This is a genomic window from Paenibacillus sp. FSL H7-0942 (genome assembly GCF_045040715.1).
Taxonomy (GTDB): Bacteria; Bacillota; Bacilli; order Paenibacillales; family Paenibacillaceae; genus Paenibacillus; species Paenibacillus amylolyticus.
Genome location: NZ_CP150279.1, coordinates 5536452 through 5651794, shown reverse-complemented (window position 1 = coordinate 5651794; position 115343 = coordinate 5536452). Strand labels below are relative to the sequence as shown.

The following is a 115343-nucleotide window of genomic DNA, read 5'->3' as shown; positions in this document are numbered from 1 at the left end:
GGGGTAAACTTATCTCATGACCCCCTTTTTGATAATAGATAATGCTGTTGGGACCCGCGCGAGCGGGTTCATTTTTTTTGTCCATATAAGTTAACTGTGGAATATTTACACTGGCCACTCCGATGACAGAATAACTTTCCGATCGCTGTTATACCCGGATTATTTTGATTTCCATATTTTTGAAGGGGAAATCCGGGGATAGCGTATGCTTCCGATGCAGCTTTCTTTCAGAAAGCTTTTAGGCGACTGCTTCGCTTCTTCACGTTATTTCTGTCCTCTCCGTTATCGTGTAAAATATAATTATATTTCCTTATATTGGGCAATAAAAGGCCCCCACGGCGTGAACAAGCGCGCTGTGGGGGCCTTTGTGTTTGCTATTTTTTACAGTGGAACAACCTGCATCTGTTTCTGCTTGAAGTATACCCAGTCGGTGAATCCGATCTCCTTGAGACGTGTACGAACGTCATCCAGCTCGTCTGCAACCCGCTGTGGTTTATGAGCGTCCGATCCAAATGTCACCTTCACTCCATAATGATGGGCGCGTTCCAGAATGGCATCTGACGGGTACCATCCACCGCTGAGTTTGGTTTTGCCAGATGTGTTAATTTCGATCGCTACGTTGGATTCTGCAATGACCTCCAACGTTTCATCAATGGCCTGATCAGCGATAATTTCAGAGAAGGGTGGATAGTTTCCTTTCATCGCATCAATGTGTCCAAGAATCTGGAACATACCGCTGCGAGCCGATTCCCGAATTAATGAATAATAACTCTCTTTCACTTCAACTTTGCGAGCATCGCTCAGTCCTTTCCACCGGGTTTTATTGAAGATACTCACATCCTCGGTATGATGAACTGAACCAATAATATAGTCAAAAGGATACTGTCCCAGTGTGGTACGGTACAATTCTGCATGAACAGGGAAGTAGTCGGATTCAATGCCGAGCAGCACATCGATTTTACCAGCGTACTCTTCTTTCAAAGCAAGGACTTCTTCCACATAATGCTGCAATTCAGACTTACCCATTGCGATCCGGGGAAATGCCTGCTCAAGCTCACTGCCAAAGTATGGCGTATGATCCGAGATACCGATGGCCTGAAGTCCTGCCTTAATACCTGCCTCTATATAATCGCGGATGTTGCCGTCTGCGTGACCACAACGAAAATGATGTGTATGAAGATCAAATTTCATATGGAATCCTTCCTTTCTCATGGCTCATTGTCATTCTGAACTGATGAATTGGGTTTCCGGCATACCTTTGAGGTCACTTATGAATTGTTGCATTGCTGAGTTAAGGTATCGACTGGACTTATAGATGACACCGACAGGGTGACTGACCTCCAGCTCACTTAAGGGTATCATTCGCAATGTACCTTGACGCAACTCATGCGCAACAGATTGTTTGGAGATGACAGCTGCCCCGAGATCAATCTCGACCATCCGTTTCACTTCTTCGCTGCTCGACAACTCCATTACAATATTAGGTTCAATATTATGTTTCTTGAAGATCGTTTCTGTAAATCTTCGTCCTACGGTATCAGGGGACAGCAGAATCAATGGTGTACTCCGGAGCACATCCACTGCAGCATGTTTTTTCTTCGCCAGCGGATGGGAAGGAGATACCACGAGTTCAAATGTGTCATAGTAGAGCACAGATGTATTCAGGTTGGGATTACGCTCCGTGAGATAACCGATACCAATATCAACCAGACCATTTTCGACCTGGGTATAGATCTGTGATGAAGGAAGGGACTGGATACTGGTTTTGATCAGCGGGAATTGATCTTGGAAATAGGATAACACCCTTGGCAAGATCTGAATAGCAATGGAAGTTGTTGTGCCTAATACGATACGTCCCTGAGGCGTTTCATCAAGATCGGACAATTTTTGTTTCAACTCATCAACGATGTCGAGCATCCGTTCAGCGTGCTCCAGGAATACCTGTCCACGGTCTGTCAGGGTAACGGGTTGGTTCCGATCCACAAGAACGGTGCTGAATTCGTCCTCCAGACTTTTGATCTGGGCCGAGACGGCAGGCTGGGTCAGGTTCAGAAGTTCTCCCGCTTTGCGGAAGCTCATCGTTTTGGAAATGGTAATTAGTGTCTCCAGTTGGCTTATGTTCATAGGTGACCTCCTTGCAGGCAAAGTATCTTGATTATGTAGTGTTTGGTGCGATGTAATCCCGTAACTGGTCATTGTTCCGTTATCTTAAATTATAGGTGATTCAGGACAGCAGAGCAATGAAGGTAATGATCAGGATCAAAAGTAGTTCAAGAGACTGTGAAAAAAACGCGAATACAAGAAATTGATTTTTTTAACAGTTGTGAGAAACAGTAATAAAGTCCTAAATGCCTTATGCCACGCACAACGAACGAAAAGCTTTCTTCAAAAGAAGTGAAAAGCGCTGTTTATTCGCTAGAATCAGCTATAAACATTTGCCCCACGGATGACGATAAATTATAGTACACATGGTTTAACGAATTCTTAATGAATTCTTGTACGTGATAAAGTATAATAAATTTAATGAATATGGGACTTTTGGTGTGTGACCAATAACCCAGTGCGAGGGGGACATAGACAGTGAAAGCGGAAGTGATTAATCCTTTCCTGGAATCGGCACGGAACGTATTCGAACAGCTCATCCAGGTTTCGCCTTCCACCGGGAGTCTTGGCGTGAAAAATGTAGAGTACATTGCAGACCATGTCTGGATCGTGATCGGAATGACCGGACAACTTAGCGGAAACATTGTATTTGGAATTAATGAACAAGTTGCATTGAAAATTGTATCTGCGATGATGGGTGGATTTGTCATTACAGAAATGGATGAAATGAGCAAAAGTGCGATTTCCGAACTGGGGAATATGATCAGTGGTAATGCCAGCACCATCCTGTCAAACCAGGGTGTTGTGGTCGATATTACACCTCCACAAGTGATGAAGTCCGAACATCTGACTACATTTAGTGCAACGAAAGCACTGAGCATTCCTTTGCTGATGGACGGCATTGGTGAGATGGATATTCAGGTCATGATCTCGTAGAATAGAACCATACGCCTGAAAAGGCAATATGTGTTCAATACGGGAGGACATCACGGATGCTGAAAGATCAGGTAGTGTTTATCACAGGTGCATCGAGTGGTATCGGTGCGCTGTGTGCGCAGATGCTGATAGAAGAAGGAGCCATCCCAATTCTGGCTGCCCGTTCACGGGACAAGCTGGAAGAGATTGGTGCCTCGCTGAAAGGGCCGCATGAATTACTCACACTTGATGTTACGGATAGTGAGCAGGTTCAGGCAGCTGTGGATGCGATATTGCATAAATACGGACGAATCAACATTTTGCTGAACAATGCAGGTTACGGGAAATTTGCAGCGATGACAGAGATGTCTGTACAGGAATTCGATGAGATGATGGACGTTAATTACATGGGCATTGTCCGCTGCACCAAAGCAGTGCTTCCACAAATGCTAGAACGTGGCAAAGGTCAGATTGTGAACGTGGCCTCCATGGCTGGCAAAATCGGTACAGCCAAATCCGCTTCCTATACGGCTACGAAACATGCTGTCCTCGGATTTAGTAATGCGCTGCGTCAGGAGCTTCGCAAGACTGGAGTCATGGTGACAACGATTAATCCAGGTCCGATTGATACACCGTTTTTCCATCGGGCTGACCCTTCTGGCAATTATGTGAATAATGTACGCTGGATGATGTTGAAACCGGAAGACGTTGCGGGTCATATGATTCGGGCGATGAAAAAGCGCAAGGAAGAAGTGAATCTGCCAAGACTTGCTTCTGCTGGCATATGGCTGTACCAGCTATTTCCTCGTCTTGCAGATCGATTGTCGCACGGTGTAATGAATCAGAAGTAAATGTGATACGAGGCATCATATACGGAATGAAAGAAAGGCTCCGCCGAGGGGCTTTTCTTTTTTTTGGCGTGTATACATACAATTCTGGAATAAGATTTGGTACACAGGCTTTTTTCGCATATAATGAAAGGTAATGTGATGACAGGCTTCGGTAATATACAAGCAACTTATATGTTCAACTAAACTTTTACACAATAACGGAGAGGACAGAAATAACCTGAAGAAGCGAAGCGTGCACCTTTATCCCCGGATTTTTCCTTTTGAAAAAAAGGAATCAAAAAAATCTGGGGATAACAGTGATCGGAAGGTTGTTCTGTCCTCGTAGTGTCAGTGTAATTACTCCTTAGTTGAACTTATATAACATCAAAATGAATAAATTAAAAGGATGGACATACATGACGAATCAAACATTTGCTTCAATTGGCGTGGAACAGGATCTGGAGGCCGTTTTGGCCAAACATGGCATTAACGAACCTTCACCTGTACAGGCTCAGACGATCCCGGTTATTTTGGAAGGCCGAGATGTCGTATCCAAATCCCAGACGGGAACAGGAAAAACGCTGGCATATCTGTTGCCACTGTTACAATCCATCAAAATGGATATCAAAGGTACGCAGAAACTCATTATTGCACCTACGCAAGAGCTGGCGATGCAAATTGTACGTGAAGCGCAGCGTTATGCGGAAGAACGTAAGATTGGCGTATTGGGTCTAATTGGAGGTGCAGCGGCTAAACGTCAGATCGAGAAGCTACGTGAGCATCCACAATTGGTTGTGGGTACACCGGGACGACTGAAGGAATTGATTACACTCAAAAAACTGAAAATGCACAACGTTTCCACCATTGTTATCGATGAAGCGGACCAAGTGTTCCAACTTGGCGGCGTAAGTGACGTGAACTTTGTACTCAAGAGCGCATTGCGGGACCGTCAGCTGATCTTCCTGTCAGCAACCATTGATGAGCATACGGCTGGACTCGCAAAGCGTGAGATGAAAGAGCCTGTTCAGATCGGAATTGAACCGGATCGAGCTACGGCTGCGGGCCTTGAGCATTATTATTTTGTAGAAGAAAACCGTAACAAAATTGACATGCTGCGTCGTCTGGTTAGACAGTACAATCCGGATCGGGCGATCGTATTTGTGAATGCAACTGAAGATATTGGTGAAGTTGAAGCAAAAATGAATCATCTGGGCTTGTCCGCTGCTGCGCTGTATGGGGATGCTGATAAAGTGACCCGCAGTAACGTATTGTCTGCCTTCCGTAATGGCAAACTTCAGTTGCTGATTGCCAGCGAAGTGGCTGCCAGAGGACTGGATATTGAAGGCTTGCCAATGGTCATTAACTATGACCCTGCCTTTGACTCGGAGCACTATGTTCACCGTGCAGGTCGTACAGGCCGTATGGGACGCTCGGGTATCGTTTTGTCCATTGTGGATGAAACACAGATCTTTATTATGCGTAAATTCGCACGCGAACTCGGAATCGAACTGTCAGAACGTGTACTCTTTGGCGGTAAAGTACTGGAGGCTGACCCGCGTCCGGACACGCGGCCTGAGGGACATTCGTTCTCCAGAAAACCAGGACAATCCAGAGATCGCAAACCAGGTCAGGGCAATCGTAATGGGGGAACCAAAGCTACAATCTCCAATTCGCGTCCGGCAGGTAGCAAACCAACGGGTAATACAGGCCGCACGGAGCGCGACCAGGATCGTAAAAACAAAGGAGCACCCAAGTGGAGTAAAGATAAAACGCCACGCTCCGAAGAATAGAATCTGACGAAAGGGGTGCAGGGATAGATGGAAAACGTTCAATCGCCTGTTCTGCAAATCAGCGGGTTAAGCGGAGGTTATAGTGCCAAACGGCCAGTCCTTCACGGAATCAATCTGGAAGTTGGACGTGGAGAGATGGTCGGACTAATCGGCTTAAACGGTGCTGGCAAAAGCACAACCATGAAACATATCCTCGGCTTGATGACCCCTCAACAGGGCGAAGTGCGAGTGATGGGCAAGAAGCGGGACGAGGATGCGCAGATCTACCAATCGGCTATGGCATTTGTACCGGAATCACCCGAACTGTATGATGAGATGACAGTGATGGAGCACCTGGAGTTTACGGCAAGAGCGTACAATGTGTCAGAGGCTGATTTCAAACAACGTACGGAGAAACTGCTGGAACTGTTCCGTATGAATGAGAAAAGTACAAGTTTATCGACTCACCTGTCCAAGGGGATGCGGCAAAAGGTCATGATCATGTGTGCTTTTGTGGCAGGACCACCACTGTACATTATTGATGAGCCTTTCCTGGGCCTGGACCCGCTGGGTATTCGCTCTTTGCTTGATTTTATGCTGGAGATGAAAGCTTCGGGATCATCCATCCTGCTCAGTTCACACATTCTGTCCACGATTGAAAATTACTGTGATCGTTTTATCGTTCTGCACCGTGGGCAGGTTATTGCTCAAGGGACGCTGAATGAACTGCGCTCCCAATTCGGGGAATCGGATGCCACGCTGGAGCACATGTTCTATTCCCTCGTACAAGGCAGGGATTGAGCATGGATCTCAAGCTGCTATGGAAGCAAAGATGCACAGGATTCTGGAACGGAATTCTTCCTTATCTGGGTTATGTGATCCAGAGCGGTGTAGCTATGGTCTTTTTATTTCTTGTCATTGCGTTCTCCGCCTGGTATACATCGTTTGTCCAGAACATTCCGGCGGAATTTCCGATTCGCTGGGTTGCATTGCTGCTGCTGGCACCACTAGTGCTGTTTAGCAGTTATCGTACATATCTGCTTCCGGCAGATATTGTGTTCCTGCGACCACAGGAATACCGGATGCAGGAGTATTTGAAGAACAGCTTTGCCCGGGGCATCATCTATAAAACTCTGGGCTTGCTGCTTGTATTTGTTACACTGTGGCCGCTCTATGTCAGAGCAGATCTGGATGCACGGCCATTTGGCTGGTTCATTGTGTTCCTGCTGCTGTGGAAAGGGTTGTCCAGTTATGGAGCATGGCAAGAGCTAAGAATGGTTCAGGTCGGTGCGGCAAGAGGATATCGTCTCTTGCGATGGGCTCTGGCAGTGCTGGCGGTTGGCGCTTGGCTGTGGCAGCCACCGCAGCGCAGCGTCTGGTTCCTGCTGTTGCTGGCTGTTGTCTACATCGTCGCCTTGCGTATACCGGTGAAACATCGTGTAGCGTGGGAACGACTGATTCAGGTAGAGCAGGGTCAGGCTGGCAGGGTTATGCGGACGCTTGGCTGGTTTGTGGATGTACCTTCATCCGGACAGAAAGTAAGTTCGCGTCGCTGGCTTAGCAAATTGGGGAGTGGTCTTCCCTGGAATGCAGGGAAAGCTTACCGTTACTTGATAACCAAAACGTTTGTTCGAACCGAAGTGTTCTCAATCGTGTTACGCCTAGTTGTACTGGGCATGTTACTATCCTGGTGGACAGCAGGCAGCTACTTTGGTGTCGGGGTGTATCTGTTCTTCCTGTTGCTTGCAGGTGTTCAGTTAGGTGCGCTGCGTCGCAGTCATAGTGAATCGTTCTGGATTATGATCTATCCAATCTCGGGTGAGAGTCGTCGTTCTCAGGTGTTGGGATTCATATTCCATCTACATGCACTGGCTGCATTGCTCATGTGGTTGCCTATGCTGGCTGCCGGAGCAAGCGGACTGACTGTCACCGGAGTAGCGCTTATTTTGGGTATACTGGTGATTGTGATCATGCGGCGTTCGCAAGGTAACAAGTGGTTGAAGGAAGAAGAGGACGAGTAAACGATCGGACACCTGACCAACTCGGATTATTACATTGGGTTCATCAGTGAGAGGTACAAAAGATAACAAAAGAAGGGTATGCCGGGCTGTATCCCGGTATACCCTTCTTTGTGCTGTAATGGAATCATGCAATCAGATCACTTGGTTCTGCGCAAGTGTGTATTGGTACTAACAGAGGAACGATTTAGTGATGATTACGAGCAAGATGAACAGAACGAGAATAGCACCTGTGTTTGTAAATCCTCCGCCGTAACCGCCGCATCCATAACCGCCTCTTGTATCTTCAACTCCAGACATGGTCATTCCCCTTTCAAGTGGTTGTTTGGCACGCCCTTGCGTACATCGTATATTATGTGCCATGGGGGTAGGCTGATTGGGCCGATGCCCGGTAAAGCCAGAAATTAAAGCTTTTGGGCTGATAAAACACAAAAGAACCCTTCGTATATTCAGTGACATGAAGCGTCGCCGTTATACAAAGGGTTCTTATATTATTTAGGGTACAGGTCTGTTAATTAAGTCGTCCGCAGATCCTGAACTCCACGATAGATGGTTTCATACAGATCTTCCAACCCGGATTCTTCAATACAGGAGAAGGCGATTCGAAGATCCGATTCACCCAGCGCGATTGTACCCACACCATATTTGTGCAGCAAATGGCTTCGAAGTTCTTCAGCGCCAACTTCTTTCAGCTTCAGGCACATGAAGTAACCGGAGTTGAACGGATAATAGTCCCATGCATCTCCATACTTGCCGCTATCGAGAATGGCTTTTACCTTATTGGCACGGCCTTTTATAATCTCGAACTTCTCCTGTTTCTGTGCTTCAAACTCCGGTGCTTTGAGCGCATCCAGTACAAAAGTCTGGGAAGGATGCGGGCCACTGGAGATCGTTGCCCGGATAATACCGAGTGTTTTTTGCTCCAATGCATGCAGAACAGCTGCATCTTCATGGGCATACGTAATGAATCCAACGCGGAAGCCCCATACGAATTCTTCCTTGGTTGCACCATCCACTTTTACGGTCAACACACGTGGATGAATGTTGGCAAGTTTGCCAAACAGGGATTCATGAATGGAATCTTCGAAGAACAGTCCGAAGTAGGCATCATCTGTTACAGCAACCACGTTAACACCGGCTTCAGCTGCCTGAAGAATCGTGTTCACAATGGCATCTGCTTCTTCGGCTCCAGGCGTATAACCTGTTGGGTTATTCGGGAAGTTGAGCAGAACGATCGCTTTACCTTTGTCCTTTTGATCAAGCAAAGCCTGAAGCAGACCCTCACTGTTGAAGTTCAACTGATCATCGAACAGGGGATAATGAACCAACTGGCCATGACGACGAATTCCGAAGGTCAGCTCGTAATTTTCCCAGTTTTTATCCGGATATATGACAGCGTCCCCTTCATCGGCGAACAGGTCGGCTACGATACTTAGTCCATGGGTTAATGCATTGGTTACAATTGGATTGCCAAACGTTTTGCCTTCCAGAGAAGGTGTTTCCTTCAGCATCTTGTCTCTCCAAACGGTCCGCAATTCAGGTTTGCCTGCAGGTGGAGCGTAAGGATACAGATCCTTTGGTTGGAATGCAGACAGCTTCTCCTGAATAACCTGAAGATGCATCGGCACACCACCCTCCAGGGCGATACCAATCGTGGCATTATGGGTCTTGGCCAAGCTTGCTGCTTCAGCAGATTGACTCAAAATCCCCTCTTTAGGAAAATAAATTTCTTTGCCAAGCTGTGACAGCATGGAGTAGACGTGACTGCTGCCTGTCTGAATACTTTCGTTCAACTGTTCAGCCAGTGGATTCATTCTTTTCATCCTTCCAAGTCTTTGTGATTCAACTGCCTAACATTATATCACCTTGACATGCCCCCGTCACGGAAATTACGCAATATGACAGTTATATCACTTTACCGCGTTGTTGCAGAGGGTTTTCGGGTGGGTTATCGTTGTATTCGACCTTGGAGTAATCCTCAAGAAATGAAACTTATTGCTGATGAAATGGACAGTATTTCCGCATCATTTCAGCAGTTTCGGCATCTCTTCCTTCATTGCGCTGTTCCAGTTCACCACTGATATGATCGAATCGTTCACTCGAGAGGTTTTGTCCAAATTTAAACTTGGCGCTGATCCGTTCAGGACTAATTCGGACTACGGCTACAGCTTTGAGGTTTCCTGTGTAACGCGAGTCAGTAGCGTCAATGGGTACATATCCGCCTTGCGGCTGGAGTTTTTCCATAAATCGTTGCAGTACCTTACCTTTGATGTCCAGATCTTTAACCGGTTCAGCCTGACCAAAGGCCATGACACTTTTGAAGAAAGAAGTTGCCGGACAAGCCAGCTCAGGATCACTGAAGTAGGATGGAATCAGGGAGAACTCTTCAGCTACTGTGAAACTGACCGACGAATCCTGTTTGATCTGTTTCATCTTCTCACCAGCCAGACTGCCGTGGAAATAAAAGCAACCGTCCATATATACGAAATTCAGCGGTGTAACCCGTGGTTGTCCTTCCGGGCTGACCGTGCCCAGAAACCCGAAGGAGCACTGATCCAGAAATGCGGTAATTTCCTGTTCTTCATCTACTGTGAATTCTTTCCGTCTCATGTGTATTCCCCCATCATTGAATGTATAATAGAACGCCATATCTTATGGATAACAATAGTTCATACATTGACAATGAAATAGATCCAATTTACATTCACTTTAGTAGGCCAATTAGTCAGGGATAACAGATGAAGACAAATGAAGAGAGGTGCATGATGGAATTGTGGCTGCCGATGGATACCTATGAACTTCAGCATCGATACAAGTATGAGGCACTGTACCATGCGTTACGTGATGCCATTCATGCAGGCACATTGGTGGGAGGCACGCGGCTTCCTTCCACCCGTGAGTTGGCAAGGCAATATGAGATGTCACGTGGTTCGGTAGCTCAGGTATACGACATGTTGCTTGCGGATGGTTATGTCCATGCACATCGGGGAAGAGGTACATTTGTCACCGAAACATTATCCACTCAGGAAAATGAAAAACAGGAAGCCGTTCTCAAGTTGTCTCCCTGGGGCGAACGAGTACAGAGGTTGAATACGCAACATGAAATCCTGCGGACTCAGATGTCTTCACCGAAGGCGTCCGTCATTAATTTTCAAATGCAGCGCATGCCTGCAGAACATTTCCCGTTAGGGGAGTGGAAGAGTGCACTCGCTGCGGTTCATCGCAGTGGTTGGCGAGAATCAAGCGGTGTAGCCGGTGATCCGGAGCTGCGTGAGGCCATCGCCTCCCATCTCAGATGGACACGTGGTATTCAGGCTGAACCATCTCAGATTGTATTGTTCAGTGGTTCAATGCAAGGCATCACCCTGCTATCTCAACTGCTGATTACGGAGAATACAGCAGTTGTATTGGAGAATCCGGGTTATCCAGGCATCGCCCATGCCGTCAAGTCCTGTGGTGGGCATATCATCTCGGCAGAGGTGGATACCGCAGGCATTATACCTCAGCCTTGGGAGGCACAGACGTTATTTGTCACCCCTACCCGGCAGTTTCCAACAGGGGCCGTGCTGGGATTGGACAGAAGACGTGCCTTGCTTGCTTGGGCCTCAAAGCGGAATGCGGTCATCATTGAAGATGATTATGACAGTGAATTCCGATGGGGTGGAAGACCAATTGAACCCCTCAAAGTGCTTGATCGTGAACAGCGCGTCATCTACGTTGGTTCATTCTCACAAACGATGGTGGCTTCGTTTCGACTTGGCTACGCCGTCCTGCCACCTGGTCTGGTAGAACCTCTGCTTGCCGCCAAGGCGTTGTATGAACCGGTACCTCCGGCACTGCTGGAGCAACGCGCACTGGCAAAGTTTATGACCAGAGGAGGTTACCTGAGACACTTACGGCGGTTAACCCGGTTATATGGGGAACGGCATGATTTTTTTGTCCGAGAGATGGAACTACAGTTGCCGGAAGCATTCAAGATGCAGCTTGGTGATGCAGGACTGCATATCTACGCTACCTGGAATGGGGATGTGGACAGTTATCAGCGATTTAAAAAGCTTGCTGAGGAGGATGGCGTATTGTTCCGTGATGCAGAGCGATATCGTTTGACTTCAGGTCATCCGGCGGCCTGTTTTGCTTTTGCACATCTGGAGAAAGAAGAGATGACAGAGGGAATCCGGCGAATGCGGCTAGCCTGGGAGAAGTGCACATTTTCGTTTCGGTGAATTCCGCTGTATAATGGGATAAGACATTTCGCTCCTGTAGGAGCAGAGATCATATATGAGCAAGTTGTATTTAATCATGCTATACAAGTTGAACAAATTATTTACACGAAAACGTAGAGGGCAGAAATAACCTGAAGAAGCGGAGCGTTCGCCTAAAAGCTTTCTGAAGGAAAGCTACATCGGAAGCATACGCTATCGTCAGATTTTCACCTTTGTAAAAGTGAATCAAAAAATCTGGGGATAACAGCGATCGGAAGGTTGTTCTGTCATCGAAGTGGCAAGTGTAAATGTTCTTTAGTTCAATTTCTATAGATACTGAAATACATATGGCCTTGATTGAAGAAGTGAGATTCAGATCAGAATGATGCCATATGCAGAGAGATTAACTATCAAGGGGGAGTGGCGACATGCTGCAGGCATCGCCGTCATCATTTGTTATTTTGCCCGCTGTCGCCAAAATTGTCTGTGAACCGGGCTGGAAGTGGCAGAAACGGGAAAAACCGATGCAAAACTATGATTTATTTTATGTATGGAGTGGTGAAGGAACGCTTGTACTGAATGACCAGTCGTATGAAGTTGGCAAGGGGAGTTGTTTTTTGTTCAGGCCAGGAGATCATCCTACTGCAACACATAATAAGCAAAAACCGTTGGTACTTACGTATATTCACTTTGATGTGGACGTGCCTGTTGCTGACGTTCCCCAGTCCTATCGCGAGGTACAGGAAACGGTAGAGTTTGAGCACTTGCTGGCACGTTATGTAAGACTGTTCTTATCGGATGTGTACGGACGTGATGAAGAGAGCCGATTGATTCTGAAACAATTGATGATTCATTTGCTTCGCGCTGATACGGAAGAACCTGTGGAGAAAAAGGTAAGCAACCAGTTGTCCGATGTCATCCAGGAGGTCGCCAATTATGTGCGTCAGCATCCGGGGATTACGCATCGGGTGGAAGATCTGGCTGCGCGGGCTGGCTTATCGCCCCGATACTTCTCGATCAAGTTCAAGGAACTGGTGGGATCATCGGTGCAATCTTATATTATCCGCATGCGTATTGAACGGGCGGAACATCTGCTGGTGCATACCGGCATGAATGTGACCGAAGTGGCGGATGCTCTGGGCTACCGGGATATTTTCTTCTTCAGTCGTCAGTTCAAGCAGTATACCGGCAAAAGCCCGTCCGAGATTCGTTAAAATTCTAATGAGAAAAACAGGAAACCGTTTCAAGTCTGGAATGCAAGGGTAATTATCTAGCATTCCAGATGACCAAAAGGGGGAACTTGTGATGAACGGAAAACGTCGGGTCCGCAACCGGGGATGCTCTACGAAGGGATGCAATATTTTCCGGAACCGTCTGCGTCGCTTCAAACCGGCAGAGGACTTGCAAGATGTGTGGTTTTGAGGAGAACTCAGCAGACCAATAACGACGGAGCGAGGCTTCGTATTGCATGTATATATGGATGAATATGAATTCATAAAGAGGATGGCGCAATACCTGGTTACAGGTGTTGCGCCATCCTCTTTATTTGCGTATGGACTCATTAGTTCTTCGGTTTCAAACGACCAAGCAATGCACCCATTTTGACCGAATCGCCTGGCTGTAAGCCCGGGTTTGGTTCGAATGTGCCACTCTGCGTCAGCAGAACAACGGTGGAACCGAATTCAAAATAGGCCAGATCATCGCCTTGTGCCCAGGTACTTGTGTCCGTATCAGCATATTGTATGCTACTCACGTTCATCGCACCTACTTTGACAACCGCCACTTCACCGTAATCATGTGCGATATACGTAATGAGTCGTTCGTTTCGACTAAGCACGGATCTCATATGGGTCAGGCCAAAGTCATTCACGGGATAAACTTTGCCCTTGATGTGTTCGCTCTCTATTTTGCGGCCGCTGACAGGTGCATGAATGCGGTGATAATCGCGAGGGCTGAGATAGAGGACGAACCCGTACCCGTGCTTGTACTTCTCCAGATGGGGAGAATGGTTTAATAATTCAGCAAGTGTATAATTTTGTCCCTTAACATTCAGGAGTGTCCCTGCAGATATTGGACCGGCTGCCGTAATCTTGGCATCTACCGGGCTGATCAGTGCATGCTCTGAAAGTTCCAACGGGCGCATGCCCGGCTTTAATTTGCGGGTAAAGAAATCGTTCAGTGAACGGTATTCCTTCCAGTCTTTCTCGGCCTCCTGAACAGGGATGTCGTAGGTCCGGACAAAATAAGGGATAAATGCCTTACTTCCCCGGCTTTTGGAGAAGGCTCCCACGGTCCGGGAGATCCATTTGCGCGAAGAAAGCTCGGTCATTAATCGCAACAGCGTTTTTGCCATGAATATCCCCCTTAGGGTTAATGCGAACTTCAAGGCCGGCAAGACCGGCCGTTCTGCATAATATTGACACAGAATGCACACGAAATCAATATAGTCTCCTATCGTATGTCTGCGGTTGTCTCGGAATTCTTGAATTCTGTTCCAGCAGCAGACGCCCATAAGCCATCGGTTTGCTGTACGTTGCCTTCCAGTGTTCCGACATTCCCGCCTTGCGAAAACCGTAACGCTGATCCCGTCCATTGCATTCAATAAAATAGATCTGGCCGCTGCGCGTTATCCCGAGATCAAGACCCAGATCAGCCAGATGTGGCAGACTGGCCGCCAGGTTCTGAGCAATCCGAAGTGCAACGAGTCCGATTCTGTATTCCAGTCGAGCCAAGTCGAAGCCAGATTCCCCTAATCCAAGGGCCTCTGCGAGCTTCATGACTTTACCGCCCTGGGCGATATTGCTGACAAACGTATGGGCAGGAGCCGCTTTGGCAAACATGCCTGTTATTCCCCAGAGACCATCGCCGCCACGTTGTACAGATACCCGCAAATCTACTGGCCTGCCCTCATAACGTACCAGTGGGATACGCTCTTCAATGAGGTAAGCATGGCGAAAGATCCGCCTTAGGGTGGCGGAAGGAAGCTGTCCTTTGCTCAATCGGAAGGTAGCCCACCCTTTGCGTGCCGCCTTCGTCTCACACGTTAGTTTCCACTGTCCATCTCGCTCGAAGACTCGCATAATCCCATGACCGATGCTACCGCTGCATGGTTTGATGACGAGGTCATCATATTGTTGCATCATATAGGCCAGAGACTCTGGCGTAGCTTTAACTGCATGGGGCAAGTGTTCTCGCAAGGCGGGGTCCTGCTGAAGCATGTCATGAATGTGATCTTTACGGTACCGGTTGCGAACGTTGAATACCTGAATACCCTGCAACATCAGCTTGGTAATCTGATGCTGTTCCGTCCGGCGAAGCTGGAGTGAGCGGTTATGAATGACGGAGGGCAGTGGCATGCGCTCGCGAACATATCTGCCTTCTTTTTTTACATAGGCAAGACATGTTTTTTGATCCGAATCGATATCTTCCAGCCTCAAAAAGCAGGGGGTTAATCCATAACTGGCCGCTGCCTGTTCATAATTCGCGAGTGATTCCTGACCGGTCCTTCCGGCCGGTATCCCCCGGTACATGCGTGAATCGAACATAATGCCGATCGTTTCTTGGAGCATGACCGTTCCTCCTTCGATGTTATCGCGACCATGGATCGTCCATTCATGGAATGCCGGCCTGTCACCGCATGGCTCAGACATCGCGATAACGCAGACCGGTGTGTAAGATGCATCGCCAAGCACTAGTGCTTGCTCAAGGCGTGTCTAAAACTCTGAAGGAAGCAGGTTTTGCCGAATCTTCGTTCCAAGCAAGGAGGTTTTCCGCAGGCGTGCCGGGGCACGGCTAGGGAAAGTGACACAGCAGGGGGCGAAAAGACGGTGAAAGATGCACTTCAGCGAGTTTTCAGACACGACCTAGATATAATATCCTATGACATGACTGGGACGGGGGCGTGGACAGCCGCCTTTCCTCTGCAGCCCTGACACGCCTATTTCCACGAAGATCATCGAACCTTCCTGTCTTGACGCCTGTACATTCGTACTCTGGAATCCGCAAAAGTCATAAATGAAGTGGCAGATGCCCATATGGAAGCATATGATGCCGGAGACGAACGTTAGAGGAAGGAGCAAGCTGCATGAGTAAAAATGGCAAAAAGAAGGTTCCGACGCCGAAACTGCGGCATGTGAGCCCGAAATACAAGGAATTGGAACTGACTGATCGCCGGGCAGACAAGATGAACTCAGGTTTCACTGTGAATAGGGAAGAACGCTTGAATACGAATAAAAGGGATTCGAGAGTTGTTCAGGAGTCGGAAGAATTCCTATTCGACTCAATGGAGCTACCTGCTTCAACAAACGAGCTGGAAGAGTTAGAGATCGAAGCCGAAATCAAGCCGGAACCCGTAGAGTCTGATAGCAAGGAAATCGAGACAGAAGATAGCTCGGATAAGCAGATTCAGGTTAGCAGCGTGGCTCCGCTTGTTCTGGAAGAAGAGGTGGGTATCATCAAGCAAGAAACAACAAACAAGGACCGGCTGCAGATCCTGAACCAGAACCAGATGCCGGGTCATACCGGACATTACATCTACACGGACGACTTGAGTGAATTTGCTGTTACGGAGAGCAAGTTGGCTCCTTTCTCTGTAGATGCCTCCAAGCTGAAACCGGATGCGGTCGGCAGTGAAGCATTGCAGGATTATGCGGTGACCAGCATTCACATTGCAGACGGGGCCATTGTTTCAGCGAAACTTGCGGAAGCGTCTGTATCTGAGGAGCACCTGATTGACGGTTCTGTGTCTGGTCACAAAATACGAAATGCTTCTATTGCAGGCGAGAAAATCAGAGATGGCAGTATTACTTCTCAGAAGCTTGGCAACCAGGCCATCGATTCGGCCAAAATTGCCGACGGTTCCATCAGCACAAGACATCTCAGCCGCATGCTGGTAACGGAAGAATTAATCAAGAATCATGCCGTAACTGGAGACAAGATCGCGATTAGCGGGGTGGATACAAGGCATCTCACGGGAGGAGCTGTGAATACCTCCAAACTGGCTGACGATGCAGTGACTACAACCAAAATTCGTGAGGCTGCTGTCACAGGCAGCAAAATCGAAGAACACTCCATCGAGTCTCACCATATTCAGGCAGGTGCTGTTAAACAGACACATCTGGCAGAAGGGTCTGTCGGTCGTTCACAACTATTAAATGGCAGTATTGGAAGTGACCAGATAGAGGATGGATCCATACAAACAAGACATTTAGCTGAGGGTTCACTAACTGGAAGACATCTGCTGGACGGTTCAATCGGATCAAGTCAGATTCGAGCTCATTCCGTTGGCAAGGAGCAGATTGGTAATGGAGAAGTGGGCAGTGAGCATTTGACAGAAGGTGCAGTAACCAGTAGCAAACTGGCAGACCAGTCTGTCGGAACAGCAAAATTGCTGGAGCAGTCCATTACGGCATCCAAGATCTCTGATCAGAGCGTCATTTCTTCCAAAATTGCGGATGAAGCCGTACAGGGTAAACATCTTGCCAAAGGGTCCATTCGTGCGGAACACATTGCAAATCGGGGAATTACGCCGGTACATGTGGACAATTCCGCAATTCACTCTATTCACATTGCAAGTGGAAGCATCGAGGCAGCTCATCTATCTGCCGGAAGTGTGTCCGGAGACGCTCTTGCAGACGACGTGGTGTGTGAGCGGCATCTTGCAGAGTCGGCCGTGGGTACGTATGAATTGCAGGATGCTGCCGTTACAGACGTTAAACTTGCGGATGGAAGTGTGACAACAGAAAAGCTTGGAACGGCATCGGTGAGTAGCAGAGCGCTTGCCCCGGGAAGTGTTATATCCTCGCATCTTGCGAGTGGTGGAGTCACAGGGACACATCTGGCTCCAGGCAGCGTGGGTTCCGAGGCCCTGAGACCTTATGCAGTGAAATCGGAACACTTGACAGAACATGCCGTAGGTGTACCTCATCTTCAGCCGGGCAGTGTTGAAACGGATGCGATTGCACGGGCCGCGGTCACAACAGACAAATTGGCTATTGATAGTGTAACTTCAGCCCAGCTGGCTGGCGGGTCCATTTTTCCGCCTCATCTAACAGATCATGCGGTTACCTCCCCCAAGCTCTCACCAGAAAGTGTTGCCACAGCTAAACTGGCGGATTTTGCTGTCACGTCAGCTAAACTGGCAGACGGCAGCGTGACTTCTTCCAAAATTATGGCAGAGAGCATTAACGCCAAACATATTCCAGCAGGAACCATCCGCGGATATCACCTGAAGCAGCATGCCGTTTCACTGGAACATTTGTCGGAAGAAATACGCTCGCCGGAATTATTTGCTGATGGCAGTATTACCGGCAACAAACTTCAACATGGCTCCATAAGTGCGGACCATTTGACAGCAGACTCGGTATCCGGGACAGAACTGCAACAGGCTGCTGTAGGTAGCGAGCACTTGCAGCCATCCGTTGTACAATCCGTCCATCTGGCTGAAGGCAGCGTGAAATCTGACCATTTGGGGACTCAAGTAGTGAGCTCACAGCATCTGAAGCCAGACATCATTCATGAGGAGCATATTGCTGAACAGGTGGTCACATCGCATCACTTGGCACCTGGATCTGTCGAAACAGACCATCTGGCACCTTTATCCATTACAGCGGCTCACCTTCAGCCAGGTTTGATCAGTGGTTTGCATCTTCAGGCAGAGTCGACAAGTGCTGTTCACCTACAGCAAGGAGCTGTGCATTCCCGTCATATTCAAGATGGTGAAATTCTTCCTCATCATATCCATGAACGCAGCATCGGAACATCTCATCTGGAAGAAGAAGCGGTAAGTACGATTATTTTGCAGGATGAATCTGTAACACGCTCCAAACTAGCAACGGGTAGTGTGGATGGCAGCAAATTAGCCGCAGAAAGCGTATCGGCTACTCACATTGCCAATGAAAGTGTGCAAACCCGTCATATCCAAGAAGGCGCAATCCTTGCTGATCATATTCAAGAGTGCAGTATTGGCTCAGTTCATCTGGATGAGGAGTCTGTAAGTGCAGTTCATTTGCAAAATGGATCTGTAACAAGTGCCAAACTGGCGGATGGCAGTATCAACGGCAGCAAATTGCTTGAAGGAACCGTATCGGGGGTTCATATTGCGTCCGAAAGTGTGCAAACCGGGCATATTCAGGCTGGGGCCATTCATGCTGACCATATTCAGGAGCGGAGCATCGGCACAACCCATCTGGAGGAGGAAGCAGTAAGTGCGATTCACCTGCAAAATGGATCTGTCATCAGTGCCAAACTGGCCGACGGCAGTGTAACCGGCAGCAAGTTGATCGAAGATGCGGTGTCGGGAATCCATATCGCTTCTGAAAGTGTGCAATCCCGCCATATCCAGGCAGGAGTAATCCTTGCTGACCATATTCAGGAACACAGCATTGGCATGCTTCACTTGGAACAGGAAGCAGTAAGTGCCATTCATCTGCAAAATGGATCTGTAACAAGTACCAAGTTGGCCGACGGCAGTGTAACCGGCAGCAAGTTGCTCGAAGGAGCAGTATCAGATATCCACATTGCAGACGATAGTGTGCAATCCAGTAAGATTCAGGCAGGAGCCATTCATGCTGATCATATTCAAGAGCGGAGCATCGGCACAGCACATTTGGAAGAGGAGTCTGTAAGTGCCATTCATTTGCAAAATGGATCTGTAACGAGTGCCAAACTGGCGGATGGCAGTATAACTGGCAGCAAGTTACTCGAAGGTACGGTATCCGGGATTCATATCGCATCGGAAAGTGTGCAATCCGGGCATATTCAGGCAGGAGCTATTCATGCTGGTCATATTCAGGAGCGAAGCATAGGCACAGCCCATCTGGAAGAGGAAGCCGTAAGTGCGGTTCATCTGCAAAATGGGTCCGTAACAAGTGCCAAATTGGCTGACAGTAGCATTAGTGGCAGCAAATTGCTCGAAGATACTGTATTGGGGAGCCATATTGCGTCGGAAAGTGTGCAAACTCGCCATATCCAGGCAGGAGCGATCCTTGCTGATCATATTCAGGAGCACAGCATTGGTACGTTCCATCTGGAAGAGGAAGCAATAAGTGCGGTTCATCTGCAAAATGAATCTGTAACGAGTGCCAAACTGGCGGATGGCAGTGTGAGCAGCGACAAACTGCTTGAAGATGCGGTGTCGGATGTCCATATTGCCAATGGAAGTGTGCAATCCCGTCATATCCAAGAGAAAGCCATACATGCTGACCATATTCAAGAGCGAAGCATTGGGATCTCCCACCTCAAAGCCGAATCGGTAAGTTCGATTCATCTGCACAATGGTTCCATAACAAGTGCCAAAATGGCTGACGGCAGTGTAAACGGTAATAAATTGCTTGAAGGTGCGGTATCGGCTATCCACATAGCCGACAAAAGTGTGCAAACTCGTCATATCCAGGATGGAACCATTCTTGCTGATCATATTCAGGAACGCAGTATTCGCACAACTCATCTGGAAGAGGAAGCAGTAAGCGGGATTCATCTGCAAAATGGGTCTGTCACCAGTGCCAAATTGGCCGATGGCAGCGTGAACGGCAGCAAACTGAGTGAGCAGAGTATTACCTCTAATCATTTGAATGCGGGGATTGTAGGTCCAGCGCATCTGAGCGAAGAGATATGGAATGCGATTCGTCAGTTCAGTGGAGAAACGCTGGAGCAGCTGGCAGCTATCAAAAGACAAGAGGGATTGCTTCAATCAGAAAATGAGGTTGTACAGCAATCACAGCAGGTAATCGTCGAGGCATTACCGAGTGCTGGTCTGGAGCAACAACAAGAGCTGGTATCCCAAACAGATCAGCTTGGCGAACTACCGGCAGCTTTGTTCACAACAGAGCCGGCAGAACAGGCTCAGCAACCACAGCTAGAACAGTCACAGGAGATCGCTGGAACTACGGAGTTTATGTTAAGTGAACAATCGATTAAACAGGAGCATCTGTGTGATGATGCCGTGGGCAGCAACCAGTTGCAATCGGGGGCAGTTCAGGTCAAACATCTGGCCTTTCAGCCCGTTCGCAGCGTAAGCAAACAACCGGTTGTACAACAATTCGGGATGGAAGCTTTTGTACTGCCAGAGAGTGAAGTATGCACAGAGGTAACTGTTGTTTTTGAAGAATCATTTGCTTCAGAACATTATGTGATTGTGGGCATGAGTAATGATCGGGGATTCCAGATTTCCCTGCTCTCGCAGAGTGAGGATGAAGCGGTTCTTGAAGTGTCACGTACGGCAGATTGCAAGCATACGTACGGATTGTTGTCATGGATTGCTGCGGGACCTTCGCAAGGATAGTGCAGGATTGTATCCGTAATAAACAAATGACAAAAGCGGTGTCCAGAGTTGTCCGGGACACCGCTTTTGATTGATATCAGCTTAATCCGTTCGGACGGTGAGGGGTGTCTGAACGTTTTGTTACCATTATGAAGAGTACATTATAAGTTCAATTACAATAAAATAAGATTTTACAGGCCTACAGCTTGATATGCTTTGGTAATAGCAGTAGCTTCAGCGGAAGTTGCTCCGTACAGATCTTTGGCTGCTTGAATGGTAGCTGTTTTGGCAGCGGCAAATTTGGACGTTGGTGTCAGGTAGTTCACCAGTGTGCTGTAGAAAATCTGGATCGCTTTATCCCGACCGATTCCGGTAACAGTCACACCATTATGTGTTCCGCCTTGAGCAGCAAGGAAATAGGCTTTATTGATGATACCACTGTTGATATGGACACCGCCGTTGTCCTGTGAGCCTGTGTAGCGATCGCTGTATTTGTCAGGTTGACCATACAATGTAGGGTTGGAGAGGGAGCGCAGAGCATCTCCTGGAGTGTTAGGTGTGTAGATATCATCACCGAGCAGCCAGTTTTTGCTTTGGATCGTATTACCGAAAATATCGGCAAAGGCTTCATTGAGTGCGCCTGGTTCATTGCGATATTCCAGGTTGGCTGTATATTCAATAACACCATGCGTCAATTCATGGCCCACAACATCCAGATCACCTGACAGGGATCGGAACATCGTTCCATCGCCGTCACCAAAGACAATCTGTGCCCCGTTCCAGAAGGCGTTATTGTAATTGGAGCCGTAGTGCACGGTTGATCTGATCAACAATCCGTTACCATTAATACCGTTACGGTTGAATTTGTTTTTGTAGAAATCATACGTAGCAGCCGCATGAGCGTGAGCATCTACACCTGCACGATCGGTCCATACATTATCCGAATCCGTGAGCAAGCTACCAGGCAGTGAGGAGCCATTGTTCGCCGTGTACGTTTGGATGCCATTGCCGCGAGTGGTGTCTTTCAGTTGGAAGGTGCTGCCGGATTGGGTGGTTGTCAGGGTTTTGGTATCTCCAAGCACACCTGTACCTGTTCCAGTAGCAAAGTTAATGAGGTCAAACTGGGATACGATACTGCCATCCACTGCGTTAATGAAATATTTGGTCCGTAGAGGGGCAGGTTCCAGTACGTTTACTTCCGTAATGTAAACCAGATACGTCTGTCCATCTTCTTCATGATGGTAGATGTTCAATTCAGCTTGAGGTGTGATTTCCGCGGCACCAAGCTCTCCAATCCGGGAGGTTGCTTCTTCGGTTGCAATACGGATCGCGTCTTCTCCGCTGATCTCGGCTACACCATCATTCGGAATGGCCTGCTCTTCAATCGGTGGAAGATCGCCAAGTGCGGAGCTCACGGCTCCGGTTTTGTCCAGGTGGACCGTCTGTTCTGCACCATAAACCGGGATACCTTTAATATACTGTTTCAGGCGGAAGTGTCTTACGCCAGATGTATCTGTGTTTCTTTTGACAATTTTGAGCTGGGATTTCACATCGGAATTCAGGAATTGTTCCTGCTGTCCGAGGTAATTAAAGATAGTGTCATCTGTTCCACTGTTCAATGGAATACCCTCCTCAGAGGCATAAGGGGCCTGAAGTAGAATGGATTGATCAGACACTGGAGCTGCAGTAGCAGAGGACACGGAAGCGAGCAAAAGAGCTCCTCCAAGAATTGTTGGCATAACTTTGGCAAATTTCATAGTAAACTCTCCCATTCTTAAACTTATTTTTGGTTGGAAAATGTTCATGCCAGTCTCGGTTGGAATTCCGTCTGCAACTTGGGCAGCGCGGAGCGTGGGGCTAGACCTGAAGCGTGGAATGAGACAAGAAACGATTGGAACAAAATCGGCTTGGCCTTAGCTCGGGAAGTGTTAAGCACGACACCAAACAAAAAGGATAACCGTTTATTCAGTTCAACCCGAAGGTTGAATCGTCTATTGTGTTCCTCTTTCAGAAAGCCGGGGGTTGTCCAATTGCGCAGGTAGAAGATACGTTCACGGAAAACTGGGGTGTTCAATCCGGGTTTACGTAAATGACAAAGGCAGTGTGTTCTGAACGGCATCACTCCTCTCAAGAGTAGAATGTATCTGCTTAACAAGATCTGTGAATGAGGTCATAATCTAATCAACCTAAGGTCAATAAATTGATTTAAAAAATATAGGGGAACTTATGTTCACCACAAGGTTATTTTTGTAAATAAAACTGCTTGGAACGTATATTATCACAATGTAAAACTTTGGAAAAGATACAATTTTAGATTTTTGTTAAATTTGTGTCTGAAGTAGGGGAGAGGTAGCGTTTTTCACATATTTTGACGTATTTTGTCTAAAAGAAAGGCCTGTACCCTCGTGTTCACAGGGAGAACCTGCTTAGTGCAAGGACAAACGCCGTTTCCACTGCTCCACGAATACATAGAATAACGTGTACTCCCTTGGCATGCCGATGATCGAATGCGGGAGGTGAAACTGTTGCGCAAAACCCGTACCACAGCACGTTATGCAACCCGATCCAATGTGACACGAAGAAAAACAGTGCTGAAGAAACGAAGATGGAAGTCTGGACACAAAAAGGGTACAAAGGCCTATACGTTCGTTATTCCATCCAAACAGCTGATGTTACAGGCTAAGGATGGAGGAGAGAATGGAGCGGAAAATGGCATGAGTGATGCTCCTTCACACAGAGATGTTTCTCAGGGACCGATGCTCTCGGTCATTATCCCTGCTATGAATGAGGAGAAAAGGATTGGTGCAGTTGTCCGTGAAGCGCTGCGGATATGCCGTGATGCTGAAGTGCTTGTCGTTGTGAATGGTTCAACAGACGGTACGGCAAACGCAGCCAAACGGGCTGGAGCACGAGTGCTCACGTATGCCGAAGCACTGGGGCATGATGGAGGACGAAAAGTAGGCGCAGCGGAGGCGCGCGGTCAGGTATTGTTATTTACTGATGCAGATATCGCAATTCCCGCAGAGCACCTTGCACCTTACGTGAAGGCTGTGCTGAAGGGAACGGATGTGGCGCTTAACGACTACCATGGGCCGGTCACTCATCATCCCGTTCATCCGGTAGTGGAGGCCAAACACATGTTGAACAGCATACTCGCAAGATCCGATCTCCGGGGGGCATCCATGACAGCAATTCCACATGCAATAAGCCGAAAAGGGCTTGAGGTCATGGGGATATCCTCACTGGAAGTTCCGCCACTCGCACAAGCGAAGGCAGTGATCGGAGGACTTCGGGTACGCGCTGTTCATCACGTACCTGTGGGTAGAATGAATGCAGTACGAATCAAGAAGCGAAGCGGACCTGATCTGCTAAGTCAAGTGGTACTGAATGATCATATGGCAGCGATTAAGTGGATTACGGATACGCTCGGTCCCCGCGGAGGTTATACCGATCTGCAACGTGTTCGCAACCTGGCGAGGTAAGCATGTCGCATCGGATGATGCAGCATGCTGGAGGTGAGGAAATGAAGGGACGTTCAGGGGTTGTCCGCCGCAGGCGGACAACAAGTAGACCAACGACAGCAGGAAGAACAGTAATGAACAAGCGTCATAGGAACAAGAAACATGTAGATATTCAAAAAAAAAGAAGAAGCCGAGCAAAGTCTGGCCCAGTAAATCTGCACTTGATGTGGAAAGCGGGGCAAGTTGCAGGAAGCGAGGCAAAGGCAAACAACACAGTATCAGAAGAACATGCACGTCTCGTATGGAATGCACACGCGTCAAACGTTGCGGAGCTAAGCAATTTCGAGCTAGCTCTGAAGGCAGGTAAGGCATTTATGCAAGGTTATGCTCAGGCCTCGGGACATTCATTCCAGATCGTGCCACTACCTCTTCGTCATTCGGCTGCTGCCATTGTCTGTGCCTGTAATGAAGAACACACACTGGGGCAGGTGTTATTGCAACTAAAGCGGTTGCCTCTGACGGATATTATTGTGGTACTGAATGGAACGACAGATGACAGTTTGAAGCAGGTACTAAGGCAGCCGGGACTTACAGTAATCTATGAACCGGATCGGGCAGGACATGATGTGGGCCGGGCACTTGGAGCCAAGATGACGGATGCGGAGACGGTACTTTTTGTGGATGGAGATATGGTCGTATCGGCTGAACAGCTTGCACCCTTTCTGTTCGCGGTTGATCGGGGACAGGATGTGGCGTTGAATAATTTGACGTCTTTGCTGCCTGCGTTTGCAGGGCAGGATGAGGTAAGCCGGATCAAAGCATATCTGAACCGAACATTAGGCAGGGCAGATCTGGGTTCCAATTCCATGACAGCCGTGCCTCATGCATTATCTCGTCGTATGATTCAGACCGTGAAGCCAGCATCACTGGCCGTTCCACCTAAGGCACAAAGTCTAGCTATTCAGCATGGAATGAACGTCTCGGCACCAAGTCAGGTGGATGTTATTCGTTCCAATCGGTTGCGTCCTGGTAACACGGGAAGTGGGAATGATGTCGCCAAATTGATCATCGGAGATCATCTGGAGGCACTGGCTACATTGCTGGGTACAGGTTGGAATCCAGCCCAGGCACATACACTCTCCCGTGTAGAAGTCGCTTACAGGAGGAACGCCTAATGACACTGACGAGTATGATTATCCCAACTTACAATGGGCTGGATCTGATCAGGCCCTGCATCGATGCCATACGTCAATACTCGGGCGATCCTGCGTCATATGAAATTATCGTGGTAGATAACGGTTCGACGGATGGAACGGCTGAATATTGTGCGCTGGAGCGAATTCGATTTGTAAGGTTCCCGGACAATCGGGGGTTTCCGGCAGCGTGTAACGCTGGACTTCGTGCAGCTTGCGGGGATGAGTTGTTGCTGTTGAACAATGATGTTACGGTCACGCCCCGTTGGCTGGAGAACCTGCGAACGGCTCTGTACAGTGACGCAAGTATTGGAATCACGGGTCCTGTTACGAATTATGCAAGCGGCATCCAGCAGATTAAACTGCAGTTTCGGGACATGGAACATTTTCAGGAGTTGGCCAATTCCAATAATGTTGCGGATTCTTCAAGGTGGAGGGAAGTACGCCGGATCGTCGGTCTGTGCATGCTGATGAAACGAGATGTCGTGGAATCGGTTGGACTGCTTGACGAGGCATATTCTCCGGGACACTATGAGGATGACGATTATTGTTATAGAGCAAGATTGCAGGGATATCGCCTGCTGGTATGTGGAGATGTTCTCGTGCACCATCAGGGAAGTGCCAGCTTCCAGAAGACAGATCCGGTAGCGTGGAAACAGCTGCTTGAGCGTAATCGTTCGATTTTTATGAACAAATGGCATGTCGATCCGCTTGAATATATGGACATATCCGATGAAGGAGGGAACGTGGAATGAAAGGTGTAATTCTTGCCGGCGGAACAGGAACTAGACTGTATCCGCTGACCCGGCTCATTAACAAACATCTGCTTCCAGTCGGTAAACATCCGATGATTATGTATGGCATCGACAGGCTCCGCCAGGCAGGCATTGATGAACTATTGATTGTAATCAACAAACATTCGGCCGGGTTATATACAGAGTATCTTGGTGGGGGAGCGGATCATGGGGTCAAGTTGACTTATCGCATTCAGGAAAAGGCAGGCGGGATTGCGGAAGCGTTGGATCTGGCGACCACTTTTATCCTTCCTGGCGAAAAATTCGTTGTGCTTCTCGGTGATAATCTCTTCAGCGATGATCTGAAGCCTTATGTGGATCGTTACATGCAGCAACCTGCTGGTACAGCACGAGTTCTGCTCAAAGAGGTGGATGATGCACGACGTTACGGGGTGCCTGTTTTTGATTCAAAGCATCCAGAGCGAATCTCGTACATTGAGGAGAAGCCAAGCCACCCGAAAACCTCTTATTGTGTGACGGGCATATACATGTATGACGATCATGTATTTAACCTGATTCGCAACATTGCGCCGTCTGCGCGTGGAGAACTTGAAATTACGGATGTGAATAATCACTACGCGTCTGCTGGCGGACTGGAATACGACATTTTGCAGAAATACTGGAGTGATGCAGGTACATTTGAATCGCTCCAGGAAGCAGCTGTCCGTATGAAAGGACAATTGCCCTAAAATATATGCGACTGATGCTGCCGCTGTGCGGTGCCCCATGGGAGCAGAACACTCTGCGCCGGAGCTGGAAGGATGCTCCGGCGCTTTGCGCAGCGACAATCCTCGTGCATGCCAAAGGAGGGAATGGCGTGAGAGTAGTGACACGCACCGGGGCCGCTAAGGCCTCCGTGTCGGGTAAGCCCCGGGGCATCCACCCGGCCGTATTTATGGGCAGTGGCACTCCGGCAGCAGCAGGTACAGGGTCTGCTGGGGTCAGAGGTGTGAAGTCAGGGAAACGGAGTACCCCGATCAAAGCGGGTACATCTGCCGGCGCATCGCATAAGGCTGCTGCAAGGAAAGCGAGCAGCACAGGCAGTGTTGTTGGCAGAGCAGGCAAAGCTGGGTCTGCGGGCGCGAGCAGAGCGGCAAGAGCCAGCCGCATCTGCAAAGGCAAAGCCGGCCTGCGCCGGGCCACTGCTGGGCGCAGGCCTGCATCAGCGCGGGGCCGGCGTGCCGCTGCCCGCGCCAAGCAGCGCACGGCGATGCGCCGTGCGCCCTTGCCAGCACCGCAAGCCAGCACGCCACCGGCGATGCCTGCCAGCGGTGTGCTGGCCCCGCCCCGCGCCAGGCGACACACCCGAAGGGTGTCGCCCCCGCAGGGCGGGGAGGCGCTGCCGGCGCGAAGGCGGGCAGCGCGAAGGGCTTGCCGCCTCCGCCCGCGGAGCACGCAGTGCAGGCGGAGGCTGTGCCCGGCGGCTACGCCGAGGGCTACCGCGACGGCGTATTCGCCGGCGGGGAGGCGCTGGTGGCGCAGCACATCCCGCCGGATCACATTCTGCCTGCCGTGGCGGCGGCAGATCTGATCGCGGCGGGATTCCGCCAATACGCGCCCAGCCTGGCCCGGCTGTCCAGCCCGCATGAGATGGCTGGACACATCACGGCGGCGCTGGATGCGCAGCGCCCCTTGTCTGTCGTTCGCCTCGGAGATGGCGAACTGCTCACGCTGGCAGCCGATACGGTGCTGCCAGGCCACGAAGTGCAGGAGCTGGCACCGTTTCTGCCCTATGCAGGGGTGCCATGCTCAACCCCCGACATCCGCGCGATGCTTGCGGAAGCCATACAGGCCGCCGACTGGGTTGGCGTGCCGATCTCGCGGGCACCGACATTCCAGGGGCTGTTATTCCCGGTATTGCGCCACTTCGGGATCGACTGGTCCCGGTTGAAATTGACCAGCTCCACGATCAATTACAGTCTGCATCAGTCCGGCCTGGTGTTGCCCTTACTGCAAGGACGGCGGGTTCTGCTCATAGGCAGCCAGGCACCAGAGCTTGCGGCACTGCTGCATAACCGGGGGATTCATGTCACAGGCATCATTGGTTCTGTGGCGGGAGTCATGGATATTCCAAAGGTGATGCAGCAAACCGCAGAACATGCTTTTGATATCGCGTTGGTGGCGGCGGGAATTCCGGCGGTCATTCTGTGTCGGCGAATTGCAGGTGAACTCGGCAAGGTCGCTCTGGATTTTGGACATTTGGCTGACAAACTGGTAACAGGAGAGCTTCAACTCTAGTGGACCGTCCGGGGGCTGGTTATGTGCGTGTTGGCCTCACGGACAAGTGGAAATGGAGGGAGCAACATGAACACACCCGATCAACAGCGCGGGGAAGGACGTCATGGTCGTAACAACAAGGTTAATGCTCGAAATGTTGTCCGTCGAAAAGGTCACAGTCATCACAACATCACTCCAAATATCAGCACTCACAGTGACAACAGCCGCAGTGAAAACAACAGGAATGGCAGCATAAGCAGCGAAAAAAAAGCGGCCTGCCGTGCCACACAACACGATGTCTCGCGATCTGACATGGCAGTCCTGCATGCAGCAGGTCGTCGCTCAATACGGAAATCCAGACGTAAAGGCAAAAGCAGGCGCACACCCAAAGGCGCCAGGCTCTACAAACAGGGGTATACCAGAGGATACAACGAAGGTGTCCGCCAGGGACAGAGCTCGTTTGGTCTTGTTTTTGAAGGAGTTAGCATCATTATCCCCACGTACAATCAGCGGGAGTATGTGCTGCAATGTGTGTCCAGTATCGAGAAACATACCCCTGCCCCTTTCGAAATCATTGTTGTGGATAATGCCTCCAAGGATGGAACTGCCGAGGCCATGCTCCGCAAAGGCGGCATGGTGAGGGTGGCATCCCTGGATAAGAACCGGGGGTTTGCCGGAGGTGTCAATCATGGGCTGATGATGGCGAGAGGACGACATATCATCGTGTTGAACAACGATACGCTCGTTACTCCAGGCTGGCTGGATAACATGATGACTTGTCTTGCCAGTGATCCGAAGATTGGTGTAGTGGGTCCGGTGACCAACTATATTGGCGGGGATCAGCAGATTCAGGTTCCGTACCGTGAGGTAGAAGAGATGTGGCCTTTTGCCGCCACACATAATCGTCCGGATGCAGACAAACATCGAATAACCGATCGCCTGGTCGGATTCTGCTGGCTGTTCTCACGGGAGCTGCTGGAACGGGTAGGTTATCTGGACGAAGGGTACGCGGTGGGCAATTTCGAAGATGATGACTGGATCATTCGGGTGAAGCTGGCAGGATACCAGCTTGCGGTAGCCGGGGATGCTTTTATCCACCACTTCGGAAGTGTCAGTATGAAAGCCTTGGGTGAGCAAGACTTTGCTGTAGTGAATAAGGATAACGAGCAGTTTTATAGCCAAAAGTGGGGAGATCCCCATGCGCTGGTTGCCGAAACCTCCCGCTTGGCTAGACAACAAACCTCTGGTACCCCATCCGGTCAACAAGAGGAGGGTGACACAAACCCAATGGATCCGCGTCAGCGAATCTCAACGCAGGGCAGCCAAGATCCAGCATTACAGTTCAGACACAGTTATGACTTCTACCCGGAAGGTTCGTTCCTGTCCGATGCCAAAGGAGAGGTCTATACTTTAACTGGCGGTCGGCGGCGTAAGTTGAACATCCCTGTACCGCGTGGAATATCTCCTGTTCAGGTTGCCAAACCGGACCTGCTCGCCATTCCTGCCGGAGAAGCACTGATATCAGCGGGGGACGTGCAAAGATGGCCGAGGGAATCACAACAGGTGCATACGACAGCGGTTCATGGTTCTCACAATGGCTGGGCAGAAGGAAGTATTGTTGCCGCAGTGGATGCACCCGAGATTCGATATCAGATCAGCGGAGACAAGCGGAGACGATTTGTTTCGGTCTATGCGGCAGAACGTTGGGGTGTACATTCTGGGAATATAATCAGCGTGTCTGCGGACCAACTGAATTCGATGGAAGAAGGCTGGCCCATTATCGCCCCACCTCAACTCTTGAACCCAGATCTGTAATGTCAGGCGATCTGTTTATGCGAATCAGCAGCATGATGCGGAATGGAAAATGTAGCGGTACCCTGTGTAATCGCTCTGATTCATTCCGCATCCGAATATTACATATGAGTTGGTAGCTAGACTACTGAAGCAATAGCGATTCATTCCTGTAAAATAAGCCATCTTTCAAATTTATAATTTAATCTTTCTATTTGGTTATAGGTTTATTCTATTAGCAGATCCATTGACGCAGGAAGGGCACAGGAGTACATTTAGAGCCATAATTCTTATTTAACAGATAGGAATTGAAGGTCTAGGGCGTTCATATTCAATCGCCCAGATCTTGATCTTAAAACTAATCAGGAGGTATGTCGATGTCATCATCAACCAAAAAAGTCGTGCTGTGGAGCAAAACAGGCTGTCATTTCTGCGGGGAAGTGAAAGCATTTCTGACAGAGCGAAACCAGCCTTTTGAGAACATTGAAGTGCAGGGCAATGACGTGCTGCGTGATGTGCTTGAAGCAAAATATGGCATTCGGCATGTACCCGTTATTGAAGTGGGAGGGGACGGCAAGTTTGAAGCCTTGCTGGAACCTGATCTGGAGAAGCTGGCTGAACTTCTGGCACGAGCGGACGAAGCGGCAGCAGTCTAACGGGAGTTGATATATACCTTTGGAGCAAGCCGTTCCGGTTGCTGCATGATGCAAGATCGCATTTGTACAGCAGCCGGAACGTTCAATAAGTTATAGCTCTCTTGGGATGTAAATGGTCTTATTTACATCTTCAATGTTCATATAGAAAAAATCTATTAGTCACGCTGTTGACCCTTTTACGGGGCAGTGATAAGATTTGTGAAATTAAAACAAACCAAACTCATAGGAATAGTTAACTTTTAAGTTATTTCGCATACGTAATCAGTTCAGTTGGCCCTTGATCATTCTTTTGAAGATTCTAATCCAAGGAAGGCGGAGTGCATATGACAGCGAAACGCAGTTTGAAATTTGGAGCCATTATTCATGGGGTTGGAGGAAGCAACACCACATGGAGACACCCGGAGGTTCTGTCGGATGCCAGCGTTAACTTTGGATTCTACAAACGTCAGGCACTGAAAGCGGAGGAAGGCAAGTTCGATCTGGTCTTTATCGCAGACGGTCTGTATATTACCGAGAAATCCATTCCGCATTTCCTCAATCGCTTCGAACCAATCAGTATCCTCTCCGCTTTGGCTGCCGTTACTTCACATATTGGACTGGTAGGCACCCTCTCGACATCCTATAGTGATCCGTTCACCGTAGCCAGACAGTTCGGTTCCCTCGATCAGATCAGTGATGGCCGTGCAGGCTGGAACGTCGTGACTTCTCCGCTGGAAGGTACAGCGAAGAACTATAGTAAGATCAGTCACCCTTCGCATCCGGAACGTTATCGCATTGCCGCAGAATATTTACAGGTAACCAAAGGGTTGTGGGACTCTTGGGAAGATGATGCTTTTGTAAGAGACAAAGAGAGCGGCGTATTCTTCGATCCATCCAAGCTGCACACCCTTAATCATGAAGGAGAGTTTTTCTCCGTACAAGGCCCGCTTAACATTGCGCGCTCACGACAAGGACAGCCGGTGATTTTCCAGGCAGGTTCATCGGAAGATGGCAAAACGCTGGCGGCGCAAGAAGCGGATGCTGTCTTTACCGGACACGATACGATTGAAGATGCACAGGCATTTTATAAGGATGTGAAAACACGGGCGGCTTCCTATGGACGTTCTGCACAGGATATTGTTATTCTGCCAGGCATCAATCCTATTGTTGGACAGACCGAAGAGGAAGCGGAACAGAAGTATCAGGAGATCGCAAGCCTGGTTACCATTGATAAAGCGCTGGATTATCTGGGACGTTTCTTCGAACACCATGATTTCTCCCAATATCCGCTGGATGAACCGTTCCCGGAGCTGAATGGCATTGGAAGCAACAGCTTCCGCAGTGGAACTGACAAGATCAAGAAGGATGCCAAAGAGCAAGGATTGACCTTGCGTGAAGTGGCTCTGCGGGCAGCAACACCGCGCAGCAAATTCCTGGGCACACCGGAGCAGGTTGCTGACAAGATTCAGGAATGGTTCGAGACGGAAGCGGCGGATGGTTTCATTATTGCTTCGGAGCTGCCAAGTGGATTGTCTGATTTTGTGGAACTGGTTGTTCCGATTCTGCAAGAACGCGGTCTGTATCGTACGGACTATGAATACGATACATTGCGAGGTAACCTTGGGGTACAGATTCCGGTTAACCGTTATACGGCTGCGAAGAAGCAAGTTGTATCTGATTTGGCATAACGGATAGGGAGCGAACGAGCATTTGATTTTGTCTGGCTGTTTTCTCCAACCGGTAATAAAATCAATTACTACGTTTCGTACTGCTTTAAAACCGACTTAACTCATAGGATATATAGAGTATTGGTATAAACATCAATTTAATGACACCTGTATACACAGAGGGGGAAGCGATATGAACAGGTCTATCTCATGGATGAAATATATGGCATTGGCAGCAGTATTGGTGATGGTATTATCCGGTTGCGGAGCGGCGGGAGGCAGCGCGAACAGTACGGCACAGGCATCAGGCGGGGGGCAGGCCGGGCAAGCTGAAGGAGGCAACCTGACTTTTGCACTCGCCACTTCACCGGATACGCTTGACCCTCATCGTAGTGGGCTTGCCGTAACGGTGCGTGCCATCCGGACGATCTACGACAATCTGGTCGTGCAGCTACCTGATGGTTCCATCAAACCTTGGCTTGCCACGGAATGGAGCGTATCCAAAGACGGCAAAAGTTATACGTTCAAGCTGCGTGAAGGCGTGAAGTTCCATGATGGTACACCGTTTAATGCGGAAGCCGTGAAGTACAATTTGGACCGGGTGATTGATCCGGCCACCAAAGCTGCCAATTCTCTGGCCCTGATTAGACCCTATAGCTCCTCTGAAGTCATTGATGAATATACCATCAAGGTAAATCTGGAATCACCATCGCAAGCCTTTCTTGGCAACTTGAGCCAGGCACTTCTGGGGATCGTATCCCCTACAGCTGCTCAAAAATATAGTGACCAGCTAGGTAAAAATCCGGTGGGCACAGGTCCGTATACCTTTGTGAAATGGGATGAAAATGCGGATATCGTCGTTGCCAAAAACAAGGATTACAACTGGGGACCTGAGACGGTTGAAAATAAAGCCGCACCCCATGTGGATACGATCACATTCAAGATTGTACCGGAAGAAGCAACGCGTATCGGAAGTGTACAGAGTAGTCAGGTACTCGCTGCCGAGACGGTTCCACCGCAGAATATCGCTGCATTGAAAAACGATCCGAACCAGCAATTGTTACAGGCCAATACGGTTGGACTGCCGTACACACTCTTTTTCAATCTGCGCAAAGCGCCTTGGGATGATGTGAAAGTAAGGCAGGCAGTACAATCCGCCGTAGATGTGGAATCGATTGTCAAAACATTGTATCTGGGCAACTACGAACGTGCGTGGTCCGCACTGTCTCCTGGAATCCTGGGTTATAATGCATCGCTGGAAGGTAGCATTAACCCGGACATCAACAAAGCCAATCAGCTGCTCGATGAACAAGGCTGGGTGAAAGGCGCTGACGGTATTCGTGCCAAAGACGGCCAGAAACTGACCCTGCGTTATGTCGATGGTTCGCCCAATCGGGAGAAACGCAATGACATTGCCGCCATTATCCAACAACAGTTGAAACAGGTTGGCATTGCCGTTGAAGTCGAGATTACAAAAGATATCGCAACAGTCATCTATCAGAACTGGGATTATGATCTCTATGGCAACAGTCAGGTCAATTCTGATCCCAATGCCTTGTACGCTTTCTACCATACGAGTGCAGAGGGCGAGCGTCCCACATTGTCCGGTTTGTCTGATCCAAAGATCGATGAACTGTTAGAGCAGGGAGCGGTCGAGACGGATCCTGATAAACGTGTTCAGATCTACAATCAAATCCAGCAATACCTGATTGAGCAAGCGGTAATTCTGCCGATCTATGTATTCCCGTATACCGTCGCTGCATCCAAAAAGGTCGAAGGCATCAAGTTTGATTCATTAGGTTATCCACTCTTTAACGACGTCCGCATTCAGCCCTAACAGAGGTTGTTCAAAAAGTCCACTTTTGATTACGAGTCATGCCTAATGGCATGATCAGCATCGAATATGAAATTCAGCCGAAATAAGCGGGGGGCTTACGAAGGATGTTTCCTTCGGAAACATTTCAGTTGCTCACGTAGTTTCCTACGCTCCGCTACTCCATTTCTAGCTTCATTCCATCTTCTCGGTACTGAAAACTGGTCTTTTTGAACACGCACTATAGGAACGGCCAATCCAGATTGAGGAAGGAGATATCCCGGTATGGTTCAAACGATACTGTCACGACTCGCAACATCGCTTCTGGTTATTTTCGGAGCTTCGGTGCTGGTGTACTGCATCATGTATCTTCTGCCGGGTGATCCGGTTCTGCTCATGCTGGACCCGTCCTCGGCTACCCCGGAGATGATCGAGAATCTGCGGGTTCAGCTTGGACTGGATCAGCCGTTTTACATCCAGTTTGCGAACTATTTCGGTGATATGCTGCGTGGGGATTTCGGCAAATCAATGATCAATTCGGATCCGGTATTGCCCAAAATCCTGGAACATTTTCCAGCGACACTGGCTTTGACCGCACTCAGTTCAATCATTGCCATCACGATTGGAATTACACTTGGTGTATTGTCTGCGATTCATCGCAATGGCGTGATTGATTTCGTTGCCCGGCTCGTTGGACTGTTTGGCATTTCCATGCCAACCTTCTGGACGGGGATATTGCTCATCCTGTTATTTTCAGTACAGCTTGGCTGGTTCCCAGCGATGGGGTCCGACGGGTTCAGCTCACTGGTTCTTCCAGCAGCCACGCTGGGTCTTGTGGGTGCAGGGTTTATCGTACGGATGGTGCGTAACAGCATGCTGGAAGTGATCAATGAACCGTTTATCGTAGCGTTACGGGCCAAAGGACTTTCGGAACGTGCCATCATGTATGGTCATGCACTGCGTAATGCGCTTATTCCTGCAGTAACGGTAATCGGCATGCTGATCGGTGATCTGCTTGCGGGAACCGTTGTGGTGGAGACCGTCTTCTCTAGACAGGGGATCGGCCGAATTATTGCGGATGCGCTAATGGCCAAGGATCTGCCAGTGGTGCAAGGCGTTGTTTTCTTTACATCCATTATCTATGTGGTCTTGAACCTGCTGGTGGATATCTCGTATTCGTACATTGATCCCCGGGTTCGGCGTGCAGTCCGCACATGATGACAGCTGGAACAGTCAGAAGTGTCCTGACGCGGAGTATGAAAGGAGGAGTTGTTGCTCATGAGCATGAAACCTTTGGCTGGTGACAAAAAAGCATGGGCGGGCAGTGTAGGACGTATCCATCTGTGGAATCGCCGCCCTTGGCGTTATCGCGTCTCATTCGCGGTATCCCGATTATTCTTTTATGCAGCATTGCTGGTGGTGGTGTTTACCGTGGCATGTGCGATTGTACCGGGCTGGATTGCGCCCTATGATCCAACTCAGATGATGACGGATGCCATTCTGCAGGCTCCTTCTGCTGCGCATCTGTTCGGGACGGACTATTTTGGCAGGGATATCTTCAGTGTAGTTGTGCATGGAAGCAGGGATTCGCTGCTCATTGGATTTGCTTCCGTTCTTGTGGGCGGTATTGTTGGTAGTGCTCTTGGTATTATCTCCGGTTATGCCGGAGGAATTGTTGATACCGTCACGATGCGGGCTGTCGATATTCTGATGGCTGTACCCGGCGTGCTCTTGGCATTGTCTGTTGCAGCTGCTCTCGGGCCAGGACTGATGAATATTGCACTGGCTGTTGCGGTTTCCTCCATTCCGGGCTACGCACGGGTGATGCGTGGGCAGGTCATATCAGTTAAAGGTCTGCCTTTCATTACAGCGACACGTTCACTGGGCGGTTCCAATGCACGTATTTTTTGGAAACATGTACTGCCACATTCATTGTCACCCCTGCTGGTCATGGCTACGCTGGGCGTAGGGACATCAATTCTTACGGGTTCCGGACTCAGTTTTCTGGGACTTGGGGTGTTGAAGGAAATACCGGATTGGGGCGCATTGCTCTCACAAGGTAGAGGTTATCTGACGGTTGCCTGGTGGATCTGTACGTTCCCGGGTCTGGCGATCACGTTGTTTGTACTGGCGGTTAATCTGATTGGAGACGATATTCGCGATCGGCTGGACCCCAAAGTAAAAGGAGCGGCTTGACCGCTATTCCAAAATATAAGAATTTATAAGTTTCACCCTATCCATTTTTATATTTCACTGCGAAACGGTAGCTGTGCCACCAGAGGACGGCGACAGCCGTTTACGCTTGAGGAGGAGATATTCATGTCACATGTTGTCATTATTGCAGGATCACCTTCCAAACGTTCGCGTTTGACAGGTCTGACGGATTACAGCAGCCAAAAATTAACGGAGGAAGGCATCACTGTTGAAGTCATTCATGTTGTGGATCTGCCCGCTGAGGATCTGGTGCAAGCCCGGTTTGACAGCTCATTCATTCGTGATGCACTCGCTGTCGTGGAAGCGGCGGATGCAGTTATTGTGGCTACACCGGTATACAAGGCATCGTACTCGGGAGTGCTCAAGTTGTTTCTGGATCTGATTCCGCAAGAAGGGTTGCGGGGCAAGTTGACACTTCCGCTCGTTATCGGTGGCTCTATAGCTCATCTACTCGCGATTGATTATGCATTGAAGCCTGTTCTGGCAGCCCTTGGTGGAAGACATATCTTGGGTGGCGTGTATGCTGTGGATCAGGGAATTGAACGATTGGATGATGGAAAATTTGTACTCTCGGCAGATGTGACTACACGTTTGGATCGCTCGCTGGATGAATTGATATTGACACTGGAAAAGGATGGGATTACGATATCATAAAACCAAGTAAGTGTATTGGATAAATCAATATAAGATCAAACGTCTGCGGACGTGGATACGGAGGCGCTCATGAATATCGAGAATATTGAAGCATTTGTATATATCAATCATTATGGAAGCTTCAATAAGGCTGCCGAAGTACTCTTCTTGTCCCAACCTTCGGTCACAGCTCGCATTCAGTCACTGGAAAGGGAGCTGGGCTGCAAGTTGTTTGATCGGTTTGGCAAACAAATTGTGCTGACAGATGAAGGTCGGAAATTCCTGCCATATGCGCAGCAAGTGCTGCAAGTGATTCAGAAGGGCAAGCAGAAGATTCAGCAACGGCGATCAACACCGGATGCTCTTCGACTTGGTAGTACAGTATCGGTATCCAACTATGTCATTCCCGATTTTTTACCCAAGATCAAGGAAGCTTACCCCGAAATTAATATCAAATTGACGACCGCAACGACGGATCAGCTGATTGCCAAACTGCTTGGTCAGGAGATCGATCTTGCTTTTGTGCGCAAGGTCATGCATCCTGCGATCCGTACGGTTGCTTTTTATGAAGATCCGATTCAGCTCTATGTGTACAAAGGGCATCCATTCATTGAGAGCGGGCATGTCAGCATGGAAGCTATCCGGAATGAGCAACTGGTCTTTTTTGAATGTGGTTCACTGGACTGGCTTCGCATTCACCGGGCTTTCGACTCGCTGGAACATCCGCCGAATATTACATACCATGTCGATAATTCGGAGACGGCGAAGAAACTGGTTATGCAAGGGGCAGGCATTGCCTTTCTCCCGGGACTCACGGTGAAGAAGGAAGTGCAAAATCAGGAGCTGTTCCCCATTCAGGTACATGAGGTAGCAGGTGTATCGTTGCAGATCAGCGTCGTTACTTTAAAAGAAGAATATTCGCCATTGGCAGAGCCCTTCGGGGAACTGCTGCGGAAGTTATAGATTGTTTGTAAGATTCAAGAACAGCGGTTCAGCACAATCAAGGAGGAGAAGGATATGAGTATTCGTGTTGGCATTTTGGATCAGACTCCCATCTATGAAGGGGAAACGGCGGTGGATGCTTTTCGGCATACGATTGAGCTGGCACAGCGGGCAGAGCAGCTTGGATTCCATCGGTTCTGGGTGTCGGAGCACCATGATTCAGGGCATGTTGCAGGTTCCTCCCCGGAAGTACTCATCTCCCACTTGCTTGCGCATACAAAGCGGATTCGGCTGGGGTCTGGCGGAGTAATGCTCCAGCATTATAGTCCATACAAAGTCGCCGAGAATTTCAATATCCTCGCCGCGCTCGGACCAGGAAGAGTTGACCTGGGAATCGGTCGTGCACCAGGCGGGTTACCACGTTCGACACAGGCGTTGCAGGAAGGTATTCAGGAAGCCGCATCTCTCAAAGAGAAAATTGTTCAGGTGAAACGATACATCCACAATGAGCCGCTTGAAGATCAGTCGCATCCACTTGCAGGTCTCAGCGCTTCGCCAGTGTCGGACATTCCAGCGGAGCTGTACGTACTTGGAGCAAGTGTCGATAGTGCGGGCATGGCTGCGGAACTGGGACTCCCATATGTCTTTTCACTGTTCATTAACAGTAATATAGAGGTAGCGCTTCAAGCGATCCGTGTATATCGTGAACAATTCAATCGTTCCCAGGGACGGGAGCCCTACGCTGCACTAGCCATATCGTTAATTGTGGCCGAAAGTGAGGAAGAAGCGGAAGGACTTGCGAGCGAGCATATGCTGGTGAAGATCCATCTGGAGAGTGGTAAGGTGCTGACCGTCGGTTCTGTGGAACAGGCGGAAGAATTCGGGCGTCAATCAAACGAAACCTATCGGATCGAAATTTTGGAGCCAAGTGTGACCCGGGGGACGAAGGAAAGCGTAGGTCAGGCACTGCTGAAGTTCCAGCAGGAGTTTGCTGTGGAAGAGTTCATTGTGACTACAGCTACACGGGACTTTACCAAGCGAATTCGTTCATTCGAATTGTTGCGTGAGATTCTGGCAGAGCAGGGACTAAGTGAATTTGCACTGGAATCCAAGGAACAGGAAGCTGCAATCGGATAGAATTAGGCAGTTAATATAGCAGTGAATATATACGAATGGGAGGCCATGTGATGAAAAGTGATCTGGAACAGCCCAAGCAGCATTCTGAGCAACAAGCACAGGGCCCCGAGCATGAACTTCACGGTGAACGGGCGGAAGAATTTGCGGAACGTTTAATCACCATTCGGCGACATCTGCATCGCAACCCGGAATTGTCCGGCGAGGAAAAGGAGACGACGGCAGCCATTCGCAGTTGGCTGGAAGAGGAAGGCGTCCGTATTGCAGACGAATATGCGCTGCGGACAGGGCTTGTCGCTGAAGTGGGTCAAGGGGACGGTCCTGTTGTCGCCCTAAGAGCAGATATTGATGCGCTGCCCATTCAGGAAGAGACAAAGCTGGAATTTGCCTCCCAGGCAGATGGAAAGATGCACGCATGCGGACATGACGCACACACGGCAATTCTGATTGGTGCTGCACGATTACTGAAACAGCGTGAGTCCATTCTACCGGGAAAAGTACGGTTGATATTCCAGCCATCGGAGGAAAAAGCAACGGGTGCTCGGCAAGTGATCCAGAGCGGCGCATTATCCGATGTTCGGGCCGTATTTGGTTTGCATAACAAGCCTGATCTCCAGGTAGGTACGGTGGGCATTCGGGAAGGCGCATTGATGGCAGCAGCAGACGGTTTTGTTGTCAAAGTGGAAGGTGTAGGCACCCATGCAGCCGTGCCGGAAGCAGGCATTGATCCAATCGTGGTTGCTGCACATATTGTTACGGCACTACAGGCCATTGTGAGCCGCAATGTGGGGGCACAGGAGAGTGCTGTAATCAGTGTCACCAAGCTCCACAGCGGCACAGCCTGGAACGTTATTCCGGATGAAGCGATCCTCGATGGCACAGTGCGTACCTTTGATGAGAAAGTGCGTGCACGGATTCGCGAGCGTTTCAATCAGGTAGTCGCCGGTGTGGCGGCAGCCTATGGCACACGGGCTACGGTTCGCTGGATTCAGGGACCTCCTGCCGTGGTCAACGATGAGTCTCTGGCATCTGCGGCGGAGCAAGTTGCAAGTGAGATTGGATTAAACAGTGTTAGACCGTTACCTTCTCCGGCAGGAGAGGACTTCTCTTTTTATCAAAAAGAAGTTCCCGGCCTGTTCCTCTTCCTGGGCACCTCTGGCCCGCATGAGTGGCATCACCCTGGCTTTGATGTGGATGAACGGGCTCTGTCGCTGGGAGCACATCTTCTGGCTGCACTGGCTGAGAAAGCACTGCACAATGTGCAAGCACATCAAGCGTGATGAGTACAGTGAATCACTGGATCATATCCAGATCGAAACGGTTCCGTTCGACGGCAACCGTTTTTCGTATTCCCTTTTTTAAGTAAGAGCGGGGTAGGAACGACGATTTGTTGAATCTTATCAGATGGTGTAATTATGGCTGGGGCTGGCGCAGAAGCGTCAGCTCTGTTTGGGTTTTCTTACAGGAGGTGCAGCTAAAGGTATTATGAAATTTTATTTTTTTTAAATGGAAATATTTGTTGACGCTCCCCAAAAAGATGTGCTATATTTTTCTCGACCTTTAATCGTAATAATTACTATTAGATAAAAAAGAAGAACAGGAGTAGTCGCTGCGATGAAACAGGAGATCGATTTTATCAAGTTCAGTCCCACTCAAAACATGACGATTCTGGTTAAAACGGATCATGCAGCCGAGCAATACAATCATATTGCAACTCGTCTAATGTCGTATGATAACGTTTACGCTGAACAAGTGGGATTCATTGAACCAACGAGGAGACCGGAAGCTGTGGCCCGTCTGGAAATGGCCGGAGGAGAGTTCTGTGGCAATGCCTGTATGGCACTTGCAGCACACCACGCATCTGAAGCAGAACTGGAACAACAGGAGTTTATGGATATCATGCTGGAGGTTTCCGGAACCGATCAATTGATCATGTGCCATGTGAAGAAACAGCAGAACGAATATGACTGTCAGGTAACCATGCCGATACCAAAGCAGATCGAACAACGAACAATCCGATACGAAGGCATCGAACTCGATATGGTGATCATCCGGTACGCTGAGTTCATCCATATCGTGATCGAAGTCGATGACTTTGACGATACGATGAAGAAGAGGGCACAGACCCTTGCAAGGTTACTGGGACTAACCCTGGGAGATAAGCTGATCGGTATCTTGTTATATCAATCACACTTGGAAGAAATGGCCCCACTCATCTATGTTCCGGAGCTGGATAGTCTGATCTGGGAGAGAGGGTGTGGTTCGGGTACGGCCTCCGTCGGAGCGTATCTCGCATGGAGCCAGCAGGGGCAGATTACGCAGTACATCAAGCAGCCTGGTGGTGCGATCAAAGTGGTAGCCCAGTGGAATGGCGCAGAACTTGGGAGTATTACGATTGAGGGATCTGTTGGCATCGTGGCTCAGGGCAAAGCCTTCATAGATGCTCCAGCAGAATGGAGCGTTGTAAACGCATGAGGTACATGATACATGATCGAGACAACGTATAGGGGGAAAAGAAATGATCACATTGGTCCATTTTCAGACATGTTTGAGTGAATTTGCAGAGAAATTCGATAAGCTCGCGAGCAAGTATGATCATACGATTCAGCATAGTGCAGAGCTGGAGGCTGTGATCAATGACTATTCCCGCTTTGTGACTGATCAGGACAATAAGGCAGCCTGGGAACAGTTGGAGCATTCGGAGCTGGAAGAACTGGATTCGCTTGTATGGCAGTTAAGAAATAAATCCGCCCAGTGTGTGGCGATCATGGAGAAATATCGTGCATTAAAGTTAGAAAACGGGGATGTTCAGATTGCCGATTATTTCAAAAATATAGAAGAGTGTATCGATAAAGAATTCGGCAGCTTCCATGTCACCTCCGATTCCAACGTATTGTTGGTAGGCTCCGGTTCCTTCCCCATGACACCATTACTCATCGCCAAGCGAACAGGTGCACAGGTTGTCGGGATCGATATTGACGAAGAGTCCATTACACTCGGGCGAAAAGTAGTGGAGACACTGGGAACGGACTTGAAGATTCGTTTGGAGTCAACATTGCTTGAGGATCTGGATTATACCAGGGAAGCAACCCATATCATTTTCAGCTCTACGGTGGCCCCTAAATATGAGCTGCTTGATCAACTGCATGCCCTGACGAATGCACAGGTGGTTGTAGCCATGAGATACGGTGATCAGTTGAAGTCCTTGTTCAATTATCCTATGAGAGAGACGGACAGCAGCAAATGGAAGCTGGTGGATACGATCCTGCGCCCGGATGATGTGTTTGATATTGCGTTGTATCAAAAAGCATAGGTATGCAAGTGCATCCAAGTGCGTCCAAATGGATTACAGATTGAACATTGAATTAAGGAGGCTTATATGAGCAATCTTCAGCGAATCCTGATACTCGGAACCGGACCTGCATCCATTCAGCTTGCGGTAACGCTCAAAGATGATCTCAACTGCTGTATAGGCATTGCGGGGAGACAATCGGTTCGTTCAGCATCCGTATTCTCAGCCCTCGAAGAGAGCAATCAACGTATTCAGGTCAGCATTCAAAATGAGAAACATCAATCGCTCGCAGGTGAGTGTTACGTTGATCATGTGTTCAAGGGATATGACACCATTGATGGTGAATGGGATACACTCATTTTGGCGGTTACCACCGATGCGTATATCGATGTACTGGAACAAATGAATGATGAATTCATCAAACAACTGAAATGTATCATTTTGATTTCTCCAACGTTTGGGTCGAATCGACTTGTGACCCATTACATGAGAGAGCGGAATGTGGAGCCGGAAGTGATCAGTTTCTCTACCTACCTTGGAGATACCCGTTGGATGCACGAACATCCGTCAAATCATGTGATTACTACAGGGGTTAAGAAAAAGGTTTATATCGGTTCCACTCTTTACCCGTCTGAACAGGTGAGTAAGCTACGCCAAGGTTATGAGCGTTTGGGTGTTGCGCTGGATGTGATGCGATCCCCACTGGAGGCGGAAACGAGAAATATCTCGTTGTACGTTCATCCACCCTTGTTCATGAATGACTTCTCATTAGAAGCTATCTTTGGAGCTCCAGATACTCAGAAATACGTATACAAGATGTATCCTGAAGGTCCGATTACACAAATTTTGATACGGGAAATGCGGGCACAGTGGCAGGAGATTATGAATATTACGAACCGACTTGATATTCAGGGAGTCAACCTGCTCCAATTCATGACGGATGACAACTATCCGGTTCGATTAGAGAGTATATCACGCCAGGATATCGAGAATTTCAATCAGCTGCAGGTCATTCATCAAGAGTATTTATTATACATACGGTACACCTCATTATTGATTGATCCATTCTCGGAACCCGACTCGGAAGGGAAATATTTCGACTTTTCAGCAGTCCCATTCCGTAAAACGTTCATGAACCGCGAAGGGGAGTTGGATATTCCCCGTATGCCCAAAGAAGATTACTACCGCATCAAAATCATTCAGGGCATTGCCAGACACCTCGATGTGAGCTGTCCAACGATTGATCAATTTATCGCCAGATTTGAAGCGAAGCTTCAGGAAGTGGCTGACGCACACCCGGATCAGCGCTTGTCCAGCGCCTTTTCAATCCAATCCTTTGAAGAGGATATCCGCATGATCTGCACCGGACTTTGAGTAATAGGGTTAATTACATCTCAAATTAATCAAGTTGAACCTGATGTTTACATCATAACGGAGAGTGCAGAACCAATCTGAAGAAGCGAAGCGTTCGCATTTATCACCGGATTTTCTCTTTGGAAAAGAGAATCAAAAAAATCTGGGGATAACAGCGATCGGAAGATGGTACTGCAATCGGAGTGGTCTGATGTAACCTACAAGGTCTGCTTGTAACTTAATCATCAGGAGGAAATGTTGTGAAAAAGCGTCTTACTTTTACATCTATACTATTGCTGGTGTCTGCCATTGCGCTGCTCGCCGGATGCGGACAGAGCACAAAAGAGAAAGAGAGCGCCCAAACGGAGCCTGTTAATAGCCAGGTACAAACAGAACTTATCTATGCTTCTGCCAAAGATATTAATGATATGAACCCACATCTGTATACAGGCTCCATGCCTGCACAAGGAATGGTATATGAGTCTCTGGTGGAAAACACGCCTGACGGAATCAAGCCATTGCTGGCGGAATCATGGGATATTTCCGAGGATGGCAAGACCTATACCTTTCATCTGCGACAAGATGTGAAATTCCATGATGGAGAGCCGTTCAACGCAGAGGCGGTTAAACAAAATATCGATGAAGTACAGGCGAATGCCGAAAAACATGCCTGGATCAAGCTGTCTACCAAAATCACAAGTGTAACGGTTATCGATGAACACACGGTGGAGCTGACGCTGTCGGAAGCCTATTATCCCGCAATGGTGGAATTGTCCATGACAAGACCTTACGTCTTCATATCACCCAAGGATTTCAATGATGGCGGAACCAAAGACGGAGTGAGTGGTTTCCACGGCACAGGACCTTACAAGCTTACAGCTCATAAAGTCGAAGAGAATGCCACGTTTGAAGCCAATGAAGACTATTGGGGTGGTGCACCTGCAATCAAGAAAATCACATCCAAGGTTCTTCCCGCAGGTGAAACGACATTCCTGGCATTGCAAAAAGGAGAGATCAACTTTGTGTTCACCGATGACCGGGGAGCAGATAGTATCGATGTCGAAGCCATGGACCAATTGGCTGAATCCGGTGGTTATCAAGTGGTTCGAAGTGAAGCGATGAATACCAATATGATCGTAGCCAATAGCAGTCGCGAGAATAGTCCAGTTCAGGAAACGGCAGTGCGGGAAGCGTTATGGGTTGGCATTGATCGGGAAACGATCAGTAAAGATATTTTCAACGGAACGCAGACTGTAGCGGACACGCTATTTTCAGCCAATGTCAATTACGCCAAGGTGGATCTTAAGAAACGGGAGTATGATCCGGAATTAGCTAAAAATCTTCTGGACCAAGCAGGCTGGACATTGGCAGACGGTAAAGTGGTGAGAACGAAGAACGGTCAGCCTTTAGCCACGAATCTCTACTATGACAGCAACTCGTCTTCACAGAAAATACAGGCCGAATTGATCCAGTATTCCATGAAAGAATTGGGTGTTCAGCTTGAAATCGTGGGCGAAGAATCCACTTCCATTGCGAATCGGAGAGCCACCGGGGAATATGATCTGCTCTTTAATCAAACCTGGGGACTGGCTTATGATCCACAGAGTACCATTGCTGCATTTACATCAGATTCGGCATACAAGCATACAACAAGCGGAATTGCCCAAGCAGATGAATTGTACAAAAAAATTGATGCGGTTATGTTCTCCACGGATGAGGCTTCACGCCGATCCCTATATGCCGACATTATGAAGATTGTCCATGATGAAGCAGTCTTCATCCCGATTACCAACGGACGTGTTACCGTAGTCGCTCCCGAGAATCTTAATGGAATCTCATTCAAGCAGACCCAATATGAACTACCTTTTGAAAAAATGAATTTTAAATAGAGCGGAGATGGATATGGGAAGTTATATCATCAAAAGGATTCTGTTAGCCATCCCTTTACTGATTATCATTTCATTTATAACGTTCGTTCTGATTAATCTATCTCCCTTGGACCCGGCGGTTGTTGTGTTACAGGCACAGGAAGTTCCGCAGATCACGGATGAACTGATCGCCCAAACGAATAAAGCGTTGGGATTCGATCAGCCGTTCATGATCCAGTATGCGAACTGGATTATGGCTGTTTTGCAGTTGGACTTCGGCAACTCATATGTATCGGGTGAACCCGTGTGGACTTTGATGGGGCCGGCTTTTATGAACACATTGAAGTTAACGCTCGTCTCATCGGTATTTATTATTGCGCTGTCCATTCTGCTCGGAGTGATCTGTGCCATGAGAGAAGGCAAGCTGCTGGATCGATCGGTCAGAGGCGTATCATTTTTCCTTACGGCCATGCCATCCTACTGGCTTGCAGCTATTATGATCTGGTATTTTTCCGTCAAGCTGGATCTGCTGCCTACCAGTGGTATGGACTCGTATCGAAGCTACATTCTTCCGGTGATTGTGATCACGGTGAGTTATACAGGCATTTATTTCCGAACGGTTCGAAGTTCCATGCTGAGCAATATGAATGAGGACTATGTGTTATATGCACGGGCAAGTGGTCTGAGCGAGAAGAAAGTTACCCTGCATATTCTAAGAAATTCATTACAGGTGGCCGTGTCCATCTTTTGCATGGCGATCCCGATCGTGTTGGGCAGTACGGTAGTCATTGAAAATGTATTTGCCTGGCCGGGGCTCGGGAGGCTCAGCGTGAAATCCATTTTAAGCAGGGATTTTCCGATTATTCAGGCGTATGTTCTGATGTTGGCTGTCACCTTTGTGTTGTTTAACACGATATCCGACATCATTAATGCGGCGATGAATCCCCGGTTGAGAAAGGAATTCTGATGCGAATACTGAAAAATCTGAGCAAAGACAAGCTTGCGATGACCTCTTTGGTGGTGATTATCGCTACGCTTATGGCGGGCATTTTGGCTCCGCTTATTGCGCCGCATGATCCTGGACAAGTGAATATGAAGCTTCGATACGCCTCTTCGTCTTGGGAGTATCTATTAGGCAATGATCATCTGGGCAGATGTGTACTATCCCGGCTTATCTATGGTATCCGTCCAAGTGTGTTATGGGTGCTGGTTGCACTCAGTCTATCTGTTCTGATCGGGGCTATTGTTGGATTTGTCGCGGGTTACTTCAAGGGGAAAGTGGATGCATGGATTATGAGAGTCTGTGATATTATGCTGTCTTTTCCCGGATACGTGATGACACTGGCGGTGGTTGGCATTTTGGGTGCAGGACTGGAGAACATTTTGATTGCCTTTGTGTGGATGAAATGGGCCTGGTTTGCCCGCGTTATTCGAACATCTGTGATGCAATTCTCCGATATGGATTATGTGAAATTCGCTAAAGCCTCCGGCATGCCTAATATGAGAATCATAACCAAACATATTGTTCCGGTTACTTTTGCCGATATTGCTGTCATTGCTAGTGGTTCCATGTGTTCGATGATGTTGCAGATCTCCGGCCTTTCCTTTCTGGGGCTTGGCATTCAGGCTCCGCATGCGGAGTGGGGCATGATGCTCAATGAGGCGAAGGAAGTGATGTTCTCCAGACCGGAATTGATGTTGGCACCGGGCCTGGCCATTGTGGTGGTCGTGTCTGCTTTTAATTTTCTATCGGATGCCCTTCAGGTGGCTCTGGACCCCAAATTGATGACCTCTCAAGGTAAGTCTGACAAGTCTTACGAAAGTGAGGTGAGAAAGACCGCTTATGAATATAGTCGAGGTTGAACATTTGAAGGTATGGGATACCAATACAGGCAAAGTGATCATTCATGACAGTTCATTTGAAGTTAAGCAGGGAAGCTGTATGGCCATTGTAGGGGAAAGTGGTAGCGGTAAATCCGTTACGTGCAGAGCTCTCATGCGATTGAACAAGCCATGGATTCGCCAATCGGGCACGATGTTATTCCAGGGCGAAGACCTGAACCGGATTTCGGAACCGGAGATGCGGCGTAAGCGGGGCAAGCATCTATGTATGATTTTGCAGAATGGCATGAGTGCATTTGATCCTTCCTGTGTCATTGGTGTTCATATTCGGGAGACGCTTCAGCAGCATTTTGGCTGGAACACCCGCGAGATTGAATTGAAAATCATCAATGCCATGGAAAGCGTCATGCTCAGACATCCGCGCGAGATTCTGAATCAATATCCACATCAGCTGTCCGGTGGGATGCTGCAACGAATCATGATTGCACTGGCATTGGTGCTGGAGCCTGATCTGATTATTGCGGATGAGCCAACAACGGCACTGGATACGATCTCTCAATATGAAGTGGTGGAGCAATTGATTCAATTACGTGAACGCATGGGCTGTTCCATGATATTCATCTCCCATGATCTCGGCGTTGTCCAGAAGATTGCAGATGACGTGATGGTCATGAAAGACGGCGAGATCGTAGAGCGCGGCAGCATGCATTCTGTTTTGACAGAGCCGAAGCATGCCTATACGCAGTATCTGGTCTCTACCCGACTGGAGCTGAGCAATCATTTTAAGGCGTTGATGCAGGGGGAGTCATAGATGCTAAAGGTGGAAGGTATCGAAAAATCATATAACCAAGGCGGACTGTTCTCCAAGCACAAACAACAAGTTTTGAAACAGGTTACCTTTGAATGCCAGAAGGGCGAGTGTCTCGGTATCATCGGTGAAAGCGGAAGCGGTAAATCTACGTTGGGCCGTCTGATTCTGGGCATTGAACGCCCGGATCGTGGAACGATCTCGCTGGATGGTAAAGACGTACAGGATCGACGTGTATGGATGGGTAACCTCAGCGCCGTTTTTCAAAATTATACGTCATCCATCAATCCATTTCTTACCGTGGAAGCTGCCATTACGGAATCGATGCAAGCACAGCAAAAACTGCGAAAGCATCAGGGAAACTCAGAGAAGGTAGATCTGTTGCTGAACCAAGTTGGTCTGGACCCTTCTTATAGATCCAAATATCCGCATGAACTATCCGGCGGGGAGGCTCAGAGAGTGTGCATAGCCAGGGCCATCTCCACCGCCCCTAAATGCATTGTGTTTGATGAAGCGATCAGTTCACTGGACGTGTCTGTTCAGATCCAGGTACTGCAATTGTTGAAAGAGCTGAAGGAAATTTACAAGCTGAGCTATGTCTTTATCACACATGATATACAAGCGGCAGCTTATATCTGTGACAGGGTTATCATTTTCAGAGAGGGTCAGATTGAAGAGATTGTTCCTATTGAGCAGCTAAAGGATGTTCAGTCAGACTATGCGAAGAAATTATTGAAGCATTTAATACCATTTTAGGGGGAATACCCATTGTGAGTGGAGCGATGTCTTGGCCTTTTCTGCGCTTGTACATACTGGTTCTTCTATATTTCAGTGCCAATGCCATTCTTAACGTGATCATCCCATTGCAAGGGGAGTCCTTGGGTGCGAGCGGTACAACAATCGGACTGATCATGGGCGCTTATATGTTCACAACGATGTTTTTCAGACCCTGGGCAGGTCGGATTATTCAAAAGCACGGTCCGATCAAAATATTGCGTTTGATTCTGATCATCAATGGATTTGCGCTGATTTTATATACCTTTACGGGACTCGGAGGTTATTTGGTTGCTCGTATTTTACAAGGTGTATCGACAGCGTTTTTCTCCATGGCCTTGCAGATTGGCATTATTGATGCACTTCCGGAGAAAGATCGGTCACAGGGGATTTCGTATTATTCGCTGTTCAGTTATATACCGGGGATCGTGGGGCCAGTTATCGCGTTAGGAATCTGGCAGACGGGTGGCATGGATTACTTTACAGTGGTTCTGATCGGCATTGCCATCTGTACTGGCGTTTTCGGATATACCGCCAAAATGGAACCAAACAAGGAGCAACCTGCTGAGAATCTTTCGGAGCAGAACGTGAGCATGTGGGAATCCTTTGGTCAGTTGGTGAAGAATCCACATTTATTTCGTTGCAGTGTGTTAATGCTCGCCGCTTCCGTTGTATTTGGCGCGATTACCACCTTTATTCCGCTGTATGCGAGCCAAGTACCAAATGGGAATGCCGGCGTATATCTGATGCTTCAGGCAGGAACGGTGGTGCTGGCTCGAATTATGCTTCGAAAAAGGATTCCGTCCGATGGCAGTTGGCATTCTCCTTTCATCATGGGCACCATGTGTCTGCTCGCCGTAGCTGCGCAATGTGTCAGTTTTGCCGTGACAGGCGGGGTAGTCTTTTTCTATGTGGGCGCTGTATTCATGGGAATCGGTCAGGCGATCCTGTATCCGACACTCACGACCTATTTATCTTTTGTCTTGCCTAAGCTGAACCGGAACGTCCTGATTGGGTTATTTATCGCGATGGCGGATCTGGGGATTTCTCTGGGTGGTGTGATTATGGGTCCCGTCGCTGACTTCTCTTCCTATTCATTTATGTACATGATCTGTGCTATCCTAGGAGCGGTAATGATCGTTTTTGCCTATGAACGGCGGAGACCCGTTACAGGTACATCTGTGAGTTGACTGCCAGAAGAGAAAGTGGTGACGAACGTTTGAAGTCTTCAATGACGGCAACATCCAATGGGAAATTAAATCCGGTATCCTTTTCGTTTATACGGTTTTATATGCTGGCCTTTTTATTTTTTGCAGCGAATTCAGCTTTGACGATTATTCTGCCTTTGCGAAGCGAAGCCGCCGGATTGAACCAGGCTGAGATTGGTCTGATGATGGGGGCATATATGTTCACCTGTATGCTCTTGAGACCTTTTGCAGCACAACTGCTGGGTAAGCATGGGCCACTCCGAGTGATGCAATGGTTATTGCTATTACATGCGGGCACGTTGCTGTTATTTGTTGTTTTTGGTGTGGAGACGTATCTGTGGTTGCGAGCCCTGCAAGGGGTGGCTACGGCCTTTTTCTCCATGACGATGCAGGCAGGCATTGTGGAAAAGCTGGAGGACAAAGACCGGGCACAAGGGCTGTCCATGTACACCCTTTTTACGATGGTTCCTTCTCTGGTCATTCCGATCCTTGCCATACAAATCTGGGAAAATGCCAGTGATCTGGCGTTTACGCTGCTGATGATCGGACTGGCGGCGCTGCCACTTCTGATTGGATATAATGTGGATCTGCCGCGGAGTACCGTGCAGAACAAATCGTACACCTTGGGTGACATGTTTCGTTCATTCGGCGGCATCTGGCGCAGTACACCGCTGCTGATCAGCAGTGTGGTGATGTTGTTTGCGTCCTGCGTCTTTGGGGCGACAGCGACCTTTCTTCCTCTGTATATGGTATCCACCGGAATGGCGAGTGCAGGCGTATTTTTGACGATTCAGGGATTAGTTGTAATCCTGTGCAGGTTTATTTTGCGCAAAAAAATTCCGTCCGACGGTAGCTGGAATACCTGGCTGATGGCAGGGTTAATGCTGTGTGCAGCACTGGGAACCCAGTTACTCAGCTTAATGGAGATCATCGGGCCATTGGTGTATCTCTCCGCAGTGTTCAGCGGTTTTGCCCTGGCACTGTTGTACCCGACATTAACCACATATCTGTCTTTTGTGTTGCCTGCGGATTCCAGATATGTACTCATGGGGATTTTCATGTCCTCGTATGACCTCGGATTCTCTCTGGGTGGACTGGCAATGGGGCTCATTGTGCAAATGAGTTCGTATTCCACCATGTTTATGATCTGCACGTTGCTGTCTATTGCAGCGATGGTACTGGTGTTGGTGTTCAGGCATCGGATGGAAGCGGGTAATAAGGCCAGATCTGGGGTGGCTATATAAATTGAACTAAAGAACATTTACAGAGGAGGTTTATGACTCACTTCTTGCCAAAACGTATCCTCAGGATGCGAAAGTGTAAGGGGCGGTCATCAGCCTTTTTTTGTTTTTTTGCAGGTTGAAATCAAAAATAGTTTGACAATGACCGTCTAACAGGATTATAGTCATTGTTGTTAATCGTAATAATTACTATTAAAGTCCGAATTACACAGACTGCACATATAAGGAGTGGATTTCTATGACACAAAAGCAAGTTCCGGTAACCGTACTGAGTGGTTACCTCGGTTCAGGGAAAACGACGGTTTTGAATCACGTGTTGAACAACAGACAAGGGCTTAAGGTTGCCGTAATCGTTAACGACATGAGTGAGGTCAATATTGATGCAGCGCTGGTTAAGGGGGAGGCAACCTTGTCTCGAACCGAAGAGAAGCTGGTGGAGTTGTCGAACGGCTGTATCTGCTGCACCTTGCGGGATGATCTGATGCAGGAGATTGAGAAGCTGGTGAACGAAGGCAAGTATGACTATATTTTGATCGAATCCACCGGCATCAGTGAACCTGTTCCAGTTGCACAGACCTTTACATACGCCGATGAGGAGTCGGGTATTGATCTTACTCGCCTGGCCCGATTGGATTGTCTGGTAACGGTGGTGGATACCAATCGATTCTGGCATGATTTTGGATCAGGACAGAGTCTTCTGGATCGTAATCAGGCGACTGGAGATGAGGATAACCGTGACGTTGTAGACTTGTTGATCGATCAGATCGAAACCTGTGATGTGCTGCTGCTGAACAAATGTGATCTGGTCGATGACACCGAGCTGAACAAGCTCGAAGGGGTCATCCGTAAGTTACAGCCTAACGCCAAGATCATTCGGACCGAGAACGGACAGGTGAATCCGTCCGAGATTCTGAATACAGGCCGCTTTGATTTTGAGAAAATGAGCATGTCCGCTGGGTGGATTCAGGAGCTGGAGAAGGAGTCGCATACACCGGAAACCGAGGAATATGGTATTGGTTCCTTTGTCTATCGCCGTAGAAAGCCATTCCATCCTTCCCGTCTGGCTGAATTCATGAGTTACTGGCCGGAAGAAGTGGTACGTGCCAAAGGTTTGGTATGGCTCGCGGCTGAAGGAGACGTTGCTGCAAGCCTCAGTCAGGCAGGGCCCTCCATTCAGTTCGGTCCTGCGGGACATTGGGTCGCGGCGTTGCCGGAAGCGGACAAAGAAGAGATTTTACGTAACGAGCCGGATGTTCTGGAGAAATGGGATGCCCAGTGGGGAGATCGTCAGACGGAGCTTGTCATGATTGGGATCGAAATGGAGCGTGCGAGCATTGAAGATGAGCTAGACCTGTGCCTGCTCAGTGACGAAGAAATGCTGGGCGACTGGGGCCATTTCGACAATCCACTGCCATGGCCTGTGGAAGCCGTATAACTCGGAAGTTAATGTTCTAAACATAAATTTAATGGATAAAGGAGCTGTATTTCATGGCTAAAAAATCAAAAGTGGTACGTGAGAAGCAACGTCAGGCGATCGTGGCAAAATATGCGGACCTGCGCCGGGAATTGAAGGAGAAAGGGGATTACGAGGCATTGCAAAAATTGCCGCGAAATGCATCTCCGACCAGACTAAAGAACCGTTGCGAAGTGACAGGTCGCCCGCGGGGTTATCTACGCAAGTTCAAGGTGTCTCGAATTAAGTTCAGAGAACTGGCTCATCAAGGACAGATTCCTGGTGTAACAAAATCCAGCTGGTAAAATGATCAAGGGATGTGGCTGACCACCTTTGCATGGAGGCAGGTTGTTGTGTGCTTGGAGCTGCATGTGGTGCGTAGAACAGAGGTGGTATTTTGCTGAAAGGATGTGCATCTTCATGTTGGACTTGTTTACGTTACGAAGAATTCAGTCCGTAATGAACGGATATATTCACGAGAAGGTACCTGCGCCACTGAACGGTATCAATGGGATAAGATGCATATTGCCCGATTTTACTGGGAAGAAAATCAGTGGAAAGTGTATGCCAGAGATGAACAGAGCAGCTGGAATCCGGTAGATGTTATTACACCTTGTTCCGATTTTGAGAATGTGCTCGAGCAGGTTGAACGGGATGAGGCCGGACTGTTCTGGCGTACGTGAGGTTGACGAGGACGAAGATACAAATGAACTTATATAAAAAATGAACGAAGAAGACTCTGCATATTATATGCAGAGTCTTTTTTTGCATCAGCTTGTTCAAGGAACATATGACTATAACGAATGATTGTGCATCATTCGAAATTGCATAGGTGTTACGTTTTCCTGGGTTTTAAAACAGCGGATGAAGTAGCTTGACTGTGAAAATCCCGTTTCCAGTGTAATTTGTTTAATGGAAAGGTTGGTTGTGGCGAGCAGCTGTTTCGCATGTAGTAGCCTGGATTCCAAGAGGAATTCCGGGAAGGAGATGCCAAACGTCTGACTGAACTTGCGGCTAAAGTATGTTGTACTGTATCCGGCAATTCCGGCAGCGTGATCAAGTGTGATGTGCTCGTTACTATGGGAACGAATATAATTCCCTGCTTCACGAATTCGCTCTGAAGTGTGATTTAAAGAAACATTGATTTGACTCGCTGCGGATTGCAATCGGGTCAGAAGTTCATATAATGTTGCTGCCACACTGTGCTCGTCCTCCACCTGATAGCCTCTGCCTAGCTCCAGCAATCGATCCATGAGCGCGGTAACCACCGGAAAGTTGGAACATTGAAACAGCCAGGGCTCGTCAACGCCTTTTCCATTTAACAGTTCTTCGAGACGAATACCGTAGAAGTGAATCCAACGAATACTCCAAGGGTCATCCAAATCTGAATAGTAGGTTTGTCTGAGACCGGGACCGTAGAGGAATCCCTGCCCTCGTGTTAGCTCATAACGAGTGGTTCCCGTGTCCAGGAATCCTTTACCTTCAAGTACAAGGTGCAAATTATAGCAATGATCCAAGTTGATATCTTTCGTTCGATATTCCCGATTCACATAATGTTTCGGAAAGTCACTGTACCCTCCAATAAAATCGGGAAAGCATACATGTCTGGGGAAAACCGGCTTGGGGAGAAAGATGTGTTCTTTCACGTGCATCCTCCATTTGAACGCAATATTTTTATGTAGTGAACTGAAATAGATTCAGCCTACTGTTATTTGAATCTTGGACAATGACAATATTTTATTATAAGTCGCATAATCTTGTCATTTATTATATGTGAAGGTTCCAATAGAATGGAGGCAATATGGCAGGTTAAGGGGGCAATTAAAGGTGGCAAAATCAATCCAAATGGATGAATTAAAAATGGGGGTCTGTTATTACCCTGAGCACTGGTCGGACGCGTTGTGGGAGGACGATTTCCGTAGAATGAAAGAGATGAATATCACAGTTATTCGGATGGCTGAATTTGCATGGTCCATCTTTGAACCGGAAGAAGACCAGTTCGATTTTAGTTTTTTCCAGAAGGCACTGGATCTGGCGCATCAATACGGTTTAAGTGTTATTTTGGGAACACCTACTGCAACTCCACCAGCGTGGTTAACATCCAAATATCCTGAAGTATTAAACGCAAATAAGGACGGGGTGTTGTATCAACACGGAATGCGGCGTCATACCAACTACAGCAGCCCAATCTTCAGACAGCAATGTGAAAAAATTGTACGCAATATGGTGATTGCCTATAAAGATCATCCGTCTCTCATTGGATGGCAGATAGATAACGAATTCAATTGTCATATGGATGTTTTCTATGCTGAGGCTGACCATGTCGCCTTCCGTGAATGGCTTAAGAATCGTTATGAATCGTTGGAGAATCTGAACCAGGCTTGGGGAACCGTTTTCTGGAGTCAGACCTATACCGACTGGGAGCAAGTTCACCTTACCCGAAATATGGTCAGCCAATCGCCAAATCCTCATTTGGGATTAGATGAAAAGAGATTCATTTCAGCCAATACGATTTCATTTGCCAAGCTCCAGGTGGACATCATTCGGGAACTGGATCCGAAACATTGGATCACAACAAATGGTACGTTTGGACATTTGGATAATCATGAAATGACAGAAGAGCTGTTGGATTTCTTCTCCTATGATTCGTATCCGCAGTTTGCCACGATCTTCCCAGGGACAGACGATAACGCATTACAAGATCGGGCCTGGAGCATGAAACTGTCCAACGTACGCAATATGTCACCGAACTTCTGCGTCATGGAACAACAGTCTGGGCCAACAGTATAGGCATGGGAACTCCGAGACCGGGGCAGATCCGATTATGGTCATATCAATCTGTTCTTCACGGAACAGATCTGCTCGTCTACTTCCGCTGGCGGACAGCAACATTTGGCACCGAGATGTACTGGCATGGCATCAATGATTACCATAATCAACCCAACAGAAGAGTACGCGAGGTTGCACAAGTAGGGGAAGAGTTTGCCAAGATCGGGCGTGTTATTGCGGGCACTACATATCAAGCCGATGTTGCGATCCTACAGGATTACGATAACCTGTGGGACGGAGAGTTGGACGAATGGCACGGTCCGCTTCAGCAACAGAGTGTTCGCTCCTGGTATAAACAGCTCCAGTATCGTCATATTCCGACGGACATGGTTACACTGCAACCAACGACAACACTGGAAGAGTTATCCGAATATAAGGTGATTATCTATGCTCACCCGGCCATCATGACAGACGAGACAGCAGAACTTCTGCAAGCCTATGTCAGTCAAGGAGGCACTCTGTTTTTCGGTGCGCGCACTGGATATAAGGATCTCAGGGGGCATTGTTATATGAGACCGTTCCCTGGGGCTGTCGCTGAGTTGTGTGGTGTAACCGTAGAGGACTTTACCTTAATCAAAGGAACCGTTCCCGCAGCCGAGCTGCAATGGAATGGGACGAGTGAGCGGCTTCAGGAGGGAACGCCAACGGCCGGGTTTAACGAAGTTCTTCATGTGGAGCATCCCGACGTACAAGTCGTAGCCGAGTATACATCCGAATACTATGCAGGTAGCCCTGTTTTGACCAAACGTGAGGTAGGTCAGGGGCAGGTATGGTATTACGGAGCGGCTTACAATGAACCGGTTGTAGATGCTATTCTAGATGAAATAGGGCTATCGTCACCTGTGGATGACCTGGTTGAGGTACCGTCTGAGGTTGAACTTGGTATCCGTTCTGGTGAGGACAAAGCTTATGTATTTTTACTCAACTACTCGGATCAACAAGCGGCCATCAAGCTTAAGAAAGAAGCAAAAGAGTTACTATCGGGTACAACAATGCAGAATGAAATCAACATGTCCGCGTATGGTGTATTCATCTTTGAGATCGATTTGCCGCAATAAGGAATCCATTCATCCATATCATGCGTTATATATAGAAAGAAACACCAAAAACGCCTTGCAGCTATTGCAAGGCGTTTTGTATATGCATGATGTGATGTTTAACATACGTTTAGCATGGGCTGCCCTTTTTCTGTCATGGACTGTATTGTACATAATTATGCTTCGTACAAAATCTCACCTGTTCGGGATACATCATATCCCTCGAATGATTGCAGTTCCTGCCTGAACTCCGGCGATTGGAGAATTCGCAGTACAGATTCTGTCCAAGCTTCATTACCTTGCTTCCTCAGCATGACCAGATCATAACGTTCCTGAATGAGCGGGATAAAATCAACCTGTCCCACAAGTCGTGCAGCCTTCTCAATGCCAACTCCGACATCAGCTTCGCCTGAACTGACTTTGGCAGCCACGCCCATGTGACTGGTTTCCTCGGTTTCATATCCGATCAGACCTGCGGCAGGAATCCCATGCAGCCGAAGTTGCTCATCCAGCAATACTCTCGCGCCAGAACCTTTCTCCCGATTAGCTAGTCTCAGTTCAGGCTTGCTCAGATCGGTCCAATTCTGCAAGTTCTGTGGATTGCCACGCTGTACGTACAGTCCGGCAGGACGTGATAGCAGGTTCACCACAACATAGGACCGTCCTGTCAGAATTTTGCGAATATACGGCAGATTATACTCATCGGTATCTCCGTCGAGTAGATGGGTGCTGACCAGATCGGACTCACCGCGATACATCGAGATAAGCCCATCCAGACTTCCCATGAACGAACGTAGCGGACGAATGTCCAGGGTTTGTTTTTCCATATGGCGCATTAGAATATCCAGACTGACATCCTGACCTGTTATGACCAGATGCCGTGGTACAGTAGTCATTGCATGAGCAGAACTCGCTGGAGTAATCGCTTGCGCAGACCCAACGGGTGTAGTCAATTGTAAGGAAGTTCCCTGAAAATCACCCTGACCTGGCTGAGTCCCTGATTTCGAGGTCTGATGAGAAGTCGGGATACGTTGACCTGAGGACTGAAGTTGCTTGGAGCGACGTTTATATGCCTCCAGATCGGTTGCATCAATTCGCATCTGTTTGCCCACACGGTATGCGACGAGGTCTCCTTTTTTGATTAGGTCATAGACCGTCAGTTTCGATATTTTGAGTAGCTTGGATATTTCTTCGGTTGTGTAGGATTGCTCCTCCGTCATAAGTGAAGATCCTCCTTCAAAGGTATAGAGCAATGATGGTTTTATTATGAATGTTTCTTGTACTATATCATTAATTGAGGGATGCCATAAACCTGAGAACACGCAATAAACGCATAGGACAGATAACAAAAATCAAATGTGATCTTAATCACCTTCCCATTTTTTTTGTCTTGTGTATAATTAGATATAATCAATTATAACTAGTTATATCTAAAGATAACGTTGGGGGAGAAATGAATGAGAAAGAGAATCGGATATGTGTTGGGAAGTATGTCACTGGGACTGGCTCTTGTATTGGCTGGTTGCGGCGCAAGCACGGGCACTACGGATACATCCACAGGTGCAGAACAAACAACCTCAACGCCAGCGGCATCAGGTGAAAGTTCATCAGGAGGAAATAACGATCCGCAGGAAACGGTAGATCTGACAATCTCTGCGGCAGCAAGTCTGACCGATGCGATGAAAGAGATTGAAACCAATTATGAGTTAGCTAATCCTTATATAGAACTTAATTTTAACTTTGGGGCCTCGGGTGCCTTGCAACAGCAGATTGAACAGGGTGCCCCGGCTGATGTCTTTGTATCGGCGGCAACAAAAAATATGAATGCGCTAGTGGATGAAAACCTGATTGCATCGGGCGATCAGAAGAATCTGCTACAGAATTCACTGGTGGCCATAGTGCCAGCAGATGGGACCCACACAGTAACCAGTGAAACGGATCTCACCAGCGACTCCATCAAGACGGTAGCCATTGGGATTCCGGAAAGTGTTCCTGCGGGAACCTATGCCAAGGAAGCTCTGACCAATGCCAAGCTGTGGGATGAACTGGAAAGCAAGCTTGTGCAGGGGAAAGACGTTAGACAGGTTCTTCAATATGTAGAGACAGGTAATGCAGATGCAGGATTTGTATATAAAACGGATGCTCTTACTTCGGATCAGGTGAAAATTGCGTTTGAGGTGGACAAGAACAGCTACACACCAGCCAATTATCCAATAGGCATTATTGAAGGAACCAAACACCGTACAGAGGCCGAACAATTTTATGCGTATTTACAAACCCCTGAAGTGCTCGATATCTTCGCTAGATACGGATTCACAATTCCGAAATGAATGTGAACGCCATAGACTGGTCCGTATTCTGGTCACCGGTGCGTTTGTCACTTCAGGTAGCGTTATTATCCAGCGTAGTGGCCACTGTGCTCGGAATTGCGATAGCCTGGAAGATGTCACGTTCTTCATTTCGGGGAAAGATTCTGCTGGAAACGGCATTTATGCTGCCGCTAGTCCTTCCTCCGACGGTGGTTGGATTTCTGTTACTTGTCATACTGGGGCGTAAAAGTCTGTTTGGACAATGGATTGAAGCCATATTCTCCGCACCGGTTATTTTCACCTGGTGGGCTGCGGTGATTGCTTCGGTGGTGGTTGCTTTTCCACTCGTGTATCAGACGATGAAATCGGGATTCAGTGGTGTGGATCGTGATCTGGAGGATGCGGGTCGTTCGATTGGGGCAAATGAATGGCAGGTCTTTCGTTACATTTCCTTGCCGCTCGCAGGCAGAGCATTGATGACCGCCTTCATCCTGGGCTTTGCCCGGGCACTCGGCGAATTCGGAGCGACACTGATGATTGCAGGCAATATTCCGGGCAAAACACAAACGGTACCCACGGCAATCTATGTCGCTGTGGATTCGGGCAATCAGACCATGGCTTGGGCATGGACTGTTTCCATTATTATCATCTCATTTCTCATGTTACTGATGACCAGACAGCAGCGAGATGGAAAAAATGACTAATTTGATATGTGTTAATATTATATATAAAATGATGAAAAATCCGTTTTGAGGAAAGAACTTTTTTCCTTAACGCGGATTTTTATTACCAATTTCATATGTACCAATATCAATATCCTGCCAAATTGGTCTTAATGGAAATGTAAAGCTGTTTTAACATAAAAAAATAAAAATTTTCCCGAAATTTAATCGTTCAGTACTCGCTTTCAGTGGGCTTGTTCCTGTAAGATAGAAGTAATGGATTCCAGCCAAGTACTGAAATAAGGAGAGACGACGATGAACACTAAATCTGATTGCGGCGTTTCGTTGCAAATTGATGACTATCTGGATCTTTTGCATTTTGCCATCCAAATTCAGGATCAGGAATGGCAACAATCCCTTATCCGCCAACTCAAAATATTTCAGACGGCGACGGAGCAACAACGCACACCCGAAGAGGAACTATGGACACGGTTTGATTACATCAACAGCAAACTGACAGGTCTGTGCCACCAGATTCATGCCGCTCATTCCATGGACGAACGCAAGAAGTTCGAGGAACGGATCGGTCTCTTACAATTACAGCGAGTGGAAGTTGCACGTAAAATTAAATGGGCGAGTCGCAGATAGATGAGTAGTGTACACACCAAGTGATGCACCGCCAAAATGGTATAATCAGTGAGAGTCATACAAGAAGAAGCCATCCGCCAATCGATATGGGGGATGGCTTTTTCTTGTACTATAGAGAAGTCCTATAACCATATCAGGATGTCCTATTAGTTTAGTTATTGCCCTAAGATGACTTGTAATGATATTCTTTGTTCAACCTAATTCCGACTATACAAGTAAGAATGGTTTGTTAATAGGAAGAGGAATGGGAGTACACATCATATTTGCTGTGATAACAGCCTGTGGAGGAGATTGGGAATGGTTAAAAAACGGGGGATTCAAAAATTCCGGACAGCACTGCTGTTCATTACAATGCTGGCGGTACTGGCTGGATGCAGCACAGGAACTGCAAGCAATGATTCAGAATCTGCTTCGGCAGCAGGCGACACCAAAGTGAAAAAGATCATTGTAGGAACAGGTACACAGTTCCCAAATGTCTGCTTCATTGATGAGAATGGCAAGTTAACAGGTTATGATGTGGAACTGATCCGGGAGATCGACAAACGTTTGCCTGAGTACGAATTCGAATTCAGCACCATGGATTTCAAAAACCTGCTGCTGAGTCTGGAAACAAAAAAAATTGACCTGATCGCTCACCAGATGGAAGTGAATGATGAGAGACAGGCCAAGTTCCTGTTTAATGATGAAGCCTATAATATTTTTCCAAATAAAATTGTCGTAAGTCAGAAAAATGAGGAAGTAAAATCGATTGAGGATCTCAAAGGGAAAAAACTGATTGTTGGTGCCACAAGTAATGCGGCTGTACTCGCTGAGAAATGGAATGCAGCGAACGGCAACGGGATTGATATCGTTTATTCCGGAGCGGGTGAGGATACCATTACTCAGATTAAAACAGGCCGGGTGGATGCCACCATCAGCACGCAGTTTGCCATTGATTATCAGAATAAGGCGGTTGATGCTCAGTTGAAAACGGTAGGAGATGCCCTCTCCAACTCCAAAGTGTACTTTATTCTGAACAAAGATGAGCAGGAGCTCAAAACCAAAGTGGACGAAGCGCTCAAAGCGATCAAAGAAGATGGAACGTTAGGCAAACTGAGCACTGAGTGGCTTGGAGCTGACTATACGGTTGAAGAGTAGTCTGAGAAAGGTGTGCAGCGGTAATGGGAAAATCATTTGATCTGTCATTGGTTCTGGATTTCATCCCGGAACTGCTACGATATTTGCATATAACACTGATTGTACTGGGTGGTTCCATCGTGCTCGGACTGGTGGGCGGCGTGCTTCTGGCCGTTCCCCGGCTGTATCGGATTCCGGTACTAAGCCAGTTGGCCACCCTGTACGTCTCATTCATGCGGGGCACACCGATCCTGATCAAATTGTTCCTGGTGTATTACGGACTTCCCGAGTTGCTCAAACCCATTGGCATCGACCTGTCGAGAACCGACCCGTTGTTATTTGTCATCGTGACCTATGCGCTTAGTGACGCGGCATCCTTTGCCGAGATCTTTCGCGGAGCGGTGCGCAGTGTGGATAAAGGTCAGACGGAAGCAGCCTATGCTGCGGGTATGACCACATTCCAGTCTTTTCGGCGGATTGTTGTTCCGCAGGCACTGATTGTTGCTTTTCCGAACATGGCCAACACGTTAATCGGTTCATTAAAGGATACGTCTTTGGCCTTCTCCATTGGTGTCATGGATATGGTGGGCAGAGGGCAGACGTTAATTTCGGCTACATCGCATGCACTTGAAGTGTATATCAGTCTGTCTGTGGTCTATTATGTCATTGTTATTGTGCTTGAAAAAGGATTTGCCTTTGCAGAACGCAGACTCCAGCGTCATGAACGCAAGAGAGTTGTACACAAACCGGCAATTCGAGCCAAACGCCTGAAAGAGGTTGTTCAAAAAGTCCGCTTTTGATTACGAATCATGCCTGGCGGCATCTTCTCGGTACTGAAAACCAGACTTTTTGAACTCTCACTGAAACGAATAGCGGGGTGAGCATATGTCGATTGATCTCCAGTTTATCTATACATCTTTTTTTCAAATCCTGAAGGCATTGCCACTGACACTTGTCATTACGATTGTTCCGTTGATTGCAGGCTTCGGAATCGGTCTGGCTACAGCTCTGATCCGTATCTATCGCGTGCGGTGGATTCACCGCATTGCTGACTTCTACGTTTCATTCCTGCGTGGAACACCGATGCTGATGCATCTATTCCTCATCTATTACGGTATTCCGATGATTATCGATAAGCTGGCGGAACGTTACGGTTGGGCTTTCCAATCCTCGTCGATTCCAATTCTCGTATTTGTACTGATTGCTTTCTCACTCACTGCGGGCGCCTATATGTCCGAGATTATCCGTTCAGGCATTCTTGCTGTGGATATCGGCCAGATGGAGGCGGCTCACGCTGTAGGCATGAGCACATTCCAGGCTTTAAGGCGCATCATCATCCCTCAAGCGATCGGGGCGGTATTGCCTAACCTGTGCAGTATGTTTGTTGGGTTCCTGCATGGATCAACACTCGCTTTTACCGTGTCTCAGATGGACATCCTCGGTAAAGCGGATGTGGTGGCATCCGTCAGTCTGAAGTTTCTGGAGGCCTTTATCGCCGCAGCATTTATCTACTGGGGGCTAACCATCATTGCCGAGCGGATCACTGCTCTGCTTGAGCGTCGGGTTGCCGTGTACAGCAAAGGAGGCGTGTCATGATTACACTAACAAACATACACAAAACTTTTGGCAAGCAGGAAGTATTGAAGGGAATTGATCTGACCGTGGAACAGGGCGATGTCGTAGCGATCCTTGGACCGAGTGGATCAGGCAAAACAACGCTGCTGCGCTGTGTCAATTTTCTGGAACGTGCCGATGAGGGCGAGGTCCAGATCAGTGGATTAACCGTCGATTGCAAGCATGCACGCAAACATGACATTGTGCAGTTGAGACGAAAAACGGCGATGGTGTTCCAGCATTATAATCTGTTCAAACACAAGACGGTGCTGGATAACGTCACGGAAGGTTTAATTATTGCCCAGAAAATGTCCAAAGCCGATGCCCGCACGCGTGCCTTGCGCGTGCTTGAACAAGTCGGACTGTCTGCCAAAATCAATGAGTATCCAAGTATGTTGTCAGGTGGACAACAGCAACGGGTGGGCATCGCCAGAGCATTGGCACTGAATCCCGAAGTGATTTTGTTTGATGAACCGACCTCGGCGCTGGACCCCGAGCTGGTGGGTGAAGTGTTGTCTGTCATCCGCTCCATTGCTCAAGAGGGGATTACCATGATTGTAGTCACCCATGAAATGGGGTTTGCCCGTGAGGTGGCAAATCGGGTTGTTTTCATGGATGGAGGTTCCGTTGTGGAGGAAGGAACCCCGGAAGAGGTGTTTGTACGTCCCAAGCAGGAACGTACTCGCCAATTCCTCAGTCGATATTCTTCCGACTGGAGTTATGTCATCTGACGATATAGGCGCAAGCTGTAGTAACTGACGATCCCGGCCCGGCATATGCTGTAACAGGCAAATGCTGATAGGCCGGGTTTTTCTATGGGTGAAGCAGGCCGTGACGGTAAGGAGGAGGACCATGCAGAGCAAAATCGATGAAATCATCACACATATTGCACACTCTCACCAGCAGATCGCACGTGTGCTGGATGCCAAACGCCAAGTCGCTGTACGCATGTCTGAAATCATCAATCATTTGCCAGATATCGAACCGGAGTTGGATGGCGTTGACGGTCTGCTGGATAGCTCTGGGCAAATCAACAAAAGCATTATCTCTTACTTGGGGGGCCTTGCAGATCTGGAAGAGGCTGTAGCCGAAACGCTGACCCAAGTCATGCGGGAGATCGCGGTTCAAGAAGAAGAATAAGCCCGGAAGGCGGGTGAAGGAACATGAGTAGAGAACAGAGCCTCATTCTGATGCTGGACGCAGCAGCCAAAATGCAGTGGAATATTGCCCTGATCCTGGAGGCAAAAGCGATTGAGGCCGAGAAGGTACGGAACTGGACGCTGAATCATTTGAATGGGGATACCTTTCTGACGCATGGGGATCAGGTAGGCGAGCCGCTTAAAATGCATGATCAGCTGGTGGAATTGCTGGAAGGATTAACCCGGATGGAGACCGGACTGTGCAACAATCTCAAAGCGGTGATGGTGCAGAACGATAGCGAAGATGGCGGCGGTATGGACGGTGGCATGTTTGGCGGCATGGATCTGGGAGACATGGGAAAATGAGTCTGATGCGGCGTGAGCAGGAAGCCAAACTGGCGCTCATTGAATCCATTGCACACAGTCAGCAGGCGCTGGCACGCATTCTGGACAGTGTAGCCAGTGTAACCGCTCATTCGGAAGTATCCGCCCGCAGTCTGGCCGAAAACATTCGTTTGCTGAGTCGCTATCAGGCAGAAATGTCTCGTATGGTTACGGGAATCAGGCTGGCCCGAATCCAGCATGGGGAGCCTGGCTTGCCGTGGCTCAAAGACCCCGGGTGTGCAATTCGTATCGTTCGGGACATACAGGAGGAATGTTGACATGTTAAAGAAAAAGAAAATACGACTGAGAACCAAAAGAGCTTTGTTAATCCGTGGAGCCCGTCTGCGCAAAATTCGCAAACTGCGTGCGCTCAGAGCCAAACGTGTTCTTCACAAACGTCCACTTAAAGGACGCAGTGCGTGGCTCAAAAAAAAGAAACGTGCGGTACGGCGGCACCGGAGTCCAAAGCCCGTACAACCAGTCGTCCCGGCTACCCCTACCGATCCGAACCCGGACGGTGCGTACAGCCAGGGATACAACGAGGCGTACAACGAGGGATTCAACGCGGGTTTCGCCAAGGGATTCGAGGACGGACATCAGCTGGCTTACAAAGCACAGTAACCGGGTAGACCGGATTATTCCTGCATGGAATGATACCTGTATAACAGTGCCAGTTCAAAAAGACCGGTTTTCAGTACCGAGAAGATGGGATGAAGCTAGAAATGGAGTAGCGGAGCGTAGGGAAGACTACGTGAGCAACGGACATTTCGGCTGAATTTCATATTCGATGCTGGTGATGCCTATAGGCATCCTTCGTAATCAAAAGCGGACTTTTTGAACATCCTCTAACAAATGATGATAGCCCGGGGGGACAGATCCTCCGGGTTATTTGCATCGCCGCAAAAGCGGACATGCCCGTACAGGCGGATGTGGAGGGCATGCGCCAATTTTGCGCCTTGCAGGACACCCGTCCATGATGCATCTGACCCCGAGGCATATCCTTTAGAGGGAAGACCAATCTCGGGGAGAGTCTGGAAGTGAGATCTCCTGAAGGAAGACAGGGTGAATAATGTGGCAAAACGAAGGCACCGTCCGCTGACCGAAGCGGAAACGGCTTACCGCGGCGGATATGCAGAAGGCCGCAGATTTGGCGGCTGTCAAGCCATGATGGAGCGGGTGCAGATGTTTGAACCGACCCTGCGGGACATGAAGGTGTTATATATCCCGCAAGGATTCGATGCCATCGATGAAGGTGTCACCTTGGCTCTGCAGCAATCTGTACGTGAATGCGTTGTTGGATCGCCAGCAACGATGTTGCAGGAAGCCAGTCAGCATCGGCCCGATGTTGTGCTCGTCATGAATGGTCTGCATGTATTTCCCGCAGATCATGTAGAGCAGGTGAATGGCATACGTGCACTCGGTATCCGAACTGCCGTGTGGTTTGTGGATGATCCGTATTTCACCGAAGATACAACGTCCCTTTGCCAGCACTATGATGTCGTCTTCACGCATGAAGAGGCCGCCGTACCCTTCTATCTGGGACATGGAGCGAACCAGGTTATCTATATGCCACTCGCGGTGAATCCAGGCATGTTTCAACCGCGGCGCGCCGCACCGCAGCATCAGCACGACATTTGTTTTATCGGTACCGGATTCTGGAACCGGATTGCCTTGTTTGATGAGCTGGCCCCTTTTCTAGCGGACAAAAAGGTATTCATTGCGGGTAGCCAGTGGAATCGGTTGACACGCTATGATGTACTAGGCCGTTTCATCCACGAAGGATGGATTGCTCCTGGAGAGACAGTAGATTATTACAATGGCGCCAAGATTGTCATTAACATTCACCGGACTTGCGAGAATGGGGAAGACAATCGCAATACACATCATCTTAAGGGTCACTCGATTAATCCACGCACGTATGAGATCAGCGCCTGCGGCACAATGCAGATTACGGATGCACGTGCAGATTTACCCCGTTATTATAAGCCGGGATATGACATCGAGACGTTCACCAACGCAGCAGAACTTCAGCGCAAGATCCACTATTATCTGAAGCATGAAGAAGAACGACAGGCGATGGCGTGGCGTGGACTTCTCACCACGATGAACCAGCATACATTCACTCGCCGGATCGGTCAGTTGCTGGAACATTTGTAATCCCCGTCTGAAGTGCAACATCAACAAGAATCCTATCCCAAAAAATAAAGGAGTGGCGGTATGTCTCTCAAACACCGTAAAACCAAAAAGGTTCATGCACCCGTACTGAGCCTGGCTGATCAAGCACGCAAAAATGGGCAACATGCCGGATATGACGCAGGTAAGGAAGAAGGATATCTGCGCGGTCGCGCCAACTATATTGTGAATTGTGCACAGGAACCGTTGCCTTTCCGACAGCTTCACGTGCTGTATGTATCCTCGGGTAAAGGCTTCCCTTACTCCCCGTTGGATGAGGCCATTATGGCCACGCTACAGGGTATGGTAGCTCAAGTAACCCTCTCTGATCCGCGTCAACCGATTTCTGAAATTGCGATGCAGACGCGTCCTGATCTTGTGCTTGTGCTGGATGGAATGGATATCCCCATCGAGCATATCGATGCGATTCGCCAAGCGGGCATTCAGACGGCGATCTGGCTCACGGATGACCCGTACTATACAGATATGACGCTGGATATTGTGACACATTTTGACCATGTCTTCACGTTGGAACTGAACTGTATCGATCTATATCGACAAATCGGCTGCGCGTCCGTTCACTACCTCCCTTTTGCCGCATTTACTAATCATTACTTTCCGATTACAACTCCTTCCCCGTTAAAACGGGATGTCAGCTTTATCGGCTCGGCCTACTGGAACCGGGTATACTTCTTCAATCCGATCATGCCTCAGTTGATGTCACACAATACGGTATTTAACGGAATCTGGTGGGACCGTCTGCCTGACTATACTGCCTATGGCGAGAAGATTGAGCTCGGGCGCTGGATGAGTCCGCCGGAGACCAATGATGTGTACAATGGCACCAAAATTGTCATCAACCTGCATCGATCCCACGAAGATGATTCCGTCAATAATAATCACCTCAAAATCGCGCCAGCTTCACCTAACCCGAGAACGTTTGAAATTGCCGCGTCCACGACGCTACAGCTGACCGACGCCCGGGATGACATTGCGCGTTTCTACAAACCGGGTGTGGAGATTGAGACATATTCCTCGCCGCAGGAGTTACTCGACAAAGTGGAATATTATCTTACTCATGAAAAGGAACGCCGTGAGATTGCACTTCGTGGACTTGAACGTACACTGAAAGACCACACGTATGGCAAAAGAATTAATGAAATGTTAACCATCATATTCCCTTAATTCTGGCCGGGAGGAGGTGTGCACAGTACCCTGTATCGGATAATCGTGTACAGGGTCCGTGCGGCCATGGCAACGAAACCAAAGCTGATGTTATTTTCACATGTGTGTAATACTCGCAGCATTACAGGTGCCGAGAAGCTGCTGCTTCATTTTATGAGAGAGATCGGTACGATCTTTGAATGTGTGCTCGTAGCCCCTCAGGAGGGGAAGCTTGCGGGCCTTGCGCGAAGATTCGGCATTCAGGTCAAAATATGCACTCTGCCGATGCTTCACGGTGTGTACACACCTTACCTGGGCATTGCAGATGATGCGGAGCATCTTCGTCATACACCAGCGTATCAGGAAGCAGTCTCCCTAATACGGGAGACTGCTCCCGATATGGTGTTAACGAACACCTGCGTTAATGTGATGCCGGCTGTAGCGGCAAAGTCCCTTCAGATTCCGGTCATCTGGAAGATTACCGAGATCATTCATACGAATGAACATACAAACGAGGCAATCCAGATGATTGGGCGTTACGCGGATTGGATTATCGGTATATCCGAGACAGCGGTAGCCCCATTCCACGAAGCCGGCATAGGTGACAAAGTGACCATTATCTCCCCAACTTGGGAACCCGCGCTACCAGCACCGGACCGCTGGGTTCATCTGCGCGAACGCAAGCGTAAGGAGCTCGGTTTCAAATCATCGCAGACCTGTATCGGTTATATTTCTTCATTTATATATGATGCCAAAGGGTTGAAACCTTTTGTGGATATGGCCTTGAGGATCTGTGAAACACATTCGCGTTGTCGCTTCTGGATCATCGGGGCACCATCGGATAAAAAGTATTACGACGAGTGTGTATCACGGGTGAAAAAATCCGGGTATTCACGCCGGTTTACCTTCACTACGTTTGAAGAGAACGTATCTCTGGCATATACCGCGATGGATATCCTGGTCATCCCAAGCATGGTCAAAGAAGGATTTGGCATGACCGCACTGGAGGGTCTCTATTTTGCCAAACCGGTCATCGCTTTTGCTCAGGGTGGACTGAAGGAATTAATGGAATCCGTAGGCAGTGATGCATTTCTGGCCCCACCGGGTGATACCGAAGCGCTTGTCACCTTGGCAACAACCTTGCTGAATGATGCAGAGCTGGCCTCGAATACGGGGTGGAGTAATCGGACAGAAGCGGAAAGGCTCTACGGCGTTGAAACCTACCGAACGAAACTGCATACGATGGTGACACAGTGGTTATTGCGTTTTCCCGGATGGTTTGCTTATATCCAACCTCCGAATGGACCTGTGTATACCCATGGGGAGGGAGGACTACGCACTGTACTGGTTCTGGAGCCAACTACGGTTCGGGCACTGTTATTCCCACTGACCGTCATACAGGCGTTGCCACAATCCTCATTACCTCCAATCGCATTGGGTCACGATGCTCCTGTTGCCTCAGGTACTGTCCCGGCTGCAAAGCCGATTCAACAGAGGGGCAAAACGCGGAAACGTCGTCGCAAGCCACTTGCACCTCATTCTCGCCGAGACCGTGAGGGGCTGAAACGTACTTCCGGAACTGGCAGACGTAAGGGGAGAACCCGTACAACGAAGGGACCGCGTCCACATATGGGGAAATCGGCTAGTCGCAGACGCAAATCTGCCAAGGCAGGACGTAGCCGAGCAGGGCGCAAGGGTTCCAATACAAGATGAAGGCAGGGATTACGATGAAGATCATGACGGTGCTGGGTACGAGACCTGAGATCATACGGCTCAGCCTGATCATCTCCAAGCTGGACCAGTACGCGTCCAAACATATTCTGGTGCATACGGGACAGAACTTCACGGAAAGTCTCAGCGGTCTCTTTTTCAAGGAAATGGGCCTGCGCGCACCGGATTACGTTCTTCAGGATGAAGCGGCCACTCTGGGACGACAGCTATCCTCGATGTTTACGCAGATGGAAGATCTGATATTGCAGGAGAAGCCCGATAAATTGCTGCTGCTCGGCGATACCAATAGCGCATTATGTGCAATATTGGCTGAGCGCATGGGTGTTCCTGTTATTCATATGGAAGCAGGCAATCGTTGCTTCGACCTGGATGTGCCTGAAGAGAAAAATCGTAAGGTTATTGATGCCATCTCCACCGTTAATATGCCTTACACGGAACAGAGCAAGAAACATTTGGTCAGTGAAGGGGTACCAAGCAGGCGTATCGTGCTAACGGGCAATCCCATCTATGAAGTAATGCAGCACTACGACGCGCAAGTAAGTTCCAGCAAAATACTCAAAAAGCTCAAGCTGAAGTCCGGGCAATACTTCCTGGTTACTGCCCATCGAGCCGAGAATGTGGATCATGCCCCTCATTTGCTGGAGATTATGAAAGGGCTGAACCAGGTCGCAGAGGAACACGGGTTGCGTGTGATCTGCAGTATTCATCCGCGTACAGCGATCCGGATTGCGGAGCATCTGCATCTGGAGATGAATCCGCTGGTGGAGTTTCACGAGCCGTTTGGATTCTTCGACTTTGTAATGCTTGAACGTCATGCACGCTGTGCACTTACGGATAGCGGTACCGTGCAGGAGGAGTGTTGCATTATGGGCGTGCCGACCGTAACGATGCGTCGAACTACCGAGCGGCCGGAAACGGTCGATTGCGGCAGCAATGTCGTCTCCGGTCTGGATGCCGCGCGCATCGCTGATTGCGTGAAAGTCATGACAAAGATGTCTAGCGACTGGGATTGCCCGCAAGGTTACAAAGCCACAGATGTATCCAGTAAAGTGGTTAAATTTCTGCTTGGAGGGAAAATGCATGTTTGAAAATAAGCGTATACTCGTGACTGGCGGTACGGGATCATGGGGTTATGAACTTGTGGCTCAACTACTGCCCCAGCAGCCCAAAGAAATTATTGTATATTCCCGGAACGAGTCTAGCCAAGTAGCTATGAGTCGTGAATTTGAAGACCCGCGTCTTCATTTCCGGATTGGAGATATTCGTGACAAGGACGCCTTGACGGCGGCTTGCCAGCATGTGGACTATGTATTTCATCTGGCTGCGCTCAAGCATGTTCCGGTGTGTGAAGACCAACCGTACGAAGCACTCAAAACCAACGTGATTGGTACACAGAACGTAATTGAGGCTGCTATTGAGAACAAGGTGGAAAAAGTAATCTATATCTCGACTGACAAAGCGGCCAATCCGTCCAACTTCTATGGCATGACAAAAGCGATCGGCGAGAAATTAATTGTATATGCAAACTTGTTACACAGCGATACCAAGTTTGTTACGGTACGGGGCGGGAATGTACTAGGAACAAACGGAAGTGTGGTACATCTGTTCAAGAATCAGATCCGCCAGAAAGGGCAGGTCTCCATCACGGATATGAGTATGACTCGATTCTTTCTTACGCTGAAGGACGCAATTACCTTGCTGTTCAAAGCTTCGGTGGAAAGTGTAGGCGGAGAGATCTTTGTCATGACGATGCCTACCTGCAAAATCGTTGATCTTGCGGAAGTGCTGATTGAGGATTCCGGTGTGGAGAATGTGAGTATTGTGGAACGTGGCATTCGTCCAGGGGAGAAAATCCATGAAATATTGATGAGTGAATTCGAGAGCATGACCACCGTTGTCTACGATGAGCAGTACCTGGTTATTCTTCCTACCCTGGGTATACCGGGCCTGCGTGAACATTATACCAATTGCCCCCCGGTCTCCTTTAACAGTTTCAGTTCTGAGCATCAACTCATGACCAAAGAGGAGATTCGTGAAATTCTGAAACGCGGAGGATTCTTGTCATGAAACTGCTGATACTTGGTGGAAACGGAATGGCCGGCCATATTTTGGTCGACTATTTCCGCCGTCAAGGTGTACACAGCGTCTTCTACACATCTCGGGATGTAACGGACCCCAATGGTCTGCTCCTGGATGTGAACGACAGCTTCATGGTTGATCGATTGGTAGAAGCTGTGCACCCGGATGTGATTATTAATGCTGTAGGTGTGTTGAACAACTTCGCAGATGAGGACAAAATAACTGCATATCATATTAACGGTTTCCTGCCACATCGTCTGCGGCGGGTTGCAGATACGATTGGTGCACGCCTGATTCATATCAGCACGGACTGTGTGTTCAGCGGGGACAGGGGAGTATACCGGGAAGATGATGTTACAGATGGGACTTCAGCTTACGCCATCACCAAAGCACTTGGCGAAGTTCAGGATGAAGGTCATCTGACGATCCGTACGTCCATCATTGGACCCGAGATTCGCCAGGGCGGCATTGGTCTGATGCAATGGTTTATGTCCAGCACAGGTGAAGTCGGGGGGTATACCCGCGTATTCTGGAACGGTGTGACCACACTTGAGCTGGCCAAATGGGTAGACCATTACCTGGCCTCATCGGTTAGTGGTCTGATCCACTTAGCTCATCCGGCACCTGTCAGCAAGCATGACCTGCTTGTATTGTTCAAGCAGACCTGGGATAAGCAGGACGTGACGATTGTGCGTGATGACAGTGTAGTGCAGGACCGTACGCTGGTGTCCACTCGCGAGGATGTGAAGACAGACCTGCCGGATTATTCTACAATGCTGAAGGAGTTGGCATTATGGATGGAGCAGAGCTGAGAGGCAAAAAAGTGCTGATTACAGGCGCCTCCGGTTTTACCGGGCGACATGCCGTATCTTATTTTCGGGAAGCGGGTGCAGTGGTTGCAGCGGTAGTCCGGAGGCCGGATGTGTATTCATTCGGTAAAGGTGCACAAGTCCATGTCTGTGATCTGAACGATAAACAGCAAGTACGTCATCTGATCGGCGAGGTGCAGCCCGACTATGTGCTGCATCTCGCTGGCAAAAATTCAGTGCCTGATTCGTGGTCTGATCCGCTACTGGTCCTGGAGACCAATGTGATGGCCGTGCTGTATCTGCTGGATGCGCTTCGCAGTTGTCCGACAGCACGAACCGTTATTGTAGGATCGAGGTTAAAATATACGCCGGAACCTGGCCGAATTCCCCAGCCACCGCATCCATACAGCCTCAGTAAAGCGCTGGAAGAGATGGTGTCCTTGTCGTGGATGTCGCTCTTCGGACAACAGATCATGCTGGCGGAGCCAGGCAATCTGATTGGTGCGGGTCCTTCCACAGGCATCTGTTCACTGCTTGCACGCCATGTTGTTGCCTGTGAGCAGGCGGGCAAAACCGAGGCATTCCGTCTGTCCGGACGGGACAATACCCGTGACTTTCTGGATGTGCGGGATGCCATCAGAGCGTATGCGACCCTCCTGGTACACGGGTCCAGCGGTACAGTATACCCGGTGGTGTCTGGAGTCGAGCGCAGTCTTGGTGAAATTGCAGATCTGCTGTTGTCCATGACAGAAGCGGAAGTTCCTGTTCGCTGGGATGGGGCATCTTCTGGTCCGGATGGTTCGGGGAAACAGGAGGAATTATCACTGCTGCGCAAGCTTGGCTGGCAGCCGATGATTCCATTTGCCACATCACTTCAGGATATCCTGAGTGATGTTCGTGTCCAGCAAGGGAGGACGACAAGTTGAATCCGAGAGTATCCATTGTCATTCCATTCTACAACTGCCCTTATGTGCCTCAGGCGATTCAAAGTGCGCTGAACCAGACGTATCCTGATGTGGAGATCGTTGTTGTGAATGACGGTTCAACCCGGCATGCAGAGTTGCTTCAACCCTATCTTCCTTATATTAATGTGCTTGGCAAAAGCAATGGCGGGACGGCTTCGGCACTTAATCATGGCATCCGCCATGCCTCTGGTGATTATGTAGCCTGGCTCAGTTCGGATGATTATCTGTACCCGGATAAAATTCGTTATCAGCTGGAGTTTATGCAGCGTGAGAATGTGCTCGTCTCACATACCAACTTTCATTATATCAACGAGCATTCGGCAGTTACCAAAATGCATGGTGGGCCTGAACCGATGTCGGATATGGATTTACTACGACGGTTTGTTAACGGCAATCCAGTGAATGGCTGCACGGTCATGATTCGCAAGGATCTCTTTAGCGGAGTGGGGCTGTTCGATGAACTTCTTCCCTACACCCATGATCTGGATCTCTGGATGCGTATTGTACTGAACGGTCATCGGTTCCCATACCTGAATGAACCGCTTACTGCCTATCGGTGGCATGGTGGAATGGGATCGGTACGTCATGCGGATGTCATCGGCAGAGAGGCATCCATGGTATGGTCCAGATATCGGGAACCGCTGTTGCAACGAATAGCGACGCTTGGCGGGTAGCGTAGGGAGGGCAGTTAAGAAAGCCAAAAGATGGCTGATTAACGCCCTCTTTGCGCAGCATTTTACCTAAGATAGTAAGAGGAGGGGAAGGCCCGAATGGAGCCAAAAGTATCGATCGTCATTCCTTTTTACAATTGTGCTTATATCGAGCAGGCTGTTCACAGTGCCATTCACCAGACGTATCCGCATATCGAGGTCATCGTGGTGGATGATGGGTCAACCGAGCACGTGGAGCGGCTACAGCCATTCATGGATTCCATCCGCTATATTCGCAAAGAAAACGGTGGAACCGCGACAGCATTAAATGAGGGCATCAAACATGCAACAGGGGATTACTTTGTCTGGCTCAGCTCAGATGATGTGATGCTGCTGGACCGGGTGGAGAAACAACTGACGTTTATGCGCGAGGTCAAGGCTTCATTCTGCCATGGTGCCTACCATTATGTGAATGAGAAGAGTGAATGGTTGGATACGGTGCATCCGGAAGTGGGAAGTCGTCTGGAGATGTTGCAGGTACTGCTGGAAGGTTGTCCAATCAACGGCTGTACTGTCATGTTAGAGATGGAAGCATTTGAGCGGTTTGGACTGTTCGACACTGATTTTCGCTACACCCATGACTATGAGATGTGGATGAGGCTGTTTCCAATGTATGAGCTGTTCTACTACAATGAACCTCTGATGTGTTACCGATTGCATGAGTCAATGGGAACCAAACGTCACTTCAAGGCACTGGTTGCCGAGATGGAAAAAGTTCAAGAGAAGCATCGGCCTATTCTGTTTAACTTACTTCAGGTTGGCGGGTACTGGAAGTAGATGGATTTGGCAACGATGGCTGAATGGAATAGGTGTTAAATGGACAGGAGAGCACCCTTATGAAACACTTTTTAAGTGTTATAAGTGGAAGCTCTTTTTTTGCTTTATGGACAGATACGTGGACACAAAGGGTGATCGATTGCTGAAGTCTCTGTATAATGAAATGATTCATACACGGAAGGGACTGGACTATGCGCAGATATCAATATCTTAAACCCAACTATTAATAAACTAATGGAGGTAAGAGTATTGATTACAGAGTTATACACAGAACGGTTATATTTGCGAAAAATGAACGTATCGGATGCGGCCAGCTTGTTTAAAATTTGGTCTGATCCGGATGTAACTAGATTTATGAATATCACTCATTTTACGGATGAAAATCAAGCTATAGCCATGATTAATCTTCTGAATGATCTTGCTCAGGAAAACAAGGCCATTCGGTTCTCTATCCTTGTGCAAGAGTCCAACGAAATCATAGGTTCATGTGGTTATAATGCACTGGATTTTGACAATCTCAAAGCAGAAATTGGGTATGACATTGCCAGATCACACTGGGGGAAAGGATATGCTACGGAAGCGATCTCTTCTTTGTTAGTTCATGCATTCTCGACCATGAAGCTGAATCGAATGGAAGCAAAGGTTGACCCCGATAATGTGAATTCTATCAAGCTATTACAAAAGCTCAATTTCACATACGAAGGCACCCTCAGAGCATACGAGAGGGCAGGCGAAACGTTCAGTGATCTGAATATGTATTCCAAGTTGGCGACAGATTAGAGAGATCTGGAATAGCGTGTTCTCGGTCCGTTAGAAAACATTTGAAACGAGAAGGGGGTGTCCTCAGTCATTCATATGACAGATGGGACACCCCTTGTTTGATATTTCGGCATGTTATATAAAGACGGCATATCATTGGACAACTCAATCTTTTGAATTCATGATCACCATGGATGCAGGATCGGGAAATACATATCCTTTAGGCAGCTTCTTCATCAATTCATTCATTACAGCGTAATCCACGTTGATGTGAGGTGTGGAAACTGGAGTCGAAAACCAGCGATTGTATAGATCACTTGGTACAAGTAACGTCATATTGTATGTCCTCCTCTGTAGATGGCTTCTTGGTAGACTTGAAATGTACGCAATCCCATCACTTCCAGTGAACGATGTTGTTCAGCCCAGGCTTTCGCCGCCGCACCCACTGTTCTCCGGGTAACATCATCCTCAAGTAGTGCATCCAACAGTTCACGGAGCGAGTCGACATCCTGCGGAGGAACAACCCATCCTGTGCGTCCAGGGTCAACCATCTCAGGCATGCCGGCTGTACCACTGACGATAACAGGTACACCCGCCAGTTGCGCTTCAGTAACGGAGAACGGCTGGGTGTCCTGCAGACTGGGCTGGACATAGATATCTGCATGGCGCAGGAAGGAAGGAATATTGTCCAGCTTGCCCCAGAACACAACATCGGCTCCAATCCCCGTTGACGCGGCCTGTGAACGCAATTCATCGGTTAGATTGCCTTCTCCTGCGATCCAGCAGACCCAATCGGAACGTTTATTTTTCAGACTGGCTAAGGCCTTGATTAACACATGAACGCCCTTGATGTATTCAAGTCGTCCGGTAAAGGCAATGACTTTCTTGCCCGCAGGTGGTCGCTGGCGGAACTTCACAGCTGCTGAGGCACGGTAGGCTGGGAGATCTACAGCATAGGGAATCTGTCTGAACTTTGATTCAGGAACGGCAAGCTCTGTAAGCGTACTCTTGATCCAGTGGCTTGACACGAGAATGAGCTCGGACTGTGCTGCACTTCGCTCTTCCAATGAGAGAAAATAACGTCCACGCTTGGATTGCAAATATGAAGGGAGAGTAAGCTGTGGGTTGGAATTTTGAGCATCGTAAAAGGCTTCGCGTGCAAGAGCGCCATGATAGCTTGTAACCAGTGGGATATTGCGGTTCAGAATGCGTTTTATGGCTACGGCAGCTACCGGATCTTGCGCATGAATAACGTCATAGTGGTCCACTCCCAGATAAGCGGCTGCCATCTCGAAGGCATATCTATTCAGTTCATAATAAGCGAGAAGAGGATCGGCAGTGAATTGTGGCAGATCAGTCGGATTGAGTTTGGCTTGCAACATGGGCCACACCTTATCCTTGGAGAAAGCTCGGTTCAGATTACGAACATATACTTCGTTATTGGCACCATTTGTGCCCATGATATCAACCTCTACACCAAGTGCGATTAACCTGTCGGCCAGTTGTTTAACATATGTCCATATGCCTCCCATATGTGTAAGCTCCCAATACGTAACGAGCAGAACTTTCATAGCTACCTCCTTGTCACGGCCTGCACCGGCCGAGCTTCTATCCTTTTATTCTATGAAAAAAGAGGACCGGAAGGTCGGGCATTTCCGTGTAATTGGTCGAAAATGGGTGAATGCAAATGGCAATGGACGAGAGGAAGCATATCCTATGTACAGGAAGGTTCGTGTGCTCCGAAGGAGGGATCTACAGTGGCGGTATATTTACTTGAGATTCATGAGAATCTGTTACAGACATTTGTTCCCGTCAAGTACATGGATGTGGAGTTGGCCTATGTGGGCGGCGAGGAAGGGACGGATGTATTTGTTGGTGGAGCCAGTATTCACGGAGAACTGTATCGACACCTTTTTCACCTAACGTCAAATTCGGGGGGAGCGGGCGGTAATCAGGTCATTCATAATCTGGATGTGTCATCCGAGCCTTATGAACTGAGGATCATCAGCAACAGTTCTTCACCGAAGCATCTGGTTATTCGAATATATTGCAGAAGTATTCACGGTCAGACATTGGGCATACTGTCAGAATATCAGATGATGAAGCTTGCAGATTGATATGGACATCATTGCATAATCATGATTAACCAACGTGTGGAGCAGGGAAGGTGCCTGTTCCATTTTTTTGTGGTGTATCCATAGTAGAATTGTCTGAAAAAATAGCTTGACAGCAAAGGTATTTTCATTAGAATTAGATCAGTATTAAACGAAAGTTTAAAACGACGATTTAAAACGATAGTTTGAAATTAGTCGTCAATATAGGCTGAGTGAGACGCATAGATAAGCCTGCGATCTACTGGCTGGAAAAGAGTGTGGAGAACGTGAAAGAACAAACAGCAGTACCCCAGGAGCCGGCAGAGTTTTCGCTTAAAGCCATTATACTGCCACTCCTGGCAATTATCGTCGGAATGATTATGGTTATTCTGGACAGCACGGTGGTGAACGTGGCCATTCCAAATCTGGTTCAATATTTCGAAACGGATCTTAAAACGATCCAATGGACGGTTACGGGTTACACCTTGGCTTTGTCTGCAGTTATTCCACTGGCAGGCTGGTTAACGGACCGTTTTGGTGCCAAAAGAGTATTCCTGTTCACCATTGCCATGTTTACCTTGGGTTCAGTGTTATGCTCGATCGCTCAATCACCTGAGCAATTAATCATTTACCGTATCATTCAAGGCCTTGGTGGAGGCATGGTTGCTCCTATTGGTATGGCGATGGTCTTTCGTCTGGCTCCGCCTGAGCGAAGAGGTTCCATCATGGGGATGCTGGGAATTCCCATGCTGCTTGCCCCCGCATTGGGTCCGGTGTTGTCCGGGTGGTTTATTGAATCACTGAGCTGGCACTGGATCTTCCTGATTAACTTGCCTATTGGTATTGCAGCTTTCATTCTATGTATCAAGTTTCTGCCTGATACAGATCGTGGACGCACACCTGCACTGGATCTGCTCGGCATGATTCTGGCGCCAATTGCGTTCTCGATGCTGGCTTACGGTGTGAGTGAGGGTGGAACGAGCTGGACGTCTGCAACAACTTTGACGGGTGTCATTGTGGGTGGTGTAGCGCTCATTTTGTTCATTATTGTGGAGCTTCGTCATCAAAATCCATTGCTCGAACTCCGGGTATTCAAATCATCTGATTTCTCACGGGGAATTATTCTCGCATGGGTGTCACAAGTGGCGCTGTTCGGTGCGATGATCCTGATCCCGCTTTATTTGCAGCAGATTAAAGGTTACACTGCACTGGAAACAGGATTGATTCTACTGCCACAGGCATTGGCTTCCGGAGTGGGTATGCCGCTTGGTGGTCGATTGTTTGATAAAATCGGTGCTAGACCTCTGGCCTTCGTGGGTCTGGGTATTATCTCAGGAGCATTGTTTATTCTGTCCTCCATTACGGCAGAGACAGGTCTTGGCCTGATTATAACGGCTCTGGTCATGATGGGTCTGGGTATGGGCTTGTCCATGATGCCACTCAATACGCATGTATTAAATGCTGCTCCGCGTAAGTTGGTTGGACGGGTGACACCGCTCACGGCTGCTGCACAGCAAGTAGTCGTGTCCTTTGCGGTTGCAGGGCTTACAGGCTTCCTGACTTCAAGAATCGCAGACAATACAACGAGTACAGAGCCGACCGCTATCGTGCATGGTTTGGTGGCTGGTTTCAATGATACGTTCTTCCTGGCCGCGTGTATTGCATTGTTCGGATGTTTGCTCAGTCTGATTCTGCGGAAACCAAAACCGATGCCGGAAGAAGAACTTCAAAATGGCGACAAGCCTGATCCCGCGATGATGATGGGACACTAAGACTCTATAAAAACCATACTAAGGCAGTTCAGAGAAATTTTGCTGAACTGCCTTTTTAGCTATGCTCAATGGAAAATTCGCAGTGCTGTCATCATTTCACGGAAAGAAATGGCATATCGATCTGGTGAAAAAGACAAGCTCATGTGCTGTCTGCCCTGAATGCGAATATACTCACGCAGTTTCTTGTTATTCATAAGGTCCCTTGCTTCGGCTACAGCTGCCTCTACATTTCCAATTGGATAAAACTTACCAGTCTTATTATGTGTGATAAATGAACGCACACCATCCGAATCCGTGCTGAGCACCGGGCAGCCACAAGAGATGGCTTCAGCGACGGCATAACCGAATCCTTCAAGCAGGGAAGTGGATAACATGATGCCCCCTGAAGCGGCAATCATAGAATAATATGCAGGCATCTGAGAATGAGGAACATTGATAAAGATGCCAATCCGATCCTCAAGCCCGTATTCTGCCAGCATGTGCCGGAACATGACTTCATCTTCTGGATTAGCCAAAGTTGGATCGTGGAACAACCATAGTCTGGCTTCCGGATTTTTTTTGACGATTTCACTCGATATGATTAGATATTCACGCCAGTTTTTGTTGTGTTCAAGTCGTCCTACCCAAGCCAGCACCGGATAGGGTGGGGTATCCACCAAGATTGGTGCGAAGGTGTCTGTATCCAGCATATTGGGAATAACAAACCGATGAAGCCAGGGACAGATATGAATGAACATATCCAGCAGGTGGTCTGTGGGAGGTATAACGGCAGCATCACAATGAGCTTGGAGGTATGGGACACCCATCTGTATCGTTTCCAGAGCTTGATCGCGTGCTCCGAGTCCCTGCGCTTCAAAAATAATTCGTCCGGTATAACCAAGTCCTCTCAAACGGCCGGGCATAGCGATGTCTGAAGTGGCAATGATGGCATCATAATGATGAGTATGGATGATATGATGGATATCCTCGTCACTGGACGCGGTGAAAATAGGTGTATCACTGTTGTTCTGCAATCCCGAGCCTGTGCTGAGATACAATAGGTGCGCTTCAATGCCATGGCGTTTCAGAACAGCGGTGCGCAGTCGATTTAACGTATCCACGCCACCGCTCGGAACATAAAACGTGAATAATACTTTCACACGATTCACCCTCTGACTTTTGGTCAGGAGCACATTCTCCTGTACTCTATGTTACGTTGGCTTTAAGCGCAGGGTGTGGGTGTTGGTCAGAATGTTCACATTTTGGACATATATTTTTAAGCTGTCTTTTAAGTGTCATTAAGCTGAGGCTAGGATAGCTCCCGTAAGATACAAGGAACTTCCCGTGCCCATCATCTATTACATAAGTTCAACGTAACATTTACACGATAACGGAGAGGGCAGAAATAACTTGAAGAAGCGAAGCGGTCACCTTTATCAGCGGATTTTTCCTTCTGAATGAAGGAATCAAAAAAATCTGGGGATAACAGTGATCGGAAGGTTATTCTGCCATCGGAGTGCAAGTGTAAATATTTTCAGTTGAATTTATATAACGAACGATGCTGCACGGGTATTTTAACGGGAAAGGATGAATGATGTGCTCGAAGTGAAACAGGTCAGCAAAGTCTACGAAGGGCAACGCGGCGTACATCAACTGGATTTCACCATGGAACGTGGTGAGATTGTTGGCTTTCTCGGGCCCAATGGTGCCGGAAAAACAACAACGATGCGTATGATTACGGGTTATGTGCATCCAACCGCGGGTTCCATTATGGTGGATGGGGTATCGGTGCATGAGCAGGGTCAGCGTGTTCGTTCCAAGATTGGGTATCTGCCTGAAACGCCGCCACTCTATCCGGATATGACCGTGCAGTCCTATCTTAAATTCGTAGCCAATTTGCGAGATGTCCCGGCACGTGAGCTTAAGCTACGGGTCAGTGAGATGGTTAGCAGACTTGGACTTCAGGGTCGGGAAAGGCAAATGGTACGTGGGTTATCCAAAGGATACAAACAACGCCTCGGGCTAGCAGGAGCCATTATTCACAAGCCGGATCTGCTGGTTCTGGATGAGCCAACATCGGGCCTTGATCCAAATCAGATTATTGAGATCAGAGATCTGATTCGAGAATTGGGCGAGAACCATACGGTGCTGCTCAGTACGCATATTTTGCCTGAAGTGAGCACGCTCTGTAATCGAATGTTGATCATCAATCAGGGACAGCTCGTGTTGGATGGTTCACCTCAGCATTTCGGATCAGCAATGGGGGATCAGTTCAAGGTATCGATTGAAGTGAAGGCCACTGCGGAGCAATTACATAATGTGCTGACACCATGGGAGAAGGTGCGGAGTGAAGTCATTCAAGCATCGGATGCGAATACCGCCAAAGATACTTCACTTAATTCAGATTCGGCGAATACGGTTAAAATGTTGCTTACTGGAGAAAACTCGGAAGATTTCCGGGAGGAGCTATTCTACCTTTTGTCAGGTGCAGGATTACCGATACTGGAGATGAAGAAGGAGAACCTGAGTCTGGAGCAAATCTTCCTGAAGCTGACCACAACCGAGGCAACAGACACAGACGCAAATTCGGCAGATGTGGATAAGGTTGCTGGGGCAGAGATGGATCAGGACGTAACTTCGGACATCGACTCGTCGAGTATATCGGGAACATCAGTTAGTACATCAGCCGATACTTCGCCCCAAGCTCACAAAGGGGAGGACTCCAAATGAGACGAATGATGGCGGTATGTAATAAAGAGCTGCAAGCTTATTTTCTGTCACCAACGTCCTATTTTGCTTTTGCCGTGTATGTACTGATGACTAGTTTGCTGTTTTATTCAAGCTTTGTATATTACCAGCCGAGTATTGTCGATTATCGTCTCGTGTTGGGCGATACGTTGTCCATGCTGCTGTTTGTCGTGCCATTGTTAACGATGCGACTGGTTGCAGAGGAATTTAGACAGGGAACGGATGAATTGTTGCTGACTTCTCCGGCACGTGTAACAGAAATTATTTTTGGCAAATATCTTGCTTCTCTGGCCATTCTGGTCGTGCTCATCCTGTGCAGTCTGGTGTACCCATTCATTATGTCGTTCTACGGGACATTGGATATGACGACGGTATGGATGTCTGCGCTGGGGTTATTTTTCCTGGGCGGAAGCATGATGGCGATTGGACTGTTCGCTTCTACATTATCCCAGCATCAGATGGTGTCTGCGGTGGCGGGTTTTATTATTTTGCTCGTTTTGTGGATGCTTGATTCATTCGCAGGAAATACAGGTTCTGCTTTGCAACAGTGGCTGGACCCGTTTGCTCTGACCAACCGGTTCGACAGCTTCATGAAAGGTGTGCTTAGTGGGCCGGATATCTTGTATTATGTCACCCTTTCGGGTGTGTTTCTGCTGTTAAGCATTCAAATTGTGGAACGGAAGCGGTGGAGGTGAGAAGATGAAAAAATGGTTAAGTCATACCAACAGTACCGTGCTGTCCGTAGCGGTGATTGGCATCTTTATTTTGCTAACACTGTTCCTGAATTCACTTGGCGGCTTCCAGCTGGATCTGACCTCGAACAAACAATACACATTGTCTGACCAGTCTCTTACTGCGATCAAAAATGTGAAGGATGACGTCAACATTCTGGTGTTAACGGTCGAAAATGCCAACAACACCGTCCTGAACCGTGAGGTCACGGATATGGTCGAGGAATACACGAAACGTAACAGCAAGTTGAAAATAAAACAATATAATCTGACGCAGGAACCTGCGCTTGCATCCAAATACGGCATAACAGGCAGCTCCATTGTGCTGGAGCAGGGAGATCAACACAAAGTGATTGATATCGCCAGTCTGTTCACCGCGACAGGTGACGGAAGTGACGGATCATATCAGTTCACAGGTGAGGAAAAACTTACGCAGGCGCTCATGAATATGTCATCCACGGAGATGCACAAAATGGTCTTTTTGACTGGGCATGAAGAGCTGAGTCTCGCTCAGATGACTACGCTGCAATCCTCCTTGGAACAAAATAATGTGCAGACGGAAGAGTTGCAGCTGAATCAAGCCGGAAAGGTTCCGGAAGATGCAGATGTGCTCGCCATTATTGGCCCACAACGTGATCTCAGTGATACCGAAATGAAAGCCATTCGCACGTATCTGAGTAATGGAGGCAAGCTGTTATTATCCCTCGGATTTGTAGAAGATATGAAATCCAGTTGGAAAAACATCGATGCTCTGATGGCTGACTATGGCGTCGTTGATGAGCATGCGGTCATGGTGGATAATCAGCAAGCCAGTACGATGGGGCCACTCTGGGTGGTGCCGGAGTATGGTACACATGCAATTACGGACAAACTTGCTGCAAGCCAATTGTATCCGATGTTGTCGTTGTCGATTGCGCTGACCAGCAAAGAACAGGATAAATATACCCTTTCACCGTTAATTCATTCTTCGAATGACAGTTATGGGGAGACAAATATCGGCGGTTTATTGCAGAATGAAACAACCAATGATGCCGAAGAGGATATTCAGGGACCCGTTGAATTAGGATATGCAGCCGATACGACGGAGGGTAAACCGAAGGCAGTTATTCTGGGTTCGTCCATTTTCATGCAGGATTCGGAAATTGCGAATGGTGGCAATCGGGACTTTATTTTGAATACAGTAAACTATTTGAGTGAGAAAGAAAATGGATTGACGATTCGTCCAAGGGTACAAGCTGGGTATGAGATGGCATACCTGAATGGCGAACAAGCCAGAACGATTTTCTTCGTGGCTATTGTAGCATTCCCACTCATCTTTGTTATCATTGGTGTACTCTTATGGTGGAGGCGCAGACGAGTATGAGAAAATGGGTTCCAACAATTCTGGTGGTCATCGTACTAATTGTGGGCTGGGTGTACGCGGCCAGTCAAAATTATTTTCGGGAAGAAGAAGCGATGCAAGCCAAGTTGCTTGGTATTCAATCCGGGGATATCCAATCCATCACGATACATGACACAACGGAGGAGACATCCGGTACAGCAGCAACTTCGACCCTGACGCTTGATAATGGCGTATGGCAGATGGTTGAGCCAAAAGCCTATCCTCTGAACGGTTACAGTGTAAGCAGCTGGCTGGATGCTCTGAGTGGTGCAAATCAGGAACTGGTGGTGGAAGAAGCGCCGACGGATCTGGATAAGTACGGATTAGGAACAGATGCTACACGTATGGATATCAAACTCAAAGGTAATCGGGAGATCAAACTGGCTATTGGCGGCCAGCTTCCAGCAGATGATGCACGTTATGTGCGTGTTGATTCGGGCCCTGTGGTTGCCGTGCAGACAGAGGCGATTACCAGCATAGCTTTGTCTCGTCGTGACTTATTAGACACTACACCTTTTAACATGGATGAGACTAATGTTGAGTCTCTGGAGTGGGAAGGTGAAGCAGCTACCTGGATGTTAACATCGACATCGGAGAACGATGCGGCAGAACAGACCTGGACACTGAATGGAAAAACGATTGAAGCCACAGATGCCATATCTCTTATCGGCAAAATCAAAAACTTGTCGACAGCAGATGATGTGCGCAAAGCGTCCGAGCTGAAGAATTCGGTTCCCCGATTCACCCTGTCTGTTGAACAGACGGTCAATGGGCAACAAGTTCGAGATGTATATCGGGGAATTACGGTGCCATCCGAACCTGATCAGATCTGGGTCATTACACCGGATGGTCAATGGGCATATGGCATGGATGCGACAAGTCTAACGGAAGCCGAGAAATTCCCGGATACAATTAAAGCATCCACAACTTCTTCAGAAGAGTCATCGAATTCTCCAAAGGACGAAACGACTTCCTCATCAACAGACGGGAAATGAGCGGGGCGGAGGATAAGTGATATTGTTGTGTTGAAATGCAGATATTATTTCGAGGCAGTGCTGCGAACAAGCAGCACTGTTTTTTTTTTTATTGGTGAAGCCCTTGAAGCCCTCACTGTCCAGAGATCAAAACCCAAAGATCAATAAATAAAGACCAAAACCAGAATACCTGAATCTACAGGGTAAGGTACCATATCCTTTCAGCATATCGGCACGTACAGAAGCGCATCCTATCTTTGTGACCAAAACCAACAAACATTGGAGGATGAGTACATGCCAGCAGTCAAAAAGGCAACAGCTATTACGTTATCATTATCTACTGCAATCTTTGTAATGGCCGGTTTGACAGGTTGTGGCACGAATCGGGATACCAACAATATGCATACGCAAAGTGTTCGTCAGCAAGCCAACGGCATTAACCGTTATGGTGTGGAAACAAATGGAATGGATGGCATCCGTGCGAAAAGTTATCGCATGCATAATGTCACTGACCTGAAATCCAGTGAAGAGCTGGCAAAACGCATCACGGAGATGAAGGAAGTAAAATCCGCCCGTGTCATGTTAACGGATCGTAATGCTTATGTGGCTGTTCGTTTGGCAGATGGTCATGCAGGCAAGTTGGAAAGCAAGTCCAATGGTCGTACGAGCATGCTGAATGGAACGATGCGTAATCATGCCAGTGATACCATGCGTGGAGGCAACATGAATCACGATATGGGTGGTATGCGTGTGAATGGTGGTACGGGCACAATGTCTCCGTACAGCACTAGTGGAATTGCTCCAGGACTGAACACAAATTCGGCAACGGATCGCAGCCATATGGGGAATGACCGCAGCATCTATGGAACCATGGGCACAGGCGCCGTTGGTATGATGCGTGGTCTGACAAACAGCGGCAAAGCACGTGGGACGGACGATGGGCATTATGGTATGAAAAGTGAAGGACAACGTGTAGATAGCACGGACGATAACACATCAGCTGAGATTAAGGGTAAGATTTCAGCCAAAATCAAACAGTTTGCACCGAACATCGAGAATGTATATGTATCAGCCAATCCGGATTTTGTGGAGCATGTCGAGAACTATGCCACAGATATTCGTAACGGTAAGCCCGTTAGTGGCATGATCGATACGTTCCAATCGATGGTGGAGCGCATTTTCCCAACAAACGGAACAGATACGAATAACCGTGATGGCATCCTTGACGATGGCCTGATGAACCGTAATCACAACGGTGGTGTCATGAATCGAATGAATCGGTAGTTTTTTGACATGAACAAGTGTGCCTTTGCGCAGATGGTAACATCTGCTGCAGGGGCATGTTTGTCTTACATAATCTCAAATATATAGACAACTGCTCACGTTCTCTTTGGACAATGAATCACATGTTTACTGCCCATTTTTCTTATAAAACTGAACCAACGCCCTTGACCTGACATAAGATGAGTTGACTGTATCCCCTTAACCTTGTTACACCAACACAACCCGAGCAAGGAGGGGTGAACATTGAAGGGTATCGATCATAAAAGCAAATTTTTGTTGACCCACCGTGAACGCGAAGTATTCGAATTACTGGTTCAAGACAAAACAACGCGTGACATCGCAGGGCAGTTATTCATCAGCGAGAAAACGGTGCGTAACCATATTTCGAATGTGATGCAGAAACTCAATGTTAAGGGTCGTTCGCAGGCAGTTGTCGAGCTGATTAAGCTTGGAGAACTGAAGATTTAGTTGCGAATTACAGTTAGGATTAAGTAGCAGCATGAAAGCCTTTCTCTATTCTTTGTCATGAAGAATGGGGCAAGGCTTTTTTGCTGCTGATTTATAGTTTATTACATCAGATGATCCGCTGTTCCGGGATTGAGTCACCCAACCATGGTGTACAAAAATAAGCCACACAACGACAACCATCAAAGGTTATCATTACATGGCTTATGTTGAAAATTGGACATTCATTAATTCAAAGTCATTTTTGCATGAGGCTCCTGAGAAAAATTCCTCTACAACCTCAACATCGCTTCTGCTCGTATGAAATACATATAACTCGCGTGTCGGATGGAGCTTGTGCAGTTCTTTATAACCGCTCCAGGCTTCTTGAGGATTATCATAGTTTTGAATAACCGCTATATCCTCTAGTTGACGGACACGGTTGCTGGAACTTGCCTTGATTGCTTCCACAAGCACAAAACGATCTGGGTGTAATTCAGTAATCTCTCCCCATTTAATCGGCGTCACCTCGCTTGGATAGTCGTATTTTTATTATAGCATAGTTGTTTAAGGGTGTAGGAAGTAAGCACGTTATTTGTAATTATGTGGTACCTTGTAGTTATTGAGAGACCTATATAGCAACAGGGCGGGGATATGAATATCTCGTTAAAGTTTTTGGGCCCAATTAATTTATGGTTTGAACAGACAATTGAATCTTAAACTGTATTAGCATGAAAGGATGAGCTGAGTGGACCGTTTTTTAAATGAATTTGAAAACCAATTTCGAGCGGGGTTTCTACCCGATCTGGAACAAACGCTGTCTAAAGTGCAGGATGAGAAAGTATATGCTTGTGCCTTTGGAACAGACAGTGATTGGGTTACCCTGTTTTTGGCGGTAAATACAGAGGAATCCCTGGCTGGGCATATTTCGAGTATGAATGAGCAAGGGCTGTGTGATAGCGAGCAGGACGAGATCTATTACAGATGGGGCTGCTCCGAATATCAATATGGCGAGGAGACGCACTTTAACCATATCAGTCGATTGTTGTATGCAACAGAGGATGTCCAGAAGTATAAAGATGAGATCATTCGAATCATTGCCAAAGTTGTGAATGAGACAGCAGATGAAGTTTTTGCCCGATATGGTCAAACCAAAGCAGACATTACGTTCTTCGTTTCTCTCACAGATGACGATTTGGCGGAGGAGATTGAGAATCAATCGGTCCATCAAATGACTGTACCCGGCTTAGCCAGCAAATTCTTAAAACGATATGATGACATGAATTAGACCGAGTTAACTTGAGTTGAGCGTTTAGTTGAATGGAAATTGCATTAAAACGAATTGAATCTTAGTACCGCGAAAGTCTTTCCTATTCTTTAACTAAACTAAAGAAGGAAGAGGCTTTTTTGTTTTAGCGTGAAAAAATGAAACAACCGCTCCATAATAGTTTATCACTTATAGATTCCTATTCATTTGAATGAACATCCTCCATCTTTTCTTCGAAAATGGCTGATAAAATAGCTGCTCCAGCTGCTCAAACTGGGCTTCGTTTAGATGAAGATGGAGTGCTCTTTTCGCAATTTTGGCGGCAGGCTGGGAAGAAGATTTTCGGCCTCCGGCTTTTCGTTTGATCGGAATATGAAATTGCAGCATGTCTTCAAGTTGATTCCAGCCTTCCCAACTCAGCCGACCTCCGCGTTTCCAGTCAATAGCATAGAGGGTATAATAGGCGCGTCCATCTGTTTGTTTGGTGGCAATAATCCAGGTGGAAGGAATGAACTTTCTCCGTTGTCTTCGATTCATTGAATTGCTCCTTCTTTTGATATTGCAAAAGCCATGGGAAATTCCTCTTGATTTGCAGGATCGTCTTGATTAGAATAAACTTATAAAAATGATTTTCTTAATTTATTAAAAATAAATAAAAATAATTTTCATAAAGTGAGGTCCTCATGGCAGCCATATTACGTGCGTTGCAGCAAGAACTGAATAACCTTCCGTCTCAGGAGCGACGTATTGCCGAAGTCATTATGCACTCTCCATCGGACATTCCAGGTTGGACGATTAGTCATCTGGCAGAGCAGAGTGGCACAAGTGCGGCGACGGTAACCCGCTTTTGCAAGTCGTTTCATTTTAAAGGCTTCCCCGATTTCAAAATGAAACTTGCCGCAGAATTGTCCCACGCATCTGATGAAACGGCGTATCAGGATATTGTAGCGGGCAATTCCCTATCCAAAATTGTTGAAGCTATCGAAGCCAACCACCTCGCGTCTATTGCAGATACCACCCGTTTGCTGGATTTGGGCAGATTGGAGCAGGCAGTGCAATTATTGTGTCAGGCTCGCCGCATCGATCTGTACGGTGTAGCTACCTCATCGATTGTTACACAGGATTTCTATCAGAAACTGGTGAGGATTGGCAAGAGCTGTACGGCTTTTTCCGACTCACATATGCAGATTACATCCGCATCTTCGCTCGCCGAGGGAGATGTGGCGATGGCGGTATCCTATTCAGGCGAAACACCAGAGACCATCGATGCCTTGCATTGTGCCAAACAGGCCGGAGCTTCTACGATTTCACTGACTTCCTACGGAAGTAACACACTCGCAACGGTATCGGATATCCCATTGTTCACCTCTTCTCTGGAAGAAGGCATGAGGCGTGGAGATATGGCTTCACGTATTGCACTGCTGCATGTGGTCGATATTTTGTTCACAGGCATGGTAAGTGCCGACTTCGACCGTTTTATCCCCAGACTGGAACAATCCTATCACAATGTGCAATCTTATCGAGTCCAACACAACGGAGGTGCCTGACAGATGAAGATGAATATACGCATTTTTGAAAATGAAGAAGATTTGAACGCCACGGGTGCTGGCCTCATTGCCAGCTTGTTGCAAACCAAACCACGGGCTGTATTGGGGCTTGCGACAGGAAGTTCTCCTGTAGGCATATATAAACAGCTTATCACGTTGTACCAGAAGGGGTTTGTCAGCTTCTCACAGGCTTCTTCTTTTAATCTCGATGAGTATGTCGGACTTCCAACAGAACATCGCGAAAGTTACCGCAGTTTCATGAACGAACAATTATTCAATCATATCGATATAGATATTGCTAGATCGCAAGTGCCTGATGGTCAGGCTGCAGATCTGGAACAGGAATGTAATTCCTATGAACAACGGCTGGACGATCGTGGACCGGTAGACCTTCAACTGCTGGGCATCGGACATAATGGTCATATTGGCTTCAATGAACCGGGAACGGAGCTGACTGGACGAACACATGTCGTGGATTTGAAAGAAGAGACGAGGAAGGCAAACGCACGCTTCTTTGACAGCATTGATGAAGTTCCGGCTCAGGCGATTACAATGGGTGTCGGTACCATTTTGAAAGCCAAACAGATTCTGCTCATTGCCCGTGGCGAGGAAAAAGCCGAGATTATTCGCGAAGCTTTTATGGGTCCAATCACAACGGCCTGTCCTGCATCGCTTTTGCAATGCCATCCAAATGTGGTGGTACTGCTGGACCGTGCAGCAGGGAGGCTGGTGAGATGACCGAGGTGAATAGCCGTGAACCTAGGAGCCAGCGTGATGAAAATATTTCTCTTCTTCGAGGCAGGCTGCTCCTTGCAGATGAAATACTGGAAGACGGTGTAATAGCCTGGAGGGATGGGGACATCCTTTATGCCGGGATACCAGAAGGTCTTCCTGAACGGATTCGGAGCGAGGCTTTGCCGCTGTCAGTACCGGAATGTGGTCTCATTGTGCCTGGATTCATTGATATCCATGTGCATGGTGGTAACGGAGAAGACTTTATGGAAGCAAGCCCGGAGGTGTTGGACAAGATCACTTCTTTCCATAGTACGCAGGGGACAACAGCGATGCTTGCGACTTCCATGACGGCTCCAAAAGAGCGACTGGATAACGTACTTGCTGAAGTGGACCGCTACCGTTCGAGTGAAATGCCATATGCACAGCTTGAGGGCGTGCACCTGGAAGGTCCGTTTTTTAGTCCGAAATGGCCTGGCGCGCAAAATCCGGAACACATCATTCTGCCTGATGTATCTTGGCTCGAAGCATGGGAGAAACAATATCCTGGCCTGATCCGTCAAGTTACGTTGGCACCGGAATGTGAAGGCGCGCTGGAAGTGATTTCATGGCTACGAAAACAACGGATTACAGCCGCACTTGGTCACACGGATGCGACCTATGAAGAGGTGGAGCGGGCAGTGGATGCCGGACTGCATCATGCAGTACATACGTTCAATGCCATGACACCGCTGCATCACCGGCTGCCGGGTGCTGCAGGAGCCGTGCTGAGTGATTCACGCATCAGTGCTGAGGTAATTGCTGACGGTATTCATGTTCACCCTGCGGCGATATCAATCCTCGCTCAGCTGAAGCAACATGATGATCAACTCGTGTTGATTACAGATGCCATGTCTGCTACGGGATTGGATGATGGGGAGTACAAAATCGGCGACCTGCCCGTAATTGTGAAGCATGGTGAGGCCAGACTGAAGGACGGCGGCGCACTGGCGGGAAGCACACTGACAATGATTCGCGGTTTCCGTTACCTGATACAGGAAGTGGGCTTGAGTCTGAACGCTGCATCACGTGCAGCAAGTCTGACCCCGGCACGCCTGCTGGGTATTGATCACCGGACAGGTTCCCTGGCTCAAGGCAAGCAGGCAGATATCGTTTTGCTGAATGCGGAGCTGGATATTGAGGGTGTGTGGGTGAAGGGCAGACGGATCGGCGAGTCATATTAGATTTAGAAAATTAGTATTGTGCTAATAACTCTCATTTGTGATGCATCAGTCTTCGGAGTTAAAACTTGGCTTTTATCTGTGTAGAGGCAACACCTTGCGCAATATGTTAAAATAGATCTCAAAAAGACGGGATCTGCGGATCACGCATAACGGAGGCGTGAAACATGGAACGTAACGCTATGCTCGAACATGATCCGTTCATCACAGTGTTGGCGGAGAAGTTGCACATACACGGATATTATGCCTTTTATGGCGAGCATTACAATGAGACCGATATGGAGCTGTACCGCAGGCATCTGTTCACATCATTCAGCAACATCGTATGGGTAGAGCTGGATGCACGCAAAAAGTATATGATTGTTGATCATCGTGGACGCAACACGGTCATGAAACTGATCGAAGGTATGCTGAACACACGTAGAACGCTGCGAGCAAATCAGGCAATGGCAGGTACGGACACCGCTGGAGTCCAGCAGGAGATCGCACATTTATCCAAGCTAGTGCACATGCTGAAGTTCACAACATTCCGCACATAAGCGAAGTGTGATATGTAGGCTGTAATAAGCGGCGTGAGTAGCGCTAACGAATCTGTGAAGCCTTATTCCAATGATTTGGCAGTCATAGAAAATGTAACGAATCTCAGACACGCTATTTAATGCAATTTAACGATATTTCGTTACTTAAACATGTCTACAGCGCAAATAAGATGTCTACGATTCGTTAGATTTTCAAACCTGTGAAATTTCAAGTAATAAGGTTTGTGAGGTTCTTTAGACGACAGTTGGCAATCTCGATGAAAGCTATGGGTTGGACTTAGATAGTACACGAGTAAACGAAAGAGAGAGTCCTGTCATAGCTGACGGAACTCTCTCTATTTTCTTTATACAACGACTAATCAGTTCAGCAACAACCATATTCACTCATTAACTCGTTCAACGGGGATGCAAGCTTCTGAAGCTAACTCATGTAGTAACTCATATCTTACTAACTTGGCACTATCCGTAGAATTAAGATAACAAAGCTTCCTAAAGATCACAAAGTTACTCACCGAATTCTATAGATATCTCCAAAGATCTATCCCCATCCACAGATCCATCCAACATTCCTTCATTCATCTAATGTCTGAATCCTCATGAAAAGTGGTCATCTAAACGAAGTCACAAAACTGCTGAACAGCGTCCGGACATCATACTGATACTGGTTGATCGGCTCAATTGGACGATTTTCTCCAAGTAAAGTGTATACAGCGATTCGTGCTGCTCGGACCGAATATTCTTCTGTGAATACCACGTCATCGGGAATCTCGCAGAATTGGCTGATGAAGGCCAGGTTGGTGGAGCCTTCAGGTACAACCTTCGGTCTGTCGCTGTTTAGTCTAGGCATGAATTGCGCTGTAATGTATGGCATCATGCAAGGAATGCAGTTGGCGGTAGCCATGATGTCCTCTTGATGTTCCTGAAAATGAAGATGGCCGATCAACTCCTGCATAATCTCTTCCCCTGTACAGTCGCACATTCTTTTCTTCACGTAATCGCCCACGTTATCCGGGTATAATCCGTATCCCCAGAATACGTTGACATGCTCCGGCTGACCGCGGAAGTGCGGCTGGAAGGCGAGAACGACAGACATGAACCAGCTGGAATCCTTGAAAGTAACCAGAGCACCGGTACCTGCCCGGTTGCGTGTGAATTTCTCCATCAGATCAAAGAAGACCGAATCCTGGAAGGTGACCGTAAACGATTCCCATTTGGACTCATCCACATGATCATTAAATGAAGAAGGATTGCCCAGCAACGGTTTCTTGGCGGCAATGTTTTCCCACAGCTTCCATGAGCTGCCCTTGCCGTTCAGTTTCGGTGCGGAAGTCATGGAGCCGATATCGGCCCCTTCGGTCATCGAACCGTTTGTGACAATGACGAGATCACCTTCGAGGATGTCAATGACTTCCTCTTCACCTTCCCTGAGCACATGCATCCGACTTACCGTAATGCCGTCTCCGTCTTTGAAATCCAGATCGGTAACCGTACATTTCAGCGTGAAATCTACGCCAAACGGCTCCAGGTAGTTATGCAATGGCAGGATAATCGAGTCATATTGGTTGAACGGTGTGCGGGTGACACCTTCCAGCGTTTGAATTCTTGGGAATTCGTGAAAAAAGCGAAGCATGTATCTTTTGAATTCCACGGCGCTATGCCAAGGCTGGAAAGCGAAGGTGGTCGCCCACATATACCAGAAGTTTGTTTTGAAAAAATGAGGGCCAAACCAGTCGTTGATTCGCAATTTACCCAGCGTGTCTTCAGAAGTAATAATCAGTTTGCCCATCGCCAACCGGTCCGCCATATCAAAACCCATGGAGAGCACATCTTCGACCTTGCCGTCACGGTTGATGAGCCGCGCATTGGAATGTGTGGGATTGGCATCGTCAAATTCGGTGATTTCCTGTCGGACAGATATGCCCGGACGGTCGATGGAAGGGATGGAAGCCAGCAACTCCCACAGATTCTCATAGGCCTCGTCATTGAGCATCCGTCCGCCGCGGATGATATATCCTTGATCGGGATTACCAGCACCGTCATTGCTGCCGCCGAGAATCGGCATTTCTTCGATAATGTGAATATGTTCTCCGGGAAAGTCACAATCTCTAACCAGATAAGCTGCACCCGCCAAAGATGCAATGCCGCCGCCTACAAAATAGACCTGTTTATTACCATGTTCTTTCTTCACGATCATTCGCCTCCAAAAGTTACTGTAATCACATTCCTAATGTAAACCATGCAGGTTCCGTAAGGTATGATCAAAAGAAAGGGAGTGTCCAATTTTTGGTCACTTGTAGTAAAGTGTCTAAAACCTAGGCATAGATCACATGTGAAAAAAGCCGCGCATCCTTAAGTGGATGGCAGCTTATTCTCATACCTGTGCAGTGCCCTCAGGACATTGCCTTCGATTAGCTCACTGAGCTTCTCAATAATCTGTTTTGGCGGTTCTTGCATGTTGCCCCTCATCCATTGAATGATCAGCCCAGTGAAAGCCAGGGTATAGAAGTTGGCAACGAACTCTTTGTCTTCTCCGCGGACCTTAATCCCGCAGGCGAGTTCATCAATAACACCCATGATCAGATCATGGGTTACTTCATAGAGGTATACATCCAGGTGGGTACGCCCGAGCGAGTTGAGTGTGTTGCAGCAGAACGTTTTGTTGTTCTCGATGTAACAAAAGATTTTATAGAATCCGTCCGTCCATGTGCTATAGCTTCGGTACTCCGTAAGACTCTCCACCGCTTCAGTCTGATAGATCCACCCAAGCAGCGCGTAAATATCCTGAAAATGATAATAAAAGGTTTGCCTGTTCACGCCGCAATGATCAACCAGATGTTTGACCGTAATTTTGTTCAGTGGAGTATGCTCCATCAGTGATTTAAGCGAGTGAGCCAGCGCATTTTTGGTCAGGTGAGAAGTAGACACAACATTCACCTCATCATTTTGGATTAGCTTGCTGGGGTGTAAAGGTAGGTAAACACCTCATGGCAAAAGCCCCGCAGCGAAGTCGCTGAACATAAGCAAGTCAAAACGCAGGAATCCCAAAAGACCCTGCCATCCACAAAAACCCTTTAGCTATCAACATCTTCGTTACCCGATCCACATCATACTCCATAAGGTTCATTCTAAGTACTGAATATCAATCGATTCAAACAAACCTCCAAAGGCCAACGCTTGAGTTATCTCTATCAAAACCCTTAAAAGTTAGCGGTCGTCTAAAACCAGTCACAATAAAGCAACCGCTGTAAAAGCTGAAACCTAGTGAAGGAGACCGAATCAAAAAAGACTATAAGGTCGCGTATGTTATCTCCCATACACTAAACCATTAAAACCGAGACCTCGTCTATAAAATCAGTCATAGGAACAATGATAACGAAGTTATCGAGAAAAAAATCGAAAAAGTGTTCAGTAGCCCATCCTTAAGGTAATCTATCACACTAACCCATCAAAGTGAGACCCAACCCTTCGAAGCAGCCGCGATAAGGCTACAACGTAACGATCGCGACAAAATCCAAAGAAACGGCCTATAAGGTCACCATGTTGTTAGCTCTAATACACTAACCCATTTAAAAGTAAGTCTTCATCGTCTCCATCATAAAAAGCAGCCATCAAAAAAACTACAATTTCATCAAAGAAACAAGAAACAAGAAACAAGAAACAAGAAACAAGAACCCAAGAACCCAAGAACCAAGAACCAAGAACCAAGAACCAAGAACAAAGAAACAAAGAAACAAAGAAACAAAATAAATAACAAAAAAGACGACCCGAAGGCCGTCCTTTTGTTCTCCTAATTACACTAACCATTCAATAGTTAGCTCAATCCTAAAATCAGTCATGCGAGAAGCTGCAACGTAGTGAAGGGGACGAAATCGATTCTGAAGAAGCGGAGCGTTCGCCTTTATCGTCGGATTTTACCCTTTGAGAAGGGGAATCCAAAAAAATCCGACGATAACAGCGATCTAAAGAACGATTCGGCCCCGGAACGTCCACTCAGCACGCCCTCATGAACTGGTTTTAACACGATGAGCCCTAACTATTACAAACTCTTCAGAAATTGAACAATCGTCAACAACCCTTTATCAAAGTTTTCCAGGTTGAAGTGCTCGTTCGGAGCATGCAGGTTCTCATCCGGCAAGCCAAAGCCCATCATGACAGCAGGGATTTCGAGTACACGTGAGAGTTTCTCGACAATTGGAATGGAGCCGCCATCTTTGGTAAAGAGGGCACGAACGCCATACACGTGCTCATACGCATCTGCTGCTTTTTGCAGAATTGGATTGGAAGGATCGGTGTTGAAAGCAAAAGCTTTCTCGATCTGTTTCACATGCAATGTTGCACCCGGTTGAACGTTAGCGCGCAGATGTGCTTCGATACGATCCAATACATGTTGTGGATCTTGATCCGCGACAAGGCGGCATGTAATTTTGGCATGAGCTTCCTTCGGAATAACCGTTTTGCTGCCTTCGCCCTGGAAACCACCCCATACGCCATTCAGTTCCAATGTTGGACGAGCGCCAACACGTTCCACGAACGAGTAACCTTCTTCACCGTACAATTGCTCCAGCCCGAGATCCTGACGAAGCTGTTCTTCATTGAAGCCCTGTTTCACAAATTCTTCTCTCATCTCAGGAGACAGTGGCAGTACGCCGTCGTAGAAACCATCTACACTTACACGGCCTTGCTCATCATGCAACGAAGCGAGCAAGGATACGAGTGCGTGCAGTGCGTTGGGTACACCGCCACCAAATGAACCGGAGTGCAAGTCGGTATTGGCTGTGTTCAGATCTACGTGAAGCGAGCAAAGGCCGCGCAGGCCTGTAGAGATCGCCGGTTTACCTTTTTCAAGCAAGGACGTATCCGAGATCAGTATCATGTCTGCACGCAGCTTGTCTGTATGTTCATTCAGATAGATGGGCAAGTTCGGGCTGGAGATTTCCTCTTCGCCTTCAATGCAGAACTTGATGTTAACTGGCAGTTCTTTGTTTTCGGCGAGAATGGCTTCTACTGCCTTGATATGTAGGAAAATCTGTCCTTTATCATCCGTTGCACCACGGGCATACAGCTTGCCATCACGAACGGTCGGTTCAAAAGGAGGTGTCTCCCACAGGTTAAGCGGATCAACAGGTTGTACATCATAGTGTCCATAGATCAGAGCCGTTGGTTTGCCGGGTGCATGCAGGTGATCTGCATAGACAATTGGATGTCCAGCCGTTTGAATGACCTCTACGTTTTCCATGCCTGCACGTGTGAGCGCATCTGCTGCCCATTGTGCTGCACGATTAATATCCTCTTTATGCTCTGAAATGGCAGAGATACTTGGAATGGACAACCATTCATTCAGTTCTGCCAGGTGTTTTTCTCTATTTTGTTCAAAATAAGTCTGTTCTTTCATTAAAAAGGCCTCCTTCATGTTTGCTATATCTCATTGTAATCCATTTTGTCATGTTAATAAAACATTGGTTAAAAAAATGATCGGTTACAGATCGTTTCATTCACCTGAGGATTGTGCGTATAATACAAGAAAAGGATTTCATCCATATATTCTCAGGGGAGTTGAGGAAGTTTCCATGACAGTCAGACTCGATGCAAGCAGGCAGGTGAGCAGCGATGGAACCGACTAGGAGCGATCGAATATTTGGCAGATTCAAGCGGTTATCCGATTTGAAGGCTGGAAGGCATAAAGGACGATTTTATCGAAACAGCCTCATGCTTATTTTACTCATTGCCAGCATTCCCGGACTAATCACAGGTATCGTCATGTATCAACAGGTTGTTGGCCGGATGGAAACCGAGTTCAATCAGATGCACCAGAACCAGATTGAGAACCGGGCACGTAATGTGGATGACCAGCTGGCTTATCTGGAGATGAACTTATCCCATTGGGCTTTTGAACCGAGGTTTGGCAATGCACTGCGAACGTTGGATTTTGTATATTATTTCAATGAAACGCAGGAGATTGTGACTACCTTATACGTATTACAAGGTTCTCATCCACTGATCAAGTCAGCACAGCTGTATTTGCAGGAACCGAAGCCAATCTTGTTTAATCGGGATTATACCGAATTGAACGATGAAGCCAAAGTACAAGCCTATGATCGATACCTTTCCATGGGGAACCACGTGTACTGGACAGATTGGGTTTCCAGCATCAACAGTGATACCGAACCTTCGACCAACGATAGTCCACTGCATACGGATGCAGGCAATGCACTTGTTCTAGTACATAAGATACCGGGGGAGAGCATTAATCCGTTTGGTGCACTGATCATCACGCTGGATAACGAGAAAGTCGCCAGTTTATTGAAAACGCTTACTCCGTATGACGAAGGTTTAACGTTCCTTATGGATCAGGAAGGAAACACACTGGTTACCGGGAATCCGGGAACGGCGGGAGAGACTTCTGCTTTTGAGCAGCAGCTAAAAGAAGAAGTAGCCCTGCATGCGGACAGCCGCTCATTCCTGTTCCGATATGAGGATCAGACCTATTCTGTGTCATACGGTTCATTGAGCCGGATCGATTCAGACTGGACTTACGTCTCGGCAGCACCTTTGACCTCAGTCACTTCGCCAGTCAAACTGGTATCCAAAATCATCGTCATTGCGAGTGCAGGCAGTCTCATCCTGGGATTGTTGTTATCCTGGTTTGCTTCCCGCCGCATCTATTCGCCTGTAGCACGGATGCTGCATCTGCTTACGCCTGGCAGAAACGAAACAACACCAACGGATGCCAAGCTGGACGAGTTTAAGCTGCTGGAGCAACAGTGGAACGAATTGACCTCCCGCAGTGTCACAGCACATCGCCAATTGCAGGAACAGCTTCCCCATCTGCGCGACAGTTTTGTCTTACAACTTGTACAGGGGCACCTATATGCCTATAACGAGCAGGATCTCCAGCAGCGGATGCGTAATCTTGGCTTTGAACTGGAGGGCCAGCAGTTTTTGCTGGTGCAGATGTATTATACGGGGTATGAGCAGCTGCAAGGCAGATTTGGAAGCCAGGACACGGGATTAGTCACCTTTGCAGCAGTGAATATCACTCAGGAAGTGGCGAAAAATTATTTCAGACAGATCAGTGTCATGAACTTTCATGACCTGTCTTCCGCCATGCTTGTGATTGCTCCCCAGGACGAACCTGTGAAATCACAAGCGCTGTTATGGGGACGGGAACTGGTGGAGGTCATTGGACGTACGCTCAAAATGAAGGTGACCTTGATGGTCAGTCGCCCGGCAGCTTCACTTCAGGAACTGCCCGGACGATTCGTCGAGATGGAACAGGCCGTGGCTTATCGCAGTGTGGAGGAAGGAAGTCAGATTCTCGATCTGGAGGATGAGGCGTGTTTCCGCAGAAATGAAGCAGCTTCCTATCCGCTTGGGCTGGAACGGGAGTTGTTACAGGCGGTCAGGCTGGGCAAACAAACCGAAGCGGAACGTGTGCTGGAACAATTCATGAGTGAAATTACGCGGACGGGCAGTACCGAATTTCAGGTGCAACAGATGATGCTTCAATTGCTCGGCAGCATTCAGCACATGATGCTGCAAACGGGAGTCACACCTTATAAGCTGTTTGGTGGTAGCAACATGTATGAGCGCTTATCCGGTATTCGTGAACCTGTACAGATGAGACAATGGATGATGAATGAGGTATTCATACCTTATATACAAGAGGTTGAGGTACGATCGCAGGAACCGCTGAAACTGGTGGTGGAACGAACGATGTTGTACATCGATACACATTACCGCAGCGACATTTCGCTGGAAAACTGTGCTGACGAGGAGCAGATGACACCCTATGCACTGAGCAAGGCTTTCAAACAGGTATCGGGCATCAACTTTATTGATTATTTGACACGTGTGAGAATGGATGCGGCGAAGCAATTGTTGCGGGAGACAACGATGAAAATCAATGATGTTGCAGCGGCTGTGGGATATCAGCATAGTTATTTTAATCGGATTTTCAAGAAACAGGAGGGAGTTACCCCGAGTCAGTATCGCGATCAATGGTTTGGACAATAACCTTTTATATCTTTGTCATTTCAGACCGGCATTCGGCTTTAGCGGATGTCGGTTTTTTCTTTTTTTACCGTGATACAAAGAAGGATAAACCCGCAAAAATGTGCAATTCTACCCGCTACGTTATGTGCAATTTCTTGTGAAAATGGCGTTATAGCGGGCTTTTCGGCCATCATGTCGTAGCAATGCAAAAAATGAAGGTTGCCGGAAACCAGGCGTCTGTATAGTCTGAATAACAGGTTAATTGATAACGCTTACATCGTTGAGGGAGGGGAGACATGATGAACGGGAAGACGGACTGGAATACCAACGGCACTGCAACCACCCAAGCGGATAGGGCAACAAGACCATTAAAACAAGAGTCCAATTGGAAAAGGCAGATCAAACGAAACAAGTGGTTATATGTGCTTGTGCTTCCCGGCTTTTTGTACTTTGTCATCTTTAAATACTTGCCCATGTGGGGGATCATCATTGCCTTTCAGGACTACCAGCCTTTCCTGGGCATCTGGGAGAGTAACTGGGTGGGGCTAGAGAACTTTACGAACTTTTTCTCCAATCCGGACTTCTTCCGACTATTACGTAATACGCTGGTCCTTGCCCTGTATGATCTCATCTTTTTTTTCCCGGCACCAATCATTATCGCTTTGTTATTAAATGAAATTCGGGTCGCTTTCTTCAAAAGAACGATTCAAACGCTGGTCTATGTCCCCCATTTTGTATCCATGGTGATTATCGCCAGTATCACGTACGTGTTTCTGACCCCGCAAGGCGGGGTGTTATACGACCTGATCGCCTGGATTACAGGCAAGCCTATTGATGTACTCTCCAGTCCGGGTTCGTTCCGTCCGCTCATTATTGTTCAGATGATGTGGAAGGAGATGGGATGGGGAACAATCATTTTCCTGGCAGCCCTTGCAGGTGTCGATACGGAGCAGTATGAAGCTTCTATTGTAGACGGCGCAGGACGGTTACGGCGGATGTGGCATATCACGCTTCCCGCGATTCGCACGACTATTGTCATTTTGCTCATTCTCAGACTGGGGAACTTCCTCGATACCGGATTTGAGCAGATCTATCTAATGACCAACTCTCTCAACCGGGATGTCGCAGACGTCTTTGATACGTATGTGTACACGGTGGGGATCACGCAAGGTGCATTCAGTTACAGTACCGCTGTTGGACTATTCAAGTCTGTGGTGGGGATCATTCTGGTGCTTGGCAGTAATAAACTTGCGAAAAAATTCGGTCACCCCGGAATTTATTAAGGAGGAGCGCCCATGAACAGCCGTCTATACAACAGCCCTGCCGGCAAGGTATTTGATATCTTCAATTACGTCATGCTGGGGATTCTGGGCATATTAACCGTCCTTCCGTTCCTGTATATTATAGGGAATTCTTTCGCAACGGAAGCCGAGATCACCGAACGCAGTTTTTTCCTCATCCCGAAGGTATTTTCCTTTAGTGCATATGAGTATATTTTTTCCTCGTCCACGATCTTTCGCAGCATTGGTGTTTCCATCTTCATCACGGTGGCAGGGACACTGGTCAATCTGTTCTTCACACTAACGATGGCCTATCCACTATCCAGAAGTGACTTCTGGGGTCGTAACGTCATGATGAACATGGTGATTTTCTCGATGTTATTTGGCGGTGGCATGATTCCAACGTATCTCGTCATTCGTGGACTGGGACTGCTCGATTCTTACTGGGCCCTTATGCTTCCTGGCGCGATCAGCGCTTTTAACTTAATAGTTGTCAAAAACTTTTTTCAGCAAATGCCGCCCGGGCTGGAGGAAGCGGCCCGCATCGACGGCTGTTCGGATTTAGGCGTGCTGTGGCGAATCGTTCTGCCTTTATCCAAACCGGTCATTGCCACGTTTGCCTTGTTCTACGCCGTAGGCCACTGGAACAATTTTTTCTCGGCACTGCTGTACATTTCCGACAGTGACAAATGGCCGCTGCAAGTCATGCTGAGACAGATCGTGTTACTTTCGCAAGCCAGTGTCGGAGATATGGCTAATATGGACCCCAATTTTGTGCAGCCACCAGAGCAGTCAATTAAAATGGCGGTGATCGTTGTAGGTACCATTCCGATTTTGCTGGTGTATCCGTTTTTGCAGAAGCATTTTGCCAAAGGTGTCATGTTAGGTTCAATCAAAGGCTAAAGCCAAGGGGGAGAACGTATGGGACAAAAAACGGGATTCAAAAAAGGTGCACTGCTACTCTCTGCGTCACTGGTACTTAGTACGATCTTAGGAGCATGCTCCACGGATAAAACAGGTTCAGGAACCGCTGCGGGTGGCACCGACGAAATTACCATTATGCTTCCGAACTTTGAAGCGGAGAATCCGCCAGAGAACAGCCCGGTCATCCAGAAGCTTGAGGAATTGACCAAGGTGGATGTGAACTTGCAGTGGGTGCCGAGCAGCTCGTATGAAGACAAATTCAACATCACACTGGCCTCGGGAAAGCTGCCTCAGATTATGGTGGTGTTAGGGAAGTCTCCAAGTTTCATTAATGCGGCCCGAACCGGAGCATTCTGGGAGCTTGGTCCTTATCTGAAAGATTATCCGAATCTGAGTCAACTGAATGAAATCATCACCAACAATGCATCAATCGATGGCAAAACCTATGGGATCTACCGGGCACGGGCCCTGGGACGTAATGGGGTTACAATCCGCAAAGATTGGCTGGAGAATCTGGGGCTCGAAGAGCCGAAGACGATTGATGAATTTTACAATGTATTAAAAGCTTTCACGAAGGATGATCCGGACGGTAACGGTAAGGATGATACGTACGGTCTGGTTGCCAGCAAATTCACGGGCCCGTGGGATAACATGCAGGTATGGTTCGGTGCGCCCAACAAATGGGGAGATGATGGCAGCGGAGGCCTGATCCCGGCGCATGAGACACCAGAATACATGGAAGCCCTGAAATTTTTCCGTCAAATCTATAGCGAAGGTCTGGTGAACAAGGACTTTGCCGTGATGGATGCAACGAAACTGCCTGATCCATTTGTGAATGGTCAAGCCGGTGTCATGGTGGATGTAGCAGATAATGCGCAGCGCATGGATCAGAAAATACTCGATAAAGACCCTAATGCGACAGGACGTGTGGATGTGCTGCAAGCGATGGAAGGTCCAAAGGGATTGCGTGATATGCCAACGTCCGGTTACTCAGGCCTGATTGCCATTTCCAAAAGCAGTGTCAAAACGGAAGAAGACCTGAAGAAGGTACTGAGCTTTCTGGATCAGCTGAATGAACCGGAGTTGCAGGCATTGTTGTACAACGGACTGGAAGGCAAGCAGTATGAGAAAAAAGAAGACTACATCATACCGAGCACTGACAAGCTTGCGCTCCGCGACCTGCAGGGTTTAAATCAGATTTTGATGTTTGTACCGGAAGACAGAACGCTTCGTGTCCAACAGACACCTGTCCGTGAAAAGGTTGCACAGGTGCAGAAAGCCAACGAAGAGATTGTCATTGCCAATCCTGGCGAACCGCTGATCTCTGATGTTTACGCTCAGAAAGGACCGCAGCTGGACAATATCATTAACGATGCGCGAATCAAATATATCGTAGGTCAGATTGATGAGAAAGGATTCGAAGATGCTGTTGCCCTGTGGAAGAATAACGGCGGAGACGATTATGTCAAAGAAGTCAATGAATTGTACGCTGCACTGAAGTAGTCTTATAAGCCAAAGCCCGGTAGCCGTGCCTTCAGTGTAGGGGAAACAGCCGGGCTTTCCTTATCGCTGTAATGGCTTGATTCGCGAACAAAATTTCATCCAACTTTCTGGAAATTATGACTTCCTGAATATGGTTTTTGATGTATAATCAAAACAAAACAAACCTATATGAACTGAAATGAACGTTATTGGTAAAGCTGGACACCACACACTCTTGGACACGCAGGGAGGAAGGCAACATGTGGAACGGGGATGCTTTTGAAAATCCCGAGGCGCAGTACAGGGTCCATCCCTTTTGGTTCTGGAACGGGGATATGGAAGAAGAACAGATTAAGCGGCAAGTGGCTGAGATGGCGGCGCAAGGTGTAGGTGGATTCTTCATCTGTCCACGTCAGGGACTGCAAATTCCCTATCTGTCGGAAGCGTGGTTTGATAAGGTGCGGATTGCAGTGGAAGCGGCGGCTGCTCACGGCATGCAAGTATGGTTATATGACGAATATCCATATCCAAGCGGGATGGCTGGTGGGGAAGTGACCCTTGATTTTCCTGAAGCGAAGCAGCGACAGCTCGTGCATCATCAGTTGGTGGCTCAGGGCGGAGAAGCTGTGGATCTGGAGTTGCCGTGGGGACGAGTCTTGGTTGCCAAGGCGATTCCCAAGGATGAACAGGGCAAACGGTTGTGGCATGAATCCATTGACTTGCGCAGCAAAATCGGCAATATCCAGACCGATCAGGTGTATCAGGAGACCGGACTCACATCGTATAACCGCAAGCGGTTCTTCACCTACCGAACAGCGTTCCGCTTGTTGTGGGATGTTCCCCCAGGTGATTGGGAGTTGATTATATTTCAAGAAATGGAGATCGACGATTTCAAATATTACGGCAACTTTGTTGATCCTTGCCACAAGGAAGCGATGAGTCGTTTTATTGAACTGACACATGAGCGTTATAAGTCAGCGGTTGGAGATCAATTTGAAAGCGTAATCAAAGGCATGTTCTCGGATGAGATTGCACCGCTGGGCCGTATCCCCTGGTCACCACAGCTTCCCCGTTATTTCAGAGAGCGTTGTGGTTATAGTCTGATCGATTCGCTACCGGCCCTGTTATATGGTGATGTTCCGGACGCGCACCGGATTCGGTATGACTACTATCAGTCACTGCATCTGCTTCTCAGGGAGTCCTATCACAAACAGGTGCATGATTGGTGTGAGGAAGCAGGAATCCAGTACGCGGCAGAGGTGCCTGGCGTACGGATGACCACCCAGTTGTTCAGTCATATGCCAGGTGGTGATTCGGCCCATGAGAAAATCGGACGATCCTTATCGTGGATTCTGGAACGATATGGTCAAAAGATGCGTGACAATCCCAAGATGGTCAGTTCGCTTGCCCGGCAATTGGGCCGAAGCCGCAATCTGATTGAATGTTTTCATAGTGTAGGCTGGTCGATGACGCTACAGGATGCCAAGTGGATGATTGATCGAATGGCCGCCATGGGCACCAATTTTTATAACTTTCACGCCTTTTTCTATACGATTGGTGGGCTTGTGAAGCATGACGCACCGCCATCTCAATTTTTACAGAATCCCTACTGGAAGCATTTCCGGCAGTTAGGGGATTACACCGGACGTTTGAGCTATCTCATGAGCACCGGAACAGCAGATATTCGTATTGCCGTGCTTGACCCAACGACGACATTCTGGAGTCTGATGGGTAATCCGCTGCATGGATTTGAGTATAGCGGCGAGGACGAAGCAGAACGGGTGCAACTGGAGCGCCTGACGAAGGACTGGATGAGGATCACGACACATCTGCTCGAAAACAGACGTGACTATGATCACCTTGATCCCGAATTGTTGGCTGAAGCTGACTTAACGGATGGCATCATTCAGCTCGGCGTTGCCCGTTATGACGTATTAATTCTGCCACCGATGCTGAATCTGGAGGCCGTGGCCTGGGAACAGGTGAAGCGATTTGTTCAACAGGGAGGAACTGTCATTTCTGTTGGGATGCCTCCACATATTGCGATTCAGCAGGGAAGTCCAGAGGGAGATGAAGCTGCCCAGTTCTTTGGTGCGGGCGAGCAGCCGGAAGAGGTGTACTGGGGCCGTAACGTGACAACAGATCACGATAACCGTGAAACCATGTGGCATCAGGGTGAGGGGAATGCTTATTTTCTACCCGCAGGAACGGGGCAAGGAGATGACTTTTCGCTGGAGCTAATCTCTCTCCTGCTCGATCAGGTATTGCCGGAACCCATCTGTTGGATCATGGAGGAGGAAAGCGCCTCCCTGCTGATGCATACCCGTCAATTGTCGTCTGGGGAGCATATGGTTTTTTTGACCAATCAGGAGGGTCAGGACCTGATTGGTCAATTGAAGCTGGTCGCCAGACAGCTGTGGGATGGAACGGAGTTGACAGAGGGTGCTTGTATTGTGGCAGAACGACTTGATCTGGAGACAGGGCGGCTTCAGACATTGCCGTATACGAGCAGTGGTGGGGAATGGTGCATTTCACTAACACTTGCGCCTTATGAAGCGCATGCTGTTCGTCTTACTTTACAACCTGCGAAGGAAGAGGCATTAACAACGAAGGTGGATGTAACAGACAAAACGGGTTCGGCGTTCGTAACGGATGTATTGGCAGGAGCTAATCAAGCCTGTAAGATCATGGTCCCTTCGGAAGGGCCATGGCGACTCGAAACGGTGCAACCTAACATTTTGCGAATGGGACAATTCAATCTTCAGGCTTCCAATGCTAATGGTGTGATTCTGGAAAGCCAGCATGTAGCTGTGAAACCGTTTATTGATCAAGCGGCAGAATTATCGGAGCAGCAGCATCTGCCAATCCAGTTTAATCAGGTATTTGGCACACCGAAAAAGGCATCCTTAGCCTATCCCATCGAATGTCGATATACGACTACATTTGAGCTGAGAACGGCATTGCCTGCATGCTTGTTATTTATGGACAGAGCGGCGATCTCGGGCAGTTGGTCCATGGAGATTAATGGGCAACCACTTGGAAAAGAACAATTCGATCCAATTGAAATCACCGATCACAATAATATCGCTTGTGATATCACGGAGTTGCTGCACAGCGGTCTCAACGAAATGGCGGTGATTGTGCAGGTAACGAAAGATGAGGATGGCATCGTGGATCCCTTGTATCTACAGGGAAGATTCGGCTTGGAGTTCCATCATGAAGGCATGGTTTCGCTTGTACGGGAACCGGACACGGCCCTTTGCATCGGACCTGAACCGCAGCCGCTGTATCCCCATTTTGCCGGGGAAATGAGTTATAAACGCACGTTCTGGCTGGATGAGCCAGGGGAAGATATTACCTCGTTTGAACTAGAATTTAGCGATTGGCGTGTGCAGGATGTGGTGGAAGTGCGGGTAAACGGACATAGCCTGGGTGTAAGATGCTGGTCTCCGTATCGTTGGAAGGGAGAGACCTCCTGGTTGCGTCCGGGAGACAACGACATTGAAGTGCGGATTACCAACACATTGATCGGCCTGCTGGAAGGTACGTATTTTGATTCGGAACATCATCGATTACAGGATGCAGGTCATGTACCTGTTGAAGAATTGGGATAAAGGAGTGGAAGTAAGGAATGGGACATCGTATTCAGTTTGACCGCTATCCAGATGGTGTGATGAAAGCGTTAACGCTCAGTTATGACGATGGAGTGGTGCATGATCGCAGACTGGTGGAAATCTGTAATCGGTATGGTCTACGGGGAACCTTTAATCTGAACTCCGGTACCCTGGGTAATCCAGGCCGCATTGAGGCTGGGGAAGTCGCTGAACTTTATACGGGGCATGAAGTAGCCGTTCACACGGTTACTCACCCTACGCTGCCTTATGTTCCGAATGAACTATTGACCGAAGAGATTATCGAAGACCGAAAAGCATTGGAGCAGCTCGTCGGTTATCCGGTACGAGGCATGGCTTATCCCAACGGAGGGTACGACCGTGTGTTAAGTACAAAGCTGGAGTGGCTTGGCATTGATTATGCCCGTACCGTTGAATCACATGGCAGATACACGTTGCCAGATCGGCCGCTTGAATGGCATCCGACGTGTCATCATAACCATGATCTGGCGGGGCATGCCAAACGTTTTATCCAACATTCCAAAACAGGTACACCACTATTACTCTACGTCTGGGGTCACAGTTATGAGTTCAATGACAACGACAATTGGGAGATCATCGAACAGTTCGGTGAGCAGATTGGCGGCAGGGACGATATCTGGTATGCCACGAACATCGAAGTGATTGCCTATTGGAAAGCGGTACAACGATTGGAGTGTTCAGCAGATCGCTCCATCATCCATAATCCGTCTGCCATCCCGGTTTGGTTCACCGCAGATCAACAGGTTGTTGAAGTGCAGGGCGGAGAGACATTGCGGCTAAGCGAACGAATCAAGGTATAAGGAAGGGAGCTGACGATCATTCGTTATTTTCATGAGAACGAGGCAATTGCAGGCAAGGTGTACGATTCAATTCCGGATATATTGACAACGGTGGCTCAGCGTTATATTGGCGATCATCCGAAACATTCATTTTTGTTCAGAGCCTATCATCAGGGAGGTTTTCGTAGACGTGGGGACTACCGCTACGACCTGAATCTGAATGAGAAATGCGTAGAGGCGCATGCAGGGCAATACGTGTATGTATGGGGCAAGTTATGGAGCGAGCAGAATGCAACGTTAAATACGGGCCTGAACTGTTATAGTCCGGTGACGATTTACGTGAACGGTGAAGAGGTATTCAAGTCTGAGTTGTTACAGGAGTTATTTCCCGAGCGAAGAACCCAGATTCCGATTTCCGTGAACTATGGCTGGAATGATGTATTGCTGTGTTTTGTCAAAACAGAAGTGGGATTCGGCGGTATCTACGGAACAGCCTCGTTTAAAAATTTCCCGCTGCACTTCCTCACTCCTGGGGCAGATCGTCAGGGTCAGGAGGGCTGGTTATATTCGGAACCCGTCGATGAACCTGTAGTATCTCTTCCTCGTGACGGCATGACGGAAGAAGAAACGGGTCTTACCTGGTATCCGCGCAGGGGCTGGACAGATGAGGAGCAGAGCATGGGTTCTTTTGCCCGCATCTTTGGTACAGAAAAGCCCGCTGTTGCCTACGCATGGTCCAGATTGGATGTAACTTTGCCAGGAACATCACCAGTTATTTTAAAAGGTCGTCATGATGGAGCTTTGACTCTGTATGTGGATGGTACGGAAGTATACTCTGCTGGAGGTAGCGGTAACTTCCGCGTTGAACTCGCACGCCGTTACGGTTCATCCGATCTGGTCGCGAAAGGTGAAATCCAGGCAGTCGGCGGTTCATGGGGATTCACGTTGGAAGATGCCGAGCGTTCGGATTCCAAAGGCTGGAGACTGAAATCGCCTCATCCGGTTGCGGGATGCTCTGACCCCTGGCTGTACACGGGTGTGTTTGCTCCCGGTGCTGAACCATCGCATGCCGACATTGTGCGAACCGATACCGTATTTGATGATGGCGCACAAGGTGTGTATTGGCGGGTAGATCTTCCCGACACCCATGTCCGTCCTTACCTGGAGAATACACATTACGGAAAGTGGAATTATCCGCTTGGCGTTACCCTGCTTGGACTGCTCCAGACGGGACAGGAATTGGGACGGGATGATTACATTCAGTATGTGCGGCAACATATTGAACTGAGTACTTCATTTGACCGCTATGGTCTGTGGGATCGGGAAGGGTACGGTGCGGCAGGAATCAATAATCAGCTGTCTGCGATAGACAGTCTGGATGATTGCGGTTCGTTCGGATCTACGTTGCTGGCTGCGATGGAATTCGGCGATATTCGTGGGGGGAGAGATACCGCGGATCGAATTGCGGGCTACATTACGGATGAGCAGGAACGTCTGGAGGATGGCGCCTTTTACCGGGTACGAGGTAGCGGGGAGATGCGTCAGGAGACGATGTGGTGTGATGACTTGTACATGAGTACACCTTTTCTGATGCGTTATGGTCAGTTGACAGGAGATGCGACGTATTGGGATGATGCGATCAATCAGTTTCTGATGTTCCGTAAATACCTCTACCTTCCCGATCAACAGATCATGTCCCACGTGTATGATTTTGTGCGTGGTCGGGCGACAGGTATTCCATGGGGACGGGGGAACGGCTGGGTGCTCTTTTCATTAACCGAGTTGTTATCTATCCTGCCACATGATCATGTGAAACGGTCGGAACTGCTAACTTTCTATCGTGATTTAAGTCAAGGTTATCTGGCGCTGCAAGGGGAAAATGGACTATGGCATCAGGTGCTGAACCGCCCGGATTCATATGAAGAAACCTCCTGCACGTCCATGTTCATCTACGCTTATGCCCGTGGTATTCGGGAAGGCTGGCTGGAACAGCCAGAGCCCTATCTGGAGGCAGTGCGCAAAGGATGGGAAGGCATGACGCATTTGTCGATTGATTATAAAGGTAATATATACGGGGTATGCCGGGGTTCGGGGTACTCGTATACCGCTTTGTATTATCGCGATGATCTGGGATGGAATCTGAACGATACCCATGGGATCGGCATTGTGCTCTTGGCAGGCATTGAAGCGCATAAAATGAACCAGCAGCTCCGTGAGGCGCATTTCGATTCTTCGGTTACAGCCGCGCAGCGCTGATGTTTGACGCAACGAAACGAATGTATGTGGATAGCCTTCTATAGATAGATAAGCAGTTAAAGAAAGCGGCAATGCCCTCAGGCTTGCCGCTTTTTAGTGTTATGCCAATCCCGAATTTAATCAGCATGATAGCAATAACACTCACGTATCTTCACCCTATAATGTGAGTAACTCCGTCTTTTTACACGAGTCAAAATAATTCCAGTTGCTCCGGTCCTTCTTCCTTCTCCGGTTCAGAACGGTCAGGAAAAGGCTTCACCGGCTGATCCAGCAGGTCCATCATCATCTGGGCATTCGCTGCTGCATCGCCACCGGAGTTGTTATTAAAAATAACATAGACATCCTTGCTCTGCTCCTGCAATTGCTCCAGATACCCTTTCCATTCCAACAATTCTTCCTTGTTGTAACGGTACAGGTAACGGGTCTCACGCCAATTAGGCGCACCATTCTGATGCCACCCGGACACATTACGTCCGTGCATGCGAACCAGTGTCATCTCGGAATCCGTCGCCTGTGGCACGATGGGGATAGAACCTAGACCTGCCTGAGGTTCGTCACAGACGCTGTGAATCCAGCCTTGCTCTTTCAGGAACGAAAGCGTCCGCTCGCGCATGTCACCTTCATACCAGCTACGATGACGGAATTCCAGGGCACACGGAATGCCCTCCATTCGAAGTTTTACTTCACGAAGCTCTTTCACGTTGTCCTTATTGCACTCAAACCAAGGCGGATATTGAAACAAGGCTGCCTGCATCTTGCTGGCTTCAATGACCGGTTCCAGTGATTCCCGAAAAGCCTTATACATCTCCGACGTGCTGGTGAAGTATGGTTTGCCTCGCAGATGTCCGGTCATTCCCTGATAGGCTTTGATGATAAAAGCAAAGGATTCGGGCGTCTCGGCAGCCCACCGTGCCATTCGATCCCGCGGCTGAACGGCGTAGAAAGAACTATCCACCTCCACAGTGGAGAAGTACTGTCCGTATAGACTGAGCTTGTCTTTGGCTTTGGTACGGTTTGGATAGAGATCTTCCTGATCCCCCCATCCGGTAAGTCCGATGCGAATCATAAGAACACCTCCTGTTGCTTTTTGAACAACCTCTTATTAATTAACCGATTTGCAGGCATATGTCTAACATTATATCGTGTGCATTTTGGCTCTTCAATGTTGGAAAATTACTGGGATTTTTTGAGTTTGCAGAATAAAGACGTTACAATACATTAAAGCTAGTGGAAATGATCAGGCTTGTACAACAGTGACTATAGATAGAGAGCCAGTGACCAAGTGGAGGGCGAGAATGGATGACGGAATGGTATAAAAAGAGTTTTGGAGAAGATTATCTGCTCGTATACAAGCACCGGGATGTGCAGGGTGCCCATCAGGAAGTACATAAAATGATTAATTGGTTGAAGCTTGAGCCCAATGCTGAAGTATTGGATCTATGCTGCGGTATGGGACGGCACTCCATGGCACTTGCTGACGCAGGATTGCGAGTGACCGGAGTTGATCTGTCCGATGTGCTTCTACGTGAAGCGCGCCTAATGGACACTGAACACCGAGTATCTTGGTGTCACGCAGACATGCGTGAACTGCCGCTGAAAGGTGGCTTTGACGCTGTAGTTAATCTGTTCACATCGTTTGGTTATTTCCTGGAGGACGGAGAACAATTGAAAGTATTACGTGCCATTCATCGCATGCTTCGCCCAGGTGGCAGCTATATTATTGATTTTATGAATACGGCTTATGTAACGCGTCATCTGGTGCAGCACTCCGTTCGAGAGGATGAAGGACAGCGTATTGAGGAGTATCGCAAGATTGAGGAAGGGTTTGTGCAAAAGGAAATTCGCATTACGGATACCACATCCGGACATGAACCGCGGGTATATCAGGAACGTGTGAAGTTGTACACACGGGAACAACTGAGTCAGATGTTAAGTGCCGCCGGACTCCGGGTAGATCAGGTACATGGCGGCTATGACGAAGAGAAATATGACGAGCAGACTTCTCCGCGCATGATTTTTGTTGGTCGTCGTCCTGTGGAGTGAACAGAGACAGTTTGGAAGGGGGATAACATGAAGCGCACAGAAGAGATGTCCATGACAGAGGGCATACACCGGGTCAAGATCAGCATGACGTTTCCCTTACGATGGGTGAACAGTTATGTCTTATCAGAATCGGATGGGAAGATAACTATTATAGATCCGGGACCGCGTAATTCGGAAACAGAACAGGAGTGGAGTGAAGCGCTGGCAGATCTCGGCCTGACCTTTAGCGATATTCGTCAAATTGTACTCACCCACCATCACCCCGATCATCTTGGGTTGTCGGGTTGGATGCAACAGATGACGGGGGCACCCGTTCGAATGTCCACACGCTCCCGCCAAGAGGCCGATTATATGTGGGGATCTGATTCACGCATCAATACAATATTACCTGATTATTATGGTCGTCATGGTATGCCGGAAGACAATACTGAGCAGATACATGAACATATGAAGGCATTTACTTCGCAGATCACACCACTTCCGAAGGTGACACCCATTGAAGATGGCGAGTGGCTTAATATGGGCGGGAAACGTTGGGTTGCTGTGGAGACGGGTGGACATGCCCCAGGCCATTTATCCTTTTATGCGCCGGAGTCCATGGAGATTCTGTGCGGAGATGCAGTTTTGCCACAGATTTCACCGAATATTAGTCTGCAACCCGGCAGTGACCCTCAGCCATTATTATCTTATATGGAAGGATTGCAACGTCTCGGGGAGCTGAATGTCAAACAGGCGTATCCAGGGCATCGGAATCCTTTTGCCCAGTTCACCGAACGGACAGTTCAATTGCTGGCTCATCACGAGGAACGTCTTCAGAAGATGACGGAACGAATTCAGGAGTCACCGGCGAATGCTTATGACATCTGTGTGCACATGTTTGGCAATCGGCTGGGTACCCATCAACTGCGGTTTGCCATGAGTGAGACGTTAGCCCATTTGCAGGAGTTAATTCGACGCGAACTAGTGAAGCAAGAGCAGCAACCGGATGGGACGTTCTATTTTCAAATCTAAACGGAATGATGATATCGATATGGAATGATAATACGATCTTATATAGAGGCTCGGGACAGGAAATTCACCTGTTCTGGGCCTTTTTAGCCTCTCTTAACGGTTCATTCATCTATTTTTAAGCCAGCGCGCCTATGATACATCTATGAACTTCGCTAAAGAAAGCAGGGAAGAGCGATGACCAGAAGAAAACGGAATCAATGGAGAAAATGGCAAGCTTCAGCGGCAGCAACGTTGACTGTGGCTGCACTTTTTCAATATGTAAGAACTTCGGATGCCTTTGATGTGGCCTATGCAACAGCAAATGGCACAGATACAAGCGTTACTGCTTCAAGCCAAGTGGATACGCATGATGATGTGATGGATGAATGGATCAACAGTACAACGGACAGCAACAACTGGAACACGCAGGACAATGACAATAATGATAGTCAATATAATGGAACATCCGATAGCACACAAGCAGCTCGGCCAGATCAGAGCACGAGTAACGAGGGGAATTATTCAGATTCTCAGCGTATCGGGCAAAATAACCAGGGTACAGACTCCGGATACAGCAGTGGCAACTATCAGTCACGTACAGGTGCATCATGAGCCGCACGGAGCAAGTTGCTCGTCCGCTCCGATTTCAATTCCGTGCGATGAACACGGATGTTGAAGTGCAACTGTCCGCTGGGCGGGAAGAAGCTGAACATGCAGCAACCGTGGTGAAGAATTGGTTTGAGACGCAGGAGCAGCGCTTCAGCCGATTTGTTGCAGACAGTGAACTGAATCGTTTGAATGCTTCAACCGGATGGATGCCCATCTCCGCTGCGATGGATGAAGTTTTGAGTTTGGCCTATGGATATATTGGCCTGACCGAAGGGATTTTTCAACCGGGTA

Annotated in this window: 101 protein-coding genes and 1 pseudogene (1 of these 102 only partly in view); 82 read left to right on the top strand and 20 right to left on the bottom strand. The window is 48.2% G+C overall.

Going from position 1 to position 115343, the window contains the following annotated elements; genetic code table 11:
• Nucleotides 1–381: 381 nt before the first annotated feature.
• Entirely contained in the window at nt 382–1191 is an 810-nt protein-coding gene (locus tag MHI48_RS24905; protein WP_076329010.1) for a histidinol-phosphatase, read from the bottom strand.
• A gap of 30 nt (nt 1192–1221) precedes the next feature.
• Nucleotides 1222–2124 (bottom strand): LysR family transcriptional regulator, encoded by a 903-nt coding sequence (locus MHI48_RS24900; RefSeq protein WP_036605798.1) that lies wholly within the window; start codon nt 2122–2124, stop codon nt 1222–1224.
• A gap of 456 nt (nt 2125–2580) precedes the next feature.
• Here MHI48_RS24900 and MHI48_RS24895 point away from each other — a divergent pair, with 456 nt between their 5' ends.
• From MHI48_RS24895 to MHI48_RS24875, 5 genes are all read left to right on the top strand, one after another.
• A complete protein-coding gene (locus tag MHI48_RS24895) occupies nt 2581–3039 on the top strand; it encodes a chemotaxis protein CheX (protein ID WP_036605799.1) in 459 nt (152 codons plus the stop codon).
• A gap of 56 nt (nt 3040–3095) precedes the next feature.
• Entirely contained in the window at nt 3096–3869 is a 774-nt protein-coding gene (locus tag MHI48_RS24890) for an SDR family oxidoreductase (protein ID WP_076329011.1), read from the top strand.
• A gap of 395 nt (nt 3870–4264) precedes the next feature.
• Nucleotides 4265–5638: a DEAD/DEAH box helicase gene (locus MHI48_RS24885; protein ID WP_076329012.1), complete on the top strand. Its 1374-nt coding sequence runs from the start codon at nt 4265–4267 to the stop codon at nt 5636–5638.
• A 27-nt stretch (nt 5639–5665) separates the two neighbouring features.
• Nucleotides 5666–6418 (top strand): ABC transporter ATP-binding protein, encoded by a 753-nt coding sequence (locus MHI48_RS24880; RefSeq protein WP_076329013.1) that lies wholly within the window; start codon nt 5666–5668, stop codon nt 6416–6418.
• 2 nt (nt 6419–6420) lie between these two features.
• Entirely contained in the window at nt 6421–7638 is a 1218-nt protein-coding gene (locus MHI48_RS24875) for an ABC transporter permease (protein WP_076329014.1), read from the top strand.
• A 168-nt stretch (nt 7639–7806) separates the two neighbouring features.
• Here MHI48_RS24875 and MHI48_RS24870 read toward each other — a convergent pair whose 3' ends face one another.
• The 3 genes from MHI48_RS24870 to MHI48_RS24860 all read right to left on the bottom strand — a co-directional run bounded on the left by MHI48_RS24870 (nt 7807) and on the right by MHI48_RS24860 (nt 10245).
• Nucleotides 7807–7935 (bottom strand): hypothetical protein, encoded by a 129-nt coding sequence (locus MHI48_RS24870; RefSeq protein ID WP_017692471.1) that lies wholly within the window; start codon nt 7933–7935, stop codon nt 7807–7809.
• Nucleotides 7936–8150: 215 nt separating this feature from the next.
• Nucleotides 8151–9449, bottom strand: coding sequence for an aminotransferase class I/II-fold pyridoxal phosphate-dependent enzyme (locus MHI48_RS24865; RefSeq protein ID WP_076329015.1), 1299 nt, complete (start codon nt 9447–9449; stop codon nt 8151–8153).
• Nucleotides 9450–9627: 178 nt separating this feature from the next.
• Nucleotides 9628–10245 (bottom strand): pyridoxamine 5'-phosphate oxidase family protein, encoded by a 618-nt coding sequence (locus MHI48_RS24860; RefSeq protein WP_076329016.1) that lies wholly within the window; start codon nt 10243–10245, stop codon nt 9628–9630.
• Between the two features lie 152 nt (nt 10246–10397).
• Between MHI48_RS24860 and MHI48_RS24855 the strand changes: the two genes are divergently transcribed.
• Together MHI48_RS24855 and MHI48_RS24850 are read left to right on the top strand one after the other, a co-directional pair.
• The gene (locus tag MHI48_RS24855; protein ID WP_405142095.1) at nt 10398–11858 is read left to right on the top strand and encodes a PLP-dependent aminotransferase family protein; all 1461 of its coding nucleotides are present in this window, start codon (nt 10398–10400) and stop codon (nt 11856–11858) included.
• Between the two features lie 407 nt (nt 11859–12265).
• A complete protein-coding gene (locus MHI48_RS24850) occupies nt 12266–13051 on the top strand; it encodes an AraC family transcriptional regulator (protein ID WP_036605807.1) in 786 nt (261 codons plus the stop codon).
• Between the two features lie 347 nt (nt 13052–13398).
• Here MHI48_RS24850 and asd read toward each other — a convergent pair whose 3' ends face one another.
• Together asd and MHI48_RS24840 are read right to left on the bottom strand one after the other, a co-directional pair.
• Complete coding sequence (gene asd, locus MHI48_RS24845) at nt 13399–14190, bottom strand: archaetidylserine decarboxylase (RefSeq protein WP_047841263.1); 792 nt, start codon at nt 14188–14190, stop codon at nt 13399–13401.
• An 85-nt stretch (nt 14191–14275) separates the two neighbouring features.
• Entirely contained in the window at nt 14276–15487 is a 1212-nt protein-coding gene (locus MHI48_RS24840; protein ID WP_342744283.1) for a YheC/YheD family protein, read from the bottom strand.
• A gap of 434 nt (nt 15488–15921) precedes the next feature.
• On the opposite strand from MHI48_RS24840, the gene MHI48_RS24835 reads away from it, so the two are divergent.
• A complete protein-coding gene (locus tag MHI48_RS24835) occupies nt 15922–21117 on the top strand; it encodes a WIAG-tail domain (protein WP_405142092.1) in 5196 nt (1731 codons plus the stop codon).
• Between the two features lie 170 nt (nt 21118–21287).
• On the opposite strand, the gene MHI48_RS24830 is transcribed toward MHI48_RS24835, so the two are convergent.
• Nucleotides 21288–22853 carry a M4 family metallopeptidase gene (locus MHI48_RS24830; RefSeq protein ID WP_076329020.1) on the bottom strand — a complete coding sequence of 522 codons (1566 nt, stop codon included), beginning with the start codon at nt 22851–22853 and terminating at the stop codon, nt 21288–21290.
• A 44-nt stretch (nt 22854–22897) separates the two neighbouring features.
• The gene (locus tag MHI48_RS24825) at nt 22898–23170 is read right to left on the bottom strand and encodes a hypothetical protein (protein ID WP_143781469.1); all 273 of its coding nucleotides are present in this window, start codon (nt 23168–23170) and stop codon (nt 22898–22900) included.
• A gap of 451 nt (nt 23171–23621) precedes the next feature.
• Here MHI48_RS24825 and MHI48_RS24820 point away from each other — a divergent pair, with 451 nt between their 5' ends.
• From MHI48_RS24820 to MHI48_RS24685, 28 genes are all read left to right on the top strand, one after another.
• Nucleotides 23622–24578, top strand: a complete 957-nt coding sequence (locus MHI48_RS24820) for a glycosyltransferase (protein WP_051449921.1) — start codon at nt 23622–23624, stop codon at nt 24576–24578.
• A gap of 41 nt (nt 24579–24619) precedes the next feature.
• A complete protein-coding gene (locus tag MHI48_RS24815; RefSeq protein ID WP_179086548.1) occupies nt 24620–25732 on the top strand; it encodes a glycosyltransferase family A protein in 1113 nt (370 codons plus the stop codon).
• The gene (locus MHI48_RS24810; RefSeq protein WP_047841258.1) at nt 25732–26505 is read left to right on the top strand and encodes a glycosyltransferase family 2 protein; all 774 of its coding nucleotides are present in this window, start codon (nt 25732–25734) and stop codon (nt 26503–26505) included. Before MHI48_RS24815 ends, MHI48_RS24810 begins: the two co-directional genes overlap by 1 nt.
• Nucleotides 26502–27233, top strand: a complete 732-nt coding sequence (locus tag MHI48_RS24805) for a sugar phosphate nucleotidyltransferase (protein WP_076329021.1) — start codon at nt 26502–26504, stop codon at nt 27231–27233. The genes MHI48_RS24810 and MHI48_RS24805 overlap by 4 nt, the downstream gene beginning before the upstream one ends.
• A 901-nt stretch (nt 27234–28134) precedes the next feature.
• The gene (locus MHI48_RS24800) at nt 28135–28782 is read left to right on the top strand and encodes a GT-D fold domain-containing glycosyltransferase (RefSeq protein WP_245838402.1); all 648 of its coding nucleotides are present in this window, start codon (nt 28135–28137) and stop codon (nt 28780–28782) included.
• 66 nt (nt 28783–28848) lie between these two features.
• On the top strand, nt 28849–30576 hold the full coding sequence (locus tag MHI48_RS24795) for a glycosyltransferase family 2 protein (RefSeq protein WP_179086549.1): 1728 nt from the start codon (nt 28849–28851) through the stop codon (nt 30574–30576).
• Between the two features lie 353 nt (nt 30577–30929).
• Nucleotides 30930–31208 (top strand): glutaredoxin family protein, encoded by a 279-nt coding sequence (locus tag MHI48_RS24790; protein WP_036605813.1) that lies wholly within the window; start codon nt 30930–30932, stop codon nt 31206–31208.
• Between the two features lie 323 nt (nt 31209–31531).
• Nucleotides 31532–32875, top strand: a complete 1344-nt coding sequence (locus MHI48_RS24785; RefSeq protein WP_076329022.1) for an LLM class flavin-dependent oxidoreductase — start codon at nt 31532–31534, stop codon at nt 32873–32875.
• Between the two features lie 172 nt (nt 32876–33047).
• Complete coding sequence (locus MHI48_RS24780) at nt 33048–34691, top strand: ABC transporter substrate-binding protein (RefSeq protein WP_076329023.1); 1644 nt, start codon at nt 33048–33050, stop codon at nt 34689–34691.
• Nucleotides 34692–34952: 261 nt separating this feature from the next.
• Nucleotides 34953–35885 (top strand): ABC transporter permease, encoded by a 933-nt coding sequence (locus MHI48_RS24775; protein WP_036605816.1) that lies wholly within the window; start codon nt 34953–34955, stop codon nt 35883–35885.
• A 60-nt stretch (nt 35886–35945) separates the two neighbouring features.
• On the top strand, nt 35946–36863 hold the full coding sequence (locus tag MHI48_RS24770) for an ABC transporter permease (protein WP_253503051.1): 918 nt from the start codon (nt 35946–35948) through the stop codon (nt 36861–36863).
• 123 nt (nt 36864–36986) lie between these two features.
• Nucleotides 36987–37535, top strand: coding sequence for an NADPH-dependent FMN reductase (gene ssuE / locus MHI48_RS24765; protein WP_405142086.1), 549 nt, complete (start codon nt 36987–36989; stop codon nt 37533–37535).
• Between the two features lie 69 nt (nt 37536–37604).
• Nucleotides 37605–38477, top strand: a complete 873-nt coding sequence (locus MHI48_RS24760; protein ID WP_339195326.1) for a LysR family transcriptional regulator — start codon at nt 37605–37607, stop codon at nt 38475–38477.
• A gap of 54 nt (nt 38478–38531) precedes the next feature.
• Entirely contained in the window at nt 38532–39593 is a 1062-nt protein-coding gene (locus MHI48_RS24755; RefSeq protein ID WP_339195324.1) for an LLM class flavin-dependent oxidoreductase, read from the top strand.
• A 50-nt stretch (nt 39594–39643) separates the two neighbouring features.
• Nucleotides 39644–40870: an amidohydrolase gene (locus MHI48_RS24750; RefSeq protein WP_339195321.1), complete on the top strand. Its 1227-nt coding sequence runs from the start codon at nt 39644–39646 to the stop codon at nt 40868–40870.
• Nucleotides 40871–41204: 334 nt separating this feature from the next.
• Nucleotides 41205–42065: a diaminopimelate epimerase gene (locus MHI48_RS24745; RefSeq protein ID WP_339195319.1), complete on the top strand. Its 861-nt coding sequence runs from the start codon at nt 41205–41207 to the stop codon at nt 42063–42065.
• Nucleotides 42066–42108: 43 nt separating this feature from the next.
• Entirely contained in the window at nt 42109–42903 is a 795-nt protein-coding gene (locus MHI48_RS24740; RefSeq protein ID WP_339195317.1) for an SAM-dependent methyltransferase, read from the top strand.
• A gap of 66 nt (nt 42904–42969) precedes the next feature.
• The gene (locus MHI48_RS24735) at nt 42970–44256 is read left to right on the top strand and encodes an opine metallophore biosynthesis dehydrogenase (RefSeq protein ID WP_339195315.1); all 1287 of its coding nucleotides are present in this window, start codon (nt 42970–42972) and stop codon (nt 44254–44256) included.
• A gap of 239 nt (nt 44257–44495) precedes the next feature.
• Complete coding sequence (gene cntA, locus MHI48_RS24730; protein WP_405142080.1) at nt 44496–46124, top strand: staphylopine-dependent metal ABC transporter substrate-binding lipoprotein; 1629 nt, start codon at nt 44496–44498, stop codon at nt 46122–46124.
• A 13-nt stretch (nt 46125–46137) separates the two neighbouring features.
• Complete coding sequence (opp1B, locus tag MHI48_RS24725; RefSeq protein ID WP_339195312.1) at nt 46138–47070, top strand: nickel/cobalt ABC transporter permease; 933 nt, start codon at nt 46138–46140, stop codon at nt 47068–47070.
• Nucleotides 47070–47966: a staphylopine uptake ABC transporter permease subunit CntC gene (gene cntC, locus MHI48_RS24720; protein WP_339195310.1), complete on the top strand. Its 897-nt coding sequence runs from the start codon at nt 47070–47072 to the stop codon at nt 47964–47966. The genes opp1B and cntC overlap by 1 nt, the downstream gene beginning before the upstream one ends.
• The gene (gene cntD / locus MHI48_RS24715) at nt 47947–48756 is read left to right on the top strand and encodes a staphylopine uptake ABC transporter ATP-binding protein CntD (protein ID WP_339195307.1); all 810 of its coding nucleotides are present in this window, start codon (nt 47947–47949) and stop codon (nt 48754–48756) included. The genes cntC and cntD overlap by 20 nt, the downstream gene beginning before the upstream one ends.
• On the top strand, nt 48757–49509 hold the full coding sequence (locus MHI48_RS24710; RefSeq protein ID WP_405142077.1) for an ABC transporter ATP-binding protein: 753 nt from the start codon (nt 48757–48759) through the stop codon (nt 49507–49509).
• 14 nt (nt 49510–49523) lie between these two features.
• Nucleotides 49524–50717 carry a staphylopine family metallophore export MFS transporter CntE gene (gene cntE, locus MHI48_RS24705; protein WP_076329032.1) on the top strand — a complete coding sequence of 398 codons (1194 nt, stop codon included), beginning with the start codon at nt 49524–49526 and terminating at the stop codon, nt 50715–50717.
• On the top strand, nt 50714–51979 hold the full coding sequence (gene cntE / locus MHI48_RS24700; RefSeq protein ID WP_405142074.1) for a staphylopine family metallophore export MFS transporter CntE: 1266 nt from the start codon (nt 50714–50716) through the stop codon (nt 51977–51979). The genes cntE (MHI48_RS24705) and cntE (MHI48_RS24700) overlap by 4 nt, the downstream gene beginning before the upstream one ends.
• Nucleotides 51980–52214: 235 nt before the next feature.
• Entirely contained in the window at nt 52215–53411 is a 1197-nt protein-coding gene (locus MHI48_RS24695) for a GTP-binding protein (protein WP_076329034.1), read from the top strand.
• Nucleotides 53412–53464: 53 nt separating this feature from the next.
• Nucleotides 53465–53734: a 30S ribosomal protein S14 gene (gene rpsN, locus MHI48_RS24690; protein ID WP_036605831.1), complete on the top strand. Its 270-nt coding sequence runs from the start codon at nt 53465–53467 to the stop codon at nt 53732–53734.
• A gap of 213 nt (nt 53735–53947) precedes the next feature.
• A complete protein-coding gene (locus tag MHI48_RS24685) occupies nt 53948–54112 on the top strand; it encodes a DUF3024 domain-containing protein (RefSeq protein ID WP_340964206.1) in 165 nt (54 codons plus the stop codon).
• Between the two features lie 111 nt (nt 54113–54223).
• On the opposite strand, the gene MHI48_RS24680 is transcribed toward MHI48_RS24685, so the two are convergent.
• The gene (locus MHI48_RS24680; protein WP_076319765.1) at nt 54224–55081 is read right to left on the bottom strand and encodes an AraC family transcriptional regulator; all 858 of its coding nucleotides are present in this window, start codon (nt 55079–55081) and stop codon (nt 54224–54226) included.
• A 175-nt stretch (nt 55082–55256) separates the two neighbouring features.
• Here MHI48_RS24680 and MHI48_RS24675 point away from each other — a divergent pair.
• Nucleotides 55257–57316 (top strand): annotated as a pseudogene (locus tag MHI48_RS24675) (beta-galactosidase).
• 155 nt (nt 57317–57471) lie between these two features.
• On the opposite strand, the gene MHI48_RS24670 reads toward MHI48_RS24675, so the two are convergent.
• Entirely contained in the window at nt 57472–58515 is a 1044-nt protein-coding gene (locus MHI48_RS24670) for a helix-turn-helix transcriptional regulator (RefSeq protein ID WP_076329037.1), read from the bottom strand.
• Between the two features lie 237 nt (nt 58516–58752).
• Here MHI48_RS24670 and modA point away from each other — a divergent pair, with 237 nt between their 5' ends.
• The 21 genes from modA to MHI48_RS24565 all read left to right on the top strand — a co-directional run bounded on the left by modA (nt 58753) and on the right by MHI48_RS24565 (nt 76354).
• Nucleotides 58753–59625, top strand: coding sequence for a molybdate ABC transporter substrate-binding protein (gene modA, locus MHI48_RS24665; RefSeq protein WP_076329038.1), 873 nt, complete (start codon nt 58753–58755; stop codon nt 59623–59625).
• Complete coding sequence (gene modB, locus MHI48_RS24660) at nt 59622–60308, top strand: molybdate ABC transporter permease subunit (RefSeq protein ID WP_083669918.1); 687 nt, start codon at nt 59622–59624, stop codon at nt 60306–60308. Before modA ends, modB begins: the two co-directional genes overlap by 4 nt.
• 273 nt (nt 60309–60581) lie before the next feature.
• Nucleotides 60582–60914: a hypothetical protein gene (locus MHI48_RS24655; protein ID WP_017692504.1), complete on the top strand. Its 333-nt coding sequence runs from the start codon at nt 60582–60584 to the stop codon at nt 60912–60914.
• A gap of 315 nt (nt 60915–61229) precedes the next feature.
• Entirely contained in the window at nt 61230–62051 is an 822-nt protein-coding gene (locus tag MHI48_RS24650) for a transporter substrate-binding domain-containing protein (RefSeq protein WP_036673581.1), read from the top strand.
• 23 nt (nt 62052–62074) lie between these two features.
• Complete coding sequence (locus tag MHI48_RS24645; protein ID WP_036605839.1) at nt 62075–62830, top strand: amino acid ABC transporter permease; 756 nt, start codon at nt 62075–62077, stop codon at nt 62828–62830.
• A gap of 85 nt (nt 62831–62915) precedes the next feature.
• Nucleotides 62916–63626, top strand: coding sequence for an amino acid ABC transporter permease (locus MHI48_RS24640; protein ID WP_036673453.1), 711 nt, complete (start codon nt 62916–62918; stop codon nt 63624–63626).
• The gene (locus tag MHI48_RS24635) at nt 63623–64375 is read left to right on the top strand and encodes an amino acid ABC transporter ATP-binding protein (RefSeq protein ID WP_017692508.1); all 753 of its coding nucleotides are present in this window, start codon (nt 63623–63625) and stop codon (nt 64373–64375) included. Before MHI48_RS24640 ends, MHI48_RS24635 begins: the two co-directional genes overlap by 4 nt.
• A 121-nt stretch (nt 64376–64496) precedes the next feature.
• Nucleotides 64497–64784: a hypothetical protein gene (locus MHI48_RS24630; RefSeq protein ID WP_017692509.1), complete on the top strand. Its 288-nt coding sequence runs from the start codon at nt 64497–64499 to the stop codon at nt 64782–64784.
• A 23-nt stretch (nt 64785–64807) separates the two neighbouring features.
• Complete coding sequence (locus MHI48_RS24625) at nt 64808–65149, top strand: hypothetical protein (protein WP_017692510.1); 342 nt, start codon at nt 64808–64810, stop codon at nt 65147–65149.
• Nucleotides 65146–65445 (top strand): hypothetical protein, encoded by a 300-nt coding sequence (locus MHI48_RS24620; protein WP_017692511.1) that lies wholly within the window; start codon nt 65146–65148, stop codon nt 65443–65445. The genes MHI48_RS24625 and MHI48_RS24620 overlap by 4 nt, the downstream gene beginning before the upstream one ends.
• 1 nt (nt 65446) lies before the next feature.
• On the top strand, nt 65447–65788 hold the full coding sequence (locus MHI48_RS24615) for a hypothetical protein (RefSeq protein ID WP_051446920.1): 342 nt from the start codon (nt 65447–65449) through the stop codon (nt 65786–65788).
• A gap of 441 nt (nt 65789–66229) precedes the next feature.
• Nucleotides 66230–67324 (top strand): glycosyltransferase, encoded by a 1095-nt coding sequence (locus MHI48_RS24610; RefSeq protein WP_083677493.1) that lies wholly within the window; start codon nt 66230–66232, stop codon nt 67322–67324.
• A gap of 60 nt (nt 67325–67384) precedes the next feature.
• Nucleotides 67385–68524, top strand: coding sequence for a glycosyltransferase (locus tag MHI48_RS24605; RefSeq protein WP_076329039.1), 1140 nt, complete (start codon nt 67385–67387; stop codon nt 68522–68524).
• Nucleotides 68525–68590: 66 nt separating this feature from the next.
• Nucleotides 68591–70216 (top strand): glycosyltransferase family 4 protein, encoded by a 1626-nt coding sequence (locus MHI48_RS24600; protein WP_143781472.1) that lies wholly within the window; start codon nt 68591–68593, stop codon nt 70214–70216.
• Between the two features lie 14 nt (nt 70217–70230).
• Nucleotides 70231–71322: a non-hydrolyzing UDP-N-acetylglucosamine 2-epimerase gene (gene wecB / locus MHI48_RS24595; RefSeq protein ID WP_076329077.1), complete on the top strand. Its 1092-nt coding sequence runs from the start codon at nt 70231–70233 to the stop codon at nt 71320–71322.
• Nucleotides 71315–72301 (top strand): polysaccharide biosynthesis protein, encoded by a 987-nt coding sequence (locus tag MHI48_RS24590; protein ID WP_017692517.1) that lies wholly within the window; start codon nt 71315–71317, stop codon nt 72299–72301. The genes wecB and MHI48_RS24590 overlap by 8 nt, the downstream gene beginning before the upstream one ends.
• Entirely contained in the window at nt 72298–73125 is an 828-nt protein-coding gene (locus tag MHI48_RS24585; protein ID WP_076329040.1) for an SDR family oxidoreductase, read from the top strand. The genes MHI48_RS24590 and MHI48_RS24585 overlap by 4 nt, the downstream gene beginning before the upstream one ends.
• Nucleotides 73107–74048 carry an NAD-dependent epimerase/dehydratase family protein gene (locus MHI48_RS24580; protein WP_405142066.1) on the top strand — a complete coding sequence of 314 codons (942 nt, stop codon included), beginning with the start codon at nt 73107–73109 and terminating at the stop codon, nt 74046–74048. Before MHI48_RS24585 ends, MHI48_RS24580 begins: the two co-directional genes overlap by 19 nt.
• The gene (locus tag MHI48_RS24575; protein WP_074096304.1) at nt 74045–74761 is read left to right on the top strand and encodes a glycosyltransferase; all 717 of its coding nucleotides are present in this window, start codon (nt 74045–74047) and stop codon (nt 74759–74761) included. Before MHI48_RS24580 ends, MHI48_RS24575 begins: the two co-directional genes overlap by 4 nt.
• 96 nt (nt 74762–74857) lie before the next feature.
• Nucleotides 74858–75574, top strand: coding sequence for a glycosyltransferase (locus MHI48_RS24570; protein WP_076329042.1), 717 nt, complete (start codon nt 74858–74860; stop codon nt 75572–75574).
• Between the two features lie 249 nt (nt 75575–75823).
• Entirely contained in the window at nt 75824–76354 is a 531-nt protein-coding gene (locus tag MHI48_RS24565; RefSeq protein ID WP_047841228.1) for a GNAT family N-acetyltransferase, read from the top strand.
• Between the two features lie 144 nt (nt 76355–76498).
• Here the strand turns inward: MHI48_RS24565 and MHI48_RS24560 are convergent, their stop codons facing one another.
• Nucleotides 76499–76669, bottom strand: a complete 171-nt coding sequence (locus tag MHI48_RS24560; RefSeq protein ID WP_179086550.1) for a hypothetical protein — start codon at nt 76667–76669, stop codon at nt 76499–76501.
• Complete coding sequence (locus MHI48_RS24555; RefSeq protein WP_076319755.1) at nt 76666–77904, bottom strand: glycosyltransferase family 4 protein; 1239 nt, start codon at nt 77902–77904, stop codon at nt 76666–76668. Before MHI48_RS24555 ends, MHI48_RS24560 begins: the two co-directional genes overlap by 4 nt.
• 186 nt (nt 77905–78090) lie before the next feature.
• Between MHI48_RS24555 and MHI48_RS24550 the strand changes: the two genes are divergently transcribed.
• Both MHI48_RS24550 and MHI48_RS24545 read left to right on the top strand, forming a co-directional pair.
• Complete coding sequence (locus MHI48_RS24550; protein WP_076253288.1) at nt 78091–78450, top strand: hypothetical protein; 360 nt, start codon at nt 78091–78093, stop codon at nt 78448–78450.
• Between the two features lie 263 nt (nt 78451–78713).
• Entirely contained in the window at nt 78714–80198 is a 1485-nt protein-coding gene (locus MHI48_RS24545) for a DHA2 family efflux MFS transporter permease subunit (protein WP_036673588.1), read from the top strand.
• Nucleotides 80199–80263: 65 nt separating this feature from the next.
• Here MHI48_RS24545 and MHI48_RS24540 read toward each other — a convergent pair whose 3' ends face one another.
• Nucleotides 80264–81346: a glycosyltransferase family 4 protein gene (locus MHI48_RS24540; protein ID WP_307720256.1), complete on the bottom strand. Its 1083-nt coding sequence runs from the start codon at nt 81344–81346 to the stop codon at nt 80264–80266.
• A gap of 427 nt (nt 81347–81773) precedes the next feature.
• Here MHI48_RS24540 and MHI48_RS24535 point away from each other — a divergent pair, with 427 nt between their 5' ends.
• The 6 genes from MHI48_RS24535 to MHI48_RS24510 all read left to right on the top strand — a co-directional run bounded on the left by MHI48_RS24535 (nt 81774) and on the right by MHI48_RS24510 (nt 87763).
• Nucleotides 81774–82907 carry an ABC transporter ATP-binding protein gene (locus MHI48_RS24535; RefSeq protein ID WP_076319753.1) on the top strand — a complete coding sequence of 378 codons (1134 nt, stop codon included), beginning with the start codon at nt 81774–81776 and terminating at the stop codon, nt 82905–82907.
• Nucleotides 82904–83620, top strand: a complete 717-nt coding sequence (locus MHI48_RS24530) for an ABC transporter permease subunit (protein WP_017692528.1) — start codon at nt 82904–82906, stop codon at nt 83618–83620. The genes MHI48_RS24535 and MHI48_RS24530 overlap by 4 nt, the downstream gene beginning before the upstream one ends.
• Nucleotides 83621–83624: 4 nt before the next feature.
• Entirely contained in the window at nt 83625–85019 is a 1395-nt protein-coding gene (locus tag MHI48_RS24525) for a GldG family protein (RefSeq protein WP_076329043.1), read from the top strand.
• On the top strand, nt 85016–86032 hold the full coding sequence (locus MHI48_RS24520) for a DUF4340 domain-containing protein (RefSeq protein WP_076319751.1): 1017 nt from the start codon (nt 85016–85018) through the stop codon (nt 86030–86032). The genes MHI48_RS24525 and MHI48_RS24520 overlap by 4 nt, the downstream gene beginning before the upstream one ends.
• A 273-nt stretch (nt 86033–86305) precedes the next feature.
• Nucleotides 86306–87295 carry a YhcN/YlaJ family sporulation lipoprotein gene (locus MHI48_RS24515; RefSeq protein WP_051449926.1) on the top strand — a complete coding sequence of 330 codons (990 nt, stop codon included), beginning with the start codon at nt 86306–86308 and terminating at the stop codon, nt 87293–87295.
• A 243-nt stretch (nt 87296–87538) separates the two neighbouring features.
• Entirely contained in the window at nt 87539–87763 is a 225-nt protein-coding gene (locus tag MHI48_RS24510; protein ID WP_017692532.1) for a helix-turn-helix transcriptional regulator, read from the top strand.
• Between the two features lie 201 nt (nt 87764–87964).
• Here MHI48_RS24510 and MHI48_RS24505 read toward each other — a convergent pair whose 3' ends face one another.
• Nucleotides 87965–88267 (bottom strand): hypothetical protein, encoded by a 303-nt coding sequence (locus tag MHI48_RS24505; protein WP_235193924.1) that lies wholly within the window; start codon nt 88265–88267, stop codon nt 87965–87967.
• Between the two features lie 220 nt (nt 88268–88487).
• Here MHI48_RS24505 and MHI48_RS24500 point away from each other — a divergent pair, with 220 nt between their 5' ends.
• Entirely contained in the window at nt 88488–89027 is a 540-nt protein-coding gene (locus MHI48_RS24500; protein ID WP_036673481.1) for a DUF4303 domain-containing protein, read from the top strand.
• Nucleotides 89028–89195: 168 nt separating this feature from the next.
• Here MHI48_RS24500 and MHI48_RS24495 read toward each other — a convergent pair whose 3' ends face one another.
• Nucleotides 89196–89543 (bottom strand): hypothetical protein, encoded by a 348-nt coding sequence (locus MHI48_RS24495; protein WP_036673482.1) that lies wholly within the window; start codon nt 89541–89543, stop codon nt 89196–89198.
• 146 nt (nt 89544–89689) lie between these two features.
• Between MHI48_RS24495 and MHI48_RS24490 the strand changes: the two genes are divergently transcribed.
• The 4 genes from MHI48_RS24490 (at nt 89690) to MHI48_RS24475 (ending at nt 93044) form a co-directional block, all read left to right on the top strand.
• Nucleotides 89690–90553 (top strand): MurR/RpiR family transcriptional regulator, encoded by an 864-nt coding sequence (locus MHI48_RS24490; RefSeq protein WP_036673483.1) that lies wholly within the window; start codon nt 89690–89692, stop codon nt 90551–90553.
• A 9-nt stretch (nt 90554–90562) separates the two neighbouring features.
• Nucleotides 90563–91291 carry a glucosamine-6-phosphate deaminase gene (gene nagB / locus MHI48_RS24485; protein WP_036673591.1) on the top strand — a complete coding sequence of 243 codons (729 nt, stop codon included), beginning with the start codon at nt 90563–90565 and terminating at the stop codon, nt 91289–91291.
• Nucleotides 91288–92508, top strand: coding sequence for an N-acetylglucosamine-6-phosphate deacetylase (gene nagA, locus MHI48_RS24480; RefSeq protein ID WP_036673484.1), 1221 nt, complete (start codon nt 91288–91290; stop codon nt 92506–92508). The genes nagB and nagA overlap by 4 nt, the downstream gene beginning before the upstream one ends.
• A gap of 164 nt (nt 92509–92672) precedes the next feature.
• Complete coding sequence (locus MHI48_RS24475) at nt 92673–93044, top strand: hypothetical protein (RefSeq protein ID WP_036673485.1); 372 nt, start codon at nt 92673–92675, stop codon at nt 93042–93044.
• Between the two features lie 607 nt (nt 93045–93651).
• On the opposite strand, the gene MHI48_RS24470 is transcribed toward MHI48_RS24475, so the two are convergent.
• The 3 genes from MHI48_RS24470 to MHI48_RS24460 all read right to left on the bottom strand — a co-directional run bounded on the left by MHI48_RS24470 (nt 93652) and on the right by MHI48_RS24460 (nt 98436).
• On the bottom strand, nt 93652–95238 hold the full coding sequence (locus tag MHI48_RS24470; protein WP_076329044.1) for an oleate hydratase: 1587 nt from the start codon (nt 95236–95238) through the stop codon (nt 93652–93654).
• Nucleotides 95239–95393: 155 nt separating this feature from the next.
• Complete coding sequence (locus MHI48_RS24465; protein WP_076329045.1) at nt 95394–95969, bottom strand: TetR/AcrR family transcriptional regulator; 576 nt, start codon at nt 95967–95969, stop codon at nt 95394–95396.
• Nucleotides 95970–97080: 1111 nt separating this feature from the next.
• A complete protein-coding gene (locus MHI48_RS24460) occupies nt 97081–98436 on the bottom strand; it encodes a dipeptidase (protein ID WP_076329046.1) in 1356 nt (451 codons plus the stop codon).
• Nucleotides 98437–98651: 215 nt separating this feature from the next.
• Between MHI48_RS24460 and MHI48_RS24455 the strand changes: the two genes are divergently transcribed.
• The 7 genes from MHI48_RS24455 (at nt 98652) to MHI48_RS24425 (ending at nt 111410) form a co-directional block, all read left to right on the top strand.
• On the top strand, nt 98652–101057 hold the full coding sequence (locus MHI48_RS24455; protein ID WP_405142057.1) for an AraC family transcriptional regulator: 2406 nt from the start codon (nt 98652–98654) through the stop codon (nt 101055–101057).
• 275 nt (nt 101058–101332) lie between these two features.
• The gene (locus tag MHI48_RS24450; protein WP_405142055.1) at nt 101333–102319 is read left to right on the top strand and encodes an ABC transporter permease; all 987 of its coding nucleotides are present in this window, start codon (nt 101333–101335) and stop codon (nt 102317–102319) included.
• Between the two features lie 12 nt (nt 102320–102331).
• Nucleotides 102332–103219 carry a carbohydrate ABC transporter permease gene (locus MHI48_RS24445; RefSeq protein WP_017692544.1) on the top strand — a complete coding sequence of 296 codons (888 nt, stop codon included), beginning with the start codon at nt 102332–102334 and terminating at the stop codon, nt 103217–103219.
• A gap of 18 nt (nt 103220–103237) precedes the next feature.
• Nucleotides 103238–104743: an extracellular solute-binding protein gene (locus MHI48_RS24440; protein ID WP_340028509.1), complete on the top strand. Its 1506-nt coding sequence runs from the start codon at nt 103238–103240 to the stop codon at nt 104741–104743.
• A gap of 239 nt (nt 104744–104982) precedes the next feature.
• Nucleotides 104983–108336 carry a glycosyl hydrolase gene (locus MHI48_RS24435; protein ID WP_405142053.1) on the top strand — a complete coding sequence of 1118 codons (3354 nt, stop codon included), beginning with the start codon at nt 104983–104985 and terminating at the stop codon, nt 108334–108336.
• A 17-nt stretch (nt 108337–108353) separates the two neighbouring features.
• On the top strand, nt 108354–109175 hold the full coding sequence (locus tag MHI48_RS24430; RefSeq protein ID WP_405142051.1) for a polysaccharide deacetylase family protein: 822 nt from the start codon (nt 108354–108356) through the stop codon (nt 109173–109175).
• Between the two features lie 90 nt (nt 109176–109265).
• Nucleotides 109266–111410 (top strand): glycoside hydrolase family 105 protein, encoded by a 2145-nt coding sequence (locus MHI48_RS24425; protein ID WP_405144715.1) that lies wholly within the window; start codon nt 109266–109268, stop codon nt 111408–111410.
• Between the two features lie 190 nt (nt 111411–111600).
• On the opposite strand, the gene MHI48_RS24420 is transcribed toward MHI48_RS24425, so the two are convergent.
• Nucleotides 111601–112476: a DUF72 domain-containing protein gene (locus MHI48_RS24420; RefSeq protein WP_076329051.1), complete on the bottom strand. Its 876-nt coding sequence runs from the start codon at nt 112474–112476 to the stop codon at nt 111601–111603.
• Between the two features lie 233 nt (nt 112477–112709).
• Between MHI48_RS24420 and MHI48_RS24415 the strand changes: the two genes are divergently transcribed.
• The 4 genes from MHI48_RS24415 to MHI48_RS24400 form a co-directional block, all read left to right on the top strand.
• Nucleotides 112710–113453 carry a class I SAM-dependent methyltransferase gene (locus tag MHI48_RS24415; protein ID WP_076329052.1) on the top strand — a complete coding sequence of 248 codons (744 nt, stop codon included), beginning with the start codon at nt 112710–112712 and terminating at the stop codon, nt 113451–113453.
• A 27-nt stretch (nt 113454–113480) separates the two neighbouring features.
• Nucleotides 113481–114464, top strand: coding sequence for an MBL fold metallo-hydrolase (locus tag MHI48_RS24410; RefSeq protein WP_076329053.1), 984 nt, complete (start codon nt 113481–113483; stop codon nt 114462–114464).
• Between the two features lie 174 nt (nt 114465–114638).
• Complete coding sequence (locus MHI48_RS24405) at nt 114639–115055, top strand: hypothetical protein (RefSeq protein WP_076329054.1); 417 nt, start codon at nt 114639–114641, stop codon at nt 115053–115055.
• Nucleotides 115052–115343, top strand: partial view of an FAD:protein FMN transferase gene (locus MHI48_RS24400; RefSeq protein ID WP_076329055.1) — the beginning only. Its footprint extends 752 nt past the window's final position; only the first 292 of its 1044 coding nucleotides appear in the window; its start codon is at nt 115052–115054; the stop codon falls past the right edge of the window. The genes MHI48_RS24405 and MHI48_RS24400 overlap by 4 nt, the downstream gene beginning before the upstream one ends.

Bases quoted from the DNA above. Each gene is read 5' to 3' on its own strand.
- MHI48_RS24770 (WP_253503051.1), top strand. From the start codon at position 35,946: ATGAGCATGAAACCTTTGGCTGGTGACAAAAAAGCATGGGCGGGCAGT.
- MHI48_RS24555 (WP_076319755.1), bottom strand. From the start codon at position 77,904: ATGAAAGTTCTGCTCGTTACGTATTGGGAGCTTACACATATGGGAGGC.
- MHI48_RS24525 (WP_076329043.1), top strand. From the start codon at position 83,625: ATGAAAAAATGGTTAAGTCATACCAACAGTACCGTGCTGTCCGTAGCG.
- MHI48_RS24635 (WP_017692508.1), top strand. From the start codon at position 63,623: ATGATTACACTAACAAACATACACAAAACTTTTGGCAAGCAGGAAGTA.
- rpsN (WP_036605831.1), top strand. From the start codon at position 53,465: ATGGCTAAAAAATCAAAAGTGGTACGTGAGAAGCAACGTCAGGCGATC.
- MHI48_RS24515 (WP_051449926.1), top strand. From the start codon at position 86,306: ATGCCAGCAGTCAAAAAGGCAACAGCTATTACGTTATCATTATCTACT.
- MHI48_RS24885 (WP_076329012.1), top strand. From the start codon at position 4,265: ATGACGAATCAAACATTTGCTTCAATTGGCGTGGAACAGGATCTGGAG.
- MHI48_RS24855 (WP_405142095.1), top strand. From the start codon at position 10,398: ATGATGGAATTGTGGCTGCCGATGGATACCTATGAACTTCAGCATCGA.
- MHI48_RS24445 (WP_017692544.1), top strand. From the start codon at position 102,332: ATGAACAGCCGTCTATACAACAGCCCTGCCGGCAAGGTATTTGATATC.
- MHI48_RS24745 (WP_339195319.1), top strand. From the start codon at position 41,205: ATGAAACAGGAGATCGATTTTATCAAGTTCAGTCCCACTCAAAACATG.
- MHI48_RS24830 (WP_076329020.1), bottom strand. From the start codon at position 22,853: ATGAAATTTGCCAAAGTTATGCCAACAATTCTTGGAGGAGCTCTTTTG.
- ssuE (WP_405142086.1), top strand. From the start codon at position 36,987: ATGTCACATGTTGTCATTATTGCAGGATCACCTTCCAAACGTTCGCGT.
- modB (WP_083669918.1), top strand. From the start codon at position 59,622: ATGAATGTGAACGCCATAGACTGGTCCGTATTCTGGTCACCGGTGCGT.
- MHI48_RS24520 (WP_076319751.1), top strand. From the start codon at position 85,016: ATGAGAAAATGGGTTCCAACAATTCTGGTGGTCATCGTACTAATTGTG.
- MHI48_RS24735 (WP_339195315.1), top strand. From the start codon at position 42,970: ATGAGCAATCTTCAGCGAATCCTGATACTCGGAACCGGACCTGCATCC.
- MHI48_RS24420 (WP_076329051.1), bottom strand. From the start codon at position 112,476: ATGATTCGCATCGGACTTACCGGATGGGGGGATCAGGAAGATCTCTAT.
- MHI48_RS24470 (WP_076329044.1), bottom strand. From the start codon at position 95,238: ATGATCGTGAAGAAAGAACATGGTAATAAACAGGTCTATTTTGTAGGC.
- MHI48_RS24835 (WP_405142092.1), top strand. From the start codon at position 15,922: ATGAGTAAAAATGGCAAAAAGAAGGTTCCGACGCCGAAACTGCGGCAT.
- MHI48_RS24600 (WP_143781472.1), top strand. From the start codon at position 68,591: ATGGCAACGAAACCAAAGCTGATGTTATTTTCACATGTGTGTAATACT.
- MHI48_RS24670 (WP_076329037.1), bottom strand. From the start codon at position 58,515: ATGACGGAGGAGCAATCCTACACAACCGAAGAAATATCCAAGCTACTC.
- MHI48_RS24570 (WP_076329042.1), top strand. From the start codon at position 74,858: ATGGAGCCAAAAGTATCGATCGTCATTCCTTTTTACAATTGTGCTTAT.
- opp1B (WP_339195312.1), top strand. From the start codon at position 46,138: ATGGGAAGTTATATCATCAAAAGGATTCTGTTAGCCATCCCTTTACTG.
- MHI48_RS24840 (WP_342744283.1), bottom strand. From the start codon at position 15,487: ATGTCTGAGCCATGCGGTGACAGGCCGGCATTCCATGAATGGACGATC.
- nagA (WP_036673484.1), top strand. From the start codon at position 91,288: ATGACCGAGGTGAATAGCCGTGAACCTAGGAGCCAGCGTGATGAAAAT.
- MHI48_RS24560 (WP_179086550.1), bottom strand. From the start codon at position 76,669: ATGACGTTACTTGTACCAAGTGATCTATACAATCGCTGGTTTTCGACT.
- MHI48_RS24760 (WP_339195326.1), top strand. From the start codon at position 37,605: ATGAATATCGAGAATATTGAAGCATTTGTATATATCAATCATTATGGA.
- MHI48_RS24775 (WP_036605816.1), top strand. From the start codon at position 34,953: ATGGTTCAAACGATACTGTCACGACTCGCAACATCGCTTCTGGTTATT.
- MHI48_RS24880 (WP_076329013.1), top strand. From the start codon at position 5,666: ATGGAAAACGTTCAATCGCCTGTTCTGCAAATCAGCGGGTTAAGCGGA.
- MHI48_RS24900 (WP_036605798.1), bottom strand. From the start codon at position 2,124: ATGAACATAAGCCAACTGGAGACACTAATTACCATTTCCAAAACGATG.
- MHI48_RS24790 (WP_036605813.1), top strand. From the start codon at position 30,930: ATGTCATCATCAACCAAAAAAGTCGTGCTGTGGAGCAAAACAGGCTGT.
- cntD (WP_339195307.1), top strand. From the start codon at position 47,947: ATGAATATAGTCGAGGTTGAACATTTGAAGGTATGGGATACCAATACA.
- MHI48_RS24785 (WP_076329022.1), top strand. From the start codon at position 31,532: ATGACAGCGAAACGCAGTTTGAAATTTGGAGCCATTATTCATGGGGTT.
- MHI48_RS24795 (WP_179086549.1), top strand. From the start codon at position 28,849: ATGAACACACCCGATCAACAGCGCGGGGAAGGACGTCATGGTCGTAAC.
- MHI48_RS24585 (WP_076329040.1), top strand. From the start codon at position 72,298: ATGAAACTGCTGATACTTGGTGGAAACGGAATGGCCGGCCATATTTTG.
- MHI48_RS24710 (WP_405142077.1), top strand. From the start codon at position 48,757: ATGCTAAAGGTGGAAGGTATCGAAAAATCATATAACCAAGGCGGACTG.
- MHI48_RS24865 (WP_076329015.1), bottom strand. From the start codon at position 9,449: ATGAATCCACTGGCTGAACAGTTGAACGAAAGTATTCAGACAGGCAGC.
- MHI48_RS24590 (WP_017692517.1), top strand. From the start codon at position 71,315: ATGTTTGAAAATAAGCGTATACTCGTGACTGGCGGTACGGGATCATGG.
- MHI48_RS24755 (WP_339195324.1), top strand. From the start codon at position 38,532: ATGAGTATTCGTGTTGGCATTTTGGATCAGACTCCCATCTATGAAGGG.
- MHI48_RS24815 (WP_179086548.1), top strand. From the start codon at position 24,620: ATGAAGGGACGTTCAGGGGTTGTCCGCCGCAGGCGGACAACAAGTAGA.
- MHI48_RS24780 (WP_076329023.1), top strand. From the start codon at position 33,048: ATGAACAGGTCTATCTCATGGATGAAATATATGGCATTGGCAGCAGTA.
- MHI48_RS24645 (WP_036605839.1), top strand. From the start codon at position 62,075: ATGGGAAAATCATTTGATCTGTCATTGGTTCTGGATTTCATCCCGGAA.
- MHI48_RS24680 (WP_076319765.1), bottom strand. From the start codon at position 55,081: ATGCACGTGAAAGAACACATCTTTCTCCCCAAGCCGGTTTTCCCCAGA.
- MHI48_RS24450 (WP_405142055.1), top strand. From the start codon at position 101,333: ATGATGAACGGGAAGACGGACTGGAATACCAACGGCACTGCAACCACC.
- MHI48_RS24460 (WP_076329046.1), bottom strand. From the start codon at position 98,436: ATGAAAGAACAGACTTATTTTGAACAAAATAGAGAAAAACACCTGGCA.
- MHI48_RS24870 (WP_017692471.1), bottom strand. From the start codon at position 7,935: ATGTCTGGAGTTGAAGATACAAGAGGCGGTTATGGATGCGGCGGTTAC.
- MHI48_RS24410 (WP_076329053.1), top strand. From the start codon at position 113,481: ATGAAGCGCACAGAAGAGATGTCCATGACAGAGGGCATACACCGGGTC.
- MHI48_RS24750 (WP_339195321.1), top strand. From the start codon at position 39,644: ATGAAAAGTGATCTGGAACAGCCCAAGCAGCATTCTGAGCAACAAGCA.
- MHI48_RS24655 (WP_017692504.1), top strand. From the start codon at position 60,582: ATGAACACTAAATCTGATTGCGGCGTTTCGTTGCAAATTGATGACTAT.
- MHI48_RS24685 (WP_340964206.1), top strand. From the start codon at position 53,948: ATGCATATTGCCCGATTTTACTGGGAAGAAAATCAGTGGAAAGTGTAT.
- MHI48_RS24475 (WP_036673485.1), top strand. From the start codon at position 92,673: ATGGAACGTAACGCTATGCTCGAACATGATCCGTTCATCACAGTGTTG.
- cntC (WP_339195310.1), top strand. From the start codon at position 47,070: ATGCGAATACTGAAAAATCTGAGCAAAGACAAGCTTGCGATGACCTCT.
- MHI48_RS24905 (WP_076329010.1), bottom strand. From the start codon at position 1,191: ATGAAATTTGATCTTCATACACATCATTTTCGTTGTGGTCACGCAGAC.
- MHI48_RS24620 (WP_017692511.1), top strand. From the start codon at position 65,146: ATGAGTCTGATGCGGCGTGAGCAGGAAGCCAAACTGGCGCTCATTGAA.
- MHI48_RS24800 (WP_245838402.1), top strand. From the start codon at position 28,135: ATGGCTGGACACATCACGGCGGCGCTGGATGCGCAGCGCCCCTTGTCT.
- MHI48_RS24580 (WP_405142066.1), top strand. From the start codon at position 73,107: ATGGATGGAGCAGAGCTGAGAGGCAAAAAAGTGCTGATTACAGGCGCC.
- MHI48_RS24440 (WP_340028509.1), top strand. From the start codon at position 103,238: ATGGGACAAAAAACGGGATTCAAAAAAGGTGCACTGCTACTCTCTGCG.
- MHI48_RS24490 (WP_036673483.1), top strand. From the start codon at position 89,690: ATGGCAGCCATATTACGTGCGTTGCAGCAAGAACTGAATAACCTTCCG.
- MHI48_RS24695 (WP_076329034.1), top strand. From the start codon at position 52,215: ATGACACAAAAGCAAGTTCCGGTAACCGTACTGAGTGGTTACCTCGGT.
- MHI48_RS24405 (WP_076329054.1), top strand. From the start codon at position 114,639: ATGACCAGAAGAAAACGGAATCAATGGAGAAAATGGCAAGCTTCAGCG.
- MHI48_RS24415 (WP_076329052.1), top strand. From the start codon at position 112,710: ATGACGGAATGGTATAAAAAGAGTTTTGGAGAAGATTATCTGCTCGTA.
- MHI48_RS24850 (WP_036605807.1), top strand. From the start codon at position 12,266: ATGCTGCAGGCATCGCCGTCATCATTTGTTATTTTGCCCGCTGTCGCC.
- MHI48_RS24435 (WP_405142053.1), top strand. From the start codon at position 104,983: ATGTGGAACGGGGATGCTTTTGAAAATCCCGAGGCGCAGTACAGGGTC.
- MHI48_RS24805 (WP_076329021.1), top strand. From the start codon at position 26,502: ATGAAAGGTGTAATTCTTGCCGGCGGAACAGGAACTAGACTGTATCCG.
- MHI48_RS24495 (WP_036673482.1), bottom strand. From the start codon at position 89,543: ATGAATCGAAGACAACGGAGAAAGTTCATTCCTTCCACCTGGATTATT.
- MHI48_RS24740 (WP_339195317.1), top strand. From the start codon at position 42,109: ATGATCACATTGGTCCATTTTCAGACATGTTTGAGTGAATTTGCAGAG.
- MHI48_RS24875 (WP_076329014.1), top strand. From the start codon at position 6,421: ATGGATCTCAAGCTGCTATGGAAGCAAAGATGCACAGGATTCTGGAAC.
- MHI48_RS24430 (WP_405142051.1), top strand. From the start codon at position 108,354: ATGGGACATCGTATTCAGTTTGACCGCTATCCAGATGGTGTGATGAAA.
- MHI48_RS24615 (WP_051446920.1), top strand. From the start codon at position 65,447: ATGTTAAAGAAAAAGAAAATACGACTGAGAACCAAAAGAGCTTTGTTA.
- wecB (WP_076329077.1), top strand. From the start codon at position 70,231: ATGAAGATCATGACGGTGCTGGGTACGAGACCTGAGATCATACGGCTC.
- MHI48_RS24605 (WP_076329039.1), top strand. From the start codon at position 67,385: ATGTCTCTCAAACACCGTAAAACCAAAAAGGTTCATGCACCCGTACTG.
- MHI48_RS24640 (WP_036673453.1), top strand. From the start codon at position 62,916: ATGTCGATTGATCTCCAGTTTATCTATACATCTTTTTTTCAAATCCTG.
- MHI48_RS24455 (WP_405142057.1), top strand. From the start codon at position 98,652: ATGGAACCGACTAGGAGCGATCGAATATTTGGCAGATTCAAGCGGTTA.
- MHI48_RS24530 (WP_017692528.1), top strand. From the start codon at position 82,904: ATGAGACGAATGATGGCGGTATGTAATAAAGAGCTGCAAGCTTATTTT.
- MHI48_RS24860 (WP_076329016.1), bottom strand. From the start codon at position 10,245: ATGAGACGGAAAGAATTCACAGTAGATGAAGAACAGGAAATTACCGCA.
- MHI48_RS24890 (WP_076329011.1), top strand. From the start codon at position 3,096: ATGCTGAAAGATCAGGTAGTGTTTATCACAGGTGCATCGAGTGGTATC.
- MHI48_RS24810 (WP_047841258.1), top strand. From the start codon at position 25,732: ATGACACTGACGAGTATGATTATCCCAACTTACAATGGGCTGGATCTG.
- MHI48_RS24630 (WP_017692509.1), top strand. From the start codon at position 64,497: ATGCAGAGCAAAATCGATGAAATCATCACACATATTGCACACTCTCAC.
- MHI48_RS24625 (WP_017692510.1), top strand. From the start codon at position 64,808: ATGAGTAGAGAACAGAGCCTCATTCTGATGCTGGACGCAGCAGCCAAA.
- nagB (WP_036673591.1), top strand. From the start codon at position 90,563: ATGAATATACGCATTTTTGAAAATGAAGAAGATTTGAACGCCACGGGT.
- asd (WP_047841263.1), bottom strand. From the start codon at position 14,190: ATGGCAAAAACGCTGTTGCGATTAATGACCGAGCTTTCTTCGCGCAAA.
- modA (WP_076329038.1), top strand. From the start codon at position 58,753: ATGAGAAAGAGAATCGGATATGTGTTGGGAAGTATGTCACTGGGACTG.